A 95,265-nucleotide genomic window follows, 5' to 3' on the forward strand; every position below is an offset into this window, starting at 1 on the left:
GTGCACGCGCCCTCACACAGGCGGTCCTGCGGGCACACGCGACCGCAGACTTCCGGCAGGGTGTTGGTCTGGTGCGACAGCTCGGCAGCCGCAAGGATGTTGCCTTCGGACACCAGCTTGAGCCAGTTGGGAATGAAGTTGTGCACTGGGCACTTCCATTCACAGTACGGGTTACCGCAACCCAGGCAGCGGTGGGCCTGATCGGCCGATTGCTGGGGTTTGAAGGGTTCGTAGATTTCCACGAACTCTTTCTTGCGTTGCCGCAACAGTTTCTTCTTCGGGTCTTTACGCCCGACATCGATGAACTGGAAGTCGTTACTCAGACGTTCAGCCATTCTCTAGAACCTCTACACAACAGCCGCAGGTCACACACCTGCAGCCGTAAGAACCATGTTCGCAGGCAAATCACGCACTGCCGTTAACTTGCGGCTTGAAGCTTGTAGCTTGCCGTTGCTTCACTGCGGATTTGCACGGGTACTCGACAGCAAGGATTTGAGGTTGGCGGCTTTTGGCTTCACCAGCCAGAAGCGGCGCAGGTAGTCATCCAGGTTTTCCCAGAGATTGCGGCCCCATTCGCTGTCGGTTTCCGTCACGTATTCGGCCAGAACGCGCTCCAGGTGGCTGCGATAGGCTTCCATCGCTTCGCCGCTGATGCGCTGAATTTCAACCAGTTCGTGATTGACCCGGTCAACGAAGGTGTTGTCCTGATCCAGCACGTAAGCGAAACCACCGGTCATGCCCGAACCAAAGTTGTAGCCGGTCTTGCCCAGCACGCAGACGAAACCGCCGGTCATGTATTCGCAGCAGTGGTCGCCAGTGCCTTCCACAACGGTATGGGCGCCGGAGTTACGGACCGCGAAACGCTCGCCTGCGGTGCCAGCGGCAAACAGCTTGCCGCCCGTGGCGCCATACAGACAGGTGTTGCCGATGATGGCGCTTTCCTGGGTTTTAAACGGGCTGCCCTTGGGCGGCACGATGACCAGCTTACCGCCGGTCATGCCTTTGCCCACGTAGTCGTTGGCGTCGCCTTCCAGATACATGTCCAGGCCGCCGGCGTTCCATACGCCAAAGCTCTGACCCGCCGTGCCCTTGAAGCGGAAGGTGACCGGAGCGTCTTTCATGCCCTGGTTACCGTGCAGCTTGGCGATTTCGCCGGAAATCCGCGCGCCGATGGAACGGTCGCAGTTGCAGATATCCAGCTCGTACTCGCCGCCGGATTTACCCTCGATAGCCAATTTGGCCAGCTCCACCATCTTCTCGGCCAGCAGGCCTTTGTCGAATGGCGGGTTGCGGTCTACCAGGCTGAACTGCGGCTTGTCAGCCGGCACATGGTCGCTGCCCAGCAGAGGCGTCAGGTCCAGATGCTGCTGCTTGGCGGTTTCGCCCGGCAGGATGTCGAGCAGGTCGGTACGGCCGATCAGTTCTTCCAGCGAGCGAACACCCAGTTTCGCCAGCCATTCGCGCGTCTCTTCCGCCACGTACGTGAAGAAGTTGATCACCATGTCGACGGTGCCGATGTAGTGATCCTTGCGCAGCTTGTCGTTTTGGGTCGCCACGCCGGTGGCGCAGTTGTTCAGATGGCAGATGCGCAGGTACTTGCAACCCAGTGCAATCATCGGCGCGGTGCCGAAGCCGAAGCTTTCGGCGCCGAGGATCGCGGCCTTGATCACATCCAGACCGGTTTTCAGACCACCGTCGGTCTGCACCCGGACCTTGCCGCGCAGGTCGTTGCCACGCAGGGTCTGATGGGTTTCGGCCAGACCGATTTCCCATGGCGCGCCGGCGTACTTGATCGACGACAGAGGCGATGCGCCCGTGCCGCCGTCGTAGCCGGAAATGGTGATCAGGTCAGCGTAGGCCTTCGCCACACCCGCGGCGATGGTGCCGACGCCCGCTTCCGCTACCAGCTTGACCGATACCAGCGCCGCCGGGTTGACCTGTTTGAGGTCGAAAATCAGCTGCGACAGGTCTTCGATCGAGTAAATGTCATGGTGGGGCGGAGGCGAAATCAGCGTCACGCCCGGCACTGCGTAACGCAGCTTGGCAATCAGGCCGTTGACCTTGCCGCCTGGCAATTGACCGCCCTCGCCCGGCTTGGCGCCCTGCGCGACCTTGATCTGCAGGACGTCAGCGTTGACCAGGTATTCAGGGGTCACGCCGAAACGACCGGTCGCGATCTGCTTGATCTTGGAGCTGCGGACAGTGCCGTAACGCGACGGATCTTCGCCGCCCTCGCCCGAGTTGGAACGCGCGCCCAGACGGTTCATCGCCTCCGCCAGCGCTTCGTGCGCTTCGGGCGACAACGCACCCAGCGAAATGCCGGCCGAGTCAAAGCGCTTGAGGATCGCTTCCAGCGGCTCGACTTCGTCGATGCTCATTGGCGTGTCGAGCTCCTTGACCTTGAACAGGTCGCGGATCATCGACACCGGACGATTGTCCACCAGCGCCGTGTATTCCTTGAACTTGCTGTAGTCGCCCTGTTGCACGGCCGCTTGCAGCGTCGCCACGACGTCAGGGTTGTAAGCGTGGTACTCGCCGCCATACACGAACTTCAGCAGACCGCCTTGCTGGATCGGCTTGCGTGGGCTCCAGGCTTCAACGGCCAGCGCTTTCTGCTCGTCTTCGATGTCGACGAAACGCGCGCCCTTGATGCGGCTCGGCACGCCACGGAAGCTGAGTTCGCAGACTTCCTCGGACAGGCCGATGGCTTCGAACAGTTGGGCGCCGCGGTACGAGGCGATGGTCGAGATGCCCATCTTCGACAGGATCTTGAGCAGGCCCTTGGTGATGCCTTTGCGGTAGTTCTTGAAGACTTCGTACAGATCGCCCAGCACTTCACCGGTGCGGATCAGGTCGCCGAGCACTTCGTAAGCCAGGAACGGGTAGACCGCCGACGCGCCGAAGCCGATCAGTACAGCGAAGTGATGCGGATCGCGAGCGGTCGCGGTTTCGACCAGGATGTTGCTGTCGCAGCGCAGGCCTTTTTCGGTCAGGCGGTGGTGCACCGCGCCGGTGGCCAGCGACGCATGGATCGGCAACTTGCCCGGCGCGATATGACGGTCGCTCAGCACGATCTGGGTACGACCGGCGCGAACGGCCTCTTCGGCCTGATCGGCAACGTTACGCACAGCGGCCTCAAGGCCCATGCTCTGGTCGTAGTTCAGGTCGATGATCGCGCGATCGAAGCCTGGACGCTCCAGGTTCATCAGCGAGCGCCATTTGGCCGGAGAAATGACCGGCGAGCTGAGGATCACGCGGGAAGCGTGCTCTGGCGACTCCTGGAAGATGTTGCGCTCGGCACCGAGGCAGACTTCCAGCGACATCACGATCGCTTCGCGCAGCGGGTCGATCGGCGGGTTGGTGACCTGCGCGAACTGCTGACGGAAGTAGTCGTACGGCGTGCGCACGCGGCGCGACAGCACGGCCATTGGCGTGTCGTCGCCCATCGAACCTACCGCTTCCTGACCTTGCTCGCCCAGCGGACGCAGAACCTGATCGCGCTCCTCGAACGTGACCTGGAACATCTTCATGTACTGCTTGAGCTGATCAGGGTTGTAGAACGCCGAGCCGTGGTCGTGATCTTCCAGGGTCGCCTGAATGCGCAGCGCGTTCTTGCGCAGCCACTGCTTGTACGGGTGGCGCGACTTCAGGCGGCTGTCGATGGCGTCAGTGTCGAGGATCTGGCCGGTTTCAGTGTCCACGGCAAAGATCTGTCCCGGCCCTACGCGGCCCTTGGCGATGACGTCTTCCGGGGTGTAGTTCCACACGCCGATCTCGGAAGCCAGCGTGATGTAGCCGTTCTTGGTGGTGACCCAGCGCGCCGGACGCAGACCGTTACGGTCGAGCAGGCAGACCGCGTGGCGACCTTCGGTCATCACGATACCGGCCGGGCCATCCCACGGCTCCATGTGCATGGAGTTGAATTCGTAGAACGCACGCAGATCCGGGTCCATGGTTTCAACGTTTTGCCATGCAGGCGGAACGAGCATGCGCACGCCGCGGAACAGGTCGATGCCGCCGGTCACCATCAATTCCAGCATGTTGTCCATGCTCGAAGAGTCGGAACCCACGCGGTTCACCAGCGGGCCCAACTCGTCCAGGTCCATCAGGTCGTTGCTGAACTTGGTGCGACGGGCCTGCGCCCAGTTGCGGTTGCCGGTAATGGTGTTGATCTCGCCGTTGTGGGCGAGGAACCGGAATGGCTGAGCAAGTGGCCACTTGGGGAGGGTATTGGTCGAGAAGCGCTGGTGGAACACGCAGATCGCGGTCTGCAGGCGCTCGTCGTTGAGGTCTGGATAGAATGCCGTGAGGTCACGCGGCATCATCAGACCTTTATAGATGATGGTCTTATGCGAAAAGCTGCAGATGTAGTGATCGGTGTCGGCGGCGTTGGATACCGACGAACGGCGACGGGCGCAGAAAAGCTTGATCGCGAATTCCTGATCGCTCAGGCCTTCACCCCCGATGAACACTTGCTCGATCTTGGGCAGACGCTCCAGCGCCAGGCGGCCCAGCACGCTGGTGTCGATCGGCACTTCGCGCCAGCCGATCAACGTCAGGCCTTCGGCGAGGATTTCGCGATTCATGTTTTCGCGGGCGGCCTGAGCCTTGGCGTCGTCCTGATTGAGGAAGACCATACCTACGCAATACTGGCGCGGCAGCTCGACGCTGAAGTGCTCTTTGGCCACAGCGCGCAGGAACATGTCGGGTTTTTGAATCAACAGCCCGCAACCGTCACCGGTCTTGCCGTCGGCGTTGATCCCACCACGGTGGGTCATGCAGGTCAGGGCTTCGATAGCCGTCTGCAACAGGTGATGACTGGGCTCGCCTTGCATATGGGCGATCAGGCCGAAACCACAGTTATCCTTGAATTCTTCTGGATGGTACAGACCTGCTTTCATAGACACATTCTCACCAGGCTGCCTCTTATCGAGACAAATTTCTTTTCAATTCAACCATTTACCGTCCACGCTGAACGTACGCCAGCTTTGCGGGAGCAAAAGGGAGGTCATTGTACACACCGACACAAAACCTCACAAATTTGGCGACGAAACGTCGCAAATTTATGTCGCATTCATGAAAGGTTTTAAAACGATTCTCGTGCTAGCCAGAGCTTTGTTGCGAGTCTGACCAATGAGAGCCCGAAGTTCAATACGCGCCTGAGACGCAGACGCCGCAAGGCGCGCTGCTCATTGGCAGCACGCTCATGCGTGATATTCGGGAGTGCGATGCGAGCGACCTGGATAAGGTCCGGGCATGCAAGGCGGGTGAGCGTTACATGCCTGTCTGCTGCGTCATCAGCGAGCTGCGGCCAGTTCCTGTTGGATACTGCCGACAGTGCGAGGCCAAGGTTTACCAGCCTGAACCTTCGCTGGCAAGACCTTGATAGCGGCGAGGGCAGCGTTGCGGTCCGCAAAACTGCCGTAAGTCACCACATACAGCGGCTTGCCCTGCAGGGTTTTCTTGAAATAACGATACTCGGCGCCCTGCTCTTTGACATAGCTCTGCGCCGTGGCTTCAGAGCTTGTGCCCAGGATCTGCACGACGTAATGCGTCGGGGCCTGACCGGCGTACCAGGTGCCACCGGCAGACGCGGAGGCCGCTGCGGCAGGCTTGGCGCCCGGGGTCGGCGCTGGCTTGGCGGTCGCGACCTGAGTCGGCGCAGGTGCAGGCTTCGCCGCAGGCGCAGGTGCTGGAGCCGGTTTGGCGGCTGGCGCAGGGCGCGGCGTAGGCACCGGCGTCTGGGCCATCTGCGGCGCAGGACCCGCCGCAGCGCCCGCAGGCGGAGCGGTGGTGGTGACGGTCGGCGGCTGCAGCGACTGGTTAGCGGCTGGACCGCCATCTTCTCCATCGCCCTCACCCGAGCCGGCCGCTTCGGCCAGAGGACCGCGCATCACCGGCTGGGAGTTACCGACCAACGGTAGCGGCATCGGCTGCGAATTACCGGCGAATTCAATCGCCGGACCGCCGTTGTTCGATTGCTGAGCAGGCGCCTGGCCTTGACCCAGCGGCAGTTGTGCCTGGGAGTTTGCGGGCGCTGTCGCCGGTGCATTGTTACGACCTGGAATCAACCACGCCGCCAATACCGCTGCGACAACAACCCCACCCAAAGCCAACACGTGTTTCTTAGGCATTTTGAACCCCATACTTGGACGCTTGACCGCAGAGCGGCTGGCGATCATGGCTTCGATCATCGAATCGCGCGCGACCTGGTTGATCGCGCCCGGCCATCCATTGGATTGTTCGTGAATATCGGCGATCTGTTCGGCGCTGAATACTTCGATGCCTTGACCGGCTCCCTCCAGCCGCTGAGCCAGATACTCACGGGTTTCTTCTTCTGTGTACGGCGCAAGCTCGATAACGTGGAATCGCTCTTCCTCTGTACCGCTCTCGGCGCACAGCTGATCCAGACGATCAATGATCGAAGCCTCGCCGAACAGGAACACGTGCGGACGCCCCTCAGGCGTGCCTGCCGCCAATCCCATCAACGCTTCGAGTGCCGATTCGCCCAGTTGTTCGGCATCGTCCACCAGCACGTAGACTTCCTGCCCGGTCAGCGCCAGCTGCACCACTTGCGAAAGGATCGCCTGCATTTCCGGCTGGGCGACGTTCAGCGCCTGAGCGACCTGACGCAGGACGCCCGCGGCATCGCCAGCGCCACGCGCCGAGACCACCACGCTTTGCACCGACTGCTTGTTGGTGCTTGCCACCAGCGCCTGACGCAGCAAGGTCTTGCCGCTTCCGTGAGGGCCTGTGACCAGCAACAGTAACTGGCTGTAACGGGCCAGATGATGCAATTGACCCAGCACGGGCTTGCGCTGGGCCGGGAAAAACTTGAAGCCGGGGACCCGCGTAGCAAAGGGGTCATGACTCAATTGGTAATGACCGAGGAAGGCCTCATCGGCGTGCAAACTAGTCATGGATTTCTCATTAACCTCTAAGCTGATCCACCAAGGCGCGGTAGTCCGCAACCAGCGTGGCCTGTAGTACTTCTTTTGGATATTCGTCGGTCACCACTGCCTCACCCATGCGGCGCAACAGCACCAGGCGCAGACGACCGTCAATCACCTTCTTGTCCACCGCCATGTGCTCGAGGAAATGCTCAGGCGTCATGTCTTCAGGCGGAATCACCGGCAAACCGGCGCGCTGAAACAGACGAATACCGCGGTCTCGTTCCTGCTCAGTGATCCAGCCAAGACGCGAAGACATTTCAAGCGCCATCACCGTGCCCGCTGCAACGGCCTCACCGTGCAGCCACACGCCGTAACCCATATGGGTTTCGATGGCGTGGCCGAAGGTGTGGCCCAGATTCAACGTGGCCCGGACACCGGATTCGCGCTCATCGGCGCCCACCACCGCGGCCTTTGCCGCACATGAGCGCTCAATGGCGGTCGTAAGCGTCGCCTGATCCAGGCCGCGAAGCTTGTCCATATTGTCTTCGAGCCATGTCAGGAATGGTTCGTCACAAATCAGGCCGTATTTGATGACCTCGGCCAGCCCCGCAGACAGCTCACGCTCAGGCAGGCTGTTCAGCGAAGCGGTATCGATCAGCACAGCGTTGGGCTGATAGAAGGCACCCACCATGTTTTTGCCCAGCGGATGATTGATCCCGGTCTTGCCGCCGACCGAAGAATCCACTTGCGAGAGCAACGTGGTCGGGACCTGAATAAAGTCCACGCCGCGCTGATAACAGGCAGCGGCAAAACCCGCCATGTCGCCGATCACGCCGCCACCCAGCGCGATCACGGTCGTGCGCCGGTCATGGCGCGCTGTCAGCAGGGCGTCGAAAATGAGCTGCAGAGTTTCCCAGTTCTTGAAGGCTTCGCCGTCGGGAAGCACGATGGGCAGGACGTTGTAACCGGCCAGCGACTTGCTCAGGCGCTCCATGTACAGCGGCGCGACTGTGGCGTTGGAAACGATTGCTACCTGTTTGCCGGCAATGTATGGCTTGAGCAATTCGGGCCGATCCAACAAGCCTTCGCCAATGTGAATCGGATAGCTGCGCTCGCCAAGCTCGACCTTAAGTGTCTGCATGTGTCCCCACACTGTTGAACGATTGGATGTCTGTGCACGCCTTCAGGACGCCGACACCGACTATGGCGCAAGGCCATAAGGCGACCCTGCTTTTTATGGTCGCCGAGGATAGCGCATTTCCGTCTGCGCTTTAACGGGGAGGAAGCTCTGCCAACAGAGCAAGGATGTCAAGAACCACCATACGCGGCGGCCGCTCATCGGTTTCAATGATGACATCGGCAATCTCGCGGTAAAGCGGATCGCGGATCGCCAGCAGCTCTCGCAGCACGCGTGCAGGATCGGCGGTGCGTAAAAGCGGTCGGTTACGGTCCCTCGCCGTGCGGCCCACCTGCTGCTCGACCGAGGCGTGGAGATAGACCACCCGGCCGCCAGCGTGCAATGCACGACGGTTCTCTTCACGCATGACCGCGCCGCCACCGGTCGCCAGCACGACGCCATCGAACGCACACAGCTCGGCGATCATGGCCTGTTCACGGTCCCGAAAGCCCGCTTCACCTTCCTTGTCGAAGATCCATGGGATATTGGCGCCCGTTCGCAGCTCGATTTCCTTGTCGGAATCCTTGAACGGCAGTCGAAGCTCTTTGGCCAGCAGGCGACCGATGGTGCTTTTGCCAGCGCCCATCGGTCCCACAAGTATTAAATTTCGCACAGAATCAACGACTCACAGCAATCGCCTGGTTGTTCATGATACGCGGAGTGAGGAACACCAACAGCTCGGATTTTTTCTCCGAGACCACATCCCGCCGGAAAAGGCGGCCAACATACGGCACATCGCCCAAAAATGGCACCTTGTCGACGACTTTACTCTGCGTATTCGAGAACACACCACCAATTACAATGGTCTCGCCGTCCGCGACCAGCACCTTGGCGTTGACCTCGTTTTTCTTGATCGGCGGCACGCCGAGCACGGTATTGACGTAGTCAGGCTCATCCTTGGTGACTTTCACTTCCATGATGATGCGGTTGTCCGGCGTGATCTGCGGCGTCACTTCCAGCGAGAGCGAGGCCTCTTTGAAGGAGACCGACGTGGCACCACTGGAGCTGGCTTCCTGATACGGCACTTCCGTACCTTTCAGGATTTTCGCGGTTTCCTTGTCCGAGGTGACGACCTTTGGCTGGGAGACCACTTCACCGTTACCGGTCTTTTCCATCGCGCTCAGTTCAAGGTCAAGAATGGTGTTGTTGGTCAGGAAGCCCAGGCCGATCGTCGACGTCGGGTTGCTCACGCCCATGTCCACATAGGGCCCGTTGGTGTTGCCGGCGCCGGTGACGGTGCCGTTCCCGCCAGCGGTGAAGTTGCCATGGGTACTTGACCCGCCCCAACGCACGCCCAGCGCTTTGTCGTAGTCAACGTTGGCCTCGACGATGCGCGCCTCGATCATGACCTGACGGACCGGGATATCCAGTTGCGAAACGATGCGGCGCAGCTCGTCCAGACGGTCCTGCGTCTGGTAGGCGATGATGTTGTTGGTACGCTCGTCGACCGTGATCGAACCGCGCTCGTCAGATTTGGACTCCGCGCTGGTCACCGACTGGAACAGCTTGGCAATGTCGGCGGCCTTCGCGTAGTTGACTTGCAGCAACTCGCGACGCAACGGCGCCAGCTCGGAAATCTGCTTGAGCGACTCCAGTTCCTGACGTTCGCGGGCGGCGATTTCGTCAGCCGGGCCGACAAGCAAGACGTTGCCGATCTTGCGCTTGTCCAGGCCTTTGGTCTTGAGCACCAGGTCCAGCGCCTGATCCCACGGCACGTTTTGCAGGCGCAGCGTGATGCCGCCCTGAACGGTGTCGCTGGCGACCAGGTTGAGGTTGGTGAAGTCAGCGATCAGTTGCAAGACCGAGCGAACGTCGATGTCCTGGAAGTTGAGCGACAACTTCTCGCCGGTGTACACCAGTTTTTCCGCGTTACGCCGCTCCTGATCCTCGTTGGTCAGCGGGCGCACGCTGATGGTCAGCTTGTTGTCGGTTTGATAGGCGGAATAATCGAACGCGCCGGACGGCTCGATGGAAATGCTCGTCTTGTCGCCGGTGACGCTTGAATTGACGAATTGCACCGGCGTGGCGAAGTCCTTGACGTCCAGACGCACGCGCAGTGGATCGGGCAATTGGGTCTTGGCGAAGTCGACACGAATCTTGCCGCCCTGCTCCTGAATATCAGGCGCGATGCCAGTGTCGCTCAGCTCGATGATGACATTGCCTTCGCCCAGTTCACCGCGCTGGAAGTCAACGTTCTTGACCGCTCTGGGGCCCGGCGCATAGGGGCGCGCAGCCGCCTTGGAAGCAGCAGGCGGAACGCTGACTCGCGGCGCACCTTGGGCAGTGCTTGGCTGCGAAGCTTGTGCCGAAGCCGCGCCCTGGCCGACGACGACAAACAGGTTGTTGCCATCGACCCGAGAGCTGTAAGGCGCAAGCGTGGTCAGGTTGATGATGACCCGCGTGCGATCCTTGGCTTCGACCACGACCACGCTGTGTGCATTGCCCGAGCCCAGATCACGACTCTTGATCGCCAACTGGCTGGTCACGCCTGGCAGGTCCAGCGCAATGCGCGCAGGCTGTTCGGTGGTGTAGCCACGCGGCGCGGCAACCGGGCCGTCGAATGACAGTTTCAATTCGACCCGGTCCCCTGGCAACGCAGCGACATCCAGGGTCTTGAGGTTGGCCGCCTGGAGAATCGGGGAAAGCATCGCCATCCATAGCGATACGCCGATAATCGAAAGAATCCTAGTCATGTTCAGTTTCCACCACTGTGCCGATCTGAAGGTGCTTCGCTTGCTTGTCGTCTTCATGAGCGCTCTTTCAGGGAAATGCTGCGCGGTCGCTCAAGCCACGCCCCCTCTCCATCCGGAACGATTTCCACTACCTGGACCTCCGACTCGGTGATCGCCACGATGCGGCCATCATTTCGTCCCAGGTAATCACCCACCTTCACTCGATGCACGCCGCCTGCCCCGCGAAGCAGCGCGAACATACCGGATTCATTGCTCAACGTACCGACCATCTCGAAACCATCGATATTGAAGCCTTCCAGGAACTGCTTGACCCGCGTCGGATCAGGCTGGACCAGATGCGAACCCTTCTGCCGGTTCACCAGATCAATCTTGATCGGCGGCTGAAACGGGCTGCGCAGGCTCGCCGCCGCATAGGTGAAAGCCTCGTACGGACGGAATTTCGGCATGGCCTCGATTGCACCCACCGGACGCGCGCGCACGTCGCTCATGAATTGTTTCAGGTCATCGAATTCGTTCGAGCTGTCGCAACCTGCCAGCCCCATCAGCGTGACGCCGATGCACAACCAACGCACCGCCCTCATTTCGCTGGCCCTTTGCTGTCGATGTTCTGAAGTCCCTTGTCGTTGTAGCGATAGGTTTTGGCAAGGATGCTCATGCGCAGCTTCGCAGGAGACTTGGCGTCGACCGGTTTGATTTCGAAATCGTGCAGCGTGACGATGCGCGGCAGACTTGCAACGCCGCTGGCGAAGGTCGCCAGGTCGTGGTAACTGCCGGTTACGGTGATTTGAATCGGCAATTCAATGTAAAACTGTTGAGCCTCTTCGGGCAGCAGCTTGATCTCCTCGAACTCAAGGCCGCTTCCCAGCCCTGTCCGGGTGATGTCTTCCAGCAGCCCCGGCACTTCGGTGTCGCTGGGCAACTGGCGAAGCAGCGCGCCGAAGGTATTCTCCATCTCCACCATCTGGTTTTTGTAAGCCGTCAGGTTGGCAGCCTGAAATGCCTTGCTCGAGAATTGCTCCTTGAGCGCGGTTTCATCATGACGCGCCTGATCCAGCTGAGTCTGCATGTCCTGGATGTAGAAAAAGTACCCCCCGGCCAGCACCAGCACCAGCAACAGCGCGCCAGCAATGGTTTTCACCGCTGCCGGCCACGAGCCGATGTTGTTCAGGGCCAGGTCGTTGAGGTCGATCTTGCGCAGGCTGTCCAGCCACTCCTTCATGTTCATGGCTTGACTCCATCGACAGCAGGCTGCGTCTGACGCACGGTCAACTGGAAGGTGTTGGACTGATCCACGCCGACGGCGCTGTTGGCTTTCACCTCAGTCAGACTTGGCGCCTCGAGCCAGTCGGACGCATCCAGATTACGCAGCAGATCCGACACGCGATTGTTGGACTCGGCCGCGCCGGAGATGCTGATCAACTGCCCGTTCATCTTCACTTCGCTGAAATACACACCGTCTGGCAGCGTACGCGCCAGTTGGTCGAAAATACGCCCGATGATGGGCCGGTTGCCTTGCAGATCCTGAATGATCTTCATCCTTTCCAGCAGTTGCTTGCGGCGGGCCTTCAGCTCGCTGATTTCCTTGATGCGCGCGTCCAGCTGGACGATTTCCGTCTTGATGTACTGGTTACGTGCATTTTGATGGCTGATGGCGCTGCTCAAATATTGATCAGCCAGCAGGATGGCGCCAATGCCGGCCACCAGCACGCCGACCAAGGCCAGAAGAAATCGCCTTTTGCGCTCTTCGCGCTGCTGCTCACGCCACGGGAGTAAGTTGATCCGTGCCATCAGTCGAAACTCCTCAACGCCAGACCGCACGCAATCATCAGCGCCGGCGCATCGCTGGCGAGCGCGCCAGCGTTGACCTTGGCGCTCAGGGCCATGTCGGCGAAGGGGTTGGCGACCATGGTCGGCGTACCGAGGCGCTCCTGGATCAGTCGATCCAGTCCGGCAATGGATGCTGTCCCGCCCGCCAGCATGATGTAGTCGACACGGTTGTATTGCCCGGCGGCAAAGAAGAACTGCAGGGATCGGGAAACCTGCTGGACCACTGCATCCTTGAATGGCTGCAGCACCTCCAGCACATAGTCATCAGGCAGACCGCCCTGTTTTTTCGCAAGCCCCGCTTCCCCGACGGACAATCCATAACGGCGCTGGATTTCTTCGGTCAGCTGACGGCCGCCGAACAGTTGTTCGCGGGTATAGATGATGCGGCCATTGTGCAGAACGCTGAGGGTGGTCATCGTCGCGCCGATGTCAATGACGGCGACGGTCAATTGCTCGTGATCCTGACCCAATTGCGCGGAGAGCAGACCGAACGAGCGCTCCAGCGCATAGGCTTCAACGTCGACGACACGTGCGGTGAGACCTGCCAGTGCAAGTGCAGCTTCGCGAACCTCGACGTTTTCCTTGCGGCACGCTGCCAACAGCACTTCGACACGCTCTGGATTACGCGCCGAATAGCCCTGGACTTCGAAATCGATGGCGACTTCTTCCAGTGGATAGGGAATGTATTGATCGGCTTCAATCTTGAGCTGGTTTTCCATCTCGTCGTCGGACAGGCCGGCGTCCATCTCGATGGTCTTGGTAATCACCGCCGATCCGGCTACGGCAACCGCCGCAATTTTGACGTTGCTCTTGGCTTTGACGAGCACGCGCGTCAACGCATTGCCAACACCTTCAAGCTCGGCAATATTTTTCTCGACCACGGCGTTTGCCGGCAGCGGCTCCACCGCGTAAGACTCAACCTTGTAACGGGTACCGGAACGACTCAATTCAAGGAGCTTTACCGAGGTGGAGCTTATATCGATCCCTAGAAGGGTATTGGCCTTCTTACTAAAGAGTTCGAACACAACCGATTCCCTATGCGTTTCCGTCACTTACGGATATTTTTTTGCCCAACACCACTGTCGGCAGCCTTGACAGTAGCGCAAATAACTCTCGACGACGAAAAATGCTTATAATGCCCAGCGTTTTTTTCGTGTAGCAAAGCTTCAAGGCGTGTTCATTTGTAAATGCCTGCGCTTAACCCATTCTTTTTTCTGGAAATCCAAAAGCCTTGATACGCCTGCTGAAGTTTTTCTGGTGGTCCATCGTCGCTATCGTCTGCGGCCTGCTGCTCGGTCTGAGCGGCGCCTTCCTGTACCTGGCTCCGAATCTGCCGTCGGTCGACGCGCTGCGCAATATTCAGCTGCAGATCCCCTTGCGGGTGTTCAGCAGCGACGGCAAGCTGATCGCAGAATTTGGCGAAATGCGTCGATCTCCGATCCGCTTCGCCGATATTCCGCCCAACTTCATTCATGCCCTTCTGTCCGCTGAAGACGACAATTTCGCCAACCATTACGGGGTCGATCCTAGCAGCCTGATGCGCGCGGCCAGCCAACTGGTCAAGAGCGGCCACATCCAGTCCGGCGGCTCGACCATCACCATGCAGGTCGCCAAGAACTATTTCCTGACCAGCGAGCGCAGTTTTTCACGCAAAACCACCGAGATTCTTCTGGCCTTGCAAATCGAGCGCCAACTTACCAAGGACGAGATTCTCGAGCTCTACGTCAACAAGATCTATCTGGGCAACAGGGCCTATGGTATCGAGGCTGCGGCACAGGTTTACTACGGAAAATCGATCCGTGACCTGAGCGTTGCCCAGATGGCGATGATTGCCGGCCTGCCCAAAGCGCCGTCACGATTCAACCCACTGGCCAACCCGGTTCGCGCCAAAGAGCGCCGCGACTGGATTCTGGGTCGCATGTTCAAGCTGGGCAAGATCGACCAGAACACGTATCAGACCGCCCTGGCCGAACCTATCAACGCCAGCTACCACGTTCAGAGCCCGGAAGTTAACGCGCCGTACATCGCCGAAATGGCCCGCGCCGAGATGGTCGGTCGCTACGGCAGCGAAGCCTACACAGAAGGTTTCCGCGTCACCACTACCGTTCCGAGCAATCTTCAGGAAGACGCCAACAAAGCTGTTCAGGACGGCCTCATCGAATATGACCAGCGCCATGGCTATCGCGGGCCTGAGAGCCGTTTTCCGGGCTTGACCCGCGACGGCTGGGTGCAGGAACTGACCAAGCAGCGTCCGATCAGCGGTCTTGAGCCGGCCATCGTCAGCCAGGTCGACAAGACCGGAATCCGCGTACTGACCCGCAACGGTGAGAAGGAAGAAACGGTCGCCTGGGACAGCATGAAGTGGGCCAAGGCATTTCTGAACACCAACAGCGTCGGCGCCAATCCCAAGCAGCCGTCAGACGTCGCCCACGTCGGCGATCTGGTTCGGGTTCAGCGTCAGCCTGACAATTCGCTCAAATTCAGCCAGATACCACAGGCGCAAAGCGCACTGGTGTCGCTGGACCCACAAAATGGTGCGATTCGGGCGCTGGTGGGTGGCTTTGCCTTTGAACAGAGCAATTACAACCGCGCGATGCAGGCCAAACGTCAACCGGGCTCCAGCTTCAAGCCGTTCCTTTATTCGGCCGCGCTGGATAACGGCTACACCGCTGCAAGCCTGGTGAACGATGCGCCGATCGTGTTTGTGGACGAAGCCATCGACAAGGTCTGGCGCCCGAAGAACGACACCGGCACCTTCCTGGGCCCGATCCGCTTGCGCGAAGCGCTCTACAAGTCGCGCAACCTGGTGTCGATCCGATTGCTGCAAAGCCTGGGCGTAAACACGGCGATCAATTACATCACCCGTTTCGGCTTCAACAAGCAGGACCTGCCGCCTAACCTGTCGCTGGCCTTGGGTACCGCGACGTTGACGCCGATGGAAATCGTCAGCGGCTGGAGCACTTTCGCCAACGGCGGTTACAAGGTGAGCCCCTACCTGATCGATAAGATTGAGGACCGCGAAGGCAAGACCCTGTTCGTCGCCAATCCGGCGACCGTTCCGGCCAATGATCCGAATCCGAAGGCCGTAAGCGAGGCAGCGATCAGCAGCGCTTCAACTTATGCCGCTCCGGAAACTCCGGCCCTGACCGCCAACGCCGCGCCGAACGCGCTGGACAACTCCGGCACTGCGCCTGCGCCCGTCGTCGCAGAGCGCATTGTTGACGGCCGTACGACCTACATTCTCAACAGCATGCTTCAGGACGTGATCAAGCGTGGCACCGGTCGTCGAGCACTGGCAATGAATCGCCCGGACATCGCAGGCAAGACCGGCACCACCAACGACTCGAAAGACGCGTGGTTCTCGGGCTACAACGCCGATTACGTGACGACGGTCTGGACCGGTTTCGATCAACCCGAAAGCCTGGGGCGTCATGAGTTCGGCGGCACGGTTGCACTGCCGATCTGGATGAAATTCATGAGCGCGGCGCTGAAGGACAAGCCACCGCACGTTCAGGCCGAGCCGGATGGCATCCTCAGTCTGCGCATCGACCCGGTCAGCGGCCGCTCTGCCACGCCGAGCACGGCGGGCGCGTTCTTTGAACTGTTCAAGAGCGAAGATACGCCGCCTAGCGTGAACGAACTCAATGGCAACCCGGCACCGGGCAGTCCGCTCCCGGCAGACGAATCGGCGCCGATCGATTTGTTCTGATCCCTGTAGGCGCGAGCTTGCTCGCAAAGACTGACGCCGGGCCGCTGCATCTCCACAGCATGCAGCAACCTCATCCCGGCTGAAGCCGGTCCTACAGGCGCTGTATGCTTTGCGTAGGACCGGCTTTAGCCGGGAAGAAGTCGGGTGTTACGCCACGGATTGAATGGGCGTAAAGACAATTGGCTCACTCCTACAGCCAAAACAGAATTCGCACCCATAAAAAAACCCAGCACGCGGCTGGGTTTTTTATGGGCGGCTGCTTTATCCGTTGAACACGTCATCCACGCTGGTCAGCGGGTAGTGCTTCGGATACGGCAGGGTCGCCACACCGCTTTCGATCGCAGCCTTGGCCACGGCATCGGAAACGACGGTCAGGAGGCGTACGTCCAGTGGTTTCGGAATGATGTACTCACGACCGAATTCCAGCTTGATGCCGCCGTAAGCGTCGCTGACTTCCTGAGGAACAGGCTCTTTGGCCAGTTCGCGCAGGGCGTTGGCAGCGGCGATCTTCATTTCTTCGTTGATGCGCTTGGCGCGAACGTCCAGTGCTCCGCGGAAAATGAACGGGAAACCCAGTACGTTGTTGACCTGGTTCGGATAGTCCGAACGGCCGGTCGCCATGATCACGTCGCTGCGGGTGGCGTGAGCCAGCTCTGGCGAGATTTCCGGATCCGGGTTCGAGCACGCGAACACGATCGGATTGGCGGCCATGGACTTCAGACCTTCTGCGCTCAGCAGGTTCGGGCCTGACAGACCGACGAACACGTCGGCGCCATCGAGCGCGTCTGCGAGGGTGCGTTTGTCAGTGGCGTGGGCGAACTGAGCCTTGTACTGGTTCAGGTCGGACCGGCCAGCGTGAACGACACCGTTACGGTCGATCATGAAAATGTTTTCAATCTTCGCACCCATGCTCACCAGCAACTTCATGCAGGAGATGGCGGCAGCACCGGCGCCCAGGCACACGATTTTCGCCTCTTCCAGGGTCTTGCCAGCGATTTCCAAAGCGTTGACCATGCCCGCAGCCGTCACGATTGCGGTGCCGTGCTGATCATCGTGGAATACAGGAATATCGCACTGCTCGATCAGCGCCTTTTCGATCTCGAAGCACTCAGGTGCCTTGATGTCTTCCAGGTTGATGCCACCGAAAGTGATGGAGATGCGCTTGACGGTGTCGATGAACGCTTGCGGGCTTTCCGAATCGACTTCTATGTCGAACACGTCGATACCGGCGAAACGCTTGAACAGAACACCCTTGCCTTCCATGACCGGCTTGGAAGCCAGCGGCCCCAGATTACCGAGGCCCAGAATGGCGGTACCGTCGGAGATGACTGCGACCAGGTTGCCTTTGCCGGTGTACTTGTAGGCCAGTTCCGGATCGCGACCGATTTCGCGGACTGGCTCGGCAACGCCCGGGCTGTACGCCAGCGACAGATCGCGGGCGGTGGCGGTGGCCTTGGTGAGTTCGACGCTCAGTTTCCCTGGACGAGGCTTGGCGTGATATTCGAGAGCGGCAGTTTTCAAATCTGACATGTGGGCATTCCGCTTTTTTGCTGTTGGACAGACGGACCGACGAGCATACGCAAGTCATAAAGTCCTAACAAGACTGGCGGGTCACCTGTGTCAAGTGGCCGCATCTACGACTTTTAGCGTAGAGCCGCGGAATACAAGGCGCGGAGTGAAAACAAAAGACCCAGAAAATGTCTACAATTTAATTTTGAACTGTATTCAACATTGCGGGATGGGTGATGCTCATCATCCACCGCTGCTGTCCAGGTTTCAGCCCTCCACGACGTGAACGGTCGACGATCCAGCCGCGCGCTTCGACTGCGCTGCCCTTCGAACGCAACAACCGGCTGGCGTCGAACTGACCGATCAGCTCGGGCGCGATCCGCAGCACCAGCATGTGGTCCAGCTCGATCCAGATTCCGCCGCCATTGCGCTGAACGCTGCTGACGGTGCCGCTGATCAAGGCAAAGCCTCCACGGCTGATTTGCCGCACCGACTGCACCGGATCGTTGCGCCACAGGCCGAGCCCTGCCTGACGCGCGGTACGCTCTGCGCTTTGCTGGCAACTCACCAACGCGACGTTCGGGTCAATGGCGACCAGATAGCCCAGCCCTTCGGCAAGCATCTGCGCCTCGAGGTTGGCGCTGTCACGCCCATAGACGTTAGCCAGCGTGCGGCCGTAACGGTCTGCAGCCTGCTCGCCGATGCGTAGACGGACCTGTCCGCCGCTTTCATTAACGAGCGCCTGCAATCGACGCTTCGCGACTTCGGCAAAGGGCTCGGCGGACTGACCTTTTTTGCCAGTTTCTGGCGTATTCAGTCCAATCATGCGCACGCTTCGACCGTCAGTGAGGCGCAAGGTGTCACCATCCACCACGCGCTGAACCTGCGCAGCAGGCAATGACGCGGGTGCTGGACACAGTGCGTGAGCGGCGCCAAGCCAAATCGCGGACACAAAAAAGGCGCCCGCAAGGGACGCCTTTTTGAGCAGCCTGGAAAAGCTCGGGGAGCGATCCAGAAATACCACTCTTACTTCGCTTTGGTTGCGCCGAACGCACCGAAACGCGACTTGAACTTGTCGACACGACCGCCGACGTCCAGAGTCTTCTGCTTACCGGTGTAGAACGGGTGGCACTCGTTGCACACGTCCAGGCTCAGAGGCTTGGCCAGGGTGGAACGGGTTTTGATGACGTTGCCACAGCTGCAAGTTGCGTCAACGGCTTCGTAAACTGGATGGATATCAGCTTTCATGGGTATTTCCTCAGGCTAGCGTGCCGCCACCCAACACTATTGTTGAATACCGCACGGAATTAGGCCGCGCATATTAACAGACCGTGCAAATCACGCAAGCGGCCTGTGTGAAAACCCTTGCCAGCCGTGCGCCCTCGGCCACGGCAGGGAATCGCCCTTCATAGAAGAACGATCTGGCGGGACTCAACGCTGCAGCGCGCATCTAAGGCCGGCTTCTCTTGCTACCCACCCTCGTCGCACCCAAACGGTCCGCAACGCCAACCTTAATACCGGTCGTCTGTTAAGATCGCCGCCTTCGTCATACTCCGTAACAGGATATCCGCCGCGTGCCCGACGCCATTTTGCGCCTTGCCCTGCCCTCGCCCTTGCGTCGTCTGTTCGACTACCTTGCGCCTGCAGGGATCGCACGCAGTGCGTTACAGCCGGGCATGCGCTTGCGCGTGCCGTTCGGCCGCCGGGAAATGATCGGCGTTCTGATCGAGATCACCGATCACAGCGAGGTGCCGGCCGACAAGCTCAAACCCGCCATCGCTGTGCTGGATACCGAGGCGCCGCTGCCACCCGCATTGTTCAAGCTGTGCCTGTGGACGGCGCAGTATTACCAGCACAGCCTGGGCGATACGTTGAGTTGGGCCCTGCCGGTGCTGCTGCGCCAGGGTGAACCGGCCGAGGCCCGACAGGAGCGGTTCTGGCAGATCGCTACCGGCGCCAGCGTCGATGATCCTCGCATCGCGCGCGCGCCCAAGCAGAAAGAAGCGCTGAAAACCGTCGCGCAACATCCCCACGGCGTCGCTCACCAATTGCTGAGCAAGCTGATGCTCAACCGCGACAGTCTGAATCTGCTGCTCGCCAAGGGATTAGTGACAGTCGAGGTGCGCGGCCATGCGCCCATCGAGCGGCATGAGCACTGGCTGGCCCAGCCCGAGCTGCCGCTGAACACTGAACAACGTGCCGCCTACGAAGCGATTCGTTCCGGCTTCGGCAGCTTTCATGCGTCGCTGCTCGCCGGTGTCACTGGCAGCGGGAAGACCGAAGTCTATTTGCAGTTGATCCGCGAGACCCTGGAGGCCGGCAAGCAGGCGCTGGTGCTGATCCCCGAGATCAACCTCGGCCCGCAGACGCTGGCTCGGTTCGAGCAGCGCTTCAACGCCCGCATTGCGTTGCTGCACTCGGCTGTCAATGATCGAGACCGTCTCGATGCCTGGCTCGCCGCGCGCGACGGCGAGGCCGACATCATCATCGGCACGCGCTCGGCGCTGTTCACACCGATGAAGAACCCGGGGTTGATCATCATCGATGAGGAGCACGACGGTTCCTATAAACAGCAAGAAGGCCTGCGTTACCACGCGCGGGATCTGGCATTGGTGCGGGCGCGTCAGGAAGACATTCCGATCGTGCTGGGGTCGGCAACGCCATCGCTGGAGAGTCTGCACAATGCTTACACCGGCAGGTACGCTCTCCTACGCCTTAACCAACGCGCGGGCGGTGCGCAGCAACCTCGATTCCTGCGCCTGGATGTAAAAAGTCGCCCGCTGGACAGCGGCATTTCCAGCCCCATGCATCAGGCGATCGCACAGACCCTGGCCGCCGGCCAACAAGTGCTGGTCTTTCTCAACCGGCGCGGATTCGCGCCGACGCTGCTGTGTCACGACTGCGGATGGCTGTCGGAATGCAATCGCTGCGACGCACGCATGACGGTTCATCAACGCTCCGGCGAACTGCGCTGCCATCATTGCGGCCATGTGGAACGCGTGCCGCGCAATTGCCCGGCGTGTGGCAAGGTCGATCTGCGCCCCGTCGGCGCAGGGACCGAGCGCGCCGAGGAGCGTCTGGCGATTCTATTTCCCGACTACCCTGTCCTGCGCGTCGATCGCGACAGCACCTCGCGCAAGGATGCAATGAACCAGCTCTTTGCAACGATCCAGAAGGGCAATCCCTGCATCCTCGTCGGCACCCAGATGCTCGCCAAAGGGCATCACTTTCCGCGCGTGACACTGGTGTCGATTCTCGATGCCGACGGCGGGCTGTTTTCCGGCGATTTCCGCGCAAGCGAACGCATGGCGCAACTGATCGTGCAGGTGGCAGGCCGCGCCGGTCGTGCCGAAGAGCCAGGCAAGGTGATCATTCAGACCCACCTGGCCGAACATCCGCTGTTGATCCAGCTGACCGAGCAAGGCTATTTCGCCTTCGCCGAGCAAGCGCTGAGCGAACGCCGTGCCGCCGGCCTGCCGCCGTTTTCTCACTTGGCGCTGCTGCGGGCCGAAGCCCACAAACCGGGGCAGGCGGAGGGCTTCCTCGATGAGGCCTGCAGCGAGGCCGAGCATCTGCTGAAGGAAATGGCGCTGGGCGGCATTGAACTGTTGGGCCCGGTTCCGGCTCCGATGGAGCGTCGTGCCGGTCGATATCGGGCTCAGCTGTTGGTGCAAGCGAATGCCCGGGCGCCGCTGCATAAGTTGCTGGCGAGTTGGCTGCTGGCGCTGGAAGGCATGCCCAGCGGGCGACAGGTCAGATGGTCGCTGGACGTCGATCCGGTGGATTTGTACTAAAGATGCAGGCGAACCTCTAGGTCATGTGATCGCGTGCAAAATCACAACCGCACATCCATCGCGGTTGGCAAGGTGGCCCCGGCAACGGATAATGCCCAGTTTTTCCACCCGCGCCTCCAGGCGCTGCCGCGCTTGCGGTTGAAGAGAGCCTCATGAAAGACACCATTCGCCAGCTGATTCAACAAGCTCTGAGCCAACTCGTCACCCAAGGCGTCTTGCCGGAAGGGCTGACGCCGGCGATTCAGGTGGAAAACGCCAAGGACAAGAAAAACGGCGACTTCGCCAGCAATATCGCGATGATGCTGGCCAAACCTGCCGGCATGAAACCCCGCGATCTGGCCGAAAAAATCGTTGCGGCACTGCCTGCCGACGATCAGATCAGCAAGGTCGATATCGCAGGCCCGGGCTTTCTCAACTTCTTCCAGAACAGCCAGGCCCTGGCCTCTCGTCTGGATGCCGCCCTGGCGGACCCGACACTGTCGGTGCGCAAGAACGGCCCGGCCCAGCGCGTCGTGGTCGATCTGTCGGCGCCTAACCTCGCCAAGGAGATGCATGTCGGCCACTTGCGCTCGACCATTATCGGCGACGGCGTGGCCAGCGTGCTCGAATTCCTTGGCGACACTGTGATTCGCCAGAACCATGTCGGCGACTGGGGCACGCAGTTCGGCATGCTGCTGGCCTATTTGCAGGAAACGCCGGCGACCAGCGACGAGCTGTCGGACCTGGAAAACTTCTATCGCGCGGCCAAGGGCCGGTTCGATGAATCCGAAGAGTTTGCCGAGCGCGCTCGTGGACTGGTGGTCAAGCTGCAAGCCGGCGACCCTGAATGCCTGAAGCTGTGGACCCGCTTCAAGGACATCTCGCTGTCGCACTGTCAGGAAGTCTACGAACGCCTGAACGTCAAACTGACGCCCAAAGACGTCATGGGCGAAAGCGCCTACAACGACGATCTGGCCAATGTCGTCGCCGACCTGAAGAAGGCCGGTCTGCTGGTCGAGAGCAATGGCGCGCAGTGCGTGTTCCTGGAAGAATTCAAGACCGCCGAAGGCACGCCGCTGCCTGTTATCGTGCAAAAAGCCGGCGGCGGCTATCTGTATGCGACGACCGACCTGGCAGCCGTGCGCTACCGCAGCAATGTATTGAAGGCCGACCGCGCGCTGTACTTCGTCGATCAGCGTCAGGCTCTGCATTTCCAGCAAGTGTTCGAAGTCGCGCGCCGTGCAGGCTTCGTGACCAACGGCATGCAAATGGAACACATGGGCTTCGGCACCATGAACGGCGCCGATGGCCGCCCGTTCAAGACCCGCGATGGCGGCACCGTCAAGCTGGTCGACCTGCTGGACGAGGCCGAAGAGCGCGCCTACGTGCTGGTGAAAGAGAAAAATCCTGAGGTGGCCGAAGACGAATTGCGCACCATCGCGAAGGTTGTGGGCATCAGCGCTGTCAAGTACGCGGATCTTTCCAAACACCGCGCCAGCGATTACAGCTTCAACTTCGATCAGATGCTGAGCTTCGAGGGCAACACCGCGCCTTACTTGCTGTACGCCTACACCCGTGTTTCCGGTGTTTTCCGCAAGCTGGGCGAGGCCTTCGACCCAAGCAAAGGCCGGATCGTCCTCGAAGCGCCGCAGGAACAGGATCTGGCTGCACGCCTGGCGCAGTTCGGCGAGACCGTGAACAACGTCGCCGAAAAAGGCACGCCACATGTGCTGTGCGCCTACCTGTATGACCTGGCCGGTCTGTTCTCCAGTTTCTATGAGAACTGCCCGATCCTGGCCGCGGAAAATCCCGAGCAACAGCAAAGCCGTCTGCGCCTGGCGCACCTGACTGGTCGCACCCTCAAGCAAGGCCTGCAACTGCTGGGTCTGGAAACTCTGGAGCGTATGTAAGTTGGCAGTCAAAAAGAAACCTGCTCCCAAGCGCGGCGCCAGCCGGTACGAGGCCCCCGCAAAGAAGCCGATTCCGGGATGGCTGTGGCTGGCGATCGGTCTGTCCGTCGGGGCGTTCATCGTGTTCCTGATGAAACTCGAACCCGGCGGCGGAGACGACATCAAGCGCGCCAAGGCCGACGCCAAGGCGGCGAAAATCGCTGAAGCGAACAAGACGCCGCCCAGCCCGACGGCCCCAGTGAAGCCCAAGTATGATTTCTACACGCTGCTGCCTGAATCGGAAGTCATCGTTCCGAACGAAGCAGTGCCAGAAAAGACGCCACCTGCCGTCGTCGCGCCGACGACGCCCGTGACGCCGGAACAGGCCGCGAAGATCGACACCGCGCGCGCCCAGGCCGCGCTCAGTGGTCTGACACCACCGCCTGCGCCGCCGGTCGCCAAACCTGCTCCGGTGACCACGTTCTTCTTGCAGGCGGGGTCGTTCCGCAAGCAGACCGACGCTGAAAAGGTTCGCGCGCAGATCATCCTGCTCGGCCAGGCGGCGACGGTCGAGTCTGGAACCGTCAAGGATGAAACCTGGTACCGCGTGCTGGTCGGTCCGTTCAGCAACCGTGAGCAACTGACGACAGCGCAGAAGCAGCTCGCAGGCGGCGGTTTCAGCAACCTGTTGCTGCAACAGCGTCAGAGCCGTTAAGCGTCTGCGGATCCCAATGCAGGAGCGCGCTTGCCCGCGAAAACGGTGTGTCATAAACGGATATGCCGTCTGACACAACGCCTTCGCGGGTAAGCGCGCTCCTGCAGGGCGAGAAGCTGCGTGCGGCACTGACGGAGGCCATTCATCCCCCACGGTTGAAATACCCGACCCCACCCCCATATGAGTTTCCATCAGGGCATTTTCGCCCCACAGCGTGGAGACTCTCCCCTTGACCACCATCGTTTCAGTGCGCCGCCAAGGCAAAGTCGTCATGGCGGGTGACGGCCAGGTTTCCCTGGGCAATACCGTCATGAAAGGCAATGCCAAAAAGGTCCGTCGTCTTTATCACGGCCAGGTCATCGCCGGCTTTGCAGGCGCCACCGCCGATGCATTCACTCTGTTCGAACGCTTCGAGGCCCAGCTGGAAAAACACCAGGGCCACCTCGTGCGCGCCGCGGTAGAACTCGCCAAAGACTGGCGCACCGACCGCTCCCTGAGCCGTCTGGAGGCCATGCTGGCAGTCGCCAATAAAGATGCTTCGCTGATCATCACCGGCAACGGCGACGTCGTTGAACCTGAAGACGGCCTGATTGCCATGGGCTCCGGTGGCGCATTCGCACAGGCCGCCGCTCGCGCCCTGCTGCTGAAGACCGAACTGTCTGCCCGGGAAATCGCCGAAACGGCGCTGCACATCGCTGGCGACATCTGCGTCTTCACCAACCACAACATCACCATTGAGGAGCAGGACCTCGTCGAGTAAGTCGCGCCACGGTTGCAATCCATCGCCACCCGCCCCACTCACTCGCCTAGAGGACCGTCGAATACCATGTCCATGACTCCCCGTGAAATTGTCCACGAGCTCAATCGCCATATCATTGGCCAGGACGATGCCAAGCGCGCCGTCGCCATTGCGCTGCGTAACCGCTGGCGCCGGATGCAGCTGCCCGAAGAACTGCGCGTAGAAGTCACGCCGAAAAACATTCTGATGATCGGCCCCACCGGTGTCGGTAAAACCGAAATCGCCCGTCGCCTGGCCAAGCTCGCCAACGCGCCGTTCATCAAGGTGGAAGCGACCAAGTTCACCGAGGTCGGCTACGTGGGTCGCGACGTCGAGTCGATCATTCGTGACCTGGCGGACGCTGCGATGAAATTGCTGCGCGAGCAGGAAATGACCAAAGTCCGTCATCGCGCCGAAGACGCTGCCGAAGACCGTATCCTCGACGCGCTGCTGCCTCAGGCCCGCGGTTTTCAGGAAGAGGCTTCGCCAAGCGACACCAATACGCGTCAGCTTTTCCGCAAGCGTCTGCGTGAGGGTCAGCTGGACGACAAGGAAATTGAGATCGAAGTCTCCGAGGCCATGGGTGTGGATATCTCCGCGCCGCCCGGGATGGAAGAGATGACCAACCAGCTGCAAAGCCTGTTTGCCAACATGGGCAAGGGCAAGAAGAAGTCCCGCAAGTTGAAGGTCAAGGACGCCCTGAAGATGGTCCGTGACGAAGAGGCGAGCCGTCTGGTCAATGACGAAGAGCTCAAGGGCAAGGCGCTGGAAGCCGTCGAGCAGCACGGCATCGTGTTCATCGACGAGATCGACAAAGTGGCCAAGCGCGGCAACGTCGGCGGTGCAGACGTGTCACGCGAAGGCGTACAACGCGACCTGCTGCCACTCATCGAAGGCTGCACCGTCAACACCAAGCTGGGCATGGTCAAAACCGACCATATCCTGTTCATCGCATCGGGCGCGTTCCACCTGAGCAAGCCGAGCGATCTGGTGCCTGAGCTGCAGGGTCGTCTGCCGATTCGCGTTGAACTCAAGGCGCTGAGCCCGCAGGACTTCGAGCGCATCCTGAGCGAGCCTCACGCGTCCCTGACCGAGCAGTACCGTGAGCTGCTGAAGACTGAAGGCCTGAACATCGAGTTCCTGCCTGAAGGCATCAAGCGCCTTGCCGAGATCGCCTGGCAGGTCAACGAGAAAACCGAGAACATCGGTGCTCGTCGTCTGCACACTCTGCTGGAGCGTCTGCTGGAAGAAGTGTCTTTCAGCGCGGGCGATCTGGCGACGGCGCAGGATTCGGGGACCATCAAGATCGACGCCGAGTACGTCAACAGCCATCTGGGCGAGCTGGCCGAAGACGAAGACCTGTCGCGCTACATACTGTAATTACCGCAAGTCCCTGTAGGCGTGAGCTTGCTCGCGATGCGGCGTTAGGCAACGATGTATTGACCTGATCCGACGCAATCGCGAGCAAGCTCACTCCTACAACGTTCAGTGTGAGGCGCAAAAATCATGTCCAGAATTCCTACCGCGATCCAGCTTCACAAAGCCTCAAAAATCCTCAGCCTGAAATACGGCCCTGATGAGGAATACCATCTGCCTGCGGAATTTCTGCGCGTGCATTCGCCCTCGGCCGAGGTGCAAGGGCACGGCAATCCCATTCTGCAATTCGGCAAGCTGGGCGTGGGCCTGAGCAAAATTGAACCTGCCGGGCAGTACGCACTGAAATTGACCTTCGACGACGGTCATGACAGCGGATTGTTCACGTGGGAATACCTTGAGCAACTGGCCCAGCGCCAGGAATCTTTGTGGGACGACTATCTGGCGGAGCTCAAAGCAGCCGGAAAATCCCGCGACCCTTCCGAGCAAGTCATTCGGCTGATGCTCTAGTCCGCGCCCTGCATACCGGCGGGCGTTTTAGGACGCGCTTTCTAATCGCATTTGTTTCAATAGGCCGCGCAGCGGTCAATGACTGACCCTGCTTGCGATTTTTTTAAATCTCGCGTAACCAATGATCATGGCAAGCCATCTGCATCGGACTTTTTTGCAGGAGCCTGCCGGCGTGGACCGTGGAAGCCGTATTCGTCACAGCCCCATCGGGTTGGTCGTTGGCGAACGTCCGCGTCCGGTTGTGTTAATCATCGGTCACCCGAGAGCAGTGCTGGCATTGGCCTGTTGCGCTTTTCACAGGGATGTCAGTACTCGTCTCAGGACAATGGAGCGTCGTAGATGAGTGACAAGAGTAATGATGATCTGCCGCGTCAGGCCTCTGAACATACGCTGGGGCTGAACCCCGTCGTCGGGTTGCGGCGCAAGGATTTGCTCACCACGGCTCGCATGGTATTGACTCAAGCCATCAAACAACCTTTCCACAGTGCCCGGCACGTGGCCCATTTCGGGCTTGAACTGAAAAACGTCCTGCTGGGCAAATCCACGCTGACCCCGGAAAGCGACGACCGCCGCTTTGCCGATCCGGCCTGGAGCCAGAACCCCCTTTATCGCCGCTATCTGCAGACTTACCTTGCCTGGCGCAAGGAGCTGCACGACTGGATAGACGACAGCAACCTGTCTGCACAGGACATCAGCCGCGGCCATTTCGTGATCACCCTGATGACAGAGGCGATGTCGCCCACCAACGGCGCGGCCAACCCGGCAGCGGTCAAACGCTTTTTTGAAACCGGCGGCAAAAGCATTCTCGACGGCTTGTCCCACCTGGCCAAGGATCTGGTGAACAACGGCGGCATGCCGAGCCAGGTCAATATGGACGCGTTCGAGGTCGGCAAGAATCTCGGCACCACCGAGGGCGCGGTGGTGTTCCGTAACGACGTGCTGGAGCTGATTCAGTACCGACCGATCACCGAACAGGTTCACGAGCGTCCGATGCTCGTGGTCCCTCCGCAGATCAACAAGTTTTACGTGTTCGACCTCAGCCAGGACAAGAGCCTGGCGCGCTTCTGCCTGCGCAACAACGTGCAGACCTTCATCATCAGTTGGCGCAACCCCACCAAAGCACAGCGCGAATGGGGGCTGTCGACGTATATCGACGCCGTGAAGGAGGCTGTGGACGTGGTCTGCAAGATCACCGGAAGCAAGGACGTCAACATGCTCGGCGCATGCTCTGGCGGCATCACTTGCACGGCGCTGCTGGGGCATTACGCAGCGCTGGGCGAGCAGAAGGTCAACGCCCTGACGCTGCTGGTGAGCGTGCTCGACACGACGCTGGACACTCAGGTCTCTCTGTTCGTCGACGAGCAGACGCTGGAGTCGGCCAAGCGTCATTCGTATCAGGCCGGGGTTCTGGAAGGCAAAGACATGGCCAAGGTCTTTGCCTGGATGCGACCGAACGACCTGATCTGGAATTACTGGGTGAACAACTATCTGCTGGGCAACGAGCCGCCGGTTTTCGACATCCTGTTCTGGAACAACGACACCACACGTCTGCCCGCAGCGTTTCATGGCGACTTGATCGAGATGTTCAAGAATAATCCGCTGACGCGCGCAAACGCCCTGGAAGTCTGCGGCACGCCAATCGATCTGAAACAGGTCAAAAGTGACATCTTCTGCCTGGCAGGCACCAATGATCACATCACGCCTTGGGTCTCTTGCTACAAGTCGGCGCGACTGTTCGGGGGCAAGACCGAGTTCGTGCTGTCCAACAGCGGGCATATCCAGAGCATCCTGAACCCGCCGGGTAACCCGAAAGCACGTTACATGACCAATCCTGAATTGCCCGAAGATGCTCAGCGATGGCAGGAAGATGCGACCAAGCACACTGATTCCTGGTGGCTGCACTGGCATAACTGGCAGGCCGAACGCTCAGGCAAGCTGAAAAAGGCGCCCGCCAGCCTGGGCAATAAAGCGTATCCCGCAGGCGAGGCAGCTCCGGGGACGTATGTGCACGAACGATAGCGTTTAACCGCAGGCGCGTGGCTTGTCCCGCGATTGAATCGATACGCCTGCGTGATTTGTATCTGTCATCAGCGACACGCTGTAAATGGAACGGCAAGCATCGAACACACAGGAACCGCCGACGCGGTTTCAGGACCGGAAAAAGCGCAGGACTGCATGACCGGCGTTTAACCCACAGGGCTTCGCGCATGCCGCAACCGTTTGTATTTCGCACCATCGATCTGGATGGCCACAACATCCGCACGGCCGTGCGCCCCGGCAAGAGTCATCTCACGCCGCTGCTGATCTTCAATGGAATCGGCGCCAACCTGGAGCTGGTCTTTCCGTTCGTCGACGCGCTGGATCCGGACCTTGAAGTCATCGCCTTCGACGTGCCCGGCGTGGGTGGTTCATCGACCCCAAGCCGTCCATACCGGTTTCCCGGTCTGGCAAAACTTGCCGCACGCATGCTCGATTACCTGGATTACGGTCAGGTCAACGCGATCGGCGTGTCGTGGGGCGGCGCGCTGGCGCAACAGTTTGCCCACGACTACCCGGAACGCTGCAAGAAACTGGTGCTCGCCGCCACCGCAGCCGGTGCAGTGATGGTGCCGGGCAAGCCCAGAGTATTGTGGCTGATGGCGAGTCCGCGGCGTTATATCCAGCCGTCCCACGTCATCAGGATCGCCCCGGAAATCTACGGCGGGGCGTTTCGGCGCGACCCGCATCTGGCCGCCAACCATGCGGCCAAGGTCCGCTCGTCCGGAAAAATGGGCTACTACTGGCAACTGTTCGCCGGCATGGGCTGGACCAGCATTCACTGGCTGCACAAGATCCGCCAGCCGACTCTCGTGCTGGCCGGCGACGACGATCCACTGATCCCGCTGATCAACATGCGACTACTGGCCTGGCGCATACCCAATGCCCAGCTACACATAATCGATGATGGTCACTTGTTTTTGATCACCCGGGCCGAGGCCGTCGCGCCCATCATCATGAAGTTTCTTCAGCAGGAGCGGCAGCGCGCCGTCATGCACCCGCAACCAGCCCCCGTCGTGCGCCAACCCTGAAATGAGATCGTGCCATGGCCGGCAGGCGTTCGTGCTTCAACAATAAGCTTCGGCGGGAAACCTCTACGCCGCTGGAGAACCGCTAACACCGGCCTAAGCCGGGAAACCAGCAGGACCGGCTTCAGCCGGGAAGGCGTCGGTACCGGCATCGCTTACCCCGGATGACCCTTACAACGCTGAAGCCGGTCGCACCTCGGGAGTACGGAAGTCACTTGATTGACTGCGCCATCGGCGGGATTGCCAAGGCGCAGGGCAGCGCGCAACAGCTGATTCAGGGTTGCGCGCAGGTTTATTTGCTTATGGCCTGACGAAGGAGTGTTGACCCATGCGAGACAAACCGGCGAAAAACCCCTATCCCATACCCTCCACGTACATCAACGCGCAGAGCGCGATCACCGGCCTGCGCGGGCGGGATTTGTTTTCGACCCTGCGCAACGTGGCGCTGCAAGGCCTTAAACATCCGGTTTACACCGCGCGCCACGCGCTGGCGCTCGGCGGCCAGTTGGGCCGCGTCATGCTGGGCGACCTCCCTTATCAGCCGCACCCTCACGACAACCGTTTCAGTGACCCGACCTGGGCGCACAACCCGCTCTATCGGCGCGGCTTGCAGGCCTATCTGAGCTGGCAGCATCAGGTACGCAGCTGGATCGACGACAGCAACCTGAGTGAAGACGACCGCTCGCGCGCGCAATTCATTTTTGCGCTGCTCAACGACGCCCTCGCGCCGACCAATACCTTGCTCAATCCGATGGCGCTGAAGGAGCTGTTCAACTCAGGCGGCACCAGCGTGATCAAAGGTCTGAGCCACATGCTCGACGACTTCATGCACAACAACGGTCTGCCCAGCCAGACCACCAAAGACGCGTTCGAGATCGGCCGCACGCTGGCGGTCACGCCAGGCGCCGTGGTGTTTCGCAACGAACTGCTGGAGCTGATCCAGTACAAGCCGATGAGCGAAAAACAGTACGCACGCCCTCTGCTGATCGTGCCGCCGCAGATCAACAAGTACTACATTTTCGATCTCAGTCCGACCAACAGTTTCGTGCAGTACGCGCTGAAGAACGGCCTGCAGACCTTCATCATCAGTTGGCGCAACCCGGATGTCCGACATCGCGAATGGGGCCTGTCCAGTTATGTACAAGCCGCCGAGGAGGTGATGAACGTGTGCCGCGCGATCACCGGCGCGCGCGAGGTCAACCTGATGGGGGCTTGCGCGGGCGGGCTGACCATCGCCGCGTTGCAAGGCCATCTTCAGGCCAAGCGACAGATGCGCCGGGTCTCGAGCGCCAGTTATCTGGTCAGTCTGCTGGACAGCCAGATCGAGAGTCCGGCCACGCTGTTCATCGACGAACAGACGCTTGAAGCCGCCAAGCGCCGCTCCTATCAGCGCGGCGTGCTGGAGGGTCGGGATATGGCCAAGGTGTTCGCCTGGATGCGCCCGAACGACCTGATCTGGACTTACTGGGTGAACAACTATCTGTTGGGCAAGGCGCCGCCACCCTTCGACATTCTGTACTGGAACAACGACAGCACCCGCCTGCCCGCCGCGCTGCATGGTGACTTGCTGGACTTCTTCAAGCACAACCCGCTGACCCATCCTGGCGGCCTCGAGGTCTGCGGTACGCCGATCGATCTGCAAAAGGTCACGGTGGACAGCTTCAGCGTAGCGGGCATCAACGACCACATCACGCCTTGGGACGCGGTCTATCGCTCGACGCTGCTCTTGGGAGGCGAGCGCCGATTTTTGCTTTCCAACAGCGGCCACGTGCAGAGCATCCTCAATCCGCCGGGCAACCCGAAGTCCAACTTTGTCGAGAACGGCAAACTGAGCAGCGATCCGCGTGCCTGGTATTACGACGCGCAGCGCAGCGACGGCAGTTGGTGGCCGAGCTGGCTCGAGTGGATTCAGGCGCGATCAGGGCCGCAGCGCGAAACGCTCACGGCGCTGGGTAACCAGAATCACCCACCGATGGAAGCCGCGCCGGGGACGTATGTGCGAGTCCGTTGAGTCCGCGCGCCTGCCCCATCACTGCACACGCACCGAATTAAGAAGACTGGATGAAGACCCGCGACCGCATACTCGAATGTGCCCTGGCGCTGTTCAATCGTCAGGGCGAACCCAACGTCTCGACGCTGGAAATTGCCAACGAACTGGAGATCAGCCCGGGCAATCTCTACTACCACTTTCATGGCAAGGAGCCGTTGGTGATGGAGCTGTTCGAGCGCTTCCAGAACGAACTGGCGCCCTTGCTGGACCCACCTGCGGATGCTCGTCTGGACGCCGAAGATTACTGGCTGTTTCTGCACCTGATCGTCGAGCGTCTGTCGCACTATCGTTTCCTGTTTCAGGACCTGTCGAACCTTGCCAGTCGTCTGCCGAAGCTGGCGCGTGGCATTCGCAACCTGCTGAACGCGATCAAGCGCACCCTCGCCTCGCTACTGGCGCGCCTAAAAGCCGAAGGCCAGGTGACCAGTGATACTCAGGCGCTGGGCCAATTGGTGGAACAGATCACCATGACCCTGCTGTTCTCGCTGGACTATCAACGCATCCTTGATCGCGAAGGCGAAACGCGAGTGGTGGTCTACCAGATCATGATGCTGGTCGCGCCGCACCTCAAACCGGGTGCGCGACACGCCGCCGAGCAGTTGGCGCGGCACTATCTGGAGGACTGAATCACGCTGGCTTCAGCGCTCCTACACAGGCAAGAAGTCACCTACAAAAAAACCCGACCAGCTCTCACAGATCGGGTGTTGGTGTGGCCAGCCGGGAATCAGGATTGGCTGGACGGTGTCGACGCCGTGGAGGCTGGCGACGGTGCAGCGGCAGGGGCCGACGGTGCTGACGCGGTGGGTGTAGCACTGGCAGAGGGAGCCGATGTAGAAGCTGCTGCCGGTTTGGCGGCTGCGGCGGGCTTTTTGGCCGCTGCAGGCTTTTTCGCGGCGGCTGGTTTTGCCGCTGCTGCTGGTTTCGCCGCTGGCTTGGCAGCCGGTTTCGCTGCGGCCTTCGGTGCAGGCTTCGCGGCGACGGTTTTTGCCTTGGCGGCGGTGGAAGCGGCTGCCTTGGAGGCTGCTGCAACCGGTTTGGCTGCTGCTTTGGAAGCTGCTGGTTTGGCCGCTGCGGTTTTCTTGGCGACGCTGCTCGCGGCCTTGGCGACCGGCTTGGCCGCTGCTTTGGCCAGAGGCTTGGCAGTGGTTTTGCTCGCAGGCTTAGCGGCAGGTTTGGCTGCGGCGGTCTTCGAGATCGGCGTGACCGACGCTCCGGTCAGCGTCTCGATCTGCCGGGTCAACAGATCGACCTTGCTGTGCAGCGCTTTGACTTCATTGCGACTCGGCACGCCCAGGCGCGAAATGGCGCTGTTCAGGCGCTTGTCGAAAGCCCCTTCCAGCTCGCCCCATTTGCCCAATGCCAGATCCTTAACGTCGCCAACGCGGGATTTGGTCGAAGCCTTCGCCGTGTCGACGCTCTTGCCAACGGTCGCCTTGGTTTCCTTCTCGGCCTTCTCGCCATCCTTGACCAAAGATTCGAAAAGCTTACTGCCGTCATTGCTGATTTTCGAGTAAGCGCCTAAACCAGCCAGCCAGATTTGGCGGGAGTATTTTTCAACTTCGCCAATCCAGGAGCTGCCTTCTTTTTCGGTTTTCTTTTTGCCAGCCATCCCGCTCTCCTTATTGTTTACGCGCGACACGTTCAAGCAATGCCGTCAGCTCATCGAGCTTAGCAGAGAGTGTCTCAACATCATGTTTAGACGGTATGCCAATGCGATTCAAGGCGCTGGCCACACGGCGATCAAATGCGCTTTCGATTTTATCGAGCTGCACTTCGACCCGACCTTTGGCCTTCGTCACGTCGTCCTTCACCGATTCGATTTCGCTGTTGGCGGCGTCGACGGATTCATCGATGACTTTCTTCGCTTTCTTCTCGGTCTGCTCGCCGGTCTTGATCAATTCTTTGACGTAGTCGGCGCCTTCCTGTCCAGCCTTGACGTAAGCGCCCAGCCCGGCCAGCCAGATCTTGCGGGCATACAGCCGGACTTCGGAAAACGTCTTCGCTTCGTCGACTTCGACTTTTTTCTTGAGGATAACTTTGACCATGGTGCACCTCACGCTCGAAGGGTAAGAGGAACCGCCCCATGGAAGTCGGGGCATGGGCACAAAGTAGAGAGAAAAATTAGAAAGCTCACCCTAGGTTGGGGTGGGCGATGTGGGAGCGTGGCTTGTCCCGCGATCGGCTGCGAAGCAGTCGTAGATGCGGCAAATCCGTTGTCCGAGGACTACCGCGTACTCAGGTTTACGACGACTTCGTCGCCGATCGCGGGACAAGCCACGCTCCTACAAAATAAGGCATTACGCCGTCAGGGCTTTATCCAGCTGCCGCTCGACCTCGGACTGGATGGTGCTGCTCATTGCAGACAGGAAGAAATTCAATTCGATATTTACCCGCACCAGAGCGTCTTCGACCTGAACTGTGCCTTTGGCGCCCTTGCCTTCCAGCGACACAACGTCGCCGTCCCAGCTGTGCTCGATGCCATATTTATCGCCCAGCTTCTCAGCCAGCAACTCGGCCTTCTCGCGAGCCTTGTCCTTACCCAGCGCATGCGGGCGTTCTACGGTAATGCGGGCCATCGGCGGGCTCCTTCGTCCAGGTGAATCGTCGGGCCACTATACCAGCGGCATCTGGCGAAGAAACTGTTCACGGTGAGCCTTGTCAAGACAAAGCCAGCCCCGACGATTAGAATGGCGGCACTTTATTCCGGTGACAGCGATATGAACGATCCGCGCAAAGGCAGCGATGCCGAACCCACCACTCACTTCGGTTACAAAACCGTGGCCGAAAGCCAGAAGGCCGAAAAAGTCGCCGAAGTTTTTCACTCCGTTGCGGCCAAGTACGACCTGATGAACGACGTCCTGTCCGGCGGCATGCATCGCCTCTGGAAGCGCTTCACGATCGAGCTTTCCGGCGTGCGTACCGGCAACCGGGTGCTGGACATCGCAGGCGGCACGGGCGATCTGGCGAAGAAATTTTCGCACCTGGTCGGGCCTACCGGCGAAGTGGTGCTGGCTGACATCAACGCGTCCATGCTCAAGGTCGGCCGTGACCGCCTGCTGGACCGTGGCGTGGCCGGCAACATCAAGTTCGTTCAGGCGGACGCTGAAAAGCTGCCTTTCCCTGACAACTACTTCGACTGCGTGACCATCGCCTTCGGCTTGCGCAACGTGACGCACAAAGAAGACGCCATCCGCTCGATGCTGCGCGTGCTCAAGCCCGGCGGCCGGCTGCTGGTGCTGGAGTTCTCCAAACCGACCAACAAGGTCATGTCCAAGGTCTACGACGCCTATTCGTTTGCCTTCATGCCGTTGGCGGGCAAGCTGATCACCAACGACTCGGAAAGCTATCGATATCTGGCCGAATCGATCCGCATGCACCCGGATCAGGAAACCCTGAAGTCGATGATGGTCCAGGCCGGTTTCGACCGCGTGACCTATCACAACATGACCTCCGGCATCGTTGCCCTGCACCGGGGTATCAAACCCTGATGCTGATCAGTGGCTTGCTCGCCAGCGCCGAACACGGCATCAATCGCGTGCTGCAGATGGACAGCACCGCTTTGCCGCGCCTTGACCGGCTGAGTGGCAAAGTCGTCGCGATTGAATGCACCGGCCCTGCCTTTCACCTGCATATCCTGCCCAGCGACGAGGGCCTGATGCTCGCCGCGAACTGGGAAGGCGGTGCCGATGTGACGCTGCGCGCGCCGGCAGCGAGCCTGATGCGCCTGGCCCTGAGCAAGGACAAGAACGCCGTCCTGCACAGCCCCGAAGTCGACCTGGAAGGCGAAAGCGCTGTGCTGCTTGAGCTGGTCGGTGTGCTTCAGGACCTGGACCTGGACTGGGAATACGAGCTGCAACGCTGGCTCGGCCCCGTCGCCACGCCGCTGATCGGCGGGCACCTGCGCAACAGCGCGCGCTGGACCCGCGAAAGTGCTGAAAGCCTGAGCCATAATCTGGCCGAATATCTGGCTGAAGAGTCACGCACTCTGGTTGGCAGGCGCGAGGCTGAGGCCCGTTTCGCCGAACTGGATCAGACCAAACAAGACCTGGAACGCCTCGAAGCCCGCTTCGAGCGTCTGGCCCAATCTCTCAAATCCAGCGATACCGCATGAGCCTGCTTGCCGTCCGCCGTCTGTTTCGCATCCAGCGTGTCGTAATCCGTTACCGCCTCGATGACTTGCTGTTCGCTTTGCCACTGCCGTGGTGGCTGCTTGCCGTGCGCTTCATGCTGCCGTGGCGGTGGATCCCGCGACGCAAGAGCGAGCTCAATCGAGGCGCGCGTTTGCGCCTGGCCTTGCAGGACCTGGGGCCGATCTTCATCAAGTTCGGCCAGTTGCTTTCGACCCGTCGCGACCTGCTGCCAGAGGACATCGCCGACGAGCTGATGCTGCTGCAGGATCGCGTGCCGCCGTTCGAGTCAGAGAAAGCCGTCGCCCTGATCGAATCGCAACTGGGTGCGAAGATCAGCGAGGTGTTCAGCCGCTTCGACGTTGCCCCGCTGGCCTCTGCCTCGGTGGCGCAGGTGCATGCCGCGCGTCTCAAGACAGGCGAAGAAGTGGTCGTGAAGGTCGTGCGTCCGGGGCTCAAGCCGATCATCGGTTCGGACCTCGCCTGGCTGTTCATCCTCGCGAAAATCGCTGAACGTCTGTCGGCGGACGCCCGCCTGCTGCATCCGGTGGACGTGGTCGCCGATTACGAAAAGACCATTTACGACGAGCTCGATCTGCTGCGCGAGGCGGCCAACTCCAGCCAGTTGCGCCGCAATTTCGAAGGCTCGACCATGCTCTATGTGCCGCAGGTCTACTGGGACTGGTGCCGGCCGAAGGTGTTGGTGATGGAGCGTATCTACGGCGTACAGGTCACCGACCTGGCGACCCTGGCCGACCAGCGCACCGACATGAAAAAACTCGCAGAACGCGGGGTCGAGCTGTTTTTCACCCAAGTGTTCCGCGACAGCTTCTTCCATGCCGACATGCACCCCGGCAACATTTTCGTCAGCACGGTCGCGCCCTGGGATCCGCAATACATCGCGATCGACTGCGGCATTGTCGGCAGCCTGACCCCGGAAGACCAGGACTATCTGGCGCGCAACCTCTTTGCCTTCTTCAAGCGTGACTACCGCCGGGTGGCGCAACTGCACATCGATTCGGGCTGGGTCCCGGCAGAGACAAAGCTCAACGAATTCGAAGCCGCGATCCGGACCGTGTGCGAGCCGATCTTCGAGAAGCCGCTCAAGGATATTTCCTTCGGCCAGGTGTTGATGCGCCTGTTCCAGACCGCCCGCCGCTTCAACATGGAAGTCCAGCCGCAGCTGGTTTTGCTGCAAAAGACCCTGCTCAACATCGAAGGTCTGGGCCGTCAGCTGTACCCGGAACTGGACCTCTGGAGCACGGCGCAGCCCTTTCTCGAGCGCTGGATGCGTGAGCGTGTCAGCCCGAAAACGCTGATTGGCAATCTGCAATCCCAGGTCGAGCAGATTCCGCACCTGGCCAATATGACCCGCGACCTGCTCGAACGCTTGTCGCAGCCGCACACCTCCGACCCGCCACCGCCCTACTCGCGCAACAGCGATCACTGGGCGCTGCGCCTGATCGGCGCCGGACTGCTCGCAGGTGGCGTGGTCCTGGCCACCGCGCACACGCAAACGGGTGACGCGCTCATTGCGCTGAGCGCCTGGCCTGCGCTTCTCATGCTGGTGGCAGGCTTATATCTGGTCGTTCGCCGATAGCCATCCGCGCAGGTCGCTGGCACACTAACCCATCCACAGAGCGGCCGGAGCCGACGATGAAAGACTGGCTGGACGAGATCAAATGGGACCGTGACGGTCTGGTTCCTGCCATCGCGCAGGACCACCAAACCGGACGCGTTCTGATGATGGCCTGGATGAACCGTGAAGCCTTGAGCCTGACCGCTGCCGAAAACCGCGCTATCTATTGGTCGCGTTCGCGTGGCAAGTTATGGCGCAAAGGCGAAGAATCGGGTCACGTGCAGAAGCTTCACGAACTGCGCCTGGACTGCGATGCCGACGTGATCATTCTGATGGTCGAGCAGATTGGCGGCATCGCCTGCCACACCGGGCGCGAAAGCTGCTTCTACCGCGTCTTTGAGGACGCCGGCTGGAAAACCGTGGATCCGGTGATCAAAGACCCAGATGCCATTTATCAAGCAGGACACTGAACATGACTGATACCTTGTCTCGCCTGGCGCAAGTGCTCGAAGAGCGCAAAGGCGCGGCTGCAGACTCTTCCTACGTCGCCAGTCTCTATCACAAGGGGCTGAACAAGATTCTGGAGAAGGTCGGCGAAGAGTCGGTCGAAACCATCATCGCCGCCAAGGACGCCGCCATCAGCGGGGACTGCAGTGATGTCATCTACGAAACCGCCGACTTGTGGTTCCATAGCCTGGTGATGCTCGCAGCACTGGGTCAACACCCACAAGCCGTACTCGATGAACTGGACCGCCGTTTCGGTCTGTCCGGTCACGCCGAAAAGGCAGCGCGCTCGGCGGAATAAACACAGGGGCCTGCGGGTCCGGAATTTCTTGTGAGGAACGTGTCATGGGTATTTTTGACTGGAAACACTGGATCGTCATTCTCGTGGTCGTGGTACTGATCTTCGGCACCAAGAAGCTCAAGAACCTGGGCACCGATGTCGGCGAGTCCATCAAGGGCTTCCGCAAGGCCATGAACGACGATGAAAAACCGTCGGAACAGCCTCCGGTTCAGCCACAGCCAGGTGCGCAGCCGACCCAGACTCAGCCGCTGCACCAGCCGCACACCATCGACGGTCAGGCGCAGAAAGTAGAAGAGCCCATCCGCAAAGACTAGGTCGTGACGCATGTTTGGTATCAGCTTCTCTGAACTGCTGCTGGTCGGTCTCGTTGCCCTGCTGGTGCTGGGTCCCGAGCGCCTTCCGGGGGCAGCACGTACCGCCGGGCTCTGGGTCGGGCGTCTGAAACGCAGCTTCAATGCGATCAAACAGGAAGTTGAGCGCGAAATCGGCGCTGACGAGATTCGCCGTCAGCTGCACAACGAGCACATTCTTTCGCTGGAAGAAGAAGCGCGCAAAATCATGCAGCCTCAGCAGCCACCTGCACCGCCGACTGCTCAGGCGCAGACGCCGCCGGCCAGCGATTCGACATCGCCGGTCATGGGCGCCACACCTACGCCAAGTGCGGACATCGGCCCGGCCGCGCCGGCTGAAAGCGCGTCAGTCAGCCCTGAACCGGTGCCTGCGCAGCCTGCTCATCCCGCTTCGACGCCGGTCACCACGTCTGCACCTGCAGTGCAGAACGAGCCTTCCGCCAACGATTCGTCACAGCCACCACGAGCCCCATGAGCGAAATTCCGGAAAACGACCAGCAAATGCCACTGGTCTCGCACCTCACTGAACTGCGCTCGCGCCTGCTGCGTTGTGTGCTGGCGATCTTCGTGATCTTCGGCGCACTGTTCTATTTCACGCAGAAGATCTACACCTTCGTATCTGCGCCACTGCGCAAGTTTCTGCCTGAAGGCGCGACGATGATCGCCACCGACGTGGCCTCGCCGTTTCTGACGCCGTTCAAGCTGACCATGATGGTTGCGCTGTTTCTGGCCATGCCGGTGATTCTGTATCAGATCTGGGGCTTCATCGCGCCCGGTCTGTACAAGCATGAAAAGCGGGTTGCCGTGCCGCTGCTGATCTCCAGCATCATCCTGTTCTACGCCGGCATGGCCTTCGCGTATTTCCTGGTGTTTCCGCTGATATTCCACTTCTTCGCCAGCGTGACGCCGGAAGGCGTGTCCATGATGACGGACATTTCCAGCTATCTGGACTTCGTCATGACGCTGTTTCTTGCTTTCGGCGTCGCGTTCGAAATCCCGGTCGCCGTGGTGCTGCTCGTGTGGATCGGCATTGTCGACGTCAAATACCTCAAGAAGATCCGCCCGTACGTGGTGATCGGCTGCTTCGTGGTCGGGATGATCCTCACGCCTCCGGACATCTTTTCGCAGACGCTGCTGGCAGTGCCCATGTGGCTGCTGTTCGAAATTGGCGTGTTGTGCAGTTCGATGGTGACCAAACGGGGTGATCACCCAGACGACCAGGCTACGGACGACAAGCAGGACCAGCCGCCAGCGACTCAGCCGTGAACCTGCTGTTACTGGAAGAGGCCGATTTCATCGCGGCCGATCGTGTGATTCTGCGTGATCGGCGCCTCAGGCACATGCAGGAGGTCCATCGTTCCGAAGTCGGCGACAGCCTGCGTGTCGGGCGGGTGGGCGGCCTGCTGGGCACTGCCGAACTGCTAAGACTCGAACCGCGTGAGGCAGAACTTTGCGTCAGCTTTGACCGCGAGCCGCCTGGCAAACTGCCGCTGACCCTCGTGCTGGCCTTGCCACGCCCCAAGATGCTGCGCCGGGTTTTTCAGACCGTCGCAACGATGGGCGTGCCGAAGGTCATTCTGATAAACAGCTACCGAGTCGAGAAAAGCTTCTGGCAGACCCCGTTTCTGGAGCCCGCGGCCATCCGCGAGCAGCTGATTCTGGGACTTGAGCAGGCGCGGGACAGCGTGCTGCCTGAGATCGTCATCGAAAAACGCTTCAAGCCCTTCGTCGAAGATCGGCTGCCGGCCATTGTCGAGGGTACGCTTGGACTGGTTGGCCATCCGGGCGAGTTCCCTGCTTGCCCGCGTGCAGTGGATCAGCCTGTCACGCTGGCAATCGGCCCTGAGGGCGGCTGGATCCCCTATGAAGTCGACCTGCTGCGCGCCTCCGGCCTCAACCCGGTGCAATTGGGCGAACGCATCCTGCGCGTCGAAACCGCCGTCACAGCCCTCCTCGCCCGACTGTTCTGAACAATCCCGGTAAGGTTGCTTGCTGCACGGGTTCGGTGCCTGGCGCGAGCCATCGCCATGCCGCATAGCCCTTGTAAGAGCGCGCTTGCCCGCGAATTGGCCGGAGTGTCCGGTAGAGATGCAGCGGCTGTAACTCAGTCTTCGCGGGCAAGCGCGCTCCTACGGGAGCTGGGTGTGGCCGTAGAGGTCGGGAATGGCCCGGAGATTTCTGTGGGAGTGAGCTTGCTCACGAAGAGTCCGGCACATCCGCTGAAGATGCTTCGGCTGTAACTCAGCCTTCGCGAGCAAGCTCGCTCCCACCGGTTCGGTGCCTGGCGCGCGACCACGCCATGGCGCAATGCCCTTGAGGCTGTGAGCCAAGTGTCTTTAACAGCCCCTCGATCAACGGCGTAACGCCCGACGCTTTCCCGGCTAAAGCCAGTCCTACATACATTTGCAGCGCCTGTAGGACCGGCTTCAGCCGGGAAAAGGCCAGTGCATGCTGTGGAAATGTAGCGTCTGGACGTCAGCGTTCATGAGCAAGCTTGCCTCACAGGTTTTGTCACCAGTCAGCCCCGCGTACCCTTGTAGGAGCGCGCTTGCCCGCGAATTGGCCGGCGTGTCCGGTGGAGATGCAGCGGCTGGAAGTCAGCCTTCGCGGGCAAGCGCGCTCCTACGGGAGTTGGGTGTGGCCGTAGAGTTCGGGAATACCCGGATCTCTGTAGGAGCGCGCTTGCCCGCGAATTGGCCGGAGTGTCCGGTGGAGATGCGCGGCTGGAAGTCAGTCTTCGCGGGCAAGCCCGCTCCCACCGGTGCGGTGCCTGGCGCGAGACGACGCCATGCCGCATAGCCCTTCTAGCCCGTCTTGTGCCTGGCAATCGGCTTCCATCGGCGATCCAACACTTGGCCGATATGCCGCCTTCTCTTGGCTTCAGGCCGGTGCAATCGTGCCGATAACCCTGCGTCCATAACAATAATCCGCAAGGAATCATCATGTCTCGCTGGTTTGCCCACCGCCTTGGAAATGTGAGCGTCAGCCTCAAACTGGGTATCGGTTTCGGGCTGGTGCTGTTACTGACGCTGATCATCACCGCCACGGGTTGGTTGAGCCTGACGTCGTTGATCGAGCGCGGCGACAAGCTCGCTGCGATCTCGCAGATCAGCGAACAGACGATGGATTTGCGCACTGCCCGTATGCGCTATGAAGCTCAGTTCAGCCCGGAAGCGGCGACGGCAGTCATGACCGCATTGGACAAGCTCGATGGCGACCTGAAAAGGACTCGCGGCGTGATCACTGCCGGCGAGGATCTCAAGTTGCTGGACGCGCAAATCCAGGCCGCAACGGACTACCGCAAGGCTTTCGACGACATGAGCAAGGCCTTGCAGGCGCGTGAGGCCAGCCGCAGCAACCTCGGCGCAACGGCAGACGCCGCAGTGGATGAGGTCAAGAAGATCGAAGAAGCGCTGATCCAGCACGACAATATTCTGCAGTTCAACAGCGCGGTAGACGTCAGCAAGCAGATCCAACAAGCCCGCTTCCAGGTGCGCGGTTACACCTTCAGCGGCAATCCGGACTTCGAGAAAAACGCCAATGCGGCGATCGATGAAGCCATCATGGGCGTGAACTCGCTGGCCGGTGACGTTTCGTCGCAATACATTCCTCAATTACAACGCGCGAACCTGGCCCTCAAAGGTTATCGCGCCGCCGTCGGCCAGTACCGCGATGCCCAGCAGGTCAGTCGCCAGGCACTGGAGAAAATGACCGCGCTGGGCCAGCAGTTGCTGGACCTGAGCGACAAGCTGACGGCCTCGCAGAACGCCAAGCGCGATGCAGACAGCCAGCAAGCGCGGTCGATGCTGACCATCGCCACCGCTCTGGCCCTGCTGTTCGGGGTCATCGCGGCATGGGCGATTACCCGCCAGATCGTCATTCCTCTCAGTCAGACGCTGGTTGCCGTCGAGCGCGTGGCGTCCGGCGACTTGACACATAACCTCAGCGTCGACCGTCGCGATGAACTCGGCCAGTTGCAAGGCAGCATTCAACGAATGACCGTCAGCCTGCGCGAGCTGATCGGCGGCATCGGTGATGGCGTCACCCAGATCGCCAGCGCGGCCGAACAGCTGTCAGCGGTCACCGAACAGACCAGCGCAGGCGTCAACAGCCAGAAGGTTGAAACCGATCAGGTCGCCACCGCCATGCACCAGATGACCGCAACGGTGCAGGAGGTCGCACGCAACGCCGAGGAAGCATCGGAGGCCGCCGTCGCTGCCGACCAACAGGCCCGTGAAGGCGACAAGGTGGTAAACGAAGCCATTGCCCAGATCGAGCGCCTGGCCAGCGAAGTGAGCCATTCGACCGAGGCCATGGGCGAACTCAAACGCGAAAGCGACAAGATCGGCAGCGTGCTGGATGTGATCAAGTCGGTCGCTCAGCAAACCAACCTGCTCGCGCTGAACGCAGCCATCGAAGCGGCACGCGCGGGCGAAGCCGGACGTGGATTTGCGGTGGTGGCCGACGAGGTACGCAGCCTGGCGCAACGCACGCAGAAGTCCACCGAAGAAATCGAAGTGCTGATTGCCAGCCTGCAGAACGGCACCCAGCAGGTCGCTACGATCATGGACGCCAGCCGTGACCTGACCGTCAGCAGCGTCGAATTGACCCGTCGGGCCGGCAGCTCACTGGAAAGCATCACGCGGACGGTATCGGCCATTCAGTCGATGAACCAACAGATTGCGGCCGCTGCCGAGCAGCAGAGCGCTACCGCCGAAGAGATCAACCGCAGTGTTCTCAACGTGCGCGATGTCTCTGAGCAGACCTCGGCGGCCAGCGAGGAAACCGCTGCCTCCAGCATGGAGCTGGCGCGACTGGGCACGCATCTGCAGGGACTGGTTGGCCGCTTTCGCGTCTAGATCACCCGCTGAGTCCGACCCGCGAATCGGCCCTTCGGGGCCATTTTGCGACATTCGTCACCTCACGCTCAGCTTCAGAAATATCCTACGACCTGTTCAGGTCACATTCCCGTCTCGCCTGCCGATGCGCGTTTATCGCTCATCCGCAGGAGACGTCCCATGTTGCACACCTTCAATCGGGCATTGGCCAACGCCAGCGTCAAACTCAAATTATCGCTAGGCTTCGGCCTGGTGTTGTTGCTGACACTGGCCATCACGCTTACTGGCTGGCATGGCCTGGACATCATGATTGAGCGTTCGGAGTCGCTGACGTCGATCGCCCAGCTCAACGCCATGACCAAGGATCTGCGCGCCGAACGCATTATCTTTCGTGATGAAAATACGCCGGACAATGCGAGCCGCGTCGTAGCGCGCATCAACGAAATCGAGGCGCACCTGGCGGTGCTGCGCGAGGATTCTCCGCCCCCCGATATCCTCAAGCTTCTTCACAGCGAGAGCGAAACGGTGCGAACGCTGGAATCGACCTTTGCCGAGCTGGGCCAACAGCTCAAAGCCCGCGAGGCATCGCGTATCCGCCTGGCGAACCTCTCCGACCAGGCCATCGCGTCAATCAGCAAGGTTGAAAGCGAAGTGCTCAAAGCCGTCAGTCAAGAACAGGACAGCAGCGAGCGACTGGATGAGTTCACCAATATTCAACAATTGCGCGCCCAAGTGCAGAACGCGCGTTATGAAGTGCAGGCTTACGTATTCAGCGGAAGAGAATCCTACGAAGTCGCGGCCATCACCGCCATCGACGAGGCGCTCCAGGAGGTCGAGCAAATCGCTCGTGACCAAAGCGAGAGCACCATCGGCGAGCTGCTGACAGCGCGCAAGACGCTGCAGGGCTACCGCGACAGCCTGCGGCAGTTCAAGGAATTGCAGGTCAGCGCCGAGGCCGCTCAGGAATCGATGGAGGCCCTGAGCGACACACTCCTGACGTCCACCGGTGAGATCACGGCGCTGCAAAGCCTGCGACGCGATGCCGAGGCGTCCCAATCGCGCACGATGCTCAGCGGCGTGGCGGCTATCGCGCTGGTGCTCGGCTTGCTTGCAGCGTGGCTGATCACTCAGCAAATCATCACGCCGTTGCGCGAAACCCTCAAGGCGGCCGAGCGCATTGCGCAAGGCGACTTGAGCAAGGATCTGGATGTCAGGCGTCGCGATGAAATGGGTGCTCTTCAACGCAGCATGCAGGACATGATGGTCAGCCTGCGCGGGTTGATCAGCGGCATTGGCGACGGTGTGACCCAGATCGCCAGCGCCGCGGAGGAGCTGTCGGCCGTCACCGAACAGACCAGCGTTGGAGTGAACAGTCAGAAAGACGAAACCGACCTCGTTGCAACGGCGATGAATCAGATGACTTCCACCGTAATGGAGGTCGCGCGTAATGCCGAGGAAGCGAGCGAAGCCGCACGCCAGGCAGACCAGCAGGCCCGCGAGGGCGACAAAGTGGTCAATGACGCCATCGTTCAGATCGAGCGTCTGGCGCGCGAGGTCAATAACTCCACCGAAGCGATGGGTAAGCTCAAGCTTGAGAGCGACAAGATCGGCGGGGTGCTGGACGTCATCAAGTCGGTTTCGCAGCAGACCAATCTGCTGGCCTTGAACGCGGCCATAGAGGCGGCGCGGGCTGGAGAGGCCGGGCGCGGTTTTGCCGTCGTGGCGGACGAAGTGCGCAGCCTGGCGCAACGCACTCAGGAGTCAACCGAAGAGATCGAAGTGCTGATCGCGGCACTGCAGAACGGTACTCAGCACGTCGTCAGCACGCTGGATGCCAGCCGTGATCTGACTGACAGCAGCGTGGACCTCAGCCGTCAGGCTGGCAGCGCGCTGGGCCACATCACGCGCACCGTGTCGAACATTCAGGCCATGAACCAGCAGATCGCTGCGGCCGGTGAAGAGCAAAGCAGCGTGGCCGAACAGATAAACCGTAGCGTCCTGAACGTGCGCGACGTGTCAGAGCAGACCGCCGCCGCAAGCGAAGAAACCGCAGCATCCAGCATCGAACTGGCGCGGCTGGGCGTGCAGCTGAAGGAAATGGTGGGCAAGTTCCGGATGAGTTGATGGCACGCCGATATGGGAGCGCAGAAATAGGACCGGCTTTAGCCGGCAAGGCGTAAGGCGCCCTATCCCAAGCTGACGGCGCCTGCACGGACGCCTCCCGGTTGAAGCCGGTCCTACTTGGATTGCCAGGTAAAACCGGTCCCATTGCAGCGCCATCGCAGCAGTGGAGCAAACGAAAACGCCGCCGAAGATTGCTCTTCGGCGGCGTTTTTATCACGCGTTCACTCAGGCGTTGACGAGGGTTGCCTCGCTGGCGTGAGTCGCTGGCTGCAACGGCAACAGTGGCGCGTGAGGATCGGCTTTGACCGACGCTCGCCACGCATCCAGCCACGCAGTGTTGCCTTCGGCCCAGACCAACTCGTGCAGGCGAGCCAGCGCAACCGGATCGCTCAGCAACTGCAGGCGCTCATGGTTGTTCAGATGCTCAGGACCGCCCTTGATCGCATGGCGCACGCGCTCGACGCGCATCCACTCGATCGGTTCGGCATGACGGTGGCGAGAGGTCGCCAGCGCACATGCCAGCGCGTTCTGCTTGGGATCGACCACGGCACGAACGAAACCGTCATTCAGCGCGTGCCAGCGGTTTTCGTGGGTATATTGATCGGTCGACACCAGCTCTTGTGGCGGCGTGTGCTCTTCAGGGATCAGGAACAGATTTTCGTCACGCGCCTTGAGACCCAGATTGGTCCGGCTGGAAATCACCGAAACCGGGATCGACAGCATGAGCGAACCGACAATCGGCACCAGCCACCAGAGGAAGCTTGGGTTCAACCACATCACCAGCAATGCCCACCCGAAACCGAGCAGCGTCTGCGGACCGTGACGCTTGACCGCTTCGCTCCACGGAGTGGAGTCGTCGTCACGTTGCGGAGAGTTCCACGTGGCAGCCCAGCCAAGGAACGCAGCCAGAACGAAGCGCGTGTGGAAAATCATCCGCACAGGCGCCAGCAGCATGGAGAACAGCATCTCCAGCAGCATCGACAACGTGACCTTGATCCGACCGCCGTAGCCCACTGCGCCTTTGGCCCAGATCAGAATGATGCTGAGCAGTTTGGGCAGGAACAGCAGAACGATGGTGGTCGAGAACAGCGCGACGGCCTTTTCCGGGTGCCATTGTGGCCACAGCGGATAGAGCTGCCGAGGCTCTAGGAAGTACGTGGGCTCCATCAGCGTGTTCACCGCCAGCAACGCGGTGGACAGCACCAGGAAGAAGAACCACAACGGTGCCGAAAGGTAAGACATCACCCCTGTCAGGAACACTGCGCGGTGAACCGGGTGCATGCCTTTGACCAGGAACAGACGGAAGTTCATCAGGTTACCGTGACACCAGCGGCGGTCACGCTTGAGCTCGTCCAGAAGGTTCGGCGGCAGCTCTTCGTAACTGCCCGGCAGGTCATAAGCGATCCACACGCCCCAGCCCGCGCGACGCATCAGCGCAGCTTCAACGAAGTCGTGGGACAGAATCGCACCGGCAAATGCGCCCTTGCCCGGCAATGGCGCCAAGGCGCAGTGCTCGATGAACGGCTTCATGCGGATGATTGCGTTGTGACCCCAATAATGGGATTCGCCCAACTGCCAGAAGTGCAGACCGGCCGTGAATAGGGGACCGTACACGCGAGTCGCGAATTGCTGCATGCGCGCGTACAGCGTATCCATGCCCGACGCGCGTGGCGCAGTCTGGATGATACCGGCGTCCGGCGTCGCTTCCATCAAGCGCACCAGACTGGTCAGACACTCGCCGCTCATGACCGAGTCAGCGTCGAGCACGACCATGTAACGATAGTCACCACCCCAGCGACGGCAGAAGTCATCCAGGTTACCGCTCTTGCGCTTGACGCGACGACGGCGGCGGCGATAGAAGATTTTGCCGAAGCCGCCGGCCTCGCGGCAGACGTCCAGCCAGGCCTGTTGCTCAGCAACGGCGATGTCGGTTTCGTTGGTGTCGCTGAGCACGAAAAAGTCGAAACGGTCCAGATCACCGGTGGCCGCGACCGACTCGAACGTTGCACGCAGCCCCGCGAAAACGCGAGGAACGTCTTCATTACAGATCGGCATGACGAGCGCAGTCCGCGCGCCCGCTTCGATAGGCTCGTTGCCCGCGCTGGCGCCGGAAATCCGGTACTTGTCGCGGCCAGTGAGCAATTCGAGGAAGCCCATCAGCGCAGTCCAGAAACCGGCCGACACCCAGCAGAACAAGATCCCGAACAGCAGCAGGATGCTGGTCTGCAGCGCATACGGCATCACTTGAACGGCGGTCTGCCAGAGGGTTTGATGGCTGATTTCATCGAATGAAACCAGCGACCAGCCCTGATACGGCAGGATGCCTTTCATGTAGAAGCCAGCCACGATGGTCTGGCCCAGCATGAGGATCAGCAGGATGTAGCGACGGATCGAGCCGACGGTGCGCCAGCGCGCCTTGGGCAGATCACGCGGAAGATCGCTCTGATCGGGCTTTGGCGGATTGGTCTTGCCGGTCATCCGGCGCCAGGCGCGGTGCAGGATGTTGGTGCGCCAGGGCTCAGGCACAACCTTGGTCCGGCGAATCGGCGGCGTGGCCTTCAGGCGCACGCGACCGCTGGCGTCGACACTCAGCATTTCGGCGTCATGCAGCTCATCAGCGGTGGTCAGGGTCAGACGGCGACCCACCGAAGCCTGGGCGGCTTCGGCAGGATCGGCCACGGTCTGCGCCGAAAGGCGTTCATGCAGCTCTGCGAACGAGGTGCAACTGGCAAGTTCTGCCCGCTGCTCGTCGCTCATTGGCAGGTGTGCCAGGTACTCGGTCAGAGACTCTGGCACGGCTTGTGAATTACTCATCGGCTGGCAACTGGTAGCTCCAGGTTTCGGTCAGGACTTGTTGAATCATGGCCGGCCCCTGTTGGGTGGATGCAGCCTCTACAGCTGGCTGCGGGGTGTCTTTGGCGCCTTTGTTGGCTTTTGCAGCATCGCCCAGCGCGGCTTCCGGACGGGAAGCCTCATCGGACTTGGCTTCAGCTACTTTCGCAGCGTCGGCAGGCTTGGCTGCATCGGCTTTGTCGGCTTTGCCAGCGTCCTTGGCGTCTGCCTTGGCCACTTTGGCATCTTTGGTGTCTTTCGCGTCGCCGGCCTTCACCGCGTCGGTCTTGACGATTTCTGCCTTGTCATCCTTCGGCGCCACGGCCACTACCGCGGCTTTGGCGTCTGCTTTTTTCTCAGGCTTCTTGTCTGATTTGTCAGCAGTGATGACGGCAGGTTCCTTGCCAGGCTCGGCAGGCGTTTCGCGCAGCAGATAAGCGCGCATCTCGACCGACTTGTTCGGATCCTTGACCTTCAGGCGCAGCGTCAGGCGCCAGCCTTTGGTGACAGGGTTGTAACGCAGGTTGTTTTCAACCAGCTCAGTATTGTCATCGGTGGTGACCTGACTGCGGATCGCAGGGTCTTCACCCATTTTGGCCAGATTCGGGCCGACGAAATCGACCAGATAAGCCACGCTGCCATCAGGCTGACGAATCAGGTTGGACTGTTTGACGTCGCCGGTGGAGCGCAGGGTCTGCTTGACCCAGCCCAGATCAGGCGAGTGAATGGAATCCTCGTCCATGGTCCAGTGCAGGCGATAGTTGAAGTCGACCGGCTGACCGGGCTCCGGTTGGGTTTCCGGCTTCCAGAACGCAACGATGTTGTCGTTGGTTTCGTCGGCAGTCGGGATCTCCACCAGATCGACGGTGCCCTTGCCCCAATCGCCCTTAGGCTCGATCCAGGCGCTCGGACGTTTGTCGTAGCGGTCGTCCAGGTCTTCGTAATGGCTGAAGTTGCGACCGCGTTGCAGCAGACCGAAACCGCGCGGGTTCTCGACCGAGAAGCTGCTGACCGCCAGGTGTTTCGGGTTGTTCAGCGGACGCCAGATCCACTCGCCGTTGGCCGCCTGAATCGACAGACCACTGGAGTCGTGCAGCTCGCGACGGTAGTTCAGGACCTTGGAAGGCTGATTCGCGCCGAACAGGTACATGCTGGTCAGCGGGGCGACGCCCAGCTTGCCGACCTTCTCACGCAGGTACATACGCGACTGCACGTCTACCAGCGTGTTGGTGCCAGGACGCAGCGTCAGCTTGTACGCGCCAGTGGCGCGAGGAGAGTCGAGCAGCGCGAAAATCACCAGATGATTGTCATCGGTGTTCGGCTTCTCGATCCAGAACTCGGTGAAACGCGGGAATTCTTCACCCGACGACATCGCGGTATCGATCGCCATGCCACGGGCGGACAGACCGTAAACCTGACCTTTGCCGATGACGCGGAAATAGCTCGCGCCCAGCATGGTCATGATTTCGTCTTGCTTGTCGTCCTTGTTGATCGGGTAAGTGACGCGGAAGCCGGCATAACCCAGGTTCTCGGTCGCTTTGGTATCGAACTTCAGGTCACCGAAATTGAAACGGCTCGGGTCGTACTTGATCTCGTTGACGGTGGTGGCCGTCACTTCGTTGATCTTGACCGGGGTGTCGAAGTGCATGCCCTGGTGGTAGAAGGAAATCTTGAACGGGGTCTTGTCATTGGCCCATTCCGCCTTCTCTTGAAGGAAGCGAATCTTCTGGTAGTCCGCGAACTTCATGTCGCGGAATTCCGCCGGAAGGTTACTTTTTGGCGCTACGAATTTCTGTCCGGCCAGTTCTTTGGCCTTTGTCGCCACGTCGTCGAGATCGAACGCCCAAAGCTGACCGGCGCCGAACAGACAAAACAAAGCCGACCCGGCCAACAAGGCACTGCGCAGGCGCTTGCCAGGGGTCTTTGGTGCATTACATGGACTAACAATCACGAGCAACCCTCGCCGAAAACAGATGAAGAAACCAACGGCCAGCTTTCAAATGCCGGGTTGGCGAGCATTGTTCCGACTCCGAAAGGGGCCAATGATTCCCCAAACGATGTCGGACCAATCTGCGTTTTTACCGATTGGACGAACGATAGCCCGTCTTTGTAGCGCGCGATTATCTAGTAGCTCGCGTTACAACGCATCAGGGGAAGCAAAGTATTTATGGCTTTTTGCCTAATAAATTCGGGTACAGCAGGCAAAACAGCGCAATCAGCTCTCCAACAAAAATGTCACAGGGCCATCATTGACCAGATGGACCTGCATGTCCGCACCAAATTGGCCCGTTTCGACCGTGTGATGCGAGCTTTTCGCCTTCAACACCAAATACTCGAACAACTCAGCTCCCAACGCTGGCGGTGCCGCCTTCGAAAAACTGGGGCGCATTCCGCTCCTGGTGTCTGCCGCCAGCGTGAACTGAGAAACCAGCAGCAAACCTCCACCGACATCGCTCAACGAGAGGTTCATCTTGCCGTCGGCGTCGCTGAACACCCGATAGTTAAGCAGCTTGTGCAGCAATTTGTCGGCACTGGCCTGCGTGTCCTGAGGCTCAACGCCCACCAGCACCAGCAGACCCTGATCGATGGCGCCGACCGTCACGCCCTCGACATCGACGCGCGCACTGCGCACGCGCTGAAGCAAACCTTTCATTTATGGATCTTCCCGGGATTCTCTCGAGTTCACAAAAACCTGGCGGGCACGAATTGATTCGCGCCCGCATGGGTATTCCGGATCAACAATCAAGCCTCTTCGGGGGGCAGATCCAGCAGGCGTCGCGCCACTTGTGAGGCGGCCCGGATCAGCGCATCGGTAATGCCGGGCTCCGAAGCCGAATGGCCGGCGTCACGGATGACCTGCAATTCACTGTTCGGCCATGCCTGATGAAGCTCCCAGGCGTTGTCCAGCGCACAGATCACATCATAGCGGCCATGCACGATGATGCCTGGCAGATGCGCGATCTTGTGCATATCGCGGATCAGCTGGTTTTCTTCGAGAAAAGCATTGTTCGTGAAGTAGTGGCACTCGATGCGCGCGATCGACAAGGCGCGCTGCGGCTCGGAGAAACGGTCGACCACCTGAGGATTCGGGCGCAGGGTTGCGACCCGCCCTTCCCACGTTGACCACGCTTTGGCCGCATGCATCTGGGCAATCTGATCGCTGCCCACCAGACGCTTGTGGAAGGCGCTGAGCAGATCGCCTCGCTCATCGGGAGGAATCGGTGCGACGTAGTCCTGCCAGTAATCCGGAAACAGTCGGCTCGCACCCTCCTGGTAAAACCATTTGATGTCTTGCGGGCGGCTCAGGAAGATGCCGCGCAGAATCAGCGCGTGGACGCGATCCGGATGCGTCTGGGCATAGGCCAGCGATAGCGTCGAGCCCCAGGAACCGCCGAACAGTACCCATTTATCGATACCCAGATGCGTGCGGATGCGCTCAAGGTCTTCGACCAGATGCCAGGTGGTGTTGTTTTCAAGATTGGCGTGGGGCGTGGAGCGACCACATCCGCGCTGATCGAATGTGATGATGCGGTACAGATTCGGATCGAAATAACGTCGGCTTTGTGCATCGCATCCCGAACCCGGCCCGCCGTGGATGAATACCACCGGCAAGCCATCCGGCGAGCCGCTTTCATCGACATACAGCACATGAGGCTCTTCCACTGCCAGATCGTGCCGGGCATAAGGTTTGATCTGCGGGTACAAAGTCTGCATAGGTGCTCCATAAGTCCAATTCAGGGGCTTCTATTTATCTGCCGTTGGGCATCATAAACCCGAATCGACAAATGATCATGCTTGCCTGTTACTGCTTCACTGTGACCTTTGTTTTCGCACGCCCGGCGGTGAAGATGATCATCACTGTCGCATGAAACGACACACGTCAGACGCGAGTGGAACGATCGATGCAAGCGTTTTATACGTTCAAATAGCTGCGAACCAGAGCGGCATGTCTGAGTCGAACCGTGAGTCATGCAAGCGGATATTTTACCCGCCGGGCAGGAAATAACCGACGACACCCCCTACAGTCAAACAACCCCATTTAATCGTCTAACCAACTTGAGGTCGTACCCGATGTCTCCGGAACCCAACGTTCGTGACGCTGAAGTGGCAGCATTCCGTGAAGCTGTGCTTACCAAACTCGAGTATGCCGTCGGTAAGGATGCCGACCACGCGTTCGACCATGACTGGTTCATGGCAATCGCCCTGGCGACCCGCGACAAGATGGCAGAGCGATGGATGAATCACACGCGCTACATCTATCGGCAGGAAAAAAAGCGCGTGTATTACCTCTCGCTCGAGTTTCTGATTGGTCGACTGATGTTCGACAGCCTCAGCAATCTGGGCATCCTGGAAGTCGCGCGTGAAGCGCTCAAAGACCTGAAGGTCGATCTGGAAAGAATCCGCACCCTGGAGCCCGACGCGGCCCTGGGCAACGGCGGCCTGGGTCGTCTGGCCGCCTGTTTCATGGAAAGCATGTCCACGCTGGGCATCGCCGGACACGGCTACGGCATTCGTTACGAACACGGCCTGTTCCGTCAGGCGATCGTGGATGGCTGGCAACAGGAACAGACTGAAAACTGGCTGGACTTCGGTAACCCGTGGGAATTCGAACGCCCGGAAGTGATTTACCAGATCGGCTTTGGCGGCAGCGTCCAGCCGGTTCTGGATGCCGCCGGAGCGCCGGTGCTCGACGCCTCTGGCGAAACGCGGCAGGTCTGGACAGCGGGCGAAACCGTGCGCGCCATTGCGTATGACACGCCGGTCGTGGGTTGGCGCGGTAAAGCGGTCAACACCTTGCGCCTGTGGCGTGCGCGTGCCGTCGAAGACTTGCATCTGGAGCGCTTCAACGCGGGCGACCACGTAGGTGCCGTGGCCGAAGTCGTCCGGGCTGAAAGTATCTCGCGCGTGCTTTACCCCAACGACAGCACCGAAGCCGGTCAGGAGCTGCGCCTGCGGCAGGAATATTTCTTCGTGTCGGCATCGCTGCAGGATCTGCTGCGTCGCCACAAGAACATGGGCTACTCGATCAACAGCCTGCCTGAACACGCCGCCATCCAGATGAACGACACGCACCCCTCGATCGCGGTGGCTGAGCTGATGCGCATCCTCATCGACATCTATGACGTTGAGTGGGACGAAGCCTGGCGCATTACTGTCGGTACCCTCGCGTACACCAACCACACGTTGTTGCCCGAGGCTCTGGAAACCTGGTCTGTGGGGCTGATGGAACGCATGCTGCCGCGCCACATGCAGATCATTTACATGATCAATGCGCAGCACATCGACGACGTACGCCTGGAGCACAAGGACGATCCGGACCTGTTCGGCCTGCTGCGTGCCGTGTCGCTGATCGAAGAAGACAACGGCCGCCGCGTGCGCATGGGTAACCTCGCGTTCCTGGGTTCGCACAGCGTCAACGGCGTATCGGCGTTGCACACTCAACTGATGCGCAAGACGGTGTTCGCGCAGCTGCATAAGCTGTACCCGGAGCGCATCAACAACAAAACCAACGGCATCACCTTCCGCCGCTGGCTGTTCCAGTCCAATCCGCAGCTGACCTCGATGCTGGTCAACGAACTGGGCGAACAGGTGCTCGATAATCACGAGACCGCGCTGCTGAAACTCGAGCCGTTGGCCAACGATCCGAAATTCCAGAAGGAATTTGCCGCTCAGCGACTCCAGAGCAAGCAGGCGTTGGCGACGATCATTCAGGAGCGGATGGGCATCGTCATCAATCCCGAAGCGATGTTCGATGTGCAGGTCAAACGTATCCACGAATACAAACGCCAACTGCTGAACCTTTTCCACACCGTGGCGCTGTATCAGGCCATGCGTGCCGATCCAAGCACCAACTGGGTGCCGCGCGTGAAGATTTTCGCCGGCAAGGCGGCCGCCAGTTATCACTCGGCCAAGCTGATCATCAAACTGGCGAACGACATCGCGCGCACCGTGAACAACGACCCGACCCTGCGCGGGCGCCTGAAAGTGGTGTTCATGCCTAACTACAACGTCAGTCTGGCCGAGAGCATCATTCCGGCAGCCGACCTGTCGGAGCAGATTTCCACCGCGGGCCTGGAGGCTTCCGGCACCAGCAACATGAAGTTCGGCCTCAACGGCGCGCTGACCATCGGCACGCTGGACGGCGCCAACGTGGAAATGAGCGAGCAAGTGGGGCTTGAGCACATGTTCATCTTTGGCATGTCCGCGCAGGAAGTCGAAGCGCGCAAGCACGCCGGCGAATTCAACGCCCATAACGACATTGCGGCGTCCGGACGTCTGAACGATGTGCTTCAGGCGATTCGCGGCGGGGTTTTCTCCCCGGACGATCCGTATCGTTATGCTGGGTTGATCGATCAGTTGATCAACTACGACCGCTTTTTCGTCTGCGCTGACTTCGAGTCGTACTGGCACGCCCAGGCCAAGGTCGAGGCACGCTGGCACGACTCCACCGAATGGTGGCGCTCGGCGGTGCTCAACACGGCGCGGATGGGCTGGTTCTCGTCTGACCGGACCATCCGTGAGTACGCCAACGACATCTGGAAGGCGCTGGATTAATAACCTGTAAACACCAGTAGGAGCGCGCTTGGTCTGGACCGCATCCGGACGAAAGCGCGCTCCTACAGGGGGTTTGCATCAAGCGCAGCAATCCGGCAGTGACCGGGTCCTCAGTCTCCGACACAAAATGTTTCCTCCCGCCCGGCGCCCGATATACTCCTCGCCATCGCCGGTCTGCGGCTGAAAAGGATGTGTTCGCGTGCAATGGATTCTTTTGTTGGCTGGCATGGTCATCGGGGCGGTGCTCGACGAATCACTGATTGGCGGCGTAGTCGGCGCAGCGATCGGGCTGTCCGCAGGTTTGAGCCTTCGCCTGTCGGCCATCAACCATGAAGCTGCCCGCCAAAAGGCCGAGCTGGCGCAAACGCGACTGGATCTACAGGCCATTCAGCAGCGCCTCGACCAACTGGATTCGGCGGCTGTGCAACTGCCGGGCGCTCCCGCAGCCACCCCGCTGGACATCGAGCCCATTTCGGATGCCGGTCCAGAGTTGATATGGGATCTACCGGACCTCGAGCCCGCCGCGCCGGAACCCGCAACCTCCGCCCAATGGCGTCCCTCCCCAGACACCACCCACCGCGCCGCCTCCGTCAGTCATTCACCCGCTCAGCCGAACCTGCTCGATCGCGCAGTCCTTCGCGCCAAAGACTGGCTTCTCGGCGGCAACACGGTGTTGCGGGTGGGCGTGGTTCTGCTGTTTCTCGGCCTTGCGTTTCTGCTGCGTTACGCCACCGAAGGCATGGTCGTACCGATCGAGGCCCGATACGCCGGTGTCGCGGCTGCTGCATTGGCGTTGCTCGGACTGGGCTGGTGGCTGCGCCAACGCAATGCCTCCTTCGCCCTGATGCTGCAGGGTACCGGCGTCGCCGTGCTGTACCTGACGGTCTTCGCGGCGATGAAGGTCCATACGCTGCTGGCGCCCGGCATGGCTTTCGGTCTGCTGGTGGCCGTCACGGTTTTCTCAGCCGTTCTGGCGCTCACCCAGAACGCTCTGGCGCTTGCCTGCGTCGCGGCACTGGGCGGTTTCGCAGCGCCGTTGCTCACCTCCTCCGGCGACGGCAGCCATGTGGCGTTGTTCAGCTACTTCGCGCTACTCAACGGCGGGATTTTTGCCATCGCGTGGTTCAAGGCCTGGCGCACGCTGAACCTGATCGGCTTCATCGGCACATTCGGCATCGGCTTCGCCTGGGGCCTGAACGCCTATACGCCAGCGCTGTTCTGGAGCACCGAACCGTTTCTCATCCTGTTCTTCCTGATGTATCTGGCGATCGGACTTCTGTTCGCCCGGCGCAAGTTACAGGAACACGCGATTGGCCCCGCGGACGGCAGTCGTGAAGCGTTGATGCGCTGGTCCGCGCGACAGAGCCATTACGTGGATGGGACGCTGCTGCTCGGGACGCCTATCGCCGGATTCGGCCTGCAATACGCGCTGATTCAGCACGTTGAATTCGGCGCTGCATTCAGCGCGCTGGTGTTGGGGGTTCTCTATATGGGTATCGCCCGGTTCCTCGCGGGGCGCGCGTCAGACCGGGCGCTGTTGCTGGTAGAGACCTGCCTGGCGTTGGGCGTGGTCTTCGCGACGCTGGCCGTCCCGCTGGGACTCAGCGCGCAATGGACCACCGTAGCGTGGGCCATCGAGGGCGCCGCGGTGTTCTGGCTCGGCATGCGTCAGGATCGGTTGCTTGCGCGGTTCTTCGGCTTGCTGCTGCAGCTGGGCGCAGGCTTTGCCTTTCTGGGCATTGTCGGACGCTGGTACTCGCCAAGCTTCAATCATGGGGATTTCTGGACGCCTTCGATCATCTCGATCGCCGGCCTGATCAGCGCTTTCACCGTCGAACGCATCGGCACGTTGCGTCTGGCGTTCAGCGAACGGGTGTTGCAACCCTCGTTGCTGATCTGGGGCGCGCTGTGGTGGTCGATCGCCCTATGCGTCAGTACCCATTACGTAGCGGGACCACGCGAAGTCCCGACCCTTCTGCTGCTGGGCGCGCTCAGCGTCGCGCTGTGGGCCGTGCTCGCCTTGCGCCTGAAATGGTCCGGGCTGGCGCAACTGTGCTGCCTGCTGACACCGGCGAGCGCGGTTTTACTGGGCCTGATGATTTTCAACCCTTACTACAACCCCGCCGCCGACTTCGGCTGGCTGAGCTGGCTTGCAGTGTTCGTCGCTCACGTGCTGACCCTCAAGCGCCTCGACGGCACGCTGGAATCGCGCTTGCGCAGTGCGTCTCACGTACTCGGATGCTGGCTGATCATCGGCGTGCTGTCGCTGGAGTTGAGGTACGGTCTGCTCGTGATGTCCGAGGCCTACAATGCGTGGCGATGGTTGGGCTGGGCGCTGCTGCCGAGCCTGTATCTGCTGGCAATGACGGCGCCGCGCAGTTGGCCGTGGCCGATTGATACGTACACGAAGGAATACCGTGTATGGGCCGCTGCACCGCTGGCAGCGCTGATGCTGACCTGGTTCTGGCTGGCGAACGGCTTCAGCGACGGCAATGCCGATCCCCTGCCGTACATTCCACTGCTCAACCCGCTGGAGCTGGGCCTGCTGATCACGCTGGCGGGCATTTTCAGCTGGCTTCGCAAACAGTTGCCGCCGTTGGGCGTCAGCGTCGACCACGCGCAGAAAGCCGCTCTGCTGATCGCCGGCGCGTCCCTGTTTGCGCTGATTACAGCGGTGGTCATGAGAACGGCGCATCACTGGGCTGGCGTCGCCTGGCAGACTGATGCACTGCTTGAATCCATGCGTGTGCAGGCCGGTCTTTCCATCGTCTGGACGCTGATGGCGCTGGCACTCATGATCGGCGGCCACCTGCGTGCACGCCGTGAGATGTGGATAGTCGGCGCCGCGCTGATCGGCGTGGTCGTGGCCAAACTGTTCTTCGTCGAGCTGAGCAATCGCGGCGGACTGGAGCGCATTGTTTCGTTTATCGGCGTTGGCATTCTGCTGCTTGTAGTGGGATATTTCGCACCATTACCGCCGAAAAACCCTACAAGAAGTCAGTCATCAATCGATGCTGCGCCTACCGATTCGGCACCGGAATGAAGCGCGTAAGGAGTCACCCGTTGAGCCGTCAGTGCATCTTCAAGGCCGCCATGTTCGGCTCTCTGCTGTGCGCAGCATTGCTGACTCAGGCGGAGGATTTGCCGGATGATTTCGCCAGTCACACGCCGCTGACCCTCAGCGGAGAAGGGCCGTGGTACAGCCTCGAACTGCCGCTCGGGCTGCAGCTCAATGCGCGCCAGGGCAATCTGAACGATGTGCGCGTGTTCAATGCCGACGGCCAGGCCCAGCCTTATGCGATCACCCTGGGACAGCCGCAGCGCGCGGCGGATGAAACGCCGGTCGCAGTGAAGTGGTTCGCGCTCTACAACAGCGACGACGCCAGGGACGCCGAACCCCGCATCCGCGTCGAACGCACGCCAGAGGGCACGCTGGTCGAGGTTCAGCCCCAAGGCGAAATCGAAGCCGGCGAAGAAGTTCTGCGCGGCTGGTTGCTGGACACCAGCGCCATCAAAGCACCCCTTGATCAATTGATCCTGGACTGGAGCACCGAGCGCGAAGGGTTCCAGCGTTTCAGCATCGAAGCGAGCGACGACCTGCAACACTGGCAACGCTGGGGAGAGGGTCAGGTGGCGCGGCTGTCCTTCGCCGACGAACTGGTCGAACAGCGCATCGTGACATTGCCCGGGCGAACCGCGCGTTACTTGCGGTTGCTGTGGAGCACGCCGCAATCGGCGCCCACACTGACCTCGGCGCAATTGGTCAGTACCCGCCCCGGCGTGCTGCCACTGAGCTGGTCGCCGACCATCAATGGCCGCGTGGAGAAACCGGGCGTATACGTGTGGCAGCTGCCTGTGGCGTTGCCGTTGGAGCGCATGAAGGTCGACATCGCTCAGCCCAACAGCCTGGCCCCTGCAACGCTTTACGCACGCCGCGACAGCAATGCGCCCTGGCAGATGATCGACAGCGGCCTGCTGTATCGCCTGACTCAGAATGGCCAGGATGCCGTGCAGGATGAAATGGAATTGCCGGGCAATGTCGTCCAGCAGTTGAAACTCGAAGTGGACGATCGAGGTGGTGGTCTGGGCAAGGATGCGCCGAAGCTGAGCTTTGCCGTGCGGGCCACGCAACTGGTGTTTCTGGCGCGCGGCGCACCGCCCTACAGCCTGGCCATCGGCAACGACAAGATCAAGGGCGCCAGCCTGCCGCTGAGCACGCTGGTGCCGGGTGTCACGCCCGAAAAAGCCGCGTCGTTCGGTAAAGCGTCGCTGGGCGTAGCGCCCGTGCCTGCCATGACGCCCGCGCTGCCGGCAGTCAGCGGGCCCGACTGGAAGCGCATCGGTCTGTGGAGCGTGCTGGTACTGGGCGTCGTGTTTCTGGGGTGGATGGCGTTGAGCACGCTGCGCACTTCACGCAGCAAATAAATATCGCGTCGGCGCCAGCACTGAACCGATCCCGCAATGGGGAAATCCCGCAGGATGCACATGAACTTGTAACTATTGAACGAATACGCTCATGTAGTTCGTGAACTCAATCACTACGAAGCCGGTCTGACAGGCAGTATTAACTCCCCACTCGCGCTAAACTGTGCGCGTTTTTTATTCCCATCTTCGGAGCTCTCCATGTCCCGCACTACCCTGAGTCGCTATCTGATTGAGCAGACCCGCAGCAACAACACTCCTGCCGATCTGCGCTTCCTTATCGAAGTGGTGGCGCGTGCGTGCAAGGAAATCAGCCACGCGGTATCCAAAGGCGCGCTGGGCGGCGTGCTTGGCAGCATGGGTACCGAGAACGTGCAAGGTGAGGTACAGAAGAAACTGGACGTGATGTCCAACGAAATCCTGCTGGAAGCCAACGAATGGGGCGGCCACCTGGCAGGCATGGCTTCCGAGGAAATGGACAACGCTTACCAGATCCCGGGCAAATACCCCAAAGGCGCTTACCTGCTGGTGTTCGACCCACTGGACGGTTCGTCCAACATCGACATCAACGCCCCGGTCGGCACCATCTTCTCGGTGCTGCGTTGCCCTAACGAGTACCTGAGCCAGAACGAAGCGCTGAACGAAAAGGCCTTCCTGCAGCCGGGCACTCAACAGGTTGCCGCCGGTTATGCCATCTATGGCCCGCAGACCATGCTGGTTCTGACCCTGGGCGACGGCGTCAAAGGCTTCACCCTGGACCGCGAAATGGGCAGCTTCGTGCTCAGCCATGAAGACATCCGCATCCCGGAATCCACTCAGGAATTCGCGATCAACATGTCTAACCAGCGTCACTGGGAAGCCCCGGTCAAGCGCTATGTCGAAGAGCTGCTGGCGGGCGAAGAAGGCCCTCTGAAGAAGAACTACAACATGCGCTGGGTGGCCGCGATGGTTGCCGACGTGCACCGCATCCTGACCCGTGGCGGCCTGTTCATGTACCCGCGCGATGCGCGTGAGCCTTCCAAGCCAGGCAAACTGCGCCTGATGTACGAGGCCAACCCGATGTCGTTCCTGGTCGAACAGGCTGGCGGCGCTTCCACTGACGGTCATCAGCGGATTCTCGACATTCAGCCTGAAGGCCTGCACCAACGCGTGGCTGTGTTCCTGGGCTCGAAAGAAGAAGTGGAACGCGCTACGTCCTATCACAAGGAATAACGGATCATGAGCGCGCCCTGGCTGCCGCTGCTGGATTGGTGGTTCGGCTCCGCTGAATCGCCAGCAGAGGCCGCGAGGGAGAAGAACAGGCTCTGGTTCGGCAAGAAGAAATCCCAGGACACCGACGCGTTGAATCGCTTCGGCGGTCTGGTGGACCTTGCGCTCAAAGGCGGGCTTTCCGAATGGACGGCCACGCCGCAAGGCTGGTTGGCGCTGGTGCTGTTGCTCGATCAGCTGCCGCGCATGATCTTCCGCGACACACCCAACGCGTATGCCGGAGACGCCCGCGCTCAGGCGCTCGTCGCCCACGGCCTGAAGCTTCATCGCGATCTGGCCTTGACGCCTTTGCAACGCACGTTCATTTATCTGGTGCTCGAGCACACCGAGGACCTTGCCGCTCAGGATGAAGCGATTCGCCGCTTCACCGCCCTGCTCGATCTGCTGCCTGCCACGGATCGCGAATACTTCACCAGCACGCTGAACTACGCCAAAAAGCATCGCGTGGTCATCGAGCGGTTCGCCAGATTCCCCCACCGCAACGCCGCGCTCGGCCGAGAATCGACGCCTGAGGAAGTAGAATTCCTGAAGGAGCGTGGTTCGCGGTTTTAAGCCCGTTCGCCGCCTTGTTCCGGCAAATAGGCAGGGATCGTGAAGCCGCCCCGAATGGAAGTTCTGCCTCCACGGAACCAGACCTGCGGTTTTCTCTTCTAAGCTTTCGGCATCGCGCCAGTGACCCGGGCCAGCCCCTCACCGTGCCGTCGCCCCCTCTCGATTCAGGAGCTTCATTCCATGTCTTTGCGCTCTCTAGCGTTATTGTCGTTCTGCGTGCTGCTTGCGGCGTGCAGCAAGATCAACCAGGAAAACTACTCGAAAATCAAAGCCGGCATGTCCAAGGCCGAGATCGAGCAGTTGCTGGGCAAGCCGACCGAATGCTCAGGTGCCTTGGGCATGTCCAGCTGCACCTGGGGTGATCAGAAGACGTTCATCAGCGTTCAGTACGCTGCCGATAAAGTCGTTTTGCATACGGGTCAGGGCCTGGAATGAATACTCGTCGCGTGATGAAACTGGCCGCAATGATGGCCGCTGCAGTGTGGCTGTCGGCCTGCTCAGTAACCCCGGAAGGTGAATCCATGGCACCCAGAACTGTCGATCACGTCGACCTCAAGCGCTATCAGGGCACGTGGTATGAACTGGCACGACTGCCGATGTTTTTCCAGCGCAACTGCGCGCAATCGGAGGCGCATTACGCCCTGAAGGATGACGGCAATATCGCGGTCACCAACCGTTGCCGCACCCAGGAAGGCAAGTGGGAAGAAGCGACCGGTACGGCCTCGCCTCAGGTTCAGGGCAAGACCGACAAGCTGTGGGTGGTGTTCGATAACTGGTTCTCGCGACTGCTGCCCGGCCTTGCGAAAGGCAACTATTGGGTGCTGTACGTCAGCGACGACTACAAGCTGGCGCTGGTCGGCAACCCGAATCGCAAATACCTCTGGCTGCTGTCGCGTACCGCCCACGTCTCCGACAGCGTGCGCAACGACCTGCTGATCAAAGCGCAGCAGCAGGGCTACGACACGACCAAGCTGATCTGGAGAGTCGACGACTCGCAGATTGGGAAGTCAGCGCAATAGCGCCGCTTCCAGACAGGCGCGAGCTGCCCGCGATTAAGGCATATCCGGCAATGTGATGCCGACCAGCCGCAGTTGCGGGCAAGCTCAGTTCTGCAGAACATTCATTCCCGCATGCTGCGGGTTAGCCCAGCAATTCTCGCAGCACCTGCGCAAACGCCCGGCTGCTGTGCTCTTCGTCAGCGTGTCGCCCGTCGCGGATTACCCAGCGCCCGTTGACCATCACCTCGCGAATCTGCCGGTCGCTGCCTGCGAACAGCCACCGATTGAGAATCGCATCCCCCGAAGCCGTCGACAGGTACGGATCGTTACCGTCGAGCACCAGCCAGTCTGCACGCTTGCCGACTTCCAGCGCACCGATCGGTTGGCCCATGGCCTGAGCGCCGCCTGACAACGCAGCGTCGTACAACGTGCGGCCGACCATCGGCTGATCTGCCCGGTGCAGGCGATTGCGACGCTGATCACGCAGACGCTGGCCATATTCGAGCCAGCGCAGTTCCTCGACCACGCTCAACGACACATGGCTGTCGGAGCCGACGCCCCAGCGTCCGCCCTGAGCGATGTAATCCACGGCCGGAAAAATCCCGTCACCCAGGTTTGCTTCTGTGGTCAGGCACAGCCCCGCGACGGCGCCGCTTCGGGCCATCGAGGTCACTTCATCGGCTTGCGCATGCGTGGCATGGACCAGGCACCAACGCGGATCTACATCGACGTTCTCGAACAGCCACTGCAACGGACGACGGCTGCTCCAGCTCAGGCAGTCGTCCACTTCCTTCTGCTGCTCGGCAATATGAATGTGCACCGGACAGTGCTTATCACTGGCTGACATGACCTCGCTGATCTGCCGGGGCGTCACCGCCCGCAGCGAATGAAAACACAGACCCAGCGCCTGCGCGGGCTGCTCGCTGATGAAAGGCCGCAGCTGATTGTGCAGGTCCAGGTAACTTTGCGTGCTGTTGATAAACCGGCGCTGGCCCTCGTTGGGCGCCAGCCCGCCGAAACCTGAGTGGCTGTAAAGCACGGGAAGCAGCGTCATGCCGATCCCCACTGAACGGGCTGCCTGACTGACCTGCAGTGCGAGTTCGGCGGGATTGGCGTAAGGCTTGCCATCGGCGTCCTGATGCACGTAATGAAATTCGGCGACCGAGGTGAAACCGCCTTTAAGCATTTCGATGTACAGCTGGCGGGCGATGATGCCCAGTTGCTCCGGGCTGATCTGGCCAACAAGCCGGTACATCAGATCGCGCCAGGTCCAGAAGCTGTCATTGGGGTTGCCCGCCACTTCCGCCAGACCCGCCATGGCGCGCTGGAATGCGTGCGAATGCAGATTGGGCATGCCCGGCACCACCGGCCCGCTGAGCAGTTCGGCGCCCTGACGATCGGCACCCGCCTGAACGCTCGTCAACAGCCCATCTGCGCTGACTTCAAAACGTACGTCATTGGCCCAGCCTGTGGGCAACAACGCGCGTTCGGCAAAGAAAACGGACATGGTTTCGCACCCCTCGCGTGAAATTGTCTATACATATACAGACGTTTGCCTGCCCGGTAAACTGCGGCAAGCTTGTCGGCACACGCGTTAATGGTTAGCGTGGACGCTGTTGGTCATGTCTTCTTTTCGTCTCATAACGCCATAACAAGGATTTTCTCTGTGCCGACTCCGCCTGCCAACTCTCCGCTGGCCGCCCAGATGGGTGACAGTCCGGCGCCGCTTTACGCTCGGGTCAAGCAAATGATCACCCAGCAAATTCAGAACGGCAGCTGGCCGCCTCATCATCGCGTGCCCTCCGAGAGCGAGCTGGTGACCCAGTTGGGCTTCAGCCGCATGACCATCAACCGCGCCCTGCGTGAAATGACCGCCGAAGGGCTTCTGGTGCGCATGCAAGGCGTCGGTACCTTCGTCGCAGAACCCAAGACACAGTCCGCCCTGTTCGAAGTCCACAATATCGCCGATGAAATCGCCGCCCGGGGCCACGTCCATACCTGCCAGGTGATCATTCTGTGCGAGGAAGCCGCGGGCTCCGAACGCGCGCTGGCGCTGGACATGCGTGAAGGACAGCGGGTATTCCATTCGCTGATCGTGCATTTCGAAAACGATATCCCCGTGCAAATCGAAGACCGCTTCGTCAACGCGCTCGTCGCGCCCGAATACCTGCGTCAGGATTTCACCAGACAGACGCCTTACGCCTACCTCAACCAGGTTGCGCCGCTGACCGAAGGCGAGCACGTGGTGGAAGCGATACTGGCCGAGCCCGACGAATGCAAACTGTTGCAGATCGAGACCGGCGAGCCGTGCCTTCTGGTGCGCCGCCGGACCTGGTCCGGCCGACAGCCGGTCACCGCCGCACGCCTGATCCATCCCGGCTCCCGTCATCGTCTTGAAGGACGCTTCAGCAAATGACCCGATTGACCGTTCTCCGCGCCGCCGATTATCCACGCATGCCCTGGAAAAATGGTGGCGGCAGCACTGAAGAGATCACCCGCGACGCCGGCCAAGGCCTCGACGGCTTTGGCTGGCGCCTGTCGATTGCGGACATCGGCGAATCGGGTGGTTTTTCGCTGTTCGCCGGGTATCTGCGGATCATCACGGTGCTGCAAGGCGCAGGCATGATTCTGAACATCGATGGCAAGGACAGCGAGCCACTGCTGCCCTCGGACCCGTTCGCATTCAGCGGCGACAGCAACGTGAACTGCACGCTGCTCGATGGCCCGATCCGCGATTTCAACCTGATCTACGAGCCGACGCGTTACCGCGCGCGCCTTCAATGGATCGACGTGCTGCAGCCGCAACGGTTCTTCAGTTCAGCCAACGCGTTTCTGGTGTTCAGCACGGCCGAACAGATGGCGGCCAACGTGGGCGATCACCCTCCGCAATTGCTGGAGCGCCATGATTGTCTGCAACTGGACAACGCCGAAGGCTCGCTGTTGGAAGTGGTCCTTTATGCGCCGCGTGCAAGCCGGGTCTGCGTGATCGAGCTGACCGCGATCTGAGTGCCTAATTGCAGCAACACGCTTGTCACGCTCCCACGCCTTCGGCAACAGCGAGCCTGCACTGCCTCATACCACCTGTGCTAATTTGCGTTCTTTTCAACCCGCACAAGGACGCCGATGAATCCGCTTACCCCTCAGAAAGAAAGCCCAAGAGCGCTCGCCATCCTCACCGGCTTTCTGGCTTCGGAGTCTGCTGGCGGCATCGTTCTCATGGTCGCGGCGCTGGCGGCGATCATCGTTGCCAACTCACCGATCGCACCTCTCTATTTCGCATCGCTGCACAGCGTCTGGGCCGGACTGTCGGTGGAGCTGTGGATCAACGATGGTTTGATGGCAATCTTCTTTCTGATGGTGGGCCTGGAGATCAAGCGTGAAGTGCTGGCGGGCGGTCTGGCCAGCTGGGGCCAGCGCGCCCTCCCCGGCTTTGCGGCGGCGGGCGGCATGCTGGTGCCTGCGCTGATTTACATCGCTATCAACATGGGCAACGCCGAAACACTGAGCGGCTGGGCAATTCCGGCCGCCACCGACATTGCATTCGCATTGGGCGTGCTCTCGCTGCTGGGTAAGCGCGTTCCGACCTCGCTGAAAGTGTTTCTTGCTGCTCTGGCGATCCTCGACGACCTCGGCGCGGTCACGATCATCGCGCTGTTTTACAGCACAGGCCTGAACCTGCCGATGCTCGGTGCCTCGTTCGTGACGCTGGCCGTGCTGGTGATCATGAACCGCATGGGCGTCCAGCGATTGCTGCCCTATCTGCTGCTCGGCCTGCTGCTGTGGTTTTTCGTGCTGCAGTCAGGCGTCCACGCGACGCTGGCAGGCGTCGCTCTGGCGTTGTGCATTCCACTGGGCACGCGCGAGGAAGAGGCTCGCTCGCCACTGCTGTTTCTCGAAGAGAAGATGCACTACTGGGTGGCCTTCGCCGTCGTCCCGATTTTCGGCTTTGCCAATGCGGGCGTGTCACTGTCCGGCATCACGCCCGGTAACCTCCTGGATCCGGTGCCGCTCGGCGTCGCGCTGGGCCTGTTCGTCGGCAAGCAGATCGGTGTGTTCCTGGCCGCGGCCCTGGCCATCCGCTCAGGCCTCGCCGCTCTGCCCGAAGGCAGCAACTGGCCGCAGCTTTACGGTGTCGCCTTGCTGTGCGGCATCGGCTTCACGATGAGCCTGTTCATCGGCAATCTGGCGTTCCCCGGCGCGCCGCATCTGATCGACGAAGTGAAAGTCGGCGTGCTCATGGGCTCGATTCTGTCTGCGCTGGCCGGCGTGATGCTGTTGCGCAGCGTCGCTGGCCGCTCATCAGCGCGCTGAGCCGTGGCGGGGCGCTGATCGACTCAGCGCCTGTTACCCGACGCACCGGCTTGGGGCGTGCGCACCCAAAAGTAACAAAACAGGCTTTCGCGTAACGCCAGTTCTTATTGCCAGATTCTCCGCCCAATCCTCTTGAGCGCGACACGCTGCGGCTTTGCGGCGATTTTCCAATACGCGTGAGAAGTTGGCCCTTCGGTTGCATATGCTTGTATGTACAAGTAAATATGAGTACGCATGAGTATGTGCCGCCCTCTGTCGAGATTCATCGACCGCGGCGCTCGATCTGCTAAACCCATATTCCGCCTGTTCGACACAGGCACCGTCAGCCCAGTGCCTGGGCCGGATTGATCACCGAGGATTGTTACGTGACTACTGACAACAAAACCCCCGTTCAGCAATGGACCAGACGCCGCGACGTGGAAATCCGCGCGGCACGTGGCACGCAGTTGACCGCCAAGAGCTGGCTGACCGAAGCGCCGTTGCGGATGTTGATGAACAACCTGGATCCGGAAGTCGCCGAGAACCCCAACGAACTGGTGGTGTATGGCGGTATTGGTCGCGCGGCGCGTAACTGGGAGTGCTACGACAAGATCGTTGAGAGCCTCACCCAACTGAACGACGATGAAACCCTGTTGGTGCAATCGGGCAAACCCGTCGGCGTTTTCAAGACCCACAGCAACGCCCCACGCGTGCTGATCGCCAACTCCAACCTGGTTCCGCACTGGGCAAGCTGGGAACACTTCAACGAACTGGACGCCAAAGGCCTGGCCATGTACGGCCAGATGACCGCTGGCAGCTGGATCTACATCGGCAGCCAAGGCATCGTCCAGGGCACCTACGAAACCTTCGTTGAAGCCGGTCGCCAGCATTACGATGGCAACCTCAAGGGACGCTGGGTGCTGACCGCCGGTCTGGGCGGCATGGGCGGTGCACAGCCCTTGGCCGCGACGCTGGCCGGCGCGTGCTCGCTGAACATCGAGTGCCAGCAGAGCCGCATCGATTTCCGACTGAAAAGCCGTTATGTCGACGAACAGGCCAACGACCTGGACGATGCTCTGGCGCGCATCGCCAAGTACACCGCCGAAGGCAAGGCGATCTCGATCGCACTGCTGGGCAACGCCGCTGAAGTACTGCCGGAACTCGTGAAGCGTGGCGTGCGTCCGGACATGGTAACCGACCAGACCAGCGCCCACGACCCGCTCAACGGCTACCTGCCAAAAGGCTGGACCTGGGAGCAATACCGCGATCGCGCTGTCACCGAGCCTGCCGCAGTGGTCAAAGCCGCCAAGCAATCGATGGCCGAGCACGTCGAAGCGATGTTGGCGTTCCAGAAGCAAGGCATTCCGACCTTCGACTACGGCAACAACATCCGTCAGATGGCCAAAGAGGAAGGCGTCAGCAACGCGTTCGACTTCCCAGGCTTCGTACCCGCCTACATCCGTCCTCTGTTCTGCCGTGGCATCGGCCCGTTCCGCTGGGCAGCGCTGTCGGGCAACCCGGAAGACATCTACAAGACAGACGCAAAGGTCAAGGAGCTCATCCCGGACGACGCGCACCTGCACAACTGGCTGGACATGGCCCGCGAGCGCATCAGTTTCCAGGGTCTGCCGGCACGTATCTGCTGGGTCGGCCTGGGCCAGCGTGCCAAGCTGGGTCTGGCGTTCAACGAAATGGTTCGCCGTGGCGAGCTTTCGGCACCGGTCGTGATCGGTCGTGACCATCTGGACTCAGGCTCCGTGGCAAGTCCGAACCGCGAGACCGAATCCATGCGCGACGGCTCCGACGCCGTGTCCGACTGGCCTCTGCTCAATGCCCTGCTCAACACCGCGAGCGGCGCGACCTGGGTGTCGTTGCACCATGGCGGCGGCGTCGGCATGGGCTTCTCGCAGCACTCGGGCATGGTCATCGTCTGTGACGGCAGCGACGAGGCCGCCGAGCGCATCGCCCGCGTATTGCACAACGACCCGGCAACCGGCGTGATGCGCCACGCCGATGCGGGCTACCAGATCGCGATCGATTGCGCCAAAGAGCAGGGCCTGAACCTGCCGATGATTAACAAGTAAGGCGGCATACGGACGGATATCCCGAATCCTGTAGGAGTGAGCTTGCTCGCGATGACGTCGGCACATTCGACATAACGGATGACTGATACACCGCCATCGCGAGCAAGCTCACTCCTACAGGGGGTGCGTCCAGCAGAGTCCGCGTACCAACACTCGCTCCAGGGGAATGTTTGAAATGGCTGTTCCAGATGATCGTGTTGCACATTCTTCCGTAATCGAAAAGCGTTCGATCGATTACATCCCTGACGCGGAAAGGCATGGCCGTCTGTTCAGCCAGTTCACACTCTGGCTGGGCGCCAACCTGCAGATCACCGCGATTGTCACCGGGGCCCTGGCGGTGGTGCTTGGCGGCGATGTGTTCTGGTCGCTGATCGGGCTGTTCGTCGGTCAGTTGCTGGGCGGAGCGGTCATGGCGCTGCATGCCGCACAAGGTCCGAAGCTCGGCCTGCCGCAGATGATCTCCAGCCGCGTGCAATTTGGCGTCTACGGCGCCGTGATCCCGCTGGTGCTGGTGTGTCTGATGTACATCGGTTTCTCGGCCAGCGGCTCGTTGCTGGCCGGGCAGGCGGTCGCTCAATTGATTCAGGTTCCCGACTGGCAAGGCATCGTGATTTTCGCTGCGGCCATCGTGGTCCTGACCATCTTCGGCTACCGGGTCATTCACATGATCGGCCGGGTCGCCAGCCTCATTGGCGTGGTCTCCTTCATCTACTTGTTCGGCGCGCTGCTGGCAGGCAACGATGTCGGCGCGTTGCTGGGCAACAAGCACTTTTCGCTGAGCAGCTTTCTGCTCGCCATTTCACTGTCGGCGTCGTGGCAGATCGCGTTCGGTCCGTATGTCGCAGACTACTCGCGCTACCTGCCGCGCAGCACGTCGGCCAGCAAGACGTTCTGGGCCGTTGGCCTGGGCGCAGTGATCGGCGCGCAGGTGTCGATGGTGTTCGGCGTTTTTGCGGCAGCGCTGGCAGGCAAACAGTTCGCTCACCACGAAGTGCAGTTCATCGTCAGCCTGGGTGGCACAGGCGCTGTTGCGGCGGCGCTGTATTTCAGCATCGCCTTCGGCAAAGTCACCGTCACCACACTCAATGCCTACGGCAGCTTCATGTCGATGGCGACCATCGTCAGCGGCTTTCGCGGCAACCGTCACATCTCCAGCGCACTGCGCCTGACCTACATTTTCGCAATGGTCGGCATCGCCACTGCGCTGGCCCTGGCCGGTAAAGACTCGTTCCTCAAGGATTTCTCCGCGTTCATCCTGTTCCTGCTGGCGTTCTTCACGCCTTGGAGCGCAATCAATCTGGTGGACTTCTACTGCATCACCAAAGAGCGCTACGACATTCCTGCCCTCTCGGACCCTGACGGCCGCTACGGACGCTGGAACTGGATCGGGATCAGCATTTACGTCGTCGGTGTGCTGATCCAGATGCCATTCATCTCCACGCATTTCTACACTGGACCTTTGGTGGCCAGCCTGGATGACACCGATATCTCATGGATCATCGGCCTGGTGGTGCCTGCTGCGCTGTATTACGTGGCGGCGAAGAAGTGGCCCGGCAGAATTGCGGATCGCTTGATCCTGCCCCCAGAGCAGGATGCGCCCAACGCACGGCATCACGTTGTACCTGCTGGAACGGCGATGAACTGACCGCCGCTGATGCACGTCTGTTTAAGCTGGAGTGAAGCGGGACGGGACCACCAAGTGTCCTTCCCATCGGCTGGATGCCACTTGCTTACTGCCGTAATCCAACTCAAGACCAGGAGCGTCTCACAATGAAAACCAAAAAGGCCCTGCTATCCACGTTGCTGACAGTGGGTGTGCTTGCCAGCGGCGCGAGTCAGGCGGCGGGATGGTGCGAGTCCGGCAAGCCGGTGAAATTCGCCGGTTTGAACTGGGAAAGCGCAATGCTGCTGACAGACGTGCTGCAAGTCGTGCTGAACAAGGGGTATGGCTGTGAAGTGGACAGCTTGCCTGGCAACTCCATCACCATGGAGAACGCCCTGAGCACCAACGACATCCAGATTTTTTCCGAAGAATGGGTGGGCCGCAGCGAGGTCTGGAACAAGGCCGAGGCCGCCGGCAAAGTCGTCGGCGTGGGCGCACCGGTCAAAGGCGCCGTGGAAGGCTGGTACGTGCCGCGCTATGTGATTGAAGGCGATGCCAAACGCAAACTGGAGGCCAAGGCCCCGGACCTGAAATCCATCGCTGATCTGGGCAAATACGCGGCGCTGTTCAAGGACGCCGAAGAGCCTGAAAAAGGTCGCTTCTACAATTGCCCGGCAGGCTGGACGTGCGAGCTGGAAAACAGCGAGATGCTGAAAAGCTACGGGCTGGAAAGCAAATACACCAACTTCCGCCCCGGCACCGGCCCGGCGCTCGACGCTGCGATTCTGTCCAGCTACAAGCGTGGCGAGCCGATCCTGGCTTACTACTGGTCGCCGACGCCGCTGATGGGTCAGGTGGACATGGTGCGTCTGGAAGAGAAAGCCGGCGTCAACAAGACCATCGACATCAAGGTGGGCCTGTCCAAAGCCTTCCACGATCAGGCCCCTGAACTGGTCGCCGTGATGGAAAAGGTCAACATCCCGATCGACCTGCTCAACCAGAATCTGGCGCGCATGACCAAGGACCGCATCGAGTCGCCGAAACTGGCGAAGATCTTCCTCAAGGAACATCCTGAAGTGTGGCATCAGTGGGTCAGCGAAGATGCTGCCAAGAAAGTTGATGCGTCACTCTGACGGGCAGCGCTGCCTGTAGGAGCGTGGCTTGTCCCGCGAACTGGCGCGAAGCGGCGGCAAATCTGTAAACGCGACCTGTCAGGCAGAGTGCAATGGCAGGTTTTACGACGGTTACACCGCCGATCGCGGGACAAGCCTCGCTCCTACAGACGTTGAGCGAACACTTCATAGATCGAGACACGCTTATGTTCCCCGAAAGCTTCACGTTCTCCATCGCCGACTGGGTCAATGACTGGGTCGACAAGCTGGTCACCAATTACGGCGATGTGTTCCGGCACATCTCCGACACGCTGTTATGGGCCATCGTCAAACTCGAAGGCCTGTTACGCATTGCGCCGTGGTGGGTGCTGCTGGCCATTGTCGGCATCATCGCCTGGCACGCTACGCGCAAAATCACCACGACGGCGATCATCATCGGTCTGCTGTTCCTGGTCGGCGCCGTCGGGCTGTGGGACAAGCTGATGCAGACCCTGGCGCTGATGCTGGTCGCCACGTTCATATCGGTGCTCATCGGCGTGCCGCTGGGCATTCTCTCGGCACGCAGCAATCGTCTGCGTTCGGTGCTGATGCCGCTGTTGGACATCATGCAGACGATGCCGAGTTTCGTGTACCTGATCCCGGTACTCATGCTGTTCGGGCTGGGTAAGGTGCCGGCGATCTTCGCTACGGTCATCTACGCCGCCCCGCCGCTGATTCGCCTGACCGATCTGGGTATTCGTCAGGTCGACGGCGAGGTGATGGAAGCGATCAACGCCTTCGGCGCCAATCGCTGGCAGCAACTGTTCGGGGTGCAACTGCCGCTGGCCCTGCCAAGCATCATGGCCGGGATCAATCAGACCACCATGATGGCCCTGTCGATGGTCGTCATCGCTTCGATGATTGGCGCGCGTGGCCTGGGCGAAGACGTGCTGGTGGGCATTCAGACGCTCAACGTCGGTCGCGGCCTGGAAGCGGGTCTGGCCATCGTGATCCTTGCGGTGGTCATTGACCGCATCACTCAGGCCTATGGCCGCCCACGACATGAGGCGAGCAAATAATGAGCGCTGAGCAAAACAAAATCGTCGTCAAGAACGTCTACAAAATCTTCGGCAGCCGCGCCAAAGACGCGTTGGCCATGGTTCGCCAGAACCATAGCAAGGATCAGGTTCTGGCGCAGACCGGCTGCGTGGTGGGCGTGAACGATCTGTCGCTGTCCATCGGCAGCGGCGAGATCTTCGTGATCATGGGACTTTCAGGGTCCGGCAAGTCGACCCTGGTGCGGCACTTCAATCGCCTGATCGACCCCACCAGCGGCGAGATTCTCGTCGACGGCGAGAATATCCTCACCTACGACATGGAAGCGCTGCGTAACTTCCGCCGGCACAAGATCAGCATGGTGTTCCAGAGTTTCGGCCTGCTGCCGCACAAGACCGTGATGGATAACGTCGCTTACGGACTGGCCATACGTGGCGAGAGCAAGGCGCAGTGTGCCGAGCGCGCTCAGCACTGGATCACCACCGTGGGCCTGCAGGGTTACGAGAAAAAGTACCCGCATCAACTGTCTGGCGGCATGCGCCAGCGTGTCGGCCTGGCCCGTGCGCTGGCAGCCGATACCGACATCATCCTCATGGACGAGGCGTTCAGCGCGCTCGATCCGCTGATTCGTGCCGAGATGCAGGACCAGTTGCTGGAGCTGCAATCGACGCTCAAGAAAACCATCGTGTTCATCACCCACGACCTCGACGAAGCCGTACGCATTGGCAACCGCATCGCCATTCTCAAGGACGGCCGGTTGATACAGGTCGGGACTCCCAAAGAAATCCTTTACTCGCCAGCAGACGAATACGTTGATCGTTTCGTTCAGCGGCGCGTGGCGACTATTTAAGGACGGCTGCAGTCATGTCGCGAGCAGAACAGGTCATCATCGGTGACGCACCGGTCACGTGGCAGGATGTCGTCGCTGTCGCCCGCCACGGCGCCAATCTGGCATTGTCCGAAAGCGCCTGGGCGCGCATCGACAATGCGCAGGCGATCGTGCAAAGCATCGTTGCCAGCGGTGAGCGCGCTTATGGCGTCAACACCGGTCTGGGCGCGCTGTGCAACGTCTCGCTGGAGCGCGAGCAACTGAGTCGCCTGTCACGCAACACGCTGCTCAGTCATGCCTGTGGCGTGGGGCCTGCACTGCCCGACGAGCAGACCCGTGCCATCACCTGCGCCGCGATCATCAATTACAGCCAGGGCAGATCAGGGATTCATCGTCAGGTGGTGCAAGCACTGCTAGCGCTGCTCAATCATCGCATCACGCCGCAAGTGCCTTCGCAGGGCTCGGTGGGCTATCTGACGCACATGGCGCACATCGGCGTCGCGCTGCTGGGCGTGGGCCAGGTGAGCTATCGGGGCCAGACGGTTTCAGCGCTGCAGGCACTCAGTGAAGAAGGTCTGTCGCCGGTCGAGCTCGGCGCCAAGGACGGTCTGTGTCTGGTCAACGGTACGCCGTGCATGACCGGTCTCAGTTGCCTGGCAGTGGCTGACGTCAATCGCCTGATGCAGTGGGCCGACGTGATCAGCGCCATGACGTTCGAAGGCCTGCGCGGCCAGCTCGATGCTTTCGATGAAACCATCATCGCGCTCAAGCCGCACCCCGGCATGCAGCAGGTCGGCAGAAATCTGCGCGGGCTGCTCGCGGGCAGCGAGGTGCTGGCCAACAGTCAGGGCATTCGCACACAGGACGCCTTGAGTATCCGCTCCATCCCGCAAGTGCATGGTGCAACACGCGACCAGTTGGCCCATGCCACGCGGCAGATCGAGATCGAACTCAACTCGGCCACCGACAACCCGCTGTTGCTGGGCACGCCGCAGGCTTATCGCGTAGTCTCCCAGGCCAACCCGCACGGCCAGTCCGTCGCCATGGCGGCCGATCTGCTGGCCATTGCGATGGCCGAGCTGGGCTCCATCGCCGAACGGCGCCTGGACCGACTGATCAACCCCACCGTCAGTGGCCTGCCCGCGTTTCTGGTCAGCCAGCCCGGCGTGAACTCCGGAATGATGATCGTGCAGTACGTCGCGGCGTCGCTGTGCGCTGAAAACCGCCAACTGGCGCAACCGGCGGTCATCGACAACTACGTCACGTCGGGGCTTCAGGAGGATCATCTGAGCATGGGCACCAGCGCCGCGCTGAAACTGCACAAGGTGCTGGAAAACGTCACTCAGATTCTCGCCATCGAGTATTTGCTGGCCGCTCAGGCGTTCGAGTTCTTCAAGGGCCCGCGCTTTGGCGTGGGCACCGAAGTCGCCTGGCGCCTGTTGCGCGAGCGCGTCCCGGCCTACGACGAAGACCGCTGGCTGGCGCCCGATATCGCCAGCAGCGTGACCCTGCTCAAAAACGAAGAATCACTGGAAACCGTATTCCAGCGCTGCCGCGAGTATGCGGCAGCGCCCCATCACAACAGCAACAGTCGCAGCTCGAGCGCCAAAAGCGCGGTACAGGCAGGAGCCGGTTCTGAGGCGACAGACATCAATGAAGGAGTAGCAGCATCGTGACCGATACCCACAAGGCGACCCCGCTGAACCTGATCCCCGGCCAGCTGACCCTGGCGCAATTGCGCGCGATCTATCAGCAACCTGTCACCCTTACACTGGACGCCAGTGCCGATGAACAGATCGACGCCAGCGTGGCATGCGTCGAGCAGATCCTGGCCGAAAACCGCACGGCCTACGGCATCAACACCGGTTTCGGCCTGCTGGCCTCGACCCGCATCGCCAGCGCCGATCTGGAAAACCTTCAGCGCTCGCTGGTGCTGTCTCATGCCGCTGGCGTGGGTCAGCCGATCAGTGACGAACTGGTGCGCCTGATCATGGTGCTCAAGGTCAACAGCCTGAGCCGGGGGTTCTCCGGTATCCGTCGTCAGGTGATCGATGCGCTGATCGCCCTGATCAACGCCGAGGTCTATCCGCACATCCCACTGAAGGGCTCGGTGGGTGCTTCCGGCGATCTGGCGCCGCTGGCGCACATGTCGCTGGTGCTGCTCGGCGAGGGCAAGGCGCGTTATAAGGGCCAGTGGCTCAACGCAGTGGAAGCGCTGGCGGTCGCCGGTCTGAAGCCCCTGACGCTTGCCGCCAAAGAAGGTCTGGCGCTGCTCAACGGCACTCAGGTGTCGACCGCTTACGCCCTGCGCGGTCTGTTCGAAGCGGAAGACCTGTTCGCTGGCGCACTGAGCTGTGGCGCGCTGACCGTCGAAGCCGTGCTCGGCTCGCGCTCGCCATTCGATGCCCGCATTCACGCCGCACGCGGCCAGCGCGGCCAGATCGACGCGGCTGCGGCCTATCGCAACCTGCTGGGCGACAGCAGCCAGGTGTCCGATTCGCACCGCGATTGCGACAAGGTTCAGGACCCTTACTCCCTGCGTTGCCAGCCGCAAGTCATGGGCGCCTGCCTGACTCAGCTGCGTCAGGCCGCCGAAGTGCTGGCGATCGAATCCAACGCGGTGTCCGACAACCCGCTGGTGTTCGCTGCCGAGGCCGAGGTGATTTCGGGCGGTAATTTCCACGCCGAACCGGTCGCCATGGCCGCCGACAACATCGCGCTGGCCATCGCCGAAATCGGCTCGCTGAGCGAGCGCCGTATCTCGCTGATGATGGACAAGCACATGTCCCAGCTGCCGCCTTTTCTGGTCGCCAACGGCGGGGTCAACTCCGGCTTCATGATCGCTCAGGTGACTGCAGCTGCATTGGCCAGCGAGAACAAGGCGCTGGCCCATCCTCACAGCGTCGACAGTCTGCCGACATCGGCCAACCAGGAAGACCACGTCTCGATGGCGCCGGCGGCCGGCAAGCGTCTGTGGGAAATGGCAGAAAACACCCGAGGCGTGCTGGCTGTAGAATGGCTGGCTGCGTGTCAGGGCCTGGACCTGCGCAATGGCCTGAAAACCTCCGAAAAACTGGAAATCGCCCGCACGACGCTGCGCGGGAAGGTCCCGTTTTACGAGAAAGACCGTTTTTTCGCCCCGGACATCGAAGCCGCCACCGAGCTGCTGGCTTCGAACTGCCTGAGCGAGCTGGTTTCTGCTGATCTGCTGCCGAGTTTCTGATCGGTGACAGGCCAGGAGGGCCTGTCGTTGGAATGAGGGTGAGGGCATGACGCCGTTCTTTCGTAGGAGCGCGCTTACCCGTGATTGCGGTGTGTCAAACATGAAAGCAATGGCTGACACACTGCAATCACGGGCAAGCGCGCTCCTGCAAGGATGTGTACTCACCGTCGTTTCACAGCAAAGAAATACTAGGAAAGTGTGAAATGAAATCGCAAAACGCAACAGATATGAAACGCGGGCTCAGCGCCCGTCACATTCGCTTCATGGCGCTGGGTTCGGCGATTGGCACGGGGCTGTTCTACGGCTCGGCCTCGGCGATAAAACTGGCCGGGCCTGCGGTCCTTCTGGTCTACATCATCGCGGGCGCCGCGGTGTATATGGTCATGCGCGCCCTCGGCGAAATGGCCGTGCGCAATCCGGTGTCCGGCTCGTTCGGCCAATACGCAACGACCTATCTGGGCCCGCTGGCAGGCTTTGTCCTGGGCTGGACCTACGCCTTCGAAATGATCATCGTCTGTCTCGCCGACGTCACCGCATTCGGGATTTACATGGGTTTCTGGCTCCCTGATGTTCCCCGCTGGATCTGGGTGCTGGGCATCGTGTTCCTGATCGGCGCGCTGAACCTGTGCAGCGTCAAGGTCTTCGGCGAAATGGAGTTCTGGCTGTCATTGCTCAAGGTCGGCGCGATCATTGCGATGATCCTCGCAGGCTTCGGCATCATGCTGTTCGGCATCGGTTCGGCGTCGGGCCACGGCATCAGCAGCGTGAGCAACCTGTGGGTGCATGGCGGTTTCATGCCTAACGGCGTCGGCGGTCTGGTGGCTTCGCTGGCCGTCGTGATGTTCGCCTTTGGTGGCATCGAGATCATCGGCGTCGCTGCCGGTGAGGCGCGCAACCCGGAACGGGTGATCCCGCGTGCGATCAACGCCGTGCCGCTGCGCATCCTGTTGTTCTATGTGCTGACGCTGTTCGTGCTGATGTCCCTTTATCCCTGGCAGGAGATTGGCAGCCAGGGCAGCCCTTTCGTGCAGATCTTCGACCATCTGGGGATATCCTCTGCCGCGATCATCCTCAACATCGTGGTGATCTCTGCCGCTGTCTCGGCCATCAACAGTGACATCTTTGGCGCCGGGCGCATGATGTATGGCCTGGCCCGCCAAGGGCAGGCGCCGCAACGTTTCGCCCAGCTTTCCGAACAGGGTGTGCCATGGATGACAGTTGTGGTGATGGGGGTTGCGCTGCTGTGCGGCGTGGTCTTGAACTACTTGATTCCCGAAAACGTTTTCCTGTTGATCGCCTCGATTGCGACCTTCGCGACCGTGTGGGTCTGGCTGATGATTCTGGTCACGCAGATCGTCATGCGCCGTTCGATGAGCGCAGAAGAGGTGGCGCAGCTGAAGTTTCCCGTGCCGTTCTGGCCCGTCGCGCCGATGGTTGCCACGGCCTTCATGCTGTTCGTTTTCGGCGTGCTGGGTTACTTCCCCGACACCCGGCCCGCACTGGTGGTGGGCGCGGTCTGGATTGTGTTGCTGGTGATTGCGTACCGGCTTTGGGTCAAGCCCAAGGTGATGAGCGCGCGATCTTACGGCCAATGAATAACCGGTGGGCCTGAGTTTGCTCATGCAGGTAACGCCCCTTCGTGAACAAGCCCACGCCCACAGAACGTCACTCTCTGGAGGTACTGATGAAAACGCTCTGGCACAACTGTCACGCTGCAAGCATGGCAAACGGTTTTTACTCGATCATCGAGGACGCCGCCATCGTGACCGAAGGAGCGCACATTGCCTGGATCGGGCCGCGCAACGAAGTGCCGGATCAAGGCAGCATCGAGAGCGTCGACCTGAATGGCGCCTGGGTCACGCCAGGCTTGATTGACTGCCACACGCACACGGTCTTCGGCGGCAACCGCAGCGGTGAATTCGAGCAACGGCTGCAAGGCGTCAGCTACGCCGACATCGCAGCCGCTGGCGGCGGCATCGCCAGTACCGTGCGCGCCACCCGCGCTGCCAGTGAAGCCGACCTGTATGCCAGCGCTGAACGCCGTTTGCAGCACTTGCTCAAGGACGGAGTCACCACGGTCGAGATCAAATCCGGCTACGGGCTGGACCTCGCCAGCGAGCGCAAAATACTGCGCGTCATTCGCCAGCTCGGTGAAAATCTGCCCGTGACGGTACGCAGCACCTGCCTGGCGGCCCATGCATTGCCGCCTGAATACAAGGACCGCGCCGACGATTACATCGCCCACATCTGCAGCGAAATGCTGCCGGCACTGGCGGCTGAAGAGTTGGTGGATGCGGTCGATGCCTTCTGTGAATACCTGGCGTTCTCGCCTGAGCAGGTCGAGCAGGTGTTCATCACGGCGGGCCAGCTGGGCCTGCCGGTCAAGTTGCACGCCGAGCAGCTTTCGTCGCTGCACGGCTCGAGTCTGGCGGCGCGTTATCGGGCGCTGTCGGCCGATCATCTGGAATTCATGACCGAGGAAGATGCCATCGCCATGGCGGCGTCCGGCACCGTCGCGGTGTTGCTGCCCGGCGCGTTTTATTTCCTGCGTGAAACCCAACTGCCGCCCATGGACGCGCTGCGCAAGCACGGCGTGAAGATCGCTATCGCCACCGACCTCAATCCCGGCACCTCGCCAGGCCTGTCGCTGCGACTGATGCTGAACATGGCTTGCACGCTGTTTCGCATGACACCTGAGGAAGCCTTGGCTGGTGCGACCATTCATGCCGCCAAAGCGTTGGGCATGGCCGATACCCACGGCTCGCTCGAAGTCGGTAAGGTCGCCGATTTCGTGGCATGGAACATCGAAAGACCCGCTGACCTGGCTTACTGGCTGGGCGGCGATCTGGACAAACGCGTCGTGCGTCACGGCGTACTGAGCACGTTCTGACAGCTATTTCTGATTCGGGAGAACATCGTGGACAAGGTTCTGAGCTTCACTCGCGGCAGCGTACCGTTGCTGATCAGCATGCCCCACCCAGGGTTGAACCTGACGCCCACCGTACGCGACGGACTGGTAGACGAAGCGGTCAGCCTGCCCGACACCGACTGGCATATCCCGCGCCTCTATGATTTCGCCCATGACCTGGGCGCCAGCGTACTGTCCGCCGAATATTCGCGCTTCGTCATCGACCTCAACCGTCCATCAGATGACAAGCCGCTGTATGCCGGCGCCACGACCGGGCTGTATCCGTCGACGCTGTTCGAAGGCGATCCGCTGTTCAAGGCCGGCCAGGCGCCGAGCGAGGAAGAGCGAGCATCATATCTGGAGCAGATCTGGACGCCGTACCATGACACCCTGCGCAACGAGCTCGATCGCCTGCGCGACGAGTTCGGTTATGCGCTGCTGTTCGACGCCCATTCGATTCGGGGTCATATTCCGCACCTGTTCGAAGGCCGACTGCCGGACTTCAACCTCGGCACGTTCAACGGTGCCAGTTGCGACGCGTCTCTGGCTCAGCGCCTCGAAGCCACCTGTGCCGCCGCCACTCACTACAGCCACGTGCTGAACGGGCGCTTCAAGGGCGGCCACATCACCCGTCACTACGGCAATCCCGCCCAACACATTCATGCCGTGCAGCTGGAACTGGCGCAAAGCACCTACATGGATGAGTTCGTCCCGTTCCACTACCGCACCGATCTGGCCGAACCCACCCGCGCAGTACTGAAGGCACTGCTCGAAGACATGATCGCCTGGGGACGCGAGAAATACGGTAGGTAATACACGCTTGCCCGCGAAGAGGCCAGGGCATCCGCTGGGAGATGCATCGCCAGACACTGCATCTCTACAGCCTGCACCGCCCCTTCCCGGCTGAAGCCGGTCCTACATATGCCGCAAGCTCTTCGTAGGAGCGGCTTTAGCCGGGAAGGCATTGGCTCACTCGCTCAAGGGTCTGCGAGGTTCTGCTGATCGGAACCACGCCGCATTCCGACACATTTGCGCAGCGTATTCACGGGCGACGTCGGACCGCTTACTTCCTCAATAACCGCAAGCCGTTGAACACCACCAGCAGGCTCACGCCCATGTCGGCGAAGACGGCCATCCACATGGTGGCAACGCCGGCAAACGTCACTGCCAGGAAGATCGCCTTGATCACCAGGGCCAGGGCGATGTTTTGCTTGAGCACCGCCGAGGTGTCTCGGGACAGGCGAATGAATGCCGGAATCTTGCGCAGGTCGTCATCCATCAACGCCACATCCGCAGTCTCGATAGCGGTATCGGTTCCCGCAGCGGCCATCGCGAAGCCGATCTCGGCCCGCGCCAAGGCCGGAGCGTCGTTGATGCCGTCGCCGACCATACCGACACGATGATGCTGTGCGTAAAGGTCCTCGATGGCCTGAAGCTTGTCGCCCGGCATGAGGTTGCCGCGGGCCTGATCGATGCCCACCTGCGCCGCAATCGCCTTCGCCGTATGCGGATTGTCGCCGGTCAGCATCACCGTTTTGACACCCAGTGCGTGCAGCTGGGCTATGGCTTCGCGGCTGCTTTCCTTGACCGTATCGGCCACTGCGAAAAGCGCCAGAGGACCCGACGCATCGAACAACAGCACCACGGTCTTGCCTTGGGTCTCCAGCGCTTCAAGCCGCTCTTCGAGTGCCGGCGAACACAGACCGGCGTCGTGCACCAGACGATGATTGCCCAAATGGTACAGACGCCCCTGCACCTCGCCTTTCACACCAAGGCCCGGCAGCGCCTCGAACGCTTCGACCGGCAGGTGCGCAGGCAGCTGCGCCGCATTGGCAACGGCTTGGGAAACCGGATGATCCGAGCGTGCGGCCAGGCTTGCTGAAATCGTCAGCGCCTGTTCGCCCAAGGAGTCGTCAAGCAGCACGTAATCGGTCTGCACCGGCTTGCCATGAGTGATCGTCCCGGTCTTGTCCAGCGCCAGATAGTCGAGCTTGTGGCCCATTTCAAGATAGACGCCGCCCTTGACCAGAATGCCTTTGCGCGCCGCAGCCGCCAGCCCGCTGACGATACTCACGGGCGTCGAAATCACCAGTGCGCAAGGGCAGGCAACCACCAGCAACACCAGCGCGCGGTAGATCCAGTCGAACCATGGCGCGCCCATGAACAACGGCGCAATGACTGCCACGGCCAGCGCCAGAGCGAATACGGCAGGGGTGTAGATCTTCGAGAAGCTGTCGACGAAACGCTGGGTTGGCGCCCGCGCGCCCTGCGCTGCTTCGACTGCATGAATGATCCGCGCCAGCGTCGAGTTGTTCGCAGCAGCAGTCACTTTGTATTCCAGCGAGCCGGCCTGATTGATAGTCCCGGCGAACACCTTGTCGCCCACGCCCTTCTCTACCGGCAGGCTCTCACCGGTGATCGGCGCCTGATCGATGCTCGACTGACCGGCCACGACTTCACCGTCCAGACCAATGCGCTCGCCCGGCTTCACACGGACGGTGCTGCCCAGCGCAATGCTCTTGACCTCGACGTCGCGCCACTCCCCCTCCTGCAGCACCGTCGCGGTGTCCGGCGTCAGCTGCATCAGCCCGCCAATGGCGTTGCGCGCGCGGTCCAGGGATTTGGCCTCGATCAGCTCGGCCACGGTGAACAGAAACATCACCATTGCCGCTTCTGGCCATTGGCCAATCAATACGGCGCCGGTCACCGCGATGCTCATCAGCGCATTGATATTCAGATTGAAGTTCTTCAGGGCGATCCAGCCCTTTTTATAGGTCGTCAGTCCGCCGCTGAAAATCGCGACCAGCGCAATCAGCGCCACTACCCAGGTCGGCGCAGCGTCCGTGAAGTGGACGACTTCGGCAATCACCGCGGCGACGCCGGACAACGCCAGCGGCCACCAGGGCTTTCTGGCCGCAGGCAGCGATTGAGTTTCCTTGTCTGCGCCCTTTTCAATGACGTCAGCCTGCATGCCCAGCGAGCCGATAGCGTCAGTGATCGGCTCGGTCGAAGGCAACTCGTGCCACACGCCAAGCACGCGATTGATCAGGTTGAACTCTAGCTTCTGAATGCCAGCCATCTTGCCTAGCTTGTTTTGAATCAGCGTCTGCTCGGTGGGGCAATCCATGGCTTCGATGCGAAAACTGCTCAAACGCCCGTCGGCGCTCGAGCCATTACCCACCGTCACCACCGCCGGTGCGCTGTCATGGGAGCAGCACGCATGCGCGTGGGGCTCATGTTTGTGGACAGGTGTGAACTTGCCGGTGGCTTGATCCTGTGGCGCAGGGCCATGCGCTGAGTGAACGTGACCGGCGTGATCGTGGGGAGAATGCTTGTGTACAGAGTCACTCATCGATTGAGTCTCTTGGTGTGCGTGTTGCCAAGTGAACACCCTGTAGCCACTATAGGGTCAAGCCACTAATTGAGGTCGACAGCGATGAAGGCGTCTTTCAAGATCGGCGAGCTGGCAAAGCTCACGGATTGCCCGGTGGAAACTATTCGATACTACGAACGTGAAGGCCTGCTGGCGGAGCCCGCTCGCAGTGAAGGCAACTACCGGCTGTATTCGAAAGAACACGTGGAACGGCTGACGTTCATCCGCAACTGCCGCAGTCTCGACATGACGCTGGATGAAATCCGCAGCCTGCTGGCGCTGCGCGACAGTCCGCACGACCAGTGCGAGAGCGTCAATGCGCTGATTGACGAGCACATCCAGCATGTCAGCGCCCGCATCTCGGGCCTGCTGGCGTTGCAGGAACAACTGATTGATTTGCGTCAGCGCTGCAGCGAAGGCGCGCCGGATCATTGCGGGATTCTGGATCGGCTGGAAGTGAGCGGTGGCGTTGTTCAGCCTGATGTCGAACATTCCCATGTCGGCCGCAGCCACGGTCACTGACGCGAAGCGGAAAAGTCCGACGCACAAACGCGCTTGCCCGCGAACAGGTTCAGCCAATCGACTTATCGTCGCTGACAGTCCCCGATCGCGGGCAAGCGTGCTGCAAAAACGCTGTCGATCAACCGTGGTGAATGCGCTCGACCGCCTCAGTGACGCCTGCGCCGTACTCAGGATCGGCCAGCGTGCAGTGCTCGATGTGCAGCTGGATGATCGGCGCCGACACACCTCTGAGCGAGCGAGCCGTGTTGTCGAACAACGATTGCTTCTCCTGCGCACTCATCAAGCGGAACAGATTGCCCGGCTGTGAGTAGTAATCACCGTCAACCCGATGGTTCCAGTGGCCCGCCGCACCTTCGATGGACAGCGGAGGCTCTCTGAAGTCGGGTTGTTCCTGGAACGCACCCTTGGTATTGGGCTCGTAAGACGTCATGCCGCCCCGGTTGCCGTCGATACGCATCAGGCCGTCGCGGTGGTAGCTGTTCACATGCAACGCGGCACGCGGCGAGTTCACCGGGATCTGGTGGTGGTTGACGCTCAACCGGTAGCGCTGAGCATCACCGTAGGAGAACAGACGACCCTGCAACATTTTGTCCGGCGAGAAACTGATGCCCGGCACCACGTTGGAAGGCGCGAAAGCAGCCTGCTCGACGTCGGCAAAGTTGTTTTCCGGGTTGCGATTGAGCTCCACGACACCGACTTCGATCAGCGGATAATCAGCCTTCGGCCAGACTTTGGTCAGGTCGAACGGGTTGATGTGGTAAGCGCCCGCTTCCTTCTCAGGCATGATCTGCACGAACAGTTTCCAGCGCGGAAAGTTGCCGTTTTCAATGTTTTCGTACAGGTCGCGGTGGTGAGACTCGCGATCCTTGCCCACCAGCACTTCGGCTTCGGCGTCGCTCAGGTTGGCGATGCCCTGTTGCGAAACGAAGTGGAACTTGACCCAGAAGCGCTCGTGCTGCGCGTTAAGGAAACTGTAAGTATGGCTACCGAAACCATGCATCTCACGGTAGCTGCGCGGGATACCGCGCTCGCTCATGACGATCGTGACCTGATGCAGCGCTTCGGGCAGTTGCGTCCAGAAGTCCCAGTTGTTCTCGGCGCTGCGCATACCGGTGCGCGGATCGCGTTTGACCGCGTGGTTCAGGTCGGGAAACTTCAGCGGGTCGCGCAAGAAGAACACCGGCGTGTTGTTGCCGACCATGTCCCAGTTGCCTTCCTCGGTGTAGAACTTGAACGCGAAACCGCGGATGTCGCGTTCAGCGTCCGCAGCGCCCCGCTCACCGGCGACGGTCGAGAAACGGGCGAACATCTCCGTTTGTTTGCCGATCTGAGAAAAGATTTTGGCGCGAGTAAAGCGCGTGATGTCGTGGGTCACCGTGAACGTGCCGAATGCGCCCGAGCCCTTGGCGTGCATGCGGCGCTCAGGAATGACTTCGCGGTCGAAATGCGCCAGCTTCTCCAGGAACCACACATCCTGCAGCAGTGCAGGGCCATTAGGGCCAGCAGTCTGGATGTTTTGATTGTCGACGACAGGGGCGCCGGATGCGGTGGTCAATTTGTTGCTCATGCGCGTTTCTCCACAAGTGATCACTGTTCGGCAGGCCTCTTCAGCGGCCTGCCTTTATCTGTTCGATGTGGAGAACGATAAGCAAAACCCGGCGCGTAAGCTCATTGTGATGCCGCACTGGGTGAATAGAGGAATTCAATCGTTTATTCGTTGGCCGATAGGCAGGACGGATTGCCAGTCCATTAACGAACGCATGAGCGCGTCGGCTAAAGCCGCAAGCGTCTGAATGCGACCCAGAGCCAGCACGCTCATGCGTATACGCGGCTTCTTAAATCTGGCTGCGGTGGTATCCGTGCGGCACGCCGCCCTTGGACAGTACCCATTGCCACAACTGGATATCACGCGCACGGAAAGCACCTGCACAGGAAAGCAGGTAATAACGCCACATGCGATAGAAGCGTTCGCCCAACTGATCTTGAAACTGCGGCCAGGCCTTCATGAAGTTATCGTGCCACGCCATGAGCGTCTTGTCGTAGTCCGCGCCAAAGTTGTGCAAATCTTCGACAACAAACAAACCATCCATGGCATCGCCCATTTGGCCAATGGACGGCAAGTCGCCATTGGGAAATATGTATTTGTCGATCCATGGGTCAGGATAAGAGTTGCGCTGGTTCTTGCCGATGGTGTGCAGGAGGAAAAGACCGCCCGGCTTCAAACAACGATGAGCCAGTTGCATATATTCGCGGTGGTTCCTGCGCCCGACGTGTTCAAACATTCCCACGCTCGCAATGGCGTCGAACTCTTCGTCGAGCTCACGGTAGTCCTGAAAACGAAACTCCAGTGGCAGATGCTTGTAACGCTCCTTGGCCCAGGCGATCTGTTCTTTGGAAATGCTCACGCCAACGGCTTCTACCCCATAGTGCTCCGCCGCATAGCTCATGAAGCTGCCCCAGCCGCAGCCGATATCCAGCACGCGCATGCCGGGCTTGAGCTGCAACTTGCGGCAGATGAGGTCCAGCTTGGCGGCCTGCGCTTCCTCCAGGTTGCTCGCATTCTCCCAATAACCACAGGTGTAGGTCATGCGCGAATCGAGCATATTGGAATAGAACTCGTTGCCGAGATCGTAGTGCACCTCGCCCACGGTCTTGGAACGCTGGATGTTCTGCCTGTTCATGAACTTGGCCATGAGCGCATAAAACACCAGACGTATTGGCTTGACGTCATCGGTCATGCCGGTTTTCAACAGTCGGTGAAAGAATTCGTCGAGTTGCTCACTGTCCCACAGGCCATCCATGTAGGCCTCGCCCAACCCCAGATTGCCCTGCGCGAAGGCGCGCTCGATGACGCCCGGTCCATTGAAGCGGATATCGGAGGGCGCCGACCCGTTAATCTGGATGCCTGCTTCGTTGAGGATGCGCGCTGCGGTGCGATACAAGCCGGAGGTGTGCTCCGAGAAGGTGTCCGTGCTGAAGTTCGTCGTGGTCATGGATGATTAATTCCAAACGCGTTGTCAGGCTAAAGACTTATAGGAAGACCCCGACTATAGAACAACCCATCAGCAGATTTGAACTCAATAAATACACTCAATAGATTGAAAATATCTATCGGAGTGATTTTGTTTACGAACGTGCAAAACACTTATTACGAGGCTGCAACAATACGACTGCTGTCTCGCCGTTCATAAAGGAAACAGATCACTTTTAACCAGATGGAACATAGTAAGTATGTGCTCTTTGATATAGCCACAGTGTTCAAAAGGGCATATCTGCCGCGATCAGCATTCACGAATGCATAGTGCACGACCTTTTAACGGATATGTAAAGATAACTGATTGATTTGAAAAGGCAAAAACAGCGACGGGAGCACTTGGGCTCCCGTCGTTTGGATAAGGAAGGCTTGGCGACGCCTCAATCAGACCGCGACCGGCGCTTTGATATTGGGATCAGCGTCGTAGCCTACGATTTCGAAATCCTCGAAACGGTAGTCGTAGATGGATTCCGGGCGACGCTTGATGTTCAGCTGCGGCAGCTTTTTCGGCGTGCGGGTCAGCTGAGTGGCGATCTGTTCTTCGTGGTTGGAATACGCATGCGTGTCGCCAAGACTGACGATGATCTCGTGAGGGATCAGGTCGCACTGCTGGGCCAGCATATGGGTGAGCAATGCCAGCGCCGCGATGTTGTAAGGCAAACCGAGGAACACATCGGAGCTGCGGATATACAGCTGCATCGACAGCTTGCCGTCTGCAACGAATGCCTGATACAGCAGGTGACACACAGCCAGCGCCTGACGGCCCGCCTTCACGTTTTCCTGCGGAGACAGCTTTTCATCCGGCAGGTATTCGGTGTTCCAGCCGTGGAAGAGGATGCGGCGGCTGTTGGGGTTATTCTTCAGGCAATCGACCATGTAGTCGATCTGGTTGATCTTGCCGCCATCCTTCGTCGGCCAGCCCGTCCATTGCGCGCCATACACCGGTCCAAGATCGCCTTCTTCGGTCGCCCACTCATCCCAGATGGTCACGCCATTGTCGTTGAGCCACTTGGTGTTGGTGTTGCCGCTGAGCATCCAGATCAACTCATTGGCGATGCTTTTGAAGTGCAGCTTTTTGGTGGTCAACAGCGGAAAGCCATCGGCCAGGTTGTGACGGATCTGACGTCCGAACACCGCGGTGGTGCCAGTGCCGGTGCGGTCGCCCTTACGGGTTCCGTTGGCAATGACGTCCTGTAACAGTTCAAGGTATTGCTTCATGCCCAAAGGCCCTCTGTAGCGTGAATCCGCCGAGCCCGGGGCCCGGCGATTCGAATCAAACGGCTGCGTTCTTGGCAGCAGGCGCGCGGTGGTAGGCCAGCCAGATCAGCACCAGACCACCAATGATCATCGGCAGGCTGAGAATCTGACCCATGGTGACCCAGCCCCAGGCCAGATAACCCAACTGGGCGTCCGGCACGCGGACGAACTCCACGACGAAACGGAAGATCCCGTAGAACAGCGCGAACATGCCGGATACGGCCATGGTCGGACGCGGCTTGCGCGAGAAGAAATAGAGAATGACGAACAATGCCACACCTTCCAGCGCAAACTGATATAGCTGCGACGGGTGACGCGGCAACTGAGCAGGGTCGCTGTAGGGCGGGAAGATCATGGCCCACGGCAGGTCGGTCGGCTTGCCCCACAGCTCGCCGTTGATGAAGTTGCCGATGCGCCCGGCACCAAGGCCGATCGGCACCATCGGTGCGATGAAGTCCATCAGCTGGAAGAACGATTTGCCGTTGCGCTTACCGAACCAGTACGTCGCGATCATCACACCGATGAAGCCGCCATGGAACGCCATGCCGCCCTTCCATACTTCGAAGATCAGCAACGGATTGGCGATGTAATTCGGCAGATCGTAGAAAAGCACGTAACCCAGCCGTCCCCCGACGATCACGCCCATCGCGACCCAGAAGATCATGTCCGAGAGCTTTTCCTTGGTCCACGTCGGGTCGAAGCGATTCAGGCGACGGGACGCCAGATACCAGGCACTGCCGATACCGACCAGATACATCAGGCCGTACCAGTGAATTTGCAGCGGACCGATGGCCACGGCTACCGGATCAATCTGCGGGTAAGGCAGCATTGCGACTCCTTAAAATAGAACGCTCATTGAGCGACAAAGCAAACTAGATCAGAAAACTGGTACCGACGACTACGAGCAGCAGCGCGAACAGTCGTTTCAGCAGCCTGGGTGACAGCCTGTGCGCAAGCTTTGCACCGAATCGCGCAAAGAACATGCTGGTCACGGCAATGCCGATCAGCGCCGGCAGATACACGAAACCGAGACTATGCGGTGGCAGCAGCGGATCGTGCCACCCAAGAATCATGAAACTTATGGCGCTGGCCACCGCGATCGGAAATCCGCAGGCCGACGACGTCGCGACCGCTTGCTGCATGGTCAGGCTGCGCCATGTCAGAAATGGCACGGTCAACGAGCCGCCGCCTATCCCGAAAATCGCCGAGGCCCAGCCGATCACGATGCCTGCTGCGGTCAACCCGGGCTTGCCCGGCACGCCCCGGCTGGCCTTGGGTTTGAAGTCCAGAGCCATCTGAATGGCGACCAGTATGGCGAACACGCCGATGATTTTCTGCAGATGCGGCCCGGCAATGTAGCTGGCTGTCAGCGAGCCCAGGCCTGCACCGATCAGGATGCCAACGGTCATCCACGCGAACACCGCCCAGCGCACGGCGCCCATGCGGTGGTGTGCGCGGACCGACTGGATCGACGTAAAGACAATGGTTGCCAGCGACGTGCCAACCGCCAGATGGGTCAGAACCGAGCTGTCGAAACCTTGCAACGTGAAGCTGAATACCAGCACCGGCACGATGATGATGCCGCCGCCCACCCCGAACAAACCGGCCAGCACCCCGGCGCATGCGCCCAAAGCCAGATAGAGCAGAAATTCCATGGGCGTCTCCCGAAATCAGTGCGGCATGTTACCGGAGCGGGCCGATCGGCTCTAGCAGCGTGCGATGGATGTCAGCGCCCGGTGTGGGTAGAGTGGCAAAAAAGGAGTCTTTCATGTGCCTGATCGTCTTTGCCTGGCGCCCGACCCATGCGCAGCCACTGGTACTGGCAGCCAACCGTGACGAGTTTTACGCGCGCCCCACGCTGCCACTGGGCCGCTGGGAGGAAGCACCGCAGGTCTGCGCCGGTCGTGATCTGGAAGCAGGCGGCACCTGGCTTGGCGTGAATGAAAACGGCCGCTTTGCAGCCCTGACCAATATCCGCGACCCAGGTCAACCCGAGGGCAGGCGGTCGAGGGGCGAGCTGGTTGCTCATTTTTTGACCGGCTCGCTGTCCATCGACGACTACCTGCGCGAAGTGGCTGCACGCGCCAGCGAATATGGCGGTTTCAACCTGCTGGTGGGCAACCGCGACCAGTTGCACTTTCTCAACGCTGCCAACCCGACGCCTTTGCGCTTGCAGGCAGGAATCTACGGCGTATCCAACGCAGGCCTCGATACGCCTTGGCCCAAGCTGGTGAAAGCCAAAGCGCAGCTGTCGGCGCACTTGGACGATCCACAACCTGACGCGCTGCTGCAATTACTCGCCGATCCCCAACCTGCGCCAGACGCAGAACTGCCAAACACCGGTGTCGGGCTGGCGACCGAGAAACTGCTGTCGAGTGTATTCATCGCCAGCCCCAATTACGGAACGCGCGCCAGTACCGTGCTTTTCGTCAACGCCGACGGCAGCCGCAGGTTGATCGAGCGCAGTTTCGGCCCGTATGGCGGGCGATTGGGAGAGATAGACCTGCAGCTCTGACCGACGCTGCGAACCGAACGTTGTGGGACCGAGCCCCGCGGAACTCGATCTAGTGGGCGGCCCCTGGGAGGACCGGCCCAGGCTCAATGACCCTTGACGGACCCCGGATTGATCATCCGCGCCAACCCCAGGTTTCTCAGTGCCAGCTGCAGCGAACTGCTGATGACTTGCGGGTTGTCGTTCTTCATCAGTTGATCGAGCAGTTCCTTGGCTTTGCTGAGGTTGATCTGGCGCAGCATCCACTTCACTTTCGGTAAGTTGGTGGCGTTCATCGACAGACTGTCGAAACCCATCGCCATCAACAGCACCGCCGCTGCCGGATCGCCCGCCATCTCGCCACAGATGCTCACCGGTTTGCCTTCGGCATGGGCATCTCGAACGACATTCTGCAGCGCCTGCAGCACCGCAGGGTGCAGATAGTCGTACAGATCAGCCACGCGTGGGTTGTTGCGATCGACCGCGAGCAGGTATTGCGTCAGGTCGTTGGAGCCCACGGAGAGGAAGTCTACCTGGCGCGCCAGCTCGCGGGTCTGATACACCGCAGCCGGGACTTCGATCATCACGCCCACCGGCGGCATCGGCACATCGGTGCCTTCGTCGCGCACCTCGCCCCACGCACGGTGGATCAGGTGCAGCGCTTCCTCGGTTTCGTGAGTGCCGGAAATCATCGGCAGCAGAATCCGCAGGTTATTCAGGCCTTCACTGGCCTTGAGCATGGCGCGGGTCTGCACCAGGAAGATTTCCGGGTGATCGAGGGTGACCCGGATGCCGCGCCAGCCAAGGAACGGGTTGTCTTCCTTGATCGGGAAGTACGACAGCGCCTTGTCACCGCCGATATCCAGCGTGCGCATGGTCACAGGCAGCGGGTGGAAAGCGGCCAGTTGCTCGCGGTAGATCGCCAGTTGTTCCTTTTCGCTCGGGAAACGCTGGTTGATCATGAAGGGGACTTCGGTGCGATACAGCCCCACGCCTTCTGCTCCGCGCTGCTGCGCACGGGCGACGTCGGCCAGCAGACCGGTGTTGACCCACAAAGGCATGCGATGCCCGTCCAAAGTGACGCACGGCAGCTCGCGCAGGGCATCAAGCCCCTGAGACAACTGGCGCTCTTCTTCGACCACCACGGAATACTGCTTGCGCAGCACTTCACTCGGGTTGGTGTAGACCTCGCCGTGGTAGCCATCGACGATCAGCTCAATGCCGTCGACCTTGGAATACGGCAGATCGACCGCGCCCATGACGGTAGGAATACCCATGGCCCTGGCCAGAATCGCCACGTGGGAGTTACCCGAACCCAGTACCGAAACCAGACCGACGAGCTTGCCTTCCGGCACTTCACCCAGCATCGCCGGGGACAGTTCTTCACTGACCAGAATGGTGTTGTCGGGGTATACCAGTGCCTGCTGACGCGCTTCTTGGAGGTACGCCAGCAAGCGGCGGCCGAGGTCTTTGACGTCCGATGCACGTTCGCGCAGGTAGGCGTCGTCCATCAGCTCGAAACGTTTGACGTGTTCGTTGACCACCGAGCGCAGCGCGCCCTGCGCCCATTGGCCGGTCTTGATGACATTGGTGACTTCGCTGCCCAGCGATGCATCATCGAGCATCATCAAGTAGACGTCGAACAACGCACGCTCTTCCGGGCGTAATTGCGTAGCCAATTTCGCCGAAAGCGTGCGCATATCGCTACGAACGCCCTCTAGGGCGTTCTGGAAGAGCTTAAGCTCGGCGTCGATGTCGGTGACGGACTTGTCCGGGACCACTTCAAGATCGGCCGGCGGGAGCATGACCAGCGCCGTGCCCACTGCCGCGCCAGGCGAGCCCGGCACGCCGACGAATTTGGCTTCCTGGATACCTTTGCCTTGCCGGCCCAGGCCGCGAATCGAGCCGGTGGCTTCGGCATGGGCGATGACCCCCGCGAGCTGCGCGCTCATGGTCACCAGGAAGGCTTCTTCACCTTCATCGAACTGGCGACGTTCCTTTTGCTGAATGACCAGCACGCCCACCACACGCCGGTGGTGGATGATCGGAGCACCGAGGAAGGAGGCAAAACGTTCTTCGCCGGTCTCCGCGAAGTAGCGATAACGCGGGTGATCGGCGGCGTTTTCGAGATTCAGCGGTTCTTCGCGCGTGCCCACCAGACCGACCAGACCTTCGTTGGGGGCCATGCTGACTTTGCCGATTGAGCGCTTGTTCAGGCCCTCGGTCGCCATCAGCACGAAGCGGTTGGATTCGGGGTCGAGCAAATAGACCGAGCAGACCTGGCTGCTCATGGCCTCCTTGACGCGCAACACAATAATCCCCAACGCCGCCTTGAGATCCTTGGCGGAGTTAACTTCCTGGACGATCTTGCGCAGCGTATTGAGCATGGCTCGGGGTCGAACTCCGTGTCAGTCGCGCGCCAACAGGCGCGGGGCAAGCTCTTTGAGTGCGCGTCGATACACCTCGCGCTTGAATGTCACCACCTGGCCCAACGGATACCAATAACTGACCCAGCGCCAGCCATCGAACTCCGGTTTACCGGTCAAATCCATCCGCACCCGCTGCTCATTGGAGATCAGGCGCAGGAGAAACCATTTCTGCTTCTGGCCGATGCACAGCGGCTGGCTGTGCGTGCGGACCAAACGTTGCGGCAGACGATAGCGCAACCAACCGCGGGTGCAGGCAAGAATTTCAACGTCATGCCTTTCCAGCCCGACTTCTTCATTCAATTCACGATAGAGCGCGTCTTCCGGCGTTTCCTGAGGGTTGATTCCCCCTTGCGGAAACTGCCAGGCATCTTGATTGATACGGCGAGCCCATAAGACCTGGCCAGCATCATTTGTCAGAATTATCCCGACATTAGGGCGGAAACCATCGGGGTCGATCACGGCTACAACCTCGCAAACGCATGTCGCCGCATTGTTCCACAAAGATCGTGAAGGCAGCAACGAGCCGTCGACAGCTTATCGTGACAACTGCATTAATAGATGCGATCTCTTGGTCAAACCTCGTATTCTTGTGCTCTTTTTTCAGTTATTTCAGCGAGTAACCCATGCGCCTGGCATTGTTCGACCTCGATAACACCCTCCTCGGCGGCGACAGCGATCACGCCTGGGGCGACTATCTGTGCGAGCGGGGCATTCTTGATGGCGCCGCTTACAAGGCCCGCAACGACGCGTTCTATCAGGACTATCTGGCCGGGACGTTGAACCTGACCGATTACCTGAATTTCAGCCTGGAAATCCTGGGTCGCACCGAGATGGCACAACTTGACGAGTGGCATGCGGATTTCATGCGCGACTGCATCGAACCACTGATTCTGCCCAAGGCCATGGCTCTGATTGCCAGGCATCGGGATGCTGGCGACAAGCTGGTTGTCATCACCGCCACCAACCGCTTCGTCACTGCGCCGGTGGTTGCGCGCCTGGGCATCGACACATTGCTGGCTACCGAATGTGAGATGGTCGACGGCCGGTACACAGGGCGCACGACCGACGTACCGTGCTTTCGCGAGGGCAAGGTGACGCGCCTGAATCGCTGGATCGAGGAAAACGGCTTCGATCTGGAAGACAGCTACTTCTATAGCGACTCCATGAATGATCTGCCGCTGCTGGAGCAGGTCGCGAATCCGGTGGCCGTCGATCCTGACGAGAAGCTGCGCGCCGAAGCAACCCGTCGCGGCTGGCCGGTGATTTCGCTGCGCGACTGACGAAGACGATCTGCCGGGGCAAGCCGATCAAGGCTTATTTAGACGGGCTTGGCGCCCATCAACCCGGCAATCGACACGAAGCAGACGGCGCTGAAGATTGCCAGCGCCAGCGTGAACCTGGGATTACCCACGATCACCGGACGGCGCAGGCGATTGACGCGCACTGCGAGCCACGCCCAGCTCAGTGCGCCAAAGGTGTACAACACGCTCGCAGCCAGCAGCCAGGTCTGCCCCAATGGCCAACCGGCGTAATGCACCAGCCACCAGCCACTGACCGGCAAGGTCAGCAGGCACAACCCCATCAGCAACCAGACAAACACCCAAGGCTTCTGCATGGCGCGATTCTGCACCGTCAGATCTCCGGCCCTGCGGCCGCGAACGATCCAGACGATCATCGCCAGCGCACCAACGAACAAGAGTGCCGTGGTGACCATGTGCAGGATTTTCAATGCGGCGAAGTGTTCCATCGCGGTTTGTTTCCTTATATAGAAGCCATGCTCTGAGCGTAGCCGTACGCGGGCAAGCGCGCTCCTACACGGGTAATGCGGCGCTGCCTATCCAGCGGATGTACCAGCCTCTTCCCGGCTAAAGCCGGTCCTACCGATGCTGCAAGCTTTTCGTAGGACCGGCTTTAGCCGGGAAGGCGTCGGGGTGTTCGCCGTAGATAGAAGGGGCGTCAGAGACAGTTGGCTCACTCCCGCCGGGCTACGCAGTGGCGACTCAGCCGAGAAACAATTTGTACGCCGGGTTGTTGCTCTCGTCCCAATACGGATAACCGATTTCCGCAAGCGCTCGCGGCACCAGATGGCGCTCTTCCTCCGGCACGACCAGCCCGGCCACCACGCGGCCGTCGGCGGCGCCGTGGTTGCGGTAGTGGAACATCGAGATGTTCCACTTGCCGCCCAGTTTGTTGAGGAAGTTGAACAGCGCGCCCGGTCGCTCGGGGAATTCGAAGCGCAGCACTACTTCATCGCTGACCCGTTCCGAATGCCCGCCGACCATGTGCCGCAGGTGCAGCTTGGCCAGTTCGTTGTCGGTCAGGTCCAATACCGGAAAGCCCTGCGCCGAGAGGCTGGCGATCAGCGCCTTGCGCGGGTCGTTTTCCGGGTGGGTCTGCACGCCGACGAAGATGTGCGCCTCGCGGTCGGTGTGGTAGCGGTAGTTGAATTCGGTGATCTGACGCTTGCCGACGGCCTCGCAGAACGCCTTGAAACTGCCCGGCTGCTCGGGAATGGTCACGGCAATGATCGCCTCGCGACCTTCGCCCAGTTCGGCGCGCTCGGCGACATGGCGCAGACGGTCGAAATTGACGTTGGCGCCCGAGTCGATGGCGACGAAGGTCTGCCCGGTGACGCCGTATTCTTCGGTGTACTTCTTGATGC

Annotated in this window: 75 protein-coding genes and 2 pseudogenes (1 of these 77 running past the window's edge); 46 read left to right on the forward strand and 31 right to left on the reverse strand. The window is 60.5% G+C overall.

Going from position 1 to position 95,265, the window contains the following annotated elements:
- From BMZ10_RS18215 to BMZ10_RS18265, 10 genes are all read right to left on the reverse strand, one after another.
- Nucleotides 1-335, reverse strand: the 5' end (the start) of a protein-coding gene (locus BMZ10_RS18215) for an FAD-dependent oxidoreductase (protein WP_093465333.1). It extends 1,084 nt beyond the left edge of the window; 335 of the gene's 1,419 nt are visible here — the first part of the coding sequence; it begins with the start codon at nucleotides 333-335; the stop codon falls past the left edge of the window.
- Nucleotides 336-455: 120 nt separating this feature from the next.
- Entirely contained in the window at nucleotides 456-4,901 is a 4,446-nt protein-coding gene (gltB, locus tag BMZ10_RS18220; protein WP_093465336.1) for a glutamate synthase large subunit, read from the reverse strand.
- Between the two features lie 396 nt (nucleotides 4,902-5,297).
- Nucleotides 5,298-6,920: an AAA family ATPase gene (locus tag BMZ10_RS18230; RefSeq protein WP_093465339.1), complete on the reverse strand. Its 1,623-nt coding sequence runs from the start codon at nucleotides 6,918-6,920 to the stop codon at nucleotides 5,298-5,300.
- 10 nt (nucleotides 6,921-6,930) lie between these two features.
- Complete coding sequence (aroB, locus tag BMZ10_RS18235) at nucleotides 6,931-8,034, reverse strand: 3-dehydroquinate synthase (protein WP_093465342.1); 1,104 nt, start codon at nucleotides 8,032-8,034, stop codon at nucleotides 6,931-6,933.
- A 130-nt stretch (nucleotides 8,035-8,164) separates the two neighbouring features.
- The gene (gene aroK / locus BMZ10_RS18240; RefSeq protein WP_093465345.1) at nucleotides 8,165-8,683 is read right to left on the reverse strand and encodes a shikimate kinase AroK; all 519 of its coding nucleotides are present in this window, start codon (nucleotides 8,681-8,683) and stop codon (nucleotides 8,165-8,167) included.
- A gap of 4 nt (nucleotides 8,684-8,687) precedes the next feature.
- Nucleotides 8,688-10,763 (reverse strand): type IV pilus secretin PilQ, encoded by a 2,076-nt coding sequence (pilQ, locus tag BMZ10_RS18245; protein WP_093465619.1) that lies wholly within the window; start codon nucleotides 10,761-10,763, stop codon nucleotides 8,688-8,690.
- 53 nt (nucleotides 10,764-10,816) lie between these two features.
- On the reverse strand, nucleotides 10,817-11,344 hold the full coding sequence (locus BMZ10_RS18250; protein ID WP_093465348.1) for a pilus assembly protein PilP: 528 nt from the start codon (nucleotides 11,342-11,344) through the stop codon (nucleotides 10,817-10,819).
- Nucleotides 11,341-11,988: a type 4a pilus biogenesis protein PilO gene (gene pilO / locus BMZ10_RS18255; protein ID WP_093465351.1), complete on the reverse strand. Its 648-nt coding sequence runs from the start codon at nucleotides 11,986-11,988 to the stop codon at nucleotides 11,341-11,343. The genes BMZ10_RS18250 and pilO overlap by 4 nt, the downstream gene beginning before the upstream one ends.
- Complete coding sequence (locus BMZ10_RS18260) at nucleotides 11,985-12,551, reverse strand: PilN domain-containing protein (RefSeq protein ID WP_093465354.1); 567 nt, start codon at nucleotides 12,549-12,551, stop codon at nucleotides 11,985-11,987. The genes pilO and BMZ10_RS18260 overlap by 4 nt, the downstream gene beginning before the upstream one ends.
- Nucleotides 12,551-13,615, reverse strand: coding sequence for a pilus assembly protein PilM (locus BMZ10_RS18265; RefSeq protein WP_093465357.1), 1,065 nt, complete (start codon nucleotides 13,613-13,615; stop codon nucleotides 12,551-12,553). Before BMZ10_RS18265 ends, BMZ10_RS18260 begins: the two co-directional genes overlap by 1 nt.
- A gap of 209 nt (nucleotides 13,616-13,824) precedes the next feature.
- Between BMZ10_RS18265 and BMZ10_RS18270 the strand changes: the two genes are divergently transcribed.
- Nucleotides 13,825-16,299, forward strand: a complete 2,475-nt coding sequence (locus BMZ10_RS18270; protein WP_371265988.1) for a penicillin-binding protein 1A — start codon at nucleotides 13,825-13,827, stop codon at nucleotides 16,297-16,299.
- A gap of 261 nt (nucleotides 16,300-16,560) precedes the next feature.
- Here BMZ10_RS18270 and BMZ10_RS18275 read toward each other — a convergent pair whose 3' ends face one another.
- The 3 genes from BMZ10_RS18275 to rpmE form a co-directional block, all read right to left on the reverse strand.
- On the reverse strand, nucleotides 16,561-17,829 hold the full coding sequence (locus tag BMZ10_RS18275) for a malic enzyme-like NAD(P)-binding protein (protein WP_093465362.1): 1,269 nt from the start codon (nucleotides 17,827-17,829) through the stop codon (nucleotides 16,561-16,563).
- Between the two features lie 178 nt (nucleotides 17,830-18,007).
- Nucleotides 18,008-18,832, reverse strand: coding sequence for a thermonuclease family protein (locus BMZ10_RS18280; RefSeq protein ID WP_371265982.1), 825 nt, complete (start codon nucleotides 18,830-18,832; stop codon nucleotides 18,008-18,010).
- Between the two features lie 2 nt (nucleotides 18,833-18,834).
- On the reverse strand, nucleotides 18,835-19,056 hold the full coding sequence (rpmE, locus tag BMZ10_RS18285) for a 50S ribosomal protein L31 (protein ID WP_093465365.1): 222 nt from the start codon (nucleotides 19,054-19,056) through the stop codon (nucleotides 18,835-18,837).
- Nucleotides 19,057-19,382: 326 nt separating this feature from the next.
- Here rpmE and BMZ10_RS18290 point away from each other — a divergent pair, with 326 nt between their 5' ends.
- From BMZ10_RS18290 to BMZ10_RS18335, 10 genes are all read left to right on the forward strand, one after another.
- On the forward strand, nucleotides 19,383-21,602 hold the full coding sequence (locus BMZ10_RS18290) for a primosomal protein N' (protein ID WP_093465368.1): 2,220 nt from the start codon (nucleotides 19,383-19,385) through the stop codon (nucleotides 21,600-21,602).
- 152 nt (nucleotides 21,603-21,754) lie between these two features.
- On the forward strand, nucleotides 21,755-23,491 hold the full coding sequence (gene argS, locus BMZ10_RS18295) for an arginine--tRNA ligase (RefSeq protein ID WP_093465371.1): 1,737 nt from the start codon (nucleotides 21,755-21,757) through the stop codon (nucleotides 23,489-23,491).
- Between the two features lies 1 nt (nucleotide 23,492).
- The gene (locus tag BMZ10_RS18300; RefSeq protein WP_093465374.1) at nucleotides 23,493-24,185 is read left to right on the forward strand and encodes an SPOR domain-containing protein; all 693 of its coding nucleotides are present in this window, start codon (nucleotides 23,493-23,495) and stop codon (nucleotides 24,183-24,185) included.
- A gap of 229 nt (nucleotides 24,186-24,414) precedes the next feature.
- Nucleotides 24,415-24,945 (forward strand): ATP-dependent protease subunit HslV, encoded by a 531-nt coding sequence (gene hslV / locus BMZ10_RS18305; protein WP_093465376.1) that lies wholly within the window; start codon nucleotides 24,415-24,417, stop codon nucleotides 24,943-24,945.
- A gap of 66 nt (nucleotides 24,946-25,011) precedes the next feature.
- A complete protein-coding gene (gene hslU / locus BMZ10_RS18310; protein WP_093465379.1) occupies nucleotides 25,012-26,343 on the forward strand; it encodes an ATP-dependent protease ATPase subunit HslU in 1,332 nt (443 codons plus the stop codon).
- A gap of 126 nt (nucleotides 26,344-26,469) precedes the next feature.
- A complete protein-coding gene (locus BMZ10_RS18315) occupies nucleotides 26,470-26,847 on the forward strand; it encodes a gamma-butyrobetaine hydroxylase family protein (RefSeq protein WP_093465382.1) in 378 nt (125 codons plus the stop codon).
- A gap of 339 nt (nucleotides 26,848-27,186) precedes the next feature.
- Nucleotides 27,187-28,866, forward strand: a complete 1,680-nt coding sequence (gene phaC, locus BMZ10_RS18320; RefSeq protein WP_093465385.1) for a class II poly(R)-hydroxyalkanoic acid synthase — start codon at nucleotides 27,187-27,189, stop codon at nucleotides 28,864-28,866.
- A 188-nt stretch (nucleotides 28,867-29,054) separates the two neighbouring features.
- On the forward strand, nucleotides 29,055-29,915 hold the full coding sequence (gene phaZ, locus BMZ10_RS18325) for a poly(3-hydroxyalkanoate) depolymerase (RefSeq protein WP_093465388.1): 861 nt from the start codon (nucleotides 29,055-29,057) through the stop codon (nucleotides 29,913-29,915).
- 325 nt (nucleotides 29,916-30,240) lie between these two features.
- Nucleotides 30,241-31,923 carry a class II poly(R)-hydroxyalkanoic acid synthase gene (gene phaC / locus BMZ10_RS18330; RefSeq protein WP_093465391.1) on the forward strand — a complete coding sequence of 561 codons (1,683 nt, stop codon included), beginning with the start codon at nucleotides 30,241-30,243 and terminating at the stop codon, nucleotides 31,921-31,923.
- 50 nt (nucleotides 31,924-31,973) lie between these two features.
- A complete protein-coding gene (locus BMZ10_RS18335) occupies nucleotides 31,974-32,588 on the forward strand; it encodes a TetR/AcrR family transcriptional regulator (RefSeq protein ID WP_093465394.1) in 615 nt (204 codons plus the stop codon).
- A 98-nt stretch (nucleotides 32,589-32,686) separates the two neighbouring features.
- Here BMZ10_RS18335 and BMZ10_RS18340 read toward each other — a convergent pair whose 3' ends face one another.
- From BMZ10_RS18340 to BMZ10_RS18350, 3 genes are all read right to left on the reverse strand, one after another.
- Nucleotides 32,687-33,571 (reverse strand): phasin family protein, encoded by an 885-nt coding sequence (locus tag BMZ10_RS18340; RefSeq protein ID WP_093465397.1) that lies wholly within the window; start codon nucleotides 33,569-33,571, stop codon nucleotides 32,687-32,689.
- Nucleotides 33,572-33,581: 10 nt separating this feature from the next.
- Nucleotides 33,582-34,007, reverse strand: a complete 426-nt coding sequence (locus BMZ10_RS18345; protein ID WP_093465400.1) for a phasin family protein — start codon at nucleotides 34,005-34,007, stop codon at nucleotides 33,582-33,584.
- A 252-nt stretch (nucleotides 34,008-34,259) separates the two neighbouring features.
- Nucleotides 34,260-34,538, reverse strand: coding sequence for a polyhydroxyalkanoic acid system family protein (locus BMZ10_RS18350; RefSeq protein ID WP_093465403.1), 279 nt, complete (start codon nucleotides 34,536-34,538; stop codon nucleotides 34,260-34,262).
- A 141-nt stretch (nucleotides 34,539-34,679) separates the two neighbouring features.
- On the opposite strand from BMZ10_RS18350, the gene ubiE reads away from it, so the two are divergent.
- The 12 genes and pseudogenes from ubiE (at nucleotide 34,680) to BMZ10_RS28360 (ending at nucleotide 45,785) form a co-directional block, all read left to right on the forward strand.
- Nucleotides 34,680-35,450, forward strand: coding sequence for a bifunctional demethylmenaquinone methyltransferase/2-methoxy-6-polyprenyl-1,4-benzoquinol methylase UbiE (gene ubiE / locus BMZ10_RS18355; protein ID WP_093465625.1), 771 nt, complete (start codon nucleotides 34,680-34,682; stop codon nucleotides 35,448-35,450).
- Nucleotides 35,450-36,073, forward strand: a complete 624-nt coding sequence (locus BMZ10_RS18360; protein ID WP_093465406.1) for a ubiquinone biosynthesis accessory factor UbiJ — start codon at nucleotides 35,450-35,452, stop codon at nucleotides 36,071-36,073. Before ubiE ends, BMZ10_RS18360 begins: the two co-directional genes overlap by 1 nt.
- Nucleotides 36,070-37,689, forward strand: a complete 1,620-nt coding sequence (ubiB, locus tag BMZ10_RS18365) for a ubiquinone biosynthesis regulatory protein kinase UbiB (protein ID WP_093465409.1) — start codon at nucleotides 36,070-36,072, stop codon at nucleotides 37,687-37,689. The genes BMZ10_RS18360 and ubiB overlap by 4 nt, the downstream gene beginning before the upstream one ends.
- Before the next feature lie 56 nt (nucleotides 37,690-37,745).
- On the forward strand, nucleotides 37,746-38,138 hold the full coding sequence (gene hisI, locus BMZ10_RS18370) for a phosphoribosyl-AMP cyclohydrolase (RefSeq protein WP_093465412.1): 393 nt from the start codon (nucleotides 37,746-37,748) through the stop codon (nucleotides 38,136-38,138).
- A gap of 2 nt (nucleotides 38,139-38,140) precedes the next feature.
- Nucleotides 38,141-38,473: a phosphoribosyl-ATP diphosphatase gene (locus BMZ10_RS18375; protein WP_062379266.1), complete on the forward strand. Its 333-nt coding sequence runs from the start codon at nucleotides 38,141-38,143 to the stop codon at nucleotides 38,471-38,473.
- Nucleotides 38,474-38,517: 44 nt separating this feature from the next.
- On the forward strand, nucleotides 38,518-38,787 hold the full coding sequence (locus BMZ10_RS18380; protein ID WP_093465415.1) for a twin-arginine translocase TatA/TatE family subunit: 270 nt from the start codon (nucleotides 38,518-38,520) through the stop codon (nucleotides 38,785-38,787).
- 10 nt (nucleotides 38,788-38,797) lie between these two features.
- Nucleotides 38,798-39,298: a Sec-independent protein translocase protein TatB gene (tatB, locus tag BMZ10_RS18385; RefSeq protein WP_093465417.1), complete on the forward strand. Its 501-nt coding sequence runs from the start codon at nucleotides 38,798-38,800 to the stop codon at nucleotides 39,296-39,298.
- A complete protein-coding gene (tatC, locus tag BMZ10_RS18390) occupies nucleotides 39,295-40,089 on the forward strand; it encodes a twin-arginine translocase subunit TatC (protein WP_093465420.1) in 795 nt (264 codons plus the stop codon). Before tatB ends, tatC begins: the two co-directional genes overlap by 4 nt.
- A complete protein-coding gene (locus tag BMZ10_RS18395; protein ID WP_093465423.1) occupies nucleotides 40,086-40,793 on the forward strand; it encodes a 16S rRNA (uracil(1498)-N(3))-methyltransferase in 708 nt (235 codons plus the stop codon). Before tatC ends, BMZ10_RS18395 begins: the two co-directional genes overlap by 4 nt.
- Nucleotides 40,794-41,765: 972 nt before the next feature.
- Nucleotides 41,766-43,682, forward strand: coding sequence for a methyl-accepting chemotaxis protein (locus BMZ10_RS18400; protein WP_093465426.1), 1,917 nt, complete (start codon nucleotides 41,766-41,768; stop codon nucleotides 43,680-43,682).
- Between the two features lie 159 nt (nucleotides 43,683-43,841).
- Nucleotides 43,842-44,924: pseudogene (locus BMZ10_RS28355) on the forward strand (methyl-accepting chemotaxis protein); the annotation flags it as partial.
- Complete coding sequence (locus BMZ10_RS28360) at nucleotides 44,922-45,785, forward strand: methyl-accepting chemotaxis protein (protein WP_371265989.1); 864 nt, start codon at nucleotides 44,922-44,924, stop codon at nucleotides 45,783-45,785. The pseudogene BMZ10_RS28355 and the gene BMZ10_RS28360, both read left to right, overlap by 3 nt.
- 225 nt (nucleotides 45,786-46,010) lie before the next feature.
- On the opposite strand, the gene mdoH is transcribed toward BMZ10_RS28360, so the two are convergent.
- The 4 genes from mdoH to pip form a co-directional block, all read right to left on the reverse strand.
- A complete protein-coding gene (gene mdoH, locus BMZ10_RS18410) occupies nucleotides 46,011-48,599 on the reverse strand; it encodes a glucans biosynthesis glucosyltransferase MdoH (RefSeq protein WP_093465432.1) in 2,589 nt (862 codons plus the stop codon).
- Complete coding sequence (locus BMZ10_RS18415) at nucleotides 48,592-50,568, reverse strand: glucan biosynthesis protein G (RefSeq protein WP_093465435.1); 1,977 nt, start codon at nucleotides 50,566-50,568, stop codon at nucleotides 48,592-48,594. The genes mdoH and BMZ10_RS18415 overlap by 8 nt, the downstream gene beginning before the upstream one ends.
- 264 nt (nucleotides 50,569-50,832) lie before the next feature.
- Nucleotides 50,833-51,270: a D-aminoacyl-tRNA deacylase gene (gene dtd, locus BMZ10_RS18420; protein ID WP_093465438.1), complete on the reverse strand. Its 438-nt coding sequence runs from the start codon at nucleotides 51,268-51,270 to the stop codon at nucleotides 50,833-50,835.
- 89 nt (nucleotides 51,271-51,359) lie between these two features.
- Nucleotides 51,360-52,331: a prolyl aminopeptidase gene (gene pip, locus BMZ10_RS18425; RefSeq protein WP_093465441.1), complete on the reverse strand. Its 972-nt coding sequence runs from the start codon at nucleotides 52,329-52,331 to the stop codon at nucleotides 51,360-51,362.
- Nucleotides 52,332-52,688: 357 nt separating this feature from the next.
- Here pip and BMZ10_RS18430 point away from each other — a divergent pair, with 357 nt between their 5' ends.
- From BMZ10_RS18430 to BMZ10_RS18460, 7 genes are all read left to right on the forward strand, one after another.
- Entirely contained in the window at nucleotides 52,689-55,172 is a 2,484-nt protein-coding gene (locus BMZ10_RS18430; RefSeq protein ID WP_093465444.1) for a glycogen/starch/alpha-glucan phosphorylase, read from the forward strand.
- Between the two features lie 226 nt (nucleotides 55,173-55,398).
- Nucleotides 55,399-58,215, forward strand: coding sequence for a DUF2339 domain-containing protein (locus BMZ10_RS18435; protein WP_371265990.1), 2,817 nt, complete (start codon nucleotides 55,399-55,401; stop codon nucleotides 58,213-58,215).
- Nucleotides 58,212-59,597: a DUF3999 domain-containing protein gene (locus BMZ10_RS18440; RefSeq protein WP_093465449.1), complete on the forward strand. Its 1,386-nt coding sequence runs from the start codon at nucleotides 58,212-58,214 to the stop codon at nucleotides 59,595-59,597. Before BMZ10_RS18435 ends, BMZ10_RS18440 begins: the two co-directional genes overlap by 4 nt.
- A 198-nt stretch (nucleotides 59,598-59,795) precedes the next feature.
- On the forward strand, nucleotides 59,796-60,806 hold the full coding sequence (locus BMZ10_RS18445) for a class 1 fructose-bisphosphatase (protein ID WP_093465452.1): 1,011 nt from the start codon (nucleotides 59,796-59,798) through the stop codon (nucleotides 60,804-60,806).
- Nucleotides 60,807-60,812: 6 nt separating this feature from the next.
- Nucleotides 60,813-61,415, forward strand: a complete 603-nt coding sequence (locus BMZ10_RS18450) for a DUF924 family protein (RefSeq protein WP_093465454.1) — start codon at nucleotides 60,813-60,815, stop codon at nucleotides 61,413-61,415.
- Nucleotides 61,416-61,595: 180 nt separating this feature from the next.
- Nucleotides 61,596-61,850 carry an outer membrane protein assembly factor BamE domain-containing protein gene (gene bamE / locus BMZ10_RS18455; protein ID WP_093465457.1) on the forward strand — a complete coding sequence of 85 codons (255 nt, stop codon included), beginning with the start codon at nucleotides 61,596-61,598 and terminating at the stop codon, nucleotides 61,848-61,850.
- 32 nt (nucleotides 61,851-61,882) lie between these two features.
- Complete coding sequence (locus tag BMZ10_RS18460) at nucleotides 61,883-62,434, forward strand: lipocalin family protein (protein WP_371265991.1); 552 nt, start codon at nucleotides 61,883-61,885, stop codon at nucleotides 62,432-62,434.
- 121 nt (nucleotides 62,435-62,555) lie between these two features.
- Here BMZ10_RS18460 and BMZ10_RS18465 read toward each other — a convergent pair whose 3' ends face one another.
- Entirely contained in the window at nucleotides 62,556-63,920 is a 1,365-nt protein-coding gene (locus BMZ10_RS18465) for a formimidoylglutamate deiminase (RefSeq protein WP_093465461.1), read from the reverse strand.
- A 198-nt stretch (nucleotides 63,921-64,118) separates the two neighbouring features.
- Between BMZ10_RS18465 and hutC the strand changes: the two genes are divergently transcribed.
- From hutC to hutG, 13 genes are all read left to right on the forward strand, one after another.
- Nucleotides 64,119-64,829, forward strand: coding sequence for a histidine utilization repressor (gene hutC, locus BMZ10_RS18470; RefSeq protein ID WP_177182164.1), 711 nt, complete (start codon nucleotides 64,119-64,121; stop codon nucleotides 64,827-64,829).
- Nucleotides 64,826-65,419 (forward strand): HutD/Ves family protein, encoded by a 594-nt coding sequence (locus tag BMZ10_RS18475; protein ID WP_093465467.1) that lies wholly within the window; start codon nucleotides 64,826-64,828, stop codon nucleotides 65,417-65,419. The genes hutC and BMZ10_RS18475 overlap by 4 nt, the downstream gene beginning before the upstream one ends.
- 117 nt (nucleotides 65,420-65,536) lie before the next feature.
- Nucleotides 65,537-66,724 carry a Na+/H+ antiporter NhaA gene (gene nhaA / locus BMZ10_RS18480; protein ID WP_093465469.1) on the forward strand — a complete coding sequence of 396 codons (1,188 nt, stop codon included), beginning with the start codon at nucleotides 65,537-65,539 and terminating at the stop codon, nucleotides 66,722-66,724.
- Nucleotides 66,725-67,089: 365 nt separating this feature from the next.
- The gene (hutU, locus tag BMZ10_RS18485) at nucleotides 67,090-68,787 is read left to right on the forward strand and encodes a urocanate hydratase (RefSeq protein WP_093465472.1); all 1,698 of its coding nucleotides are present in this window, start codon (nucleotides 67,090-67,092) and stop codon (nucleotides 68,785-68,787) included.
- 175 nt (nucleotides 68,788-68,962) lie between these two features.
- A complete protein-coding gene (locus BMZ10_RS18490; protein ID WP_093465475.1) occupies nucleotides 68,963-70,432 on the forward strand; it encodes a purine-cytosine permease family protein in 1,470 nt (489 codons plus the stop codon).
- Nucleotides 70,433-70,557: 125 nt separating this feature from the next.
- Entirely contained in the window at nucleotides 70,558-71,523 is a 966-nt protein-coding gene (locus BMZ10_RS18495) for an ABC transporter substrate-binding protein (protein ID WP_093465478.1), read from the forward strand.
- Between the two features lie 185 nt (nucleotides 71,524-71,708).
- Nucleotides 71,709-72,560, forward strand: a complete 852-nt coding sequence (locus tag BMZ10_RS18500; RefSeq protein WP_093465480.1) for an ABC transporter permease — start codon at nucleotides 71,709-71,711, stop codon at nucleotides 72,558-72,560.
- Nucleotides 72,560-73,387 carry a quaternary amine ABC transporter ATP-binding protein gene (locus tag BMZ10_RS18505; RefSeq protein WP_371265983.1) on the forward strand — a complete coding sequence of 276 codons (828 nt, stop codon included), beginning with the start codon at nucleotides 72,560-72,562 and terminating at the stop codon, nucleotides 73,385-73,387. Before BMZ10_RS18500 ends, BMZ10_RS18505 begins: the two co-directional genes overlap by 1 nt.
- Nucleotides 73,388-73,401: 14 nt before the next feature.
- Nucleotides 73,402-75,042, forward strand: coding sequence for a histidine ammonia-lyase (hutH, locus tag BMZ10_RS18510; RefSeq protein WP_093465486.1), 1,641 nt, complete (start codon nucleotides 73,402-73,404; stop codon nucleotides 75,040-75,042).
- Nucleotides 75,039-76,589: a histidine ammonia-lyase gene (gene hutH / locus BMZ10_RS18515; RefSeq protein ID WP_371265984.1), complete on the forward strand. Its 1,551-nt coding sequence runs from the start codon at nucleotides 75,039-75,041 to the stop codon at nucleotides 76,587-76,589. The genes hutH (BMZ10_RS18510) and hutH (BMZ10_RS18515) overlap by 4 nt, the downstream gene beginning before the upstream one ends.
- 203 nt (nucleotides 76,590-76,792) lie before the next feature.
- Complete coding sequence (locus tag BMZ10_RS18520) at nucleotides 76,793-78,184, forward strand: amino acid permease (protein WP_093465488.1); 1,392 nt, start codon at nucleotides 76,793-76,795, stop codon at nucleotides 78,182-78,184.
- Between the two features lie 89 nt (nucleotides 78,185-78,273).
- Nucleotides 78,274-79,479, forward strand: coding sequence for an imidazolonepropionase (gene hutI / locus BMZ10_RS18525; protein WP_093465490.1), 1,206 nt, complete (start codon nucleotides 78,274-78,276; stop codon nucleotides 79,477-79,479).
- A 27-nt stretch (nucleotides 79,480-79,506) separates the two neighbouring features.
- Nucleotides 79,507-80,310, forward strand: coding sequence for an N-formylglutamate deformylase (hutG, locus tag BMZ10_RS18530; RefSeq protein ID WP_093465493.1), 804 nt, complete (start codon nucleotides 79,507-79,509; stop codon nucleotides 80,308-80,310).
- 250 nt (nucleotides 80,311-80,560) lie between these two features.
- Here the strand turns inward: hutG and BMZ10_RS18535 are convergent, their stop codons facing one another.
- Nucleotides 80,561-82,849 (reverse strand): heavy metal translocating P-type ATPase, encoded by a 2,289-nt coding sequence (locus BMZ10_RS18535; protein ID WP_093465495.1) that lies wholly within the window; start codon nucleotides 82,847-82,849, stop codon nucleotides 80,561-80,563.
- 84 nt (nucleotides 82,850-82,933) lie between these two features.
- Here BMZ10_RS18535 and cadR point away from each other — a divergent pair, with 84 nt between their 5' ends.
- On the forward strand, nucleotides 82,934-83,392 hold the full coding sequence (gene cadR, locus BMZ10_RS18540; RefSeq protein ID WP_093465498.1) for a Cd(II)/Pb(II)-responsive transcriptional regulator: 459 nt from the start codon (nucleotides 82,934-82,936) through the stop codon (nucleotides 83,390-83,392).
- A gap of 118 nt (nucleotides 83,393-83,510) precedes the next feature.
- Here the strand turns inward: cadR and BMZ10_RS18545 are convergent, their stop codons facing one another.
- The 5 genes from BMZ10_RS18545 to BMZ10_RS18565 all read right to left on the reverse strand — a co-directional run bounded on the left by BMZ10_RS18545 (nucleotide 83,511) and on the right by BMZ10_RS18565 (nucleotide 89,338).
- Nucleotides 83,511-84,959: a catalase gene (locus BMZ10_RS18545; protein WP_093465501.1), complete on the reverse strand. Its 1,449-nt coding sequence runs from the start codon at nucleotides 84,957-84,959 to the stop codon at nucleotides 83,511-83,513.
- Between the two features lie 268 nt (nucleotides 84,960-85,227).
- The gene (cfa, locus tag BMZ10_RS18550) at nucleotides 85,228-86,385 is read right to left on the reverse strand and encodes a cyclopropane fatty acyl phospholipid synthase (RefSeq protein ID WP_093465504.1); all 1,158 of its coding nucleotides are present in this window, start codon (nucleotides 86,383-86,385) and stop codon (nucleotides 85,228-85,230) included.
- Between the two features lie 425 nt (nucleotides 86,386-86,810).
- Nucleotides 86,811-87,644: a thymidylate synthase gene (locus tag BMZ10_RS18555; RefSeq protein ID WP_093465507.1), complete on the reverse strand. Its 834-nt coding sequence runs from the start codon at nucleotides 87,642-87,644 to the stop codon at nucleotides 86,811-86,813.
- A gap of 55 nt (nucleotides 87,645-87,699) precedes the next feature.
- Nucleotides 87,700-88,512 (reverse strand): prolipoprotein diacylglyceryl transferase, encoded by an 813-nt coding sequence (gene lgt, locus BMZ10_RS18560; protein WP_093465511.1) that lies wholly within the window; start codon nucleotides 88,510-88,512, stop codon nucleotides 87,700-87,702.
- A 43-nt stretch (nucleotides 88,513-88,555) separates the two neighbouring features.
- Nucleotides 88,556-89,338 carry a sulfite exporter TauE/SafE family protein gene (locus BMZ10_RS18565; RefSeq protein WP_093465514.1) on the reverse strand — a complete coding sequence of 261 codons (783 nt, stop codon included), beginning with the start codon at nucleotides 89,336-89,338 and terminating at the stop codon, nucleotides 88,556-88,558.
- A 113-nt stretch (nucleotides 89,339-89,451) separates the two neighbouring features.
- On the opposite strand from BMZ10_RS18565, the gene BMZ10_RS18570 reads away from it, so the two are divergent.
- Nucleotides 89,452-90,198 carry an NRDE family protein gene (locus BMZ10_RS18570; protein ID WP_093465517.1) on the forward strand — a complete coding sequence of 249 codons (747 nt, stop codon included), beginning with the start codon at nucleotides 89,452-89,454 and terminating at the stop codon, nucleotides 90,196-90,198.
- Between the two features lie 83 nt (nucleotides 90,199-90,281).
- On the opposite strand, the gene ptsP is transcribed toward BMZ10_RS18570, so the two are convergent.
- Together ptsP and BMZ10_RS18580 are read right to left on the reverse strand one after the other, a co-directional pair.
- Entirely contained in the window at nucleotides 90,282-92,561 is a 2,280-nt protein-coding gene (gene ptsP, locus BMZ10_RS18575; protein WP_093465520.1) for a phosphoenolpyruvate--protein phosphotransferase, read from the reverse strand.
- 21 nt (nucleotides 92,562-92,582) lie between these two features.
- Nucleotides 92,583-93,062: an RNA pyrophosphohydrolase gene (locus tag BMZ10_RS18580; protein ID WP_062379340.1), complete on the reverse strand. Its 480-nt coding sequence runs from the start codon at nucleotides 93,060-93,062 to the stop codon at nucleotides 92,583-92,585.
- 164 nt (nucleotides 93,063-93,226) lie between these two features.
- Here BMZ10_RS18580 and BMZ10_RS18585 point away from each other — a divergent pair, with 164 nt between their 5' ends.
- Entirely contained in the window at nucleotides 93,227-93,883 is a 657-nt protein-coding gene (locus tag BMZ10_RS18585) for a histidinol-phosphatase (RefSeq protein WP_093465523.1), read from the forward strand.
- A 38-nt stretch (nucleotides 93,884-93,921) separates the two neighbouring features.
- Here BMZ10_RS18585 and BMZ10_RS18590 read toward each other — a convergent pair whose 3' ends face one another.
- Both BMZ10_RS18590 and BMZ10_RS18595 read right to left on the reverse strand, forming a co-directional pair.
- Complete coding sequence (locus BMZ10_RS18590; RefSeq protein ID WP_093465526.1) at nucleotides 93,922-94,350, reverse strand: DUF2269 family protein; 429 nt, start codon at nucleotides 94,348-94,350, stop codon at nucleotides 93,922-93,924.
- A gap of 253 nt (nucleotides 94,351-94,603) precedes the next feature.
- Nucleotides 94,604-95,265: pseudogene (locus BMZ10_RS18595) on the reverse strand (threonine ammonia-lyase, biosynthetic); the annotation flags it as partial.

This window comes from Pseudomonas sp. NFR16 (assembly GCF_900108875.1).
Classification (GTDB): domain Bacteria; phylum Pseudomonadota; class Gammaproteobacteria; order Pseudomonadales; family Pseudomonadaceae; genus Aquipseudomonas.

What these genes read in the sequence shown, in the direction of transcription:
- gltB (WP_093465336.1), bottom strand. Translation starts at nt 4,901, where the DNA reads ATGAAAGCAGGTCTGTACCATCCAGAAGAATTCAAGGATAACTGTGGT.
- BMZ10_RS18230 (WP_093465339.1), bottom strand. Translation starts at nt 6,920, where the DNA reads ATGACTAGTTTGCACGCCGATGAGGCCTTCCTCGGTCATTACCAATTG.
- aroB (WP_093465342.1), bottom strand. Translation starts at nt 8,034, where the DNA reads ATGCAGACACTTAAGGTCGAGCTTGGCGAGCGCAGCTATCCGATTCAC.
- pilQ (WP_093465619.1), bottom strand. Translation starts at nt 10,763, where the DNA reads ATGACTAGGATTCTTTCGATTATCGGCGTATCGCTATGGATGGCGATG.
- BMZ10_RS18250 (WP_093465348.1), bottom strand. Translation starts at nt 11,344, where the DNA reads ATGAGGGCGGTGCGTTGGTTGTGCATCGGCGTCACGCTGATGGGGCTG.
- pilO (WP_093465351.1), bottom strand. Translation starts at nt 11,988, where the DNA reads ATGAACATGAAGGAGTGGCTGGACAGCCTGCGCAAGATCGACCTCAAC.
- BMZ10_RS18260 (WP_093465354.1), bottom strand. Translation starts at nt 12,551, where the DNA reads ATGGCACGGATCAACTTACTCCCGTGGCGTGAGCAGCAGCGCGAAGAG.
- BMZ10_RS18275 (WP_093465362.1), bottom strand. Translation starts at nt 17,829, where the DNA reads ATGTCAGATTTGAAAACTGCCGCTCTCGAATATCACGCCAAGCCTCGT.
- rpmE (WP_093465365.1), bottom strand. Translation starts at nt 19,056, where the DNA reads ATGAAAGCTGATATCCATCCAGTTTACGAAGCCGTTGACGCAACTTGC.
- argS (WP_093465371.1), top strand. Translation starts at nt 21,755, where the DNA reads ATGAAAGACACCATTCGCCAGCTGATTCAACAAGCTCTGAGCCAACTC.
- hslU (WP_093465379.1), top strand. Translation starts at nt 25,012, where the DNA reads ATGTCCATGACTCCCCGTGAAATTGTCCACGAGCTCAATCGCCATATC.
- BMZ10_RS18315 (WP_093465382.1), top strand. Translation starts at nt 26,470, where the DNA reads ATGTCCAGAATTCCTACCGCGATCCAGCTTCACAAAGCCTCAAAAATC.
- phaC (WP_093465385.1), top strand. Translation starts at nt 27,187, where the DNA reads ATGAGTGACAAGAGTAATGATGATCTGCCGCGTCAGGCCTCTGAACAT.
- phaZ (WP_093465388.1), top strand. Translation starts at nt 29,055, where the DNA reads ATGCCGCAACCGTTTGTATTTCGCACCATCGATCTGGATGGCCACAAC.
- phaC (WP_093465391.1), top strand. Translation starts at nt 30,241, where the DNA reads ATGCGAGACAAACCGGCGAAAAACCCCTATCCCATACCCTCCACGTAC.
- BMZ10_RS18335 (WP_093465394.1), top strand. Translation starts at nt 31,974, where the DNA reads ATGAAGACCCGCGACCGCATACTCGAATGTGCCCTGGCGCTGTTCAAT.
- BMZ10_RS18340 (WP_093465397.1), bottom strand. Translation starts at nt 33,571, where the DNA reads ATGGCTGGCAAAAAGAAAACCGAAAAAGAAGGCAGCTCCTGGATTGGC.
- BMZ10_RS18345 (WP_093465400.1), bottom strand. Translation starts at nt 34,007, where the DNA reads ATGGTCAAAGTTATCCTCAAGAAAAAAGTCGAAGTCGACGAAGCGAAG.
- BMZ10_RS18350 (WP_093465403.1), bottom strand. Translation starts at nt 34,538, where the DNA reads ATGGCCCGCATTACCGTAGAACGCCCGCATGCGCTGGGTAAGGACAAG.
- ubiE (WP_093465625.1), top strand. Translation starts at nt 34,680, where the DNA reads ATGAACGATCCGCGCAAAGGCAGCGATGCCGAACCCACCACTCACTTC.
- BMZ10_RS18360 (WP_093465406.1), top strand. Translation starts at nt 35,450, where the DNA reads ATGCTGATCAGTGGCTTGCTCGCCAGCGCCGAACACGGCATCAATCGC.
- ubiB (WP_093465409.1), top strand. Translation starts at nt 36,070, where the DNA reads ATGAGCCTGCTTGCCGTCCGCCGTCTGTTTCGCATCCAGCGTGTCGTA.
- hisI (WP_093465412.1), top strand. Translation starts at nt 37,746, where the DNA reads ATGAAAGACTGGCTGGACGAGATCAAATGGGACCGTGACGGTCTGGTT.
- BMZ10_RS18375 (WP_062379266.1), top strand. Translation starts at nt 38,141, where the DNA reads ATGACTGATACCTTGTCTCGCCTGGCGCAAGTGCTCGAAGAGCGCAAA.
- BMZ10_RS18380 (WP_093465415.1), top strand. Translation starts at nt 38,518, where the DNA reads ATGGGTATTTTTGACTGGAAACACTGGATCGTCATTCTCGTGGTCGTG.
- tatB (WP_093465417.1), top strand. Translation starts at nt 38,798, where the DNA reads ATGTTTGGTATCAGCTTCTCTGAACTGCTGCTGGTCGGTCTCGTTGCC.
- tatC (WP_093465420.1), top strand. Translation starts at nt 39,295, where the DNA reads ATGAGCGAAATTCCGGAAAACGACCAGCAAATGCCACTGGTCTCGCAC.
- BMZ10_RS18400 (WP_093465426.1), top strand. Translation starts at nt 41,766, where the DNA reads ATGTCTCGCTGGTTTGCCCACCGCCTTGGAAATGTGAGCGTCAGCCTC.
- BMZ10_RS28360 (WP_371265989.1), top strand. Translation starts at nt 44,922, where the DNA reads ATGGTCAGCCTGCGCGGGTTGATCAGCGGCATTGGCGACGGTGTGACC.
- mdoH (WP_093465432.1), bottom strand. Translation starts at nt 48,599, where the DNA reads ATGAGTAATTCACAAGCCGTGCCAGAGTCTCTGACCGAGTACCTGGCA.
- dtd (WP_093465438.1), bottom strand. Translation starts at nt 51,270, where the DNA reads ATGAAAGGTTTGCTTCAGCGCGTGCGCAGTGCGCGCGTCGATGTCGAG.
- pip (WP_093465441.1), bottom strand. Translation starts at nt 52,331, where the DNA reads ATGCAGACTTTGTACCCGCAGATCAAACCTTATGCCCGGCACGATCTG.
- BMZ10_RS18430 (WP_093465444.1), top strand. Translation starts at nt 52,689, where the DNA reads ATGTCTCCGGAACCCAACGTTCGTGACGCTGAAGTGGCAGCATTCCGT.
- BMZ10_RS18435 (WP_371265990.1), top strand. Translation starts at nt 55,399, where the DNA reads ATGGTCATCGGGGCGGTGCTCGACGAATCACTGATTGGCGGCGTAGTC.
- BMZ10_RS18440 (WP_093465449.1), top strand. Translation starts at nt 58,212, where the DNA reads ATGAAGCGCGTAAGGAGTCACCCGTTGAGCCGTCAGTGCATCTTCAAG.
- BMZ10_RS18445 (WP_093465452.1), top strand. Translation starts at nt 59,796, where the DNA reads ATGTCCCGCACTACCCTGAGTCGCTATCTGATTGAGCAGACCCGCAGC.
- BMZ10_RS18450 (WP_093465454.1), top strand. Translation starts at nt 60,813, where the DNA reads ATGAGCGCGCCCTGGCTGCCGCTGCTGGATTGGTGGTTCGGCTCCGCT.
- bamE (WP_093465457.1), top strand. Translation starts at nt 61,596, where the DNA reads ATGTCTTTGCGCTCTCTAGCGTTATTGTCGTTCTGCGTGCTGCTTGCG.
- BMZ10_RS18460 (WP_371265991.1), top strand. Translation starts at nt 61,883, where the DNA reads ATGGCCGCTGCAGTGTGGCTGTCGGCCTGCTCAGTAACCCCGGAAGGT.
- BMZ10_RS18465 (WP_093465461.1), bottom strand. Translation starts at nt 63,920, where the DNA reads ATGTCCGTTTTCTTTGCCGAACGCGCGTTGTTGCCCACAGGCTGGGCC.
- hutC (WP_177182164.1), top strand. Translation starts at nt 64,119, where the DNA reads ATGGGTGACAGTCCGGCGCCGCTTTACGCTCGGGTCAAGCAAATGATC.
- BMZ10_RS18475 (WP_093465467.1), top strand. Translation starts at nt 64,826, where the DNA reads ATGACCCGATTGACCGTTCTCCGCGCCGCCGATTATCCACGCATGCCC.
- nhaA (WP_093465469.1), top strand. Translation starts at nt 65,537, where the DNA reads ATGAATCCGCTTACCCCTCAGAAAGAAAGCCCAAGAGCGCTCGCCATC.
- BMZ10_RS18490 (WP_093465475.1), top strand. Translation starts at nt 68,963, where the DNA reads ATGGCTGTTCCAGATGATCGTGTTGCACATTCTTCCGTAATCGAAAAG.
- BMZ10_RS18495 (WP_093465478.1), top strand. Translation starts at nt 70,558, where the DNA reads ATGAAAACCAAAAAGGCCCTGCTATCCACGTTGCTGACAGTGGGTGTG.
- BMZ10_RS18500 (WP_093465480.1), top strand. Translation starts at nt 71,709, where the DNA reads ATGTTCCCCGAAAGCTTCACGTTCTCCATCGCCGACTGGGTCAATGAC.
- BMZ10_RS18505 (WP_371265983.1), top strand. Translation starts at nt 72,560, where the DNA reads ATGAGCGCTGAGCAAAACAAAATCGTCGTCAAGAACGTCTACAAAATC.
- hutH (WP_093465486.1), top strand. Translation starts at nt 73,402, where the DNA reads ATGTCGCGAGCAGAACAGGTCATCATCGGTGACGCACCGGTCACGTGG.
- BMZ10_RS18520 (WP_093465488.1), top strand. Translation starts at nt 76,793, where the DNA reads ATGAAATCGCAAAACGCAACAGATATGAAACGCGGGCTCAGCGCCCGT.
- hutI (WP_093465490.1), top strand. Translation starts at nt 78,274, where the DNA reads ATGAAAACGCTCTGGCACAACTGTCACGCTGCAAGCATGGCAAACGGT.
- BMZ10_RS18535 (WP_093465495.1), bottom strand. Translation starts at nt 82,849, where the DNA reads ATGAGTGACTCTGTACACAAGCATTCTCCCCACGATCACGCCGGTCAC.
- cadR (WP_093465498.1), top strand. Translation starts at nt 82,934, where the DNA reads ATGAAGGCGTCTTTCAAGATCGGCGAGCTGGCAAAGCTCACGGATTGC.
- BMZ10_RS18545 (WP_093465501.1), bottom strand. Translation starts at nt 84,959, where the DNA reads ATGAGCAACAAATTGACCACCGCATCCGGCGCCCCTGTCGTCGACAAT.
- cfa (WP_093465504.1), bottom strand. Translation starts at nt 86,385, where the DNA reads ATGACCACGACGAACTTCAGCACGGACACCTTCTCGGAGCACACCTCC.
- BMZ10_RS18555 (WP_093465507.1), bottom strand. Translation starts at nt 87,644, where the DNA reads ATGAAGCAATACCTTGAACTGTTACAGGACGTCATTGCCAACGGAACC.
- lgt (WP_093465511.1), bottom strand. Translation starts at nt 88,512, where the DNA reads ATGCTGCCTTACCCGCAGATTGATCCGGTAGCCGTGGCCATCGGTCCG.
- BMZ10_RS18565 (WP_093465514.1), bottom strand. Translation starts at nt 89,338, where the DNA reads ATGGAATTTCTGCTCTATCTGGCTTTGGGCGCATGCGCCGGGGTGCTG.
- BMZ10_RS18570 (WP_093465517.1), top strand. Translation starts at nt 89,452, where the DNA reads ATGTGCCTGATCGTCTTTGCCTGGCGCCCGACCCATGCGCAGCCACTG.
- ptsP (WP_093465520.1), bottom strand. Translation starts at nt 92,561, where the DNA reads ATGCTCAATACGCTGCGCAAGATCGTCCAGGAAGTTAACTCCGCCAAG.
- BMZ10_RS18585 (WP_093465523.1), top strand. Translation starts at nt 93,227, where the DNA reads ATGCGCCTGGCATTGTTCGACCTCGATAACACCCTCCTCGGCGGCGAC.
- BMZ10_RS18590 (WP_093465526.1), bottom strand. Translation starts at nt 94,350, where the DNA reads ATGGAACACTTCGCCGCATTGAAAATCCTGCACATGGTCACCACGGCA.